The organism is Fundidesulfovibrio terrae, assembly GCF_022808915.1.
In the GTDB taxonomy this organism is placed as follows: Bacteria; Desulfobacterota; Desulfovibrionia; order Desulfovibrionales; family Desulfovibrionaceae; genus Fundidesulfovibrio; species Fundidesulfovibrio terrae.
The window spans coordinates 286,922-400,828 of sequence record NZ_JAKZFS010000001.1 but is presented as its reverse complement, the minus strand read 5'-3'; the positions used below and the strand labels follow the sequence as shown (position 1 = coordinate 400,828).

The 113,907-nt window shown below is 65.4% G+C and carries 104 protein-coding genes and 2 tRNA genes (2 of these 106 only partly in view); 66 read left to right on the top strand and 40 right to left on the bottom strand.

All coding sequences use genetic code 11. The features are described from left to right. The 3 genes in view from ML540_RS01855 to ML540_RS01845 are tightly spaced (each overlapping or abutting the next) and all read right to left on the bottom strand, a layout consistent with a single transcriptional unit that may run on beyond the window. Positions 1 to 914: the 5' portion of a DNA polymerase III subunit delta gene (locus tag ML540_RS01855; protein ID WP_243358146.1), read on the bottom strand. It extends 70 nt beyond the left edge of the window; only the first 914 of its 984 coding nucleotides appear in the window; the start codon lies at positions 912 to 914; its stop codon lies off the left edge, out of view. Continuing rightward, complete coding sequence (locus ML540_RS01850; protein WP_243358145.1) at positions 911 to 1,576, bottom strand: NAD(P)H-dependent oxidoreductase; 666 nt, start codon at positions 1,574 to 1,576, stop codon at positions 911 to 913. Before ML540_RS01850 ends, ML540_RS01855 begins: the two co-directional genes overlap by 4 nt. Beyond that, positions 1,573 to 2,166 carry a flavodoxin family protein gene (locus ML540_RS01845; RefSeq protein WP_243358143.1) on the bottom strand — a complete coding sequence of 198 codons (594 nt, stop codon included), beginning with the start codon at positions 2,164 to 2,166 and terminating at the stop codon, positions 1,573 to 1,575. Before ML540_RS01845 ends, ML540_RS01850 begins: the two co-directional genes overlap by 4 nt. 101 nt (positions 2,167 to 2,267) lie before the next feature. Between ML540_RS01845 and ML540_RS01840 the strand changes: the two genes are divergently transcribed. The 7 genes from ML540_RS01840 to ML540_RS01810 all read left to right on the top strand — a co-directional run bounded on the left by ML540_RS01840 (position 2,268) and on the right by ML540_RS01810 (position 8,825). Further along, positions 2,268 to 2,585 (top strand): hypothetical protein, encoded by a 318-nt coding sequence (locus tag ML540_RS01840; RefSeq protein ID WP_243358141.1) that lies wholly within the window; start codon positions 2,268 to 2,270, stop codon positions 2,583 to 2,585. 85 nt (positions 2,586 to 2,670) lie between these two features. After that, entirely contained in the window at positions 2,671 to 3,819 is a 1,149-nt protein-coding gene (gene chrA, locus ML540_RS01835) for a chromate efflux transporter (protein WP_243358139.1), read from the top strand. 19 nt (positions 3,820 to 3,838) lie between these two features. Continuing rightward, positions 3,839 to 4,927 (top strand): chromate transporter, encoded by a 1,089-nt coding sequence (locus tag ML540_RS01830; protein WP_243358137.1) that lies wholly within the window; start codon positions 3,839 to 3,841, stop codon positions 4,925 to 4,927. A 108-nt stretch (positions 4,928 to 5,035) separates the two neighbouring features. Then, positions 5,036 to 5,452 (top strand): hypothetical protein, encoded by a 417-nt coding sequence (locus ML540_RS01825; RefSeq protein ID WP_243358136.1) that lies wholly within the window; start codon positions 5,036 to 5,038, stop codon positions 5,450 to 5,452. 180 nt (positions 5,453 to 5,632) lie between these two features. Then, positions 5,633 to 6,097, top strand: a complete 465-nt coding sequence (locus ML540_RS01820) for a FadR/GntR family transcriptional regulator (RefSeq protein ID WP_243358135.1) — start codon at positions 5,633 to 5,635, stop codon at positions 6,095 to 6,097. Between the two features lie 83 nt (positions 6,098 to 6,180). Continuing rightward, positions 6,181 to 6,612: an MOSC domain-containing protein gene (locus ML540_RS01815; protein WP_243358134.1), complete on the top strand. Its 432-nt coding sequence runs from the start codon at positions 6,181 to 6,183 to the stop codon at positions 6,610 to 6,612. 164 nt (positions 6,613 to 6,776) lie between these two features. Next, complete coding sequence (locus ML540_RS01810; protein ID WP_243358133.1) at positions 6,777 to 8,825, top strand: ATP-binding protein; 2,049 nt, start codon at positions 6,777 to 6,779, stop codon at positions 8,823 to 8,825. 15 nt (positions 8,826 to 8,840) lie between these two features. Here ML540_RS01810 and ML540_RS01805 read toward each other — a convergent pair whose 3' ends face one another. Further along, complete coding sequence (locus tag ML540_RS01805) at positions 8,841 to 9,815, bottom strand: HD-GYP domain-containing protein (RefSeq protein WP_243358132.1); 975 nt, start codon at positions 9,813 to 9,815, stop codon at positions 8,841 to 8,843. A 380-nt stretch (positions 9,816 to 10,195) separates the two neighbouring features. Between ML540_RS01805 and ML540_RS01800 the strand changes: the two genes are divergently transcribed. From ML540_RS01800 to ML540_RS01735, 14 genes are all read left to right on the top strand, one after another. After that, positions 10,196 to 10,363: a flagellar biosynthesis anti-sigma factor FlgM gene (locus tag ML540_RS01800; RefSeq protein WP_243358131.1), complete on the top strand. Its 168-nt coding sequence runs from the start codon at positions 10,196 to 10,198 to the stop codon at positions 10,361 to 10,363. Between the two features lie 97 nt (positions 10,364 to 10,460). Then, entirely contained in the window at positions 10,461 to 10,649 is a 189-nt protein-coding gene (locus ML540_RS01795) for a ferredoxin (protein WP_243358130.1), read from the top strand. A 10-nt stretch (positions 10,650 to 10,659) separates the two neighbouring features. Then, a complete protein-coding gene (locus tag ML540_RS01790; protein WP_243358129.1) occupies positions 10,660 to 11,544 on the top strand; it encodes a universal stress protein in 885 nt (294 codons plus the stop codon). An 84-nt stretch (positions 11,545 to 11,628) separates the two neighbouring features. Next, a complete protein-coding gene (gene apgM, locus ML540_RS01785) occupies positions 11,629 to 12,834 on the top strand; it encodes a 2,3-bisphosphoglycerate-independent phosphoglycerate mutase (protein ID WP_243358128.1) in 1,206 nt (401 codons plus the stop codon). After that, positions 12,831 to 13,259 (top strand): acyl-CoA thioesterase, encoded by a 429-nt coding sequence (locus tag ML540_RS01780; RefSeq protein ID WP_243358127.1) that lies wholly within the window; start codon positions 12,831 to 12,833, stop codon positions 13,257 to 13,259. Before apgM ends, ML540_RS01780 begins: the two co-directional genes overlap by 4 nt. Next, entirely contained in the window at positions 13,256 to 14,044 is a 789-nt protein-coding gene (locus ML540_RS01775; RefSeq protein ID WP_243358126.1) for an amidohydrolase family protein, read from the top strand. The genes ML540_RS01780 and ML540_RS01775 overlap by 4 nt, the downstream gene beginning before the upstream one ends. A gap of 150 nt (positions 14,045 to 14,194) precedes the next feature. Further along, on the top strand, positions 14,195 to 14,596 hold the full coding sequence (locus tag ML540_RS01770) for a response regulator (protein WP_243358125.1): 402 nt from the start codon (positions 14,195 to 14,197) through the stop codon (positions 14,594 to 14,596). A 127-nt stretch (positions 14,597 to 14,723) separates the two neighbouring features. Then, positions 14,724 to 14,942, top strand: a complete 219-nt coding sequence (locus ML540_RS01765) for a FeoA family protein (RefSeq protein ID WP_243358124.1) — start codon at positions 14,724 to 14,726, stop codon at positions 14,940 to 14,942. Between the two features lie 98 nt (positions 14,943 to 15,040). Continuing rightward, the gene (locus ML540_RS01760; RefSeq protein ID WP_243358123.1) at positions 15,041 to 15,235 is read left to right on the top strand and encodes a hypothetical protein; all 195 of its coding nucleotides are present in this window, start codon (positions 15,041 to 15,043) and stop codon (positions 15,233 to 15,235) included. A 51-nt stretch (positions 15,236 to 15,286) separates the two neighbouring features. Further along, entirely contained in the window at positions 15,287 to 15,535 is a 249-nt protein-coding gene (locus ML540_RS01755) for a FeoA family protein (protein ID WP_243358122.1), read from the top strand. A gap of 59 nt (positions 15,536 to 15,594) precedes the next feature. Further along, positions 15,595 to 17,805, top strand: a complete 2,211-nt coding sequence (feoB, locus tag ML540_RS01750) for a ferrous iron transport protein B (protein WP_243359630.1) — start codon at positions 15,595 to 15,597, stop codon at positions 17,803 to 17,805. A gap of 366 nt (positions 17,806 to 18,171) precedes the next feature. Next, the gene (locus ML540_RS01745) at positions 18,172 to 18,789 is read left to right on the top strand and encodes an RNA polymerase sigma factor (RefSeq protein ID WP_243358120.1); all 618 of its coding nucleotides are present in this window, start codon (positions 18,172 to 18,174) and stop codon (positions 18,787 to 18,789) included. Next, the gene (locus ML540_RS01740; protein WP_243358119.1) at positions 18,786 to 19,094 is read left to right on the top strand and encodes a hypothetical protein; all 309 of its coding nucleotides are present in this window, start codon (positions 18,786 to 18,788) and stop codon (positions 19,092 to 19,094) included. The genes ML540_RS01745 and ML540_RS01740 overlap by 4 nt, the downstream gene beginning before the upstream one ends. 8 nt (positions 19,095 to 19,102) lie before the next feature. Further along, on the top strand, positions 19,103 to 19,567 hold the full coding sequence (locus tag ML540_RS01735; protein WP_243358118.1) for a hypothetical protein: 465 nt from the start codon (positions 19,103 to 19,105) through the stop codon (positions 19,565 to 19,567). 101 nt (positions 19,568 to 19,668) lie between these two features. Here ML540_RS01735 and ML540_RS01730 read toward each other — a convergent pair whose 3' ends face one another. Then, a complete protein-coding gene (locus ML540_RS01730; protein WP_243358117.1) occupies positions 19,669 to 20,295 on the bottom strand; it encodes a class I SAM-dependent methyltransferase in 627 nt (208 codons plus the stop codon). 119 nt (positions 20,296 to 20,414) lie between these two features. Continuing rightward, positions 20,415 to 20,852, bottom strand: a complete 438-nt coding sequence (locus ML540_RS01725) for a Fur family transcriptional regulator (RefSeq protein ID WP_243358116.1) — start codon at positions 20,850 to 20,852, stop codon at positions 20,415 to 20,417. Between the two features lie 173 nt (positions 20,853 to 21,025). On the opposite strand from ML540_RS01725, the gene ML540_RS01720 reads away from it, so the two are divergent. Continuing rightward, the gene (locus ML540_RS01720; protein ID WP_243358115.1) at positions 21,026 to 21,940 is read left to right on the top strand and encodes a helix-turn-helix transcriptional regulator; all 915 of its coding nucleotides are present in this window, start codon (positions 21,026 to 21,028) and stop codon (positions 21,938 to 21,940) included. Positions 21,941 to 21,969: 29 nt separating this feature from the next. After that, positions 21,970 to 22,518 (top strand): YbhB/YbcL family Raf kinase inhibitor-like protein, encoded by a 549-nt coding sequence (locus ML540_RS01715; RefSeq protein WP_243358114.1) that lies wholly within the window; start codon positions 21,970 to 21,972, stop codon positions 22,516 to 22,518. 84 nt (positions 22,519 to 22,602) lie between these two features. On the opposite strand, the gene ML540_RS01710 is transcribed toward ML540_RS01715, so the two are convergent. Both ML540_RS01710 and ML540_RS01705 read right to left on the bottom strand, forming a co-directional pair. Continuing rightward, a complete protein-coding gene (locus ML540_RS01710; RefSeq protein ID WP_243358113.1) occupies positions 22,603 to 23,130 on the bottom strand; it encodes a Crp/Fnr family transcriptional regulator in 528 nt (175 codons plus the stop codon). Next, complete coding sequence (locus ML540_RS01705) at positions 23,096 to 25,630, bottom strand: ATP-binding cassette domain-containing protein (RefSeq protein ID WP_243358112.1); 2,535 nt, start codon at positions 25,628 to 25,630, stop codon at positions 23,096 to 23,098. Before ML540_RS01705 ends, ML540_RS01710 begins: the two co-directional genes overlap by 35 nt. A 124-nt stretch (positions 25,631 to 25,754) precedes the next feature. Here ML540_RS01705 and ML540_RS01700 point away from each other — a divergent pair, with 124 nt between their 5' ends. The 5 genes from ML540_RS01700 (at position 25,755) to ML540_RS01680 (ending at position 32,368) form a co-directional block, all read left to right on the top strand. Further along, positions 25,755 to 27,650: a potassium transporter Kup gene (locus ML540_RS01700; RefSeq protein WP_243358111.1), complete on the top strand. Its 1,896-nt coding sequence runs from the start codon at positions 25,755 to 25,757 to the stop codon at positions 27,648 to 27,650. 13 nt (positions 27,651 to 27,663) lie between these two features. After that, positions 27,664 to 28,506, top strand: coding sequence for a GGDEF domain-containing protein (locus tag ML540_RS17715; RefSeq protein WP_279343196.1), 843 nt, complete (start codon positions 27,664 to 27,666; stop codon positions 28,504 to 28,506). A gap of 77 nt (positions 28,507 to 28,583) precedes the next feature. Beyond that, entirely contained in the window at positions 28,584 to 30,062 is a 1,479-nt protein-coding gene (locus ML540_RS17885) for an ATP-binding protein (protein ID WP_243358110.1), read from the top strand. Then, on the top strand, positions 30,053 to 31,480 hold the full coding sequence (locus tag ML540_RS01685; protein ID WP_243358109.1) for a sigma-54-dependent transcriptional regulator: 1,428 nt from the start codon (positions 30,053 to 30,055) through the stop codon (positions 31,478 to 31,480). The genes ML540_RS17885 and ML540_RS01685 overlap by 10 nt, the downstream gene beginning before the upstream one ends. A 45-nt stretch (positions 31,481 to 31,525) precedes the next feature. After that, entirely contained in the window at positions 31,526 to 32,368 is an 843-nt protein-coding gene (locus ML540_RS01680) for a DUF169 domain-containing protein (RefSeq protein WP_243358108.1), read from the top strand. 126 nt (positions 32,369 to 32,494) lie between these two features. On the opposite strand, the gene ML540_RS01675 is transcribed toward ML540_RS01680, so the two are convergent. The 3 genes from ML540_RS01675 to ML540_RS01665 form a co-directional block, all read right to left on the bottom strand. Beyond that, positions 32,495 to 33,001, bottom strand: coding sequence for an OmpH/Skp family outer membrane protein (locus tag ML540_RS01675; RefSeq protein ID WP_243358107.1), 507 nt, complete (start codon positions 32,999 to 33,001; stop codon positions 32,495 to 32,497). Between the two features lie 162 nt (positions 33,002 to 33,163). Beyond that, positions 33,164 to 35,212: a methyl-accepting chemotaxis protein gene (locus ML540_RS01670; protein WP_243358106.1), complete on the bottom strand. Its 2,049-nt coding sequence runs from the start codon at positions 35,210 to 35,212 to the stop codon at positions 33,164 to 33,166. Between the two features lie 9 nt (positions 35,213 to 35,221). Next, positions 35,222 to 35,680 carry a cytochrome c family protein gene (locus ML540_RS01665; RefSeq protein WP_243358105.1) on the bottom strand — a complete coding sequence of 153 codons (459 nt, stop codon included), beginning with the start codon at positions 35,678 to 35,680 and terminating at the stop codon, positions 35,222 to 35,224. Positions 35,681 to 36,003: 323 nt separating this feature from the next. Here ML540_RS01665 and ML540_RS01660 point away from each other — a divergent pair, with 323 nt between their 5' ends. The 5 genes from ML540_RS01660 to ML540_RS01640 all read left to right on the top strand — a co-directional run bounded on the left by ML540_RS01660 (position 36,004) and on the right by ML540_RS01640 (position 41,551). Beyond that, positions 36,004 to 38,070, top strand: coding sequence for a methyl-accepting chemotaxis protein (locus ML540_RS01660; protein ID WP_243358104.1), 2,067 nt, complete (start codon positions 36,004 to 36,006; stop codon positions 38,068 to 38,070). Between the two features lie 155 nt (positions 38,071 to 38,225). Further along, on the top strand, positions 38,226 to 38,615 hold the full coding sequence (locus ML540_RS01655; protein ID WP_243358103.1) for a DNA-binding transcriptional response regulator: 390 nt from the start codon (positions 38,226 to 38,228) through the stop codon (positions 38,613 to 38,615). Positions 38,616 to 38,683: 68 nt separating this feature from the next. Next, complete coding sequence (locus ML540_RS01650; protein WP_243358102.1) at positions 38,684 to 39,934, top strand: sulfite exporter TauE/SafE family protein; 1,251 nt, start codon at positions 38,684 to 38,686, stop codon at positions 39,932 to 39,934. Between the two features lie 3 nt (positions 39,935 to 39,937). Continuing rightward, entirely contained in the window at positions 39,938 to 40,708 is a 771-nt protein-coding gene (locus ML540_RS01645) for a hypothetical protein (RefSeq protein WP_243358101.1), read from the top strand. A gap of 120 nt (positions 40,709 to 40,828) precedes the next feature. Beyond that, positions 40,829 to 41,551: a DUF72 domain-containing protein gene (locus ML540_RS01640; protein ID WP_243358099.1), complete on the top strand. Its 723-nt coding sequence runs from the start codon at positions 40,829 to 40,831 to the stop codon at positions 41,549 to 41,551. Between the two features lie 16 nt (positions 41,552 to 41,567). On the opposite strand, the gene ML540_RS01635 is transcribed toward ML540_RS01640, so the two are convergent. After that, positions 41,568 to 41,927, bottom strand: a complete 360-nt coding sequence (locus ML540_RS01635; RefSeq protein ID WP_243358098.1) for a VOC family protein — start codon at positions 41,925 to 41,927, stop codon at positions 41,568 to 41,570. Positions 41,928 to 42,151: 224 nt separating this feature from the next. Between ML540_RS01635 and ML540_RS01630 the strand changes: the two genes are divergently transcribed. Beyond that, positions 42,152 to 43,255 (top strand): NADH:flavin oxidoreductase/NADH oxidase, encoded by a 1,104-nt coding sequence (locus ML540_RS01630; protein WP_243358097.1) that lies wholly within the window; start codon positions 42,152 to 42,154, stop codon positions 43,253 to 43,255. Positions 43,256 to 43,358: 103 nt separating this feature from the next. Further along, a complete protein-coding gene (locus ML540_RS01625; protein WP_243358096.1) occupies positions 43,359 to 43,544 on the top strand; it encodes a hypothetical protein in 186 nt (61 codons plus the stop codon). Between the two features lie 84 nt (positions 43,545 to 43,628). On the opposite strand, the gene glpT is transcribed toward ML540_RS01625, so the two are convergent. Then, a complete protein-coding gene (gene glpT / locus ML540_RS01620) occupies positions 43,629 to 44,987 on the bottom strand; it encodes a glycerol-3-phosphate transporter (protein WP_243358095.1) in 1,359 nt (452 codons plus the stop codon). Between the two features lie 426 nt (positions 44,988 to 45,413). After that, a complete protein-coding gene (locus tag ML540_RS01615; protein ID WP_243358094.1) occupies positions 45,414 to 46,385 on the bottom strand; it encodes a 4Fe-4S binding protein in 972 nt (323 codons plus the stop codon). A gap of 619 nt (positions 46,386 to 47,004) precedes the next feature. Between ML540_RS01615 and ML540_RS01610 the strand changes: the two genes are divergently transcribed. Together ML540_RS01610 and ML540_RS01605 are read left to right on the top strand one after the other, a co-directional pair. Next, on the top strand, positions 47,005 to 47,238 hold the full coding sequence (locus ML540_RS01610) for a hypothetical protein (protein ID WP_243358093.1): 234 nt from the start codon (positions 47,005 to 47,007) through the stop codon (positions 47,236 to 47,238). Positions 47,239 to 47,248: 10 nt separating this feature from the next. Further along, positions 47,249 to 48,250, top strand: coding sequence for a DUF6976 family protein (locus ML540_RS01605; protein ID WP_243358092.1), 1,002 nt, complete (start codon positions 47,249 to 47,251; stop codon positions 48,248 to 48,250). Between the two features lie 187 nt (positions 48,251 to 48,437). Here the strand turns inward: ML540_RS01605 and ML540_RS01600 are convergent, their stop codons facing one another. The 6 genes from ML540_RS01600 to ML540_RS01575 form a co-directional block, all read right to left on the bottom strand. Beyond that, the gene (locus ML540_RS01600; RefSeq protein WP_243358091.1) at positions 48,438 to 49,106 is read right to left on the bottom strand and encodes a hypothetical protein; all 669 of its coding nucleotides are present in this window, start codon (positions 49,104 to 49,106) and stop codon (positions 48,438 to 48,440) included. Between the two features lie 107 nt (positions 49,107 to 49,213). Then, a complete protein-coding gene (locus tag ML540_RS01595; RefSeq protein WP_243358089.1) occupies positions 49,214 to 50,305 on the bottom strand; it encodes an eCIS core domain-containing protein in 1,092 nt (363 codons plus the stop codon). Between the two features lie 99 nt (positions 50,306 to 50,404). After that, positions 50,405 to 52,894, bottom strand: coding sequence for a leucine--tRNA ligase (gene leuS / locus ML540_RS01590; protein WP_243358088.1), 2,490 nt, complete (start codon positions 52,892 to 52,894; stop codon positions 50,405 to 50,407). Position 52,895: 1 nt separating this feature from the next. After that, entirely contained in the window at positions 52,896 to 53,375 is a 480-nt protein-coding gene (nusB, locus tag ML540_RS01585; protein WP_243358087.1) for a transcription antitermination factor NusB, read from the bottom strand. Then, positions 53,375 to 53,845, bottom strand: a complete 471-nt coding sequence (gene ribH / locus ML540_RS01580) for a 6,7-dimethyl-8-ribityllumazine synthase (protein ID WP_243358086.1) — start codon at positions 53,843 to 53,845, stop codon at positions 53,375 to 53,377. The genes nusB and ribH overlap by 1 nt, the downstream gene beginning before the upstream one ends. A 10-nt stretch (positions 53,846 to 53,855) precedes the next feature. Then, complete coding sequence (locus ML540_RS01575; protein WP_243358085.1) at positions 53,856 to 55,073, bottom strand: bifunctional 3,4-dihydroxy-2-butanone-4-phosphate synthase/GTP cyclohydrolase II; 1,218 nt, start codon at positions 55,071 to 55,073, stop codon at positions 53,856 to 53,858. A gap of 343 nt (positions 55,074 to 55,416) precedes the next feature. Between ML540_RS01575 and ML540_RS01570 the strand changes: the two genes are divergently transcribed. Then, on the top strand, positions 55,417 to 57,666 hold the full coding sequence (locus tag ML540_RS01570) for a PAS domain S-box protein (protein WP_243358084.1): 2,250 nt from the start codon (positions 55,417 to 55,419) through the stop codon (positions 57,664 to 57,666). Positions 57,667 to 57,679: 13 nt separating this feature from the next. Here the strand turns inward: ML540_RS01570 and ML540_RS01565 are convergent, their stop codons facing one another. Continuing rightward, positions 57,680 to 58,327 carry a riboflavin synthase gene (locus tag ML540_RS01565; RefSeq protein WP_243358083.1) on the bottom strand — a complete coding sequence of 216 codons (648 nt, stop codon included), beginning with the start codon at positions 58,325 to 58,327 and terminating at the stop codon, positions 57,680 to 57,682. Between the two features lie 348 nt (positions 58,328 to 58,675). On the opposite strand from ML540_RS01565, the gene ML540_RS01560 reads away from it, so the two are divergent. Next, positions 58,676 to 59,071, top strand: a complete 396-nt coding sequence (locus tag ML540_RS01560) for a Ros/MucR family transcriptional regulator (RefSeq protein WP_243358081.1) — start codon at positions 58,676 to 58,678, stop codon at positions 59,069 to 59,071. A 641-nt stretch (positions 59,072 to 59,712) separates the two neighbouring features. Here ML540_RS01560 and ML540_RS01555 read toward each other — a convergent pair. From ML540_RS01555 to ML540_RS01540, 4 genes are all read right to left on the bottom strand, one after another. Then, positions 59,713 to 59,961 carry a hypothetical protein gene (locus tag ML540_RS01555; protein ID WP_243358079.1) on the bottom strand — a complete coding sequence of 83 codons (249 nt, stop codon included), beginning with the start codon at positions 59,959 to 59,961 and terminating at the stop codon, positions 59,713 to 59,715. Positions 59,962 to 59,975: 14 nt separating this feature from the next. Continuing rightward, positions 59,976 to 60,245, bottom strand: a complete 270-nt coding sequence (locus tag ML540_RS01550; RefSeq protein WP_243358076.1) for a hypothetical protein — start codon at positions 60,243 to 60,245, stop codon at positions 59,976 to 59,978. Between the two features lie 910 nt (positions 60,246 to 61,155). Further along, complete coding sequence (locus ML540_RS01545) at positions 61,156 to 61,902, bottom strand: helix-turn-helix domain-containing protein (protein WP_243358075.1); 747 nt, start codon at positions 61,900 to 61,902, stop codon at positions 61,156 to 61,158. A 452-nt stretch (positions 61,903 to 62,354) separates the two neighbouring features. Further along, complete coding sequence (locus ML540_RS01540) at positions 62,355 to 63,695, bottom strand: sigma-54 interaction domain-containing protein (RefSeq protein WP_243358074.1); 1,341 nt, start codon at positions 63,693 to 63,695, stop codon at positions 62,355 to 62,357. Positions 63,696 to 63,960: 265 nt separating this feature from the next. Between ML540_RS01540 and ML540_RS01535 the strand changes: the two genes are divergently transcribed. After that, positions 63,961 to 64,956: an iron-sulfur cluster assembly scaffold protein gene (locus ML540_RS01535; protein WP_243358073.1), complete on the top strand. Its 996-nt coding sequence runs from the start codon at positions 63,961 to 63,963 to the stop codon at positions 64,954 to 64,956. A 247-nt stretch (positions 64,957 to 65,203) separates the two neighbouring features. Here ML540_RS01535 and ML540_RS01530 read toward each other — a convergent pair whose 3' ends face one another. The 3 genes from ML540_RS01530 to ML540_RS01520 all read right to left on the bottom strand — a co-directional run bounded on the left by ML540_RS01530 (position 65,204) and on the right by ML540_RS01520 (position 68,840). Beyond that, entirely contained in the window at positions 65,204 to 68,041 is a 2,838-nt protein-coding gene (locus ML540_RS01530) for a PAS domain S-box protein (RefSeq protein ID WP_243358072.1), read from the bottom strand. A gap of 143 nt (positions 68,042 to 68,184) precedes the next feature. Continuing rightward, entirely contained in the window at positions 68,185 to 68,637 is a 453-nt protein-coding gene (locus tag ML540_RS01525; RefSeq protein WP_243358071.1) for a YaiI/YqxD family protein, read from the bottom strand. After that, the gene (locus tag ML540_RS01520; RefSeq protein ID WP_243358070.1) at positions 68,637 to 68,840 is read right to left on the bottom strand and encodes a YwbE family protein; all 204 of its coding nucleotides are present in this window, start codon (positions 68,838 to 68,840) and stop codon (positions 68,637 to 68,639) included. Before ML540_RS01520 ends, ML540_RS01525 begins: the two co-directional genes overlap by 1 nt. A 245-nt stretch (positions 68,841 to 69,085) precedes the next feature. On the opposite strand from ML540_RS01520, the gene ML540_RS01515 reads away from it, so the two are divergent. After that, on the top strand, positions 69,086 to 70,345 hold the full coding sequence (locus ML540_RS01515; protein ID WP_243358069.1) for a branched-chain amino acid ABC transporter substrate-binding protein: 1,260 nt from the start codon (positions 69,086 to 69,088) through the stop codon (positions 70,343 to 70,345). Continuing rightward, positions 70,335 to 72,038 carry a GGDEF domain-containing protein gene (locus tag ML540_RS01510; RefSeq protein ID WP_243358067.1) on the top strand — a complete coding sequence of 568 codons (1,704 nt, stop codon included), beginning with the start codon at positions 70,335 to 70,337 and terminating at the stop codon, positions 72,036 to 72,038. The genes ML540_RS01515 and ML540_RS01510 overlap by 11 nt, the downstream gene beginning before the upstream one ends. Positions 72,039 to 72,196: 158 nt before the next feature. On the opposite strand, the gene ML540_RS01505 is transcribed toward ML540_RS01510, so the two are convergent. Further along, positions 72,197 to 72,290: transfer RNA gene (locus ML540_RS01505), tRNA-Ser, on the bottom strand. Positions 72,291 to 72,568: 278 nt separating this feature from the next. On the opposite strand from ML540_RS01505, the gene ML540_RS01500 reads away from it, so the two are divergent. After that, complete coding sequence (locus ML540_RS01500) at positions 72,569 to 73,747, top strand: aminotransferase class I/II-fold pyridoxal phosphate-dependent enzyme (RefSeq protein WP_243358065.1); 1,179 nt, start codon at positions 72,569 to 72,571, stop codon at positions 73,745 to 73,747. Beyond that, positions 73,747 to 75,045, top strand: a complete 1,299-nt coding sequence (locus tag ML540_RS01495; RefSeq protein ID WP_243359628.1) for a homoserine dehydrogenase — start codon at positions 73,747 to 73,749, stop codon at positions 75,043 to 75,045. The genes ML540_RS01500 and ML540_RS01495 overlap by 1 nt, the downstream gene beginning before the upstream one ends. A 153-nt stretch (positions 75,046 to 75,198) precedes the next feature. On the opposite strand, the gene ML540_RS01490 is transcribed toward ML540_RS01495, so the two are convergent. Then, a complete protein-coding gene (locus ML540_RS01490; protein ID WP_243358063.1) occupies positions 75,199 to 76,146 on the bottom strand; it encodes an acyltransferase family protein in 948 nt (315 codons plus the stop codon). A 285-nt stretch (positions 76,147 to 76,431) separates the two neighbouring features. On the opposite strand from ML540_RS01490, the gene ML540_RS01485 reads away from it, so the two are divergent. The 6 genes from ML540_RS01485 to ML540_RS01460 all read left to right on the top strand — a co-directional run bounded on the left by ML540_RS01485 (position 76,432) and on the right by ML540_RS01460 (position 83,165). After that, on the top strand, positions 76,432 to 79,353 hold the full coding sequence (locus ML540_RS01485; RefSeq protein ID WP_243358061.1) for an ATP-binding protein: 2,922 nt from the start codon (positions 76,432 to 76,434) through the stop codon (positions 79,351 to 79,353). Between the two features lie 296 nt (positions 79,354 to 79,649). Then, positions 79,650 to 79,799 (top strand): hypothetical protein, encoded by a 150-nt coding sequence (locus ML540_RS01480; RefSeq protein WP_243358059.1) that lies wholly within the window; start codon positions 79,650 to 79,652, stop codon positions 79,797 to 79,799. Between the two features lie 141 nt (positions 79,800 to 79,940). Beyond that, positions 79,941 to 80,189: a hypothetical protein gene (locus ML540_RS01475; RefSeq protein ID WP_243358058.1), complete on the top strand. Its 249-nt coding sequence runs from the start codon at positions 79,941 to 79,943 to the stop codon at positions 80,187 to 80,189. A 167-nt stretch (positions 80,190 to 80,356) separates the two neighbouring features. Next, a complete protein-coding gene (gene purT, locus ML540_RS01470) occupies positions 80,357 to 81,538 on the top strand; it encodes a formate-dependent phosphoribosylglycinamide formyltransferase (RefSeq protein ID WP_243358057.1) in 1,182 nt (393 codons plus the stop codon). Positions 81,539 to 82,133: 595 nt separating this feature from the next. Continuing rightward, a complete protein-coding gene (locus ML540_RS01465) occupies positions 82,134 to 82,547 on the top strand; it encodes a response regulator (protein ID WP_243358056.1) in 414 nt (137 codons plus the stop codon). Positions 82,548 to 82,763: 216 nt separating this feature from the next. After that, positions 82,764 to 83,165, top strand: a complete 402-nt coding sequence (locus tag ML540_RS01460) for a bacteriohemerythrin (protein WP_243358055.1) — start codon at positions 82,764 to 82,766, stop codon at positions 83,163 to 83,165. Between the two features lie 153 nt (positions 83,166 to 83,318). On the opposite strand, the gene ML540_RS01455 is transcribed toward ML540_RS01460, so the two are convergent. The 5 genes from ML540_RS01455 to ML540_RS01435 all read right to left on the bottom strand — a co-directional run bounded on the left by ML540_RS01455 (position 83,319) and on the right by ML540_RS01435 (position 88,628). After that, on the bottom strand, positions 83,319 to 84,671 hold the full coding sequence (locus ML540_RS01455; RefSeq protein ID WP_243358054.1) for a hypothetical protein: 1,353 nt from the start codon (positions 84,669 to 84,671) through the stop codon (positions 83,319 to 83,321). A gap of 51 nt (positions 84,672 to 84,722) precedes the next feature. Further along, positions 84,723 to 85,223 carry a type II secretion system protein gene (locus tag ML540_RS01450; RefSeq protein WP_243358052.1) on the bottom strand — a complete coding sequence of 167 codons (501 nt, stop codon included), beginning with the start codon at positions 85,221 to 85,223 and terminating at the stop codon, positions 84,723 to 84,725. A gap of 2 nt (positions 85,224 to 85,225) precedes the next feature. Next, positions 85,226 to 85,684, bottom strand: coding sequence for a PulJ/GspJ family protein (locus ML540_RS01445; RefSeq protein ID WP_243358050.1), 459 nt, complete (start codon positions 85,682 to 85,684; stop codon positions 85,226 to 85,228). Next, positions 85,681 to 86,229 carry a prepilin-type N-terminal cleavage/methylation domain-containing protein gene (locus ML540_RS01440; RefSeq protein WP_243358048.1) on the bottom strand — a complete coding sequence of 183 codons (549 nt, stop codon included), beginning with the start codon at positions 86,227 to 86,229 and terminating at the stop codon, positions 85,681 to 85,683. The genes ML540_RS01445 and ML540_RS01440 overlap by 4 nt, the downstream gene beginning before the upstream one ends. A gap of 806 nt (positions 86,230 to 87,035) precedes the next feature. After that, positions 87,036 to 88,628: an acetolactate synthase large subunit gene (locus tag ML540_RS01435; protein WP_243358047.1), complete on the bottom strand. Its 1,593-nt coding sequence runs from the start codon at positions 88,626 to 88,628 to the stop codon at positions 87,036 to 87,038. A gap of 282 nt (positions 88,629 to 88,910) precedes the next feature. On the opposite strand from ML540_RS01435, the gene ML540_RS01430 reads away from it, so the two are divergent. Continuing rightward, positions 88,911 to 89,228 (top strand): DUF2845 domain-containing protein, encoded by a 318-nt coding sequence (locus ML540_RS01430; RefSeq protein WP_243358046.1) that lies wholly within the window; start codon positions 88,911 to 88,913, stop codon positions 89,226 to 89,228. A 316-nt stretch (positions 89,229 to 89,544) separates the two neighbouring features. On the opposite strand, the gene ML540_RS01425 is transcribed toward ML540_RS01430, so the two are convergent. The 3 genes from ML540_RS01425 to ML540_RS01415 all read right to left on the bottom strand — a co-directional run bounded on the left by ML540_RS01425 (position 89,545) and on the right by ML540_RS01415 (position 92,278). Continuing rightward, positions 89,545 to 90,882 carry a radical SAM/SPASM family putative metalloenzyme maturase gene (locus ML540_RS01425; RefSeq protein WP_341482615.1) on the bottom strand — a complete coding sequence of 446 codons (1,338 nt, stop codon included), beginning with the start codon at positions 90,880 to 90,882 and terminating at the stop codon, positions 89,545 to 89,547. A 397-nt stretch (positions 90,883 to 91,279) separates the two neighbouring features. Then, positions 91,280 to 91,798 (bottom strand): OmpA family protein, encoded by a 519-nt coding sequence (locus tag ML540_RS01420; protein ID WP_243358045.1) that lies wholly within the window; start codon positions 91,796 to 91,798, stop codon positions 91,280 to 91,282. Between the two features lie 404 nt (positions 91,799 to 92,202). Further along, positions 92,203 to 92,278, bottom strand: a tRNA-Ala gene (locus tag ML540_RS01415). A gap of 136 nt (positions 92,279 to 92,414) precedes the next feature. Between ML540_RS01415 and ML540_RS01410 the strand changes: the two genes are divergently transcribed. The 3 genes from ML540_RS01410 to ML540_RS01400 are packed head-to-tail and all read left to right on the top strand — an operon-like array spanning position 92,415 to position 95,862. Beyond that, positions 92,415 to 93,410, top strand: coding sequence for an ABC transporter permease (locus ML540_RS01410; RefSeq protein ID WP_243358044.1), 996 nt, complete (start codon positions 92,415 to 92,417; stop codon positions 93,408 to 93,410). Continuing rightward, on the top strand, positions 93,403 to 94,236 hold the full coding sequence (locus tag ML540_RS01405) for an ABC transporter permease (protein WP_341482614.1): 834 nt from the start codon (positions 93,403 to 93,405) through the stop codon (positions 94,234 to 94,236). The genes ML540_RS01410 and ML540_RS01405 overlap by 8 nt, the downstream gene beginning before the upstream one ends. Positions 94,237 to 94,248: 12 nt before the next feature. Next, positions 94,249 to 95,862 (top strand): DNA repair protein RecN, encoded by a 1,614-nt coding sequence (locus tag ML540_RS01400; RefSeq protein ID WP_243358043.1) that lies wholly within the window; start codon positions 94,249 to 94,251, stop codon positions 95,860 to 95,862. A gap of 34 nt (positions 95,863 to 95,896) precedes the next feature. Here the strand turns inward: ML540_RS01400 and ML540_RS01395 are convergent, their stop codons facing one another. Further along, entirely contained in the window at positions 95,897 to 96,415 is a 519-nt protein-coding gene (locus ML540_RS01395) for a hypothetical protein (protein ID WP_243358042.1), read from the bottom strand. 64 nt (positions 96,416 to 96,479) lie between these two features. Between ML540_RS01395 and ML540_RS01390 the strand changes: the two genes are divergently transcribed. Genes ML540_RS01390 through ML540_RS01365 form a run of 6 tightly spaced genes read left to right on the top strand, consistent with a single transcriptional unit; the run spans position 96,480 to position 106,477 of the window. Next, positions 96,480 to 97,979, top strand: a complete 1,500-nt coding sequence (locus ML540_RS01390) for a hypothetical protein (protein WP_243358041.1) — start codon at positions 96,480 to 96,482, stop codon at positions 97,977 to 97,979. 3 nt (positions 97,980 to 97,982) lie between these two features. Further along, a complete protein-coding gene (locus tag ML540_RS01385) occupies positions 97,983 to 99,260 on the top strand; it encodes a glycosyltransferase (protein ID WP_243358040.1) in 1,278 nt (425 codons plus the stop codon). Beyond that, on the top strand, positions 99,257 to 100,132 hold the full coding sequence (locus ML540_RS01380) for a class I SAM-dependent methyltransferase (protein WP_243358039.1): 876 nt from the start codon (positions 99,257 to 99,259) through the stop codon (positions 100,130 to 100,132). Before ML540_RS01385 ends, ML540_RS01380 begins: the two co-directional genes overlap by 4 nt. Continuing rightward, positions 100,129 to 101,538: a B12-binding domain-containing radical SAM protein gene (locus tag ML540_RS01375; protein ID WP_243358038.1), complete on the top strand. Its 1,410-nt coding sequence runs from the start codon at positions 100,129 to 100,131 to the stop codon at positions 101,536 to 101,538. Before ML540_RS01380 ends, ML540_RS01375 begins: the two co-directional genes overlap by 4 nt. Before the next feature lie 4 nt (positions 101,539 to 101,542). Continuing rightward, the gene (locus ML540_RS01370; protein ID WP_243358037.1) at positions 101,543 to 102,835 is read left to right on the top strand and encodes a glycosyltransferase family 4 protein; all 1,293 of its coding nucleotides are present in this window, start codon (positions 101,543 to 101,545) and stop codon (positions 102,833 to 102,835) included. Between the two features lie 48 nt (positions 102,836 to 102,883). Next, positions 102,884 to 106,477 (top strand): hypothetical protein, encoded by a 3,594-nt coding sequence (locus tag ML540_RS01365; protein ID WP_243358036.1) that lies wholly within the window; start codon positions 102,884 to 102,886, stop codon positions 106,475 to 106,477. On the opposite strand, the gene ML540_RS01360 is transcribed toward ML540_RS01365, so the two are convergent. Beyond that, positions 106,472 to 107,929 carry a 4Fe-4S binding protein gene (locus ML540_RS01360; protein ID WP_243358035.1) on the bottom strand — a complete coding sequence of 486 codons (1,458 nt, stop codon included), beginning with the start codon at positions 107,927 to 107,929 and terminating at the stop codon, positions 106,472 to 106,474. The genes ML540_RS01365 and ML540_RS01360 overlap by 6 nt on opposite strands. 112 nt (positions 107,930 to 108,041) lie before the next feature. Here ML540_RS01360 and ML540_RS01355 point away from each other — a divergent pair, with 112 nt between their 5' ends. The 6 genes from ML540_RS01355 to panC form a co-directional block, all read left to right on the top strand. Continuing rightward, the gene (locus ML540_RS01355) at positions 108,042 to 108,740 is read left to right on the top strand and encodes a Crp/Fnr family transcriptional regulator (protein ID WP_243358034.1); all 699 of its coding nucleotides are present in this window, start codon (positions 108,042 to 108,044) and stop codon (positions 108,738 to 108,740) included. A 141-nt stretch (positions 108,741 to 108,881) separates the two neighbouring features. Next, entirely contained in the window at positions 108,882 to 109,325 is a 444-nt protein-coding gene (fliJ, locus tag ML540_RS01350) for a flagellar export protein FliJ (protein WP_243358033.1), read from the top strand. Beyond that, positions 109,246 to 109,992: a MotE family protein gene (locus tag ML540_RS01345; RefSeq protein ID WP_243358032.1), complete on the top strand. Its 747-nt coding sequence runs from the start codon at positions 109,246 to 109,248 to the stop codon at positions 109,990 to 109,992. The genes fliJ and ML540_RS01345 overlap by 80 nt, the downstream gene beginning before the upstream one ends. 188 nt (positions 109,993 to 110,180) lie before the next feature. Next, positions 110,181 to 111,041 carry a tRNA pseudouridine(38-40) synthase TruA gene (gene truA / locus ML540_RS01340; RefSeq protein ID WP_243358031.1) on the top strand — a complete coding sequence of 287 codons (861 nt, stop codon included), beginning with the start codon at positions 110,181 to 110,183 and terminating at the stop codon, positions 111,039 to 111,041. After that, a complete protein-coding gene (locus ML540_RS01335; RefSeq protein ID WP_243358029.1) occupies positions 110,941 to 113,016 on the top strand; it encodes a hypothetical protein in 2,076 nt (691 codons plus the stop codon). The genes truA and ML540_RS01335 overlap by 101 nt, the downstream gene beginning before the upstream one ends. Before the next feature lie 56 nt (positions 113,017 to 113,072). Continuing rightward, positions 113,073 to 113,907 carry the 5' portion of a pantoate--beta-alanine ligase gene (gene panC, locus ML540_RS01330; RefSeq protein WP_243359622.1) on the top strand. 11 nt of this gene lie beyond the right edge of the window, so the window shows 835 of its 846 coding nt (coding positions 1-835); the start codon lies at positions 113,073 to 113,075; its stop codon lies beyond the right edge, outside the window.

Here is a 113,907-nt window from a genome sequence, read left to right as displayed (position 1 = left end):
GCCGACTTGCGTCCGAACTTCACCGAGGATTCGGCCTCCATGATCAGGTCCCAGAGCTTGGCCAGCCCGGCCCGGCCCAGGCGTCCGGCCATGGGGGTCTTGAGCTTCTTCACGTAGGGGTGGACCTTGCAGTCCGGGTCTTCGTGCAGGAGCTGCCACATGGTCCTGGCCTCGCGCGAGAGGATGGCCAGGAACTGGAACAGAAACCCGTCGTCGCTGGCCAGCTGGTGGCCGAACACGGTGCGCCATACCCCGGCCGGGTCGCGCCCCTCCTCCAGGGCCTTCATGAAGCCGAAGATGTCCAGCTCCGCCTCCACGCTCACAAGCGAAAGCTGCTCCAGGCCGATCACGCCGTCCACGGCGGCCAGCTCCATCTTTTCCAGCTCCCGCGCGCAGGCGGTCATGTCCCGGGGGAGCACCCGGGCCAACTCCTGCAGCACGCCCTTGCCGAAGTTCAGGCGGTGCGCCCCGGCCCAGTCGCGTAGCGTGGGGATCATGGTCTCCTCGGTGAGGCCCGGGGAAATCCACACCCAGTCCTTCTTCTGGCCCACCTTCCAGTAGGGCCTGTCCGTCAGGCCCTTGGGGAGCGACGGCCCCTTCTTGGGGTCCTGCGGCCCTTCCAGGCAGATGACCGGCCACACGTGCTGGTTGAACCCGGCCAGGGGCCGGGCGAGCTTCTCCCAGAAGTCGGCCCCGAGGCCCTCGGCGCGGCGGAGCACCACGGCCTTGGGCTCGGCGAAAAGGCTCACCGAGGACAGCGCCTGCCAGTAGGCCGCATCGAAGTCGTCGGCGTCGCCCCAGAACACCTGGCGGACGAAGCCGCCGCCGCTGGCGGCCATGAGGCGTTCGAAGCGGCGCTTGACCATTTCGGGATCGGGACAGACGAGAAAGGTGAATCCGGGACGGTCGCTCATGGTCTCCTGAAGGGCGTCGCGCCAAGTTTGAACAGTGTCCTCCGCTTCCAGGCCCGGGCCAGCCACCCGGCCTCGGCCAAGAACAGATAGAGCCGGTGGGGGATAAGGGGCTCGCCCGCCAGGCGGACGGCCTCTTCAGGGACTGATCCGCCCCGGTCGAGGGCTTCGGCTGCCAGGTCCAGCGCCCGGATGACCTTGCGCGCCATGCGCCCCCGGCTCTCCAAGGGGCCGTGGCCAAGAGCCCCGCCGCCGCCAACGCCAAGGCCCCCGGCCCACTCCAACCCGGCCTCGCGGGCGAACAGGCGGCAGGCGTCCAGGCACACGCCGGTGTGGAAGGACTCCGGAAAGCCGCAGGCGAACACGGCGGCGAAGCGGCGTCCCCTGGAGCCCTGCCCGGGCTCCTCGGCCAGGAATTCCATGGCGCGCACCACCGGGGCGGGGGGCGCGTCCACGTAGACCGGCGCGGCCAGCACAGTCAAATCCGCGCCCAAAAACTCACCTGAGAGCCTGGCCCGGCCTTCCTGGGATTCCATGAGCCCCGTGACTGCAAGCGTCCGCCGCTGCCAGCCCAGCCGCGCAAGCCGGTCCAGGAGGGCCTCGCCGAGCATCCGGGACACGCTTTCGGCCCTGGGGCTTCCCGAGAGAAGGAGCGCCGTCTTCACCACGCTTTCCCGCCGGAAACGCCCAGACCCGCCAGAACCTTGAGGCACGCCTCGCGCTGCGCCGCCCAGGGCCTGTCGCCGTCGAGCACCAAGGCGTCCCAGGCCGGGGAGCGGAAATTCCAGGCGTTCCGCTCCACCAGCCGGGTGAACAGTTCCACCGCCTCGGGGTCCGGGCCAGGCAGCCAGCCCACGCCCAGAAACACCGGATAGGACCGGTAGCGGGCCGTGTGGCGGGTGGGCCCGGCGGAGGAAGCCGCCTCGAAATGCGGCGAGATGAGGCAGATCATGCGGTCCAGCGCCTTCTTGGCCTGCCAGGACCACACCCCGAAGCGCACCGGCGAAAACACCGCCGTGAGCCCCGAGGCGATCACCGCCCTGGCCGCCAGTTCGGACGCGTCCTGGACCGGGCAGCGCCCCGGCGTATCCGTCCAGCAGGCGAAGCAGCCGCGGCAGGGGGCCATGGGCAGCTCGGCCAGGGGGAAGGACTCCACCTGGCACCCGCAGTCGGACAAGGCCCGGCGCAGGGCGTCGGCCCCCTGGCGGCAGGCGTCGTTTCTGGGCGGGGTGGCGTCGAGAAGGACGGTGCGCATTTGGGGAGTTTTCCCACTCGACCCCTCTTCGTCAACGACTTATCTAGGCTATGCTCCCCCTTCACCGAAACTCGGACCGTGCCGTGTCCCAGGAGGTTCCCATGCGCCACGCCCTTGCCACCCTTGCCGCCGTGACCGTCCTGTCGGGTCTGGCCCAAAGCCCTGCCGCCCAGGCCCAGACCATCATCGCAACCGGCGACGCCACCGTGTTCATATCCGGCAACCGTTCCCGAATGGCAGCCAGCATCGACCAGTTCGGGAACCTGACCCTGGTGGCCCCGCCCCAGGCCGGAGGACCGTTCCTGTATAATCCCAGGACCGGAACCCTGACCGGGCCCGGCTTCCAGACCATCACCATCCCCGGCCAGGGGGGCGTTGGCCTGCCCCTGATCGACCCGGTGTTCCTGTTCGGATTCTGAACCGGTCCGGACCTGTTTTCTTTTCGGCCCCATGGCCGTATCCTGCGCGTTCAACAGCCCACGGGCAGCACGCACGGGAGCAGCCATGTCCGCAAAGACGTCTCTGTGGTCGATCTTCAAGTGCTTTTTCACGGCCGGGGCAACGGCCTACGGCGGTCCGGCCATGATGCCGGTCCTGCGCCGCGAGGTGGTGGACAAGCGGAGCTTCGTCAGCCGCGAGGAGTTCCGCCTGGGCCTGGGGCTGTGCCAGATCATCCCCGGCGGCACCCTCATGCAGCTTTCGGCCTACATCGGGCTCAAGCTGCGCGGGCTTTGGGGCGCACTGGCCGCCTATGTGGGATTTTCCGCCCCGGCCTTCCTGCTCATGACGCTGCTCTCCACGTTCTACTCCGGCACCCGCAGCACGCCCCTGGCCCACAGCGTCTATTCCGGGCTCAAGGTGGTGGTGCTGGCCATCTGCCTCATGTCCTGCCTGGATTTCGTCAAGCGCTTCGCCCCTACGCGTCGCCATCAGGCGTTCACCGCCGGAGCCGCCGCCCTGTTCCTGGCCGGGGCGGGCATCGTGCCCATCGTGGGCGGGGCCGCCCTGCTCGGGATATTCTTCCTGGACCCGGGACCGGCGCCCGAGATCGGGGACGGCCCGGCCGGGAACGGCGCCCTGCGCCTGGCCGTGTGCACCGGGCTGGCGATACTGGCGGGCCTGGGCGCCTTGTACCTGGCGGACAGGATGCTCTTCCAACTGGCCGTGTCCATGATCAAGGTGGACATGCTGTCCTTCGGAGGATTCGGCATCTTTCCGGTGATGTTCGCCGAGGTGGTGGAACACCGCCACTGGATCGACGGCTCAACCTTCATCGAGGGCATGGCCCTGGCCCAGGTGACCCCCGGCCCGACCATGCTGGCCTCGGCATTCGTGGGCTACGTGCTGCGCGGCGTGGCCGGGGCGGTCACGGCCTCGGTGAGCATCTTCTCCGGCTCCTTCGTGGTGGTGCTGGCCGCAGCCCACTACCGCAATGCGATCCTGCGCTCCCGCCAGGCGCGGATGGCCCTGTCCGGGGTGCTGGCCACCCTGGGGGGCATGATCGTGGCCGTGAGCTGGACCCTGGCCAAGGACGTGCCCTGGGGGTGGCAGTCCTCGGCGCTTCTGGTGCTGGCCCTGGGGGCGCTGGTCAAGAAGGTTCCGGTCTACTGGATCGTGCTGGCGGCGGCTGGACTGTCCATGGCCATCTATTGATGATAGGGGTCCGGAGGACATGACCACGCAAACCTCCCTGGCGGCCATCTTCCTGCGTTCCCTGAAGGGCAGCGCGGTCGCGTTCGTGCGCCCGGGAAGGACGGGCGCAGCGCCTTCCTTCCTGGACTCCCTGCCCTGCGGCAGCGCCGCCCAGGCCGCCGCCCTGGCTGGCCTCGACCAGCGGGGCAGGGCGGGGCTTCTCGCGGCCTACACGGGATATTGCCTGCCGTGGTTCGTCCTCATGGCCGGTCTCGGAGCGGCCTATCCCGCCCTGACCGGGCTTTCCGCCGCGCAGCCGCTCCTGTCCGGCCTTCGGGCCATGGTCCCGGCCCTGTGCCTGGCGGCGGGGATCAACGTCCTCTCGCCCCGGCGCGACAAGCCCATCCTCCTGGCCCTGGCCCTGGGCGCGGGCATGCTCTTCTTCCTGGGGCTCAAGCCCTTCTCCATGCTGCTCGGCGGGGCGGTGATCGGGGTGCTCATGCTTCCCGAGCCCAAGGGCCTTCCCGCGCCGCCCGAATCCTCGCCCTACGCGTGGAAGCTCCCGATCATCCTCTTCCTGGCCTACGCCGCGCTGGCCGGGGCCTTCTTCCTCAAGGACCCGGCCCTGGGCAGGCTCTACCTGCTGGCGGGCAAGGCAGAAATCTGGTCCCTGGGCGGATTCGGAGGCTACCCGCTCCTCTTTGCGGACGCGGTGCGCCTGCGCCACTGGATGGACCAGCCCGCCTTCTCGGACCTGATGGCCCTGGGAGCGCTGGTCCCCGGCCCGGTCACCACGGCCGCGGCCTTCGCCGGAAGCCTGACCATGGGACTCGCCGGAGCCCTGGCCGCCTTCGCCGGGTTCCTGGCGGCCTCCTGCGGCGTGCTGCTGGCGGCCGCGCCCGCGCGCGGGCTGATCGCTTCCTGCATCTGGGCGCGCAAGGCCGTGGACGGAGTGGCGGCAGTGCTCGGCGGCATGGCCCTGGGGCTCGGGGCCCGGTTCGCCCTGGACGCCGCCTGGGACCTGCCCAGGGCCGGGCTGGCCGGCGCGGCGGCCGTGGCGCTGCTCTTCCGTATCCATCCCGCCCTGGTGGCCCTCGGCGCGGCGGCGGCCGGTTTTCTCGCCTTGTAGGCATTCCGGCCGGAAATCTTCCACCCCTCCCTGGCGCAATTTCCCACGCTGGTGTATGGTGGTGTCAACCTGCCGAAGGCAGACACCCGCTACCCCAAGGAGACCTCCATGCGCCGCATGCTTCCCGCATTCATCGTCCTGGCGGCCTTTGTCGCGCTCGCTGGCTGCCGCAGCCTGAACTCCATCTCCGACGCGGACGTGGCCGGCACGCCCACCGTGTACGCCAAGGTCGTGAACGCCCCCAACCCGCTGTTCATGGGCCACTGGCGGCGCATCCCCCCGGCCGAGATCAACAAACCGTGGATATTCGACTATTCCCTGGTGAAGAAGGGCGACAAATACGCCGTGTACTACTTCTACGACTCCAGGAAGAAGAACAGCTTCGCGGGTTGGGCCGACTTCACCCTGGACGGCGACACCATGACCTCGGGCGTGGACGGGGTGATGTTCAAGGTGAAGGGGGGCGAGGTCATCATGTTCTACCCCGGGCGGAGCGACGAATACAAAATGCAGAAGGTCGACTAGTCCGGGGCCGTCCCGGTCGCGTCCAAAAGGCCGGGTCCGCCCGGCCTTTTCCGTGGCCCGAAGCGCGCCGGGCGCCGCGCAGCCACGGCCTTATCCAGCCGACGCGACAGGCTCGCGCTTGCCTGCTCCCCGGGCCCCGGATAAAGTCCGCCAACGTCACCCCCGCAGCGGAGGCCCCCCATGGGAAACCCGACCCTGTCCGACGCCTTCGGCAAATTGATCGCGGCCAACCCCGAACGCGTTCGCGAGGCCATCGAATTCAGGCTCGTGGTGGAGCCGGAGGTGGCTGCCCTGGCCGCCGCCCGGCGCACCGAGGACGACCTGGCCCGCATCAGGAAACTCATGGTCCTGCAGGAGGCCTCCGGGGAGGAGGGCTTTTCCGGCCTGGACGCGCGCTTCCACATGGCCCTGGCCCGGGCCACCAAGAACGAGGTCATCTGGGAGATGGCCGCCATGCTCCAGGACCTGCTCTCCGAGAGCCGAGCCGCCCACCTGCTCAGCCAGGAGCGCTCCCTGGCATCCCTGCGCGGGCACCGGCGCATCCTCGAGGCCCTGGAGAACGCTGACCCGGAAGCCTGCCGTGAGGCCATGCGCGACCACCTTCTCAACGTGGGGACGCTGGCCGGGGAAACGCCGACGCCCTGAGCCGTCAACGCGGGAATGGCGGCTTGCCTATTTCCCACCAAAAAGGTATGCAAAAAGAAACCCGAGTTGTTACGGAGGGTTCCATGCCCGTTGTACGAGCCGTGTGCGTGAGCGTCAGAACCGGAGAAAAGAAAGCTCCGGTGGATTCCATAGAACTGGTCGTGGACAGCGGCGTGGCCGGAGACGCCCACGCGGGCACGGGCAGGCAGGTGAGCCTGCTGGACTTCGGCAGCATGGAGCTCATGCGCGAGAAGCTCCCCACCATCGGGCCCGGAGCCTTCGCGGAGAACATCGCCGTGGAGGGCTTGAACGCCCTGGGGCTGGCCGTGGGCCAGCGCATCTCCGTGGGCGGCTCGGCCGTGCTCGAAATCACCCAGATCGGAAAGACCTGCCATCATGGATGCGAGATCCGCCGCATCGTGGGGGACTGCATCATGCCCAAGCAGGGGCTCTTCGCCAAGGTGCTGGCGGCAGGCCGGGTGAAACCCGGCGACCCTCTCGAGCGTCTGAACTGATAATCGATTGGCCCGGGCGAATCCGCGCTTCACATCTGACGTGGCTGCGGATAGAATGCCTGAAGGCGCCACCGGGATAATCCCGCAGTGCGGCTCTTTCCATACGTATCAAGCGCAAGGAGGAAGCCTGTGCGACATCCTTTCGCACCGGCAAGGCTTTCGGCATGACGTCGTCGTCCCAGGCGCGCCCCCCCTTGAGTGGAGCCGACCCGGCCGGCGGCGCGCCCTCCGGCGGCCCCGCTTCCGGGTTCAAAAGCCTGTCCTGGCGCCTGGCCCTGTGGATGCTCGCGTTTTCCCTGGCGGCCACAGCCGCTGAATCGGGCATATCCCTCCGGGCCAAATATCTCGAATTCCTTGCCGACAAAGAGGATGAGCTCCGCGAGATCGAGGAGTCAAACCTGCATCCCCTGGCCCACTCCCTCTGGAACATGGACGAGAGGGCGCTGGCCATCCAGCTGGACGGCATCCGCCAACTGCCCGACGTGGAGCGCATCGAGGTCTACTCCGAGGGGCGCCTTGCGGCCGAGGCGGGATCGGTGGCCAGCCAGGGGCGCCTTGCGGCCGAGGCGGGATCGGTGGCCAGCCAGGGGCGCCTTGCGGCCGAGGCGGGATCGGTGGCCAGCCAGGGGCGCCTGGAGCGGTCGAGCGCGCTGACCTACGAGTTCCGGGGCAAATCCGTTCCCGTGGGGGAGCTGCGGGTCGTTGTGGGCCTGGACGCCGGACGCGACAGGCTCCGGCACGACGCGGCCATCACCGTGGTGCTGGAATCGGCCAAGAACCTGGTCCTGGCGGCGGCGCTGCTTTTGCTCTTCTATTTCATGGTGGCCAGGCACCTGCGCAAGATGGCCGGGCACGCCAGGAACCTGACCGTCACCGGCCTCGAGCAGCCCCTCGTCCTGGATAGGACGCCGCCGCGCGACCGCGGCAGGGACGAGATGGACCTGCTGGCGGACGCCCTGGAGACCATGCGCGTCAACCTGTCCACGTCCATCTGCGGCCTGCGCTCGGCCAACGAGAACCTGCGCCAGGAGGTCTCGCGCCGCCAGATGGCCGAGAAGGAGCTCAAGGCCACCCGCGCCCAGCTCCAGGACATTCTCGACTCCATGCCCTCGGCGGTCATCGGCCTCTCGGCCGAACGCCTCGTCACCCATCTCAACGCCACGGCCACCAAGCTGAGCGGCCTCACCCCGGAGCAGGCCCTTGGCCGCCCCCTGGGCGAGGTCCTGCCCGCCCTGGCCGAATACGAACCCCTCGTCTTCCAGGCCATGCGCGGGCAGGCCCCGGTCATCCGCGACCGCCTGAGCCTCGCCATGGGCGAGACCCGCATGGAGGCCCGGCTGGTGGTCTACCCCTTGCGAGCGGCCATGTCCCGGGGCGTGGTGGTGCGCGTGGACGACGAAACGCAGCGGGCCAGGATGGAGGAGGTGCTGATCCAGTCGGAAAAGATGGCCTCCCTGGGCGGCCTGGCGGCAGGCATGGCCCATGAGATCAACAATCCCCTGGCCGGAGTGCTCCAGAACGCGCAGAGCCTGCAACGCCGCCTGTCCAGGGGGCTTCCCGCCAACGAGGGCGCGGCCCGGGACGCTGGAATCAGCATGGACGGCCTTGAGCGCTACCTGTCGGCGCGCGAGATACCGGAGCTGCTGGGTGGGGTCCGCGCATCCGGCGAGCGCGCCGCGCGCATCGTGCTGAACATGCTCAAGTTCGCCAGGCGCAGCCACCCCTGCCATGAGGCGCACAACCTGGCCGAGATCGTGGACGCCGCCGTGGAACTGGCCCAGAGCGACTACGACCTCATCAAGCAGTACGATTTCCGCCGCATCCGCATCGTGAAGCACTACGACCCGGACCTGCCCATGGTCCCCTGCTCCTCGCAGGAGCTGGAACAGGTGGTGCTGAACATCCTCAAGAATTCTGCCCAGGCCCTGGGCGCCGCCAAGGACCGGGCGCAGGAGCCCACCCTGGAGGTGAGCCTGCACGCCGAAGAGGAACGGGCCGTCATCGTGTTGCGCGACAACGGCCCGGGCATGGACGAGCAGGTGAGAAAAAGAATCTTCGAGCCTTTCTTCACCACCAAGGCCCTGGGCGAAGGCACGGGGCTCGGACTCTCGGTGAGCTACTTCATCATCACCCAGACCCACGGAGGGACCATAGAAGTGGACTCCGATCCGGGCAAGGGCACTGCCTTCATCATCCGTCTGCCCCTGAAGTGACGCACTCCGCGCTCCTCACGTGGTCCAGAGGTTTCCGCCCAGCACATCCACCAGCAGTTTGAAGATGTGCTTGTCCAGCTTGCCCCGGTCCACGTCCTTGGCCATGATCTTGAGGGCCTCGAAGGGCGTGTAGGCCCGGCAGTACGGCCGTTCGGCGGTCAGGGCGTCGTAGATGTCCGCGATGGTCACGGCCTGGGCGTAATAGGGGAGGTCGTCCTCTGCAAGTCCCAGGGGATACCCCGAGCCGTCGAGCTTCTCGTGGTGCTTGAGCGCGCACTCGCAGGCCACGTCCGGCAGGCCGGACTGCTTGGCGATGGAAAAACCGAACTGGCTGTGCTTCTTGACGGTGTCGAACTCCGCGTCCGTGAGCCGGGCCGGCTTATCGAGAATCTCGTTGGGAATGAGTTGCTTGCCGATGTCGTGCAGGAAGGCGCCGACGCCCGCGTCGGTCTCGATGGCGTCGAACCTGTTCAGCTGCACCAGCATGACCAGCGTGTAGACGGACACGTTCACACAGTGGCTGTAGGTCTTGTAGTTGTGGTCTATCAGGCGGGCCACGCTCTTGAAGGCTCCAGAGTTGGAGACCAGGAACTCGTAGTTGGACGTAAGCGTCCTTTCGATCTTCTCCAGCATCTCGGGCGGCACCACGTTTCCCGGCAGCCCCGTGGCGAACACCTCGCGCGAAAGCGACGTGCTGTGGTCGTGGAAAATTTCCGCGCGCACGGACAGGGGAATGCCCTCGTTGGAAAGCACCTTCCCGTAATTTTCATAGATGTACTTCTCGAACCGCTTCGAATCGCCGAGATCGATGTACAGTTCCGAAACATCATTTTCTACAAGCGATATTTTGTGCCTGTCCGTCATTTTTTCGCTGGCGGCGAACAGCACGTATGCCTGGGACGTCTTGTTCTTGAGGTAGACGTTAAAGGAAAATGCATCCCCATGAGTGATCAACAACGGGGAGATGGGAAGGTACTTCTGTTCGGACATCGCTTTCGGTCGCCCTGTCACCGGGCCGTGAACGGCCCGGAATGATTCGATATGGTGTACGTAAATATGGACACCGTGCCGATCCGGCCGGCCGCATCGCGGACGCCTTCGAGGCGCGTCTCTCCATAATGGGTCCGGCCTGACACCGAATTGGCGCGGAAGTCAAGCCGCGCAGCGCAACAATGCCCCGACGGCCGGGCCGAAGCCTGGCCGCCCCGGGTTCTGCGGCGCGCGAGGCCCGAAATTGGCGAAAAGATACAGGTCCCACACAATGTTGTGAACATCCAATTAGAATAGCGACACTTTATTTCTCCGTGCCTGCGCTAAAGCCCCGGGAAGGACTGCCGATAATCCTTGTGTACAAGGAACACGGTGGCACCATGGACCGCGAAATAAAACACCCCGACGGCAAGCGAACGGACCCGTCCTCGGAATCCCCCGAGGAGAGGGCCAAGCGCGTGGCCGACATCAAGCGCCGCGTGGCGCAGGGGTCTTACAACGTGGACAGCCGTGAGATCCTCTACAACATGATAAAGACCGCCCCTTGACCTCCGCTTCTTGACTTTCCCAGCGCCATTCGGTTTACATCGAAGCTAGCGGACGGGTTTCGCCCGGCCCAACCACACGTCCCTTGGAGGAACCGACATGGCCATGCCCTATGTGGACCAGGATGAATGCATCGGCTGCGAATCGTGCGTGGAGATCTGCCCCGGGGTTTTTCACATGAACGATGACGGCAAGGCGGAAGTCATCGACGGCGCCTCCGGCGACGAATCCTGCATCCAGGAGGCCATGGACTCCTGCCCGGCCGAGTGCATCCACTGGCAGGACTAGGAGGGAGGCAGTGCCCCCCCTGGAGAAACACCTGCTGGTGACCATATCGGAGGACATCAACGCCCTCTTCGGTCTCCGGTATGTCTACGGCTTCTTCAGCAACCGCGATCTGGTCCGGCTGACCCTGTTTTACGTCACCCCGCGCGTGACGGGCTCGGTCATGTCCGAATCGGTCGTCCCCTATTGCGAGCCGGGGCAGAAGCCGGGGATGGGCACCTCGTGCCGCAAGCCCCCCTCTGCCCTGGCCACGGCCCGCGACTGGCTCCTGGACATGGGATTCCCCCCCGACAGGATCACCCTCAAGTCTTCCCCGGCCAAGCTGGGCACGGTCAAGGACATCGCGGCCGAGGCCGAACAGGGCCTCTACGACGCCGTGGTGCTCGGGCGCAGGGGGCTCTCCTGGTTCGACGAGATCTTCGACGACTCCATCACCCACCGCCTGCTGTGGGAGACCATCACCTTCCCCCTCTGGGTGTGCCGCAACCCCTTGCGCCACCGCAAGAACGTGCTCCTGTGCGTGGACGGTTCCGAACAGTCCCAACGTGTGGCCGACCACGTGGGCTTCATCCTGCGAAACGAGCCCGAACACTCCGTGACCGTGTTCCACAACCGGGCCCAGAGCCTGCCCGAAGGCGAGCGCATCGAGGACATCATGCGCCAGACCGGGGAAATCCTGCGCCAGAACGGCATCGAGGAAGAGCGTATCGACTACCTGGTGAAGTCGTCCAAGGACCCCGCCGACCTGATCCTCAAGCAGGCCCGGGCCGGGGAATACGCCGCCGTGGCCGTGGGACGCTCCGGCGACAGGCCCACCGCCATGGACAACATCTTCGGCACCACCAGCCTGACGCTTCTGCGGAAGCTCGAGGGCGCGGCCCTGTGGATATCCAAGTAGAACGCCGCCCAGGCCACGCCGCCGCAACCGGCTTTTGACAATTCCTTCAAAAAGAGCCACCACCCAGGGCCTGGGAGGCACCGCATGCGACGTAAATTCCTTTTTCTGGTGGCCGACGGCATGGGCGGATGGCCCGGCGAGCTGGACGCGGCCACGGCCATGGAGGCCGCCGCCACCCCGGTCATGGACGCCATGGCCCGCAAGGGCCTGGTGGGCCTGGCCCGCACCATCCCGCCCGGAATGCCTCCCGGCTCCGACGTGGCCAACATGGCCCTCCTGGGCTTCGACCCCGCCTCGCACCACACAGGGCGCGGCCCCATAGAGGCCGCCGCCCAGGGCCTGGAACTGGCCGAGGACGATCTGGTCTGGCGCTGCAACCTGGTCAGCGTGACCGACTACTCCGCGGGCGGCCTGATGCTCGACTACTCCTCTGGCCACATCACCACCGAGCAGTCCCGGCCGCTCATCCAGGCCCTGGACGAATACTGCGCCAAGTGCTCCGACGAATTCGCCCCTTTCCGGTTCTACCCCGGCGTGCAGTACCGCCACCTGCTCGTGCAGCGCGGAGCGGCCTCCCTGCCCGAGGCGAAACTGCCCATCCGCCCCCCCCACGACATCACCGACCAGCCCATCGCCCAGGACCTGGACGCCTACCGCTCCTCGCCGCTCCTCTGGAGCCTGACCCGCTGCGCCGCCCGCTTCTTGGAAGGTTCCGGCAACGCCACCAAGGCCAACGCCATCTGGCCCTGGGGACAGGGCCGGGCGCTCACCCTGCCCGGCTTCGAGCAGGCTTTCGGCATGAAGGGCGCGGTCATCTCGGCGGTGGACCTCATCAAGGGCCTGGGGCGCGCCGCAGGCATGGAGGTCATCGACGTGGAAGGCGCCACCGGACTCCTGGAGACCAACTACGAGGGCAAGGTCCGCGCGGCCATGGATTTCCTCAAGCACGGCGACTTCGCCTTCGTGCACCTGGAAGGCCCCGACGAATGCGGCCACGGCGGCGACGCCAAGGGCAAGGCCGAGGCCGTGGCCCGGTTCGACTCCCGAGTGGCCGCGCCGCTTCTGGAAGCCTTTCCGGACGCCGTTTTCCTGGTCACCTGCGACCACCTGACCCCCATCGCCAAGCGCACCCACGTGAACGACCCCGTGCCCTTCGTGCTCTTCGGCCGGGGCGTGGCGCAAAACGGCGCGACGGCCTTCAGCGAGGCCCAGGCGGCGTCCACCGGACTTCTTGTCGACGAGGGGCACACCCTGCTGGCCTGGGCCCTCAAACAGGCGGGCATGCCGTGATCCGCCCGGGCGAGGAGTTCCCCAAGGCCGAGACGCGCTTCCGGCTGTTTGTTTCCTACGGGGAAACGGACGCCATGGGCGTGGTGTACTACGGCAACTACGCCCACTGGTTCGAGCGGGCGCGCGGGCAGTTCCTGCGCGAGCGCGGGCTCTCCTACGCCGAGGTGGAGCGCCGGGGAGTCATGCTGCCGGTGCGCGAGATGACCGTGCGCTACCTGGCCCCGGCCCGCTACGACGAGGAAATCATTGTGCGCGCGGGCATCAGCCAGTGGACCCGGGCCTCCGTTACCTTCGTCTACCAGGTGTACGGCCCGCCCGAGGCGTCGAAGCCCCTCTGCCTGGGCTCCACCCAGCACGCCTGCGTCGACGCGGGCGGCAAGCCCATGGCCGTACCGCAATGGCTCAAGGACATCTGCGCCGCGTGAGCATCGATTTCCACACCCACGCCTTCCACCCCAAGATCGCCGGCAAGGTCCTCGAGCAGCTCGAGGGCCATTACGGCATCTCGCCCGTGGGCACCGGCGAGATGGACGACCTCCTGGCCCGGCTGGACGCAGCCGGAATCGAGCGGGCCGCCGTGCTCGCCGCCGCCACCGCCCCGGCCCAGGTGATCCCGGCCAACAACTGGGCCATCGAGCTGGCCAGGACCCAGCCCAGGATCGTGCCCTTCGGCACCATCCACCCAGGCTACCCGGACTGCGAGGCCGAACTGGACCGCCTGGAGAGCGCGGGCATCAAGGGCATCAAAATCCACGCGGACTTCCAAGGATTCCGCCTGGACGACCCGGCCCTCTTCCCCGTGCTGGAGGCCATCCGGGGGCGCTTCGTGGCCCTGTTCCACGTGGGCGACCGCCTGCCCCCGGAGAAGAACCCCTCCTGCCCGGCCAAGCTGGCCGCCATCCACCGCGACTTCCCGGGCCTGACCATCGTGGCCGCGCACCTGGGCGGCTACCTGCACTGGGCCGAGGCCCTCACGCACCTGGCCGGGTCGGACATCTACCTGGACACATCCTCCAGCCTGCCCTTCATCGACGGAGGCCTGCTCGCCTCCATCCTGGATCGCCATCCCGCCGAGCGCGTGCTCTTCGGCAGCGACTACCCTCTTTTCGACCCCGCCCGGGAGATCGCCCGCCTGCGGCAACGCCTGGGTCTTTCCGACGCCGACCTGGAACTGCTCCTGGCAAACGGCGAGGCCCTCCTCGCGGACTGACCCGGCCAGTCCGGCTCGGCACAGGCGTTTGACAGCCTGGCGCGAAATCCGTATACAATCGACACTATTCCATCACCCGCTTCCAAGCACCGGGGTCGCATCTTGAGACAGAACCCGTTTCCATCCACGGCAACCATCACAGGGGACGCCATGCGCGTATTGATAGTCGAGGACGAAATCTCCCACCGGATGCTGCTGCAACGCTACCTGCGCGATGTCTGCGCCGCCGACGTGGCGGTCAACGGACGCGAGGCCGTGGACGCCTTCCGCCTGGCCATGGATGAAGGCGATCCCTATTCCCTGATACTGCTCGACCTCGAGATGCCGGAAATGAACGGCCAGGAGGCGCTGCTGGCCATGCGGGACATCGAGGCTTCCGCGGGCGTGCCGCCGGGCCGGGAAACCAAGGTCCTGGTCATCACCGCCCACAACGACCAGAAGAAGGTCTGCGATGCCTTCTTCAAGGGCAACGCGGCGGGATACCTGGTCAAGCCGGCCAAGGAATCCTCCCTGCTGGGGCTCATCGAGGAACTGGGCGTCCTCCCTCATTAAGACATTCCCCTCGGGCGCTGGCCGGGCACGGACATGTGCCCGGCCACTTTTTTTCGCCACCATGTTGACATTGATTCTCAATTGCACTATCAAGGGCACGTCAGCCTGAAGATCAAGGAGCGGAACCATGGTTCCCCTGAATACATGCCGTCGCGGCAGCAAGGTGCGGGTAGTCACCCTGTGCGAAGATCCCCGGTGCCGGTGCCGGTTGTGCGCCCTGGGGCTCACCCCCGGAGTCGAGGCCGAGGTGAGCCAGGGGGGAGACTGCTGCCGCATCAACGTCCGGGGAGGCGAGATCTGCCTGGGCGAGGGGCTGGCCGGACGGGTCATGGTCACCCCGGTCTGAGGCATCGCACACATTTCACGGGACGGACCTCTCGTCCCGGGCCGGACGCGCGCGGCGCGGCGGCCGCCCTCCCGGCGGGCCGGGAGAAGGAGTTCCTCATGGTCGAAAAAATCTTCGTCATTTCCCTGGTGGTCCTGGCCGGCGCCTACACGGTGCGCCGCTTCCTGCGCAAGGGAGGCTCGGCGTGCGGCTGCTCCGGCGGGTGCTCGTCCGGCGGTGGGGGCGGGTGCTGCGGCGGTTCCCAGCAGGATATCAAGCCCCTGAGCGACTGCGGCTGCTCCCGGAAATCCTGACCTTTTTTTAAACCCATTTAAATGATAATGAATATCAACATCGGAGACAACATGGATCAGGCTCTGTCGTTACGCCTGCTCAAGGTCGGCGAGAAGGCGCAAATCGTGCGCATCATGGCCGAGGGAGAGCTTGGCAGGCGCATCCGGGACATGGGCCTGGTGCCCGGCGCGGAAGTGGAAGTGGTGGGCAGGGCTCCTCTCAAGGACCCCGTGGCCCTGCGCCTGAAAGGATTCACCCTGTCGCTTCGCAACAACGAGGCCGACTTCATCATGGTATCCCCCCCGGAGGCCCTGTCGTGACACAGCTCGATACGCGCAAGACCGCCGACGTAAGAGGCGGCAAGGCCGCCAAGGACGTTCTGCCTTCCTTCACGGTGGCCCTGGCCGGGAACCCCAACTCCGGCAAGTCCACCCTGTTCAACGCCCTCACCGGCGCGCGGACCCACGTGGGTAACTATCCCGGCATCACCGTGGAGAAGAAGACCGGCCAGGTGCGCACCGAGGACGCCATCCTTGAAATGGTGGACCTGCCCGGCACCTATTCGCTCACCGCCTACTCCGCCGAGGAGCTGGTGGCCCGCGACTTCCTGGTGGACGAGCGCCCCCAGGCCGTGGTGGACGTGGTCAACGCCGGAGCCCTGGAACGCAACCTCTACCTGGCGGTGCAGCTCTTAGAGCTCGGCTGTCCGGTGGTGCTGGGGCTCAACATGATGGACGAGGCCCGCAAGATGGGCCTCGCGGTGGACACCAAGCGCCTGGGCAAGCTGCTGGGTTGCCCGGTGGTGGAGCTGGTGGCCCGCGTGGGCATGGGCGTGAACGACCTGGCCCGGGCCGCCGCCAAGCTTGCCGCCGAGCGCCAGGGCGGCTGGAAGCCCGTGGAGATCTCCTACGGCCCCGACCTGGACCCGGCCCTGGCCGAGATGACCACGCGCATCATGGCCAAGTCGCTGCTCACCACCCGCTATCCGGCCCGCTGGGTGGCGCTCAAATACCTCGAGGGCGACGACCAGATCAAGGAACAGGGCCGCGCCGCAGGTCCCGAGCTGTCCGCCTGGCTCGAGACCAAGGCCCAGTCCGTGGCCGACCACCTGCGCGCCACGCTTGGCACCTACCCCGAGGCCGTGGTGGCCGACTACCGCTACGGGTTCATCGCCTCCCTGTTGAAAAACGGCGTGGTCACCCGCGACCACCTGGGCGACCGCATCGCCGTGTCCGACAAGGTGGACCAGGTGCTCACTCACAAGCTCCTGGGCCCGGTCATCATGCTGGGCGTGCTCTACCTGGTGTACCAGGTCACCTTCACCCTGGGAAAATTCCCCATGGAGTGGCTGCAGGACCTCTTCACCTGGTCGGGCAAGGCCGTGGAGGCCACCCTGCCCGACGGCCTCCTGCGTTCGCTCCTGGTGGACGGCATCATCGCCGGCGTGGGTGGGGTCATGGGCTTCGTGCCCCTGGTCATGCTGATCTTTCTGCTCATCGCCTTCCTGGAGGACTCGGGCTACATGGCCCGCATCGCCTACATGCTGGACCGGGTGTTCCGCATCTTCGGCCTGCACGGCTGCTCGGTGATGCCCTTCATCATCTCCGGCGGCATCGCGGGCGGGTGCGCCGTGCCCGGCGTCATGGCCAGCCGCACCCTGCGCAGCCCCAAGGAGCGCATCGCCACCATCCTGACCGCGCCCTTCATGACCTGCGGGGCCAAGCTGCCTGTGCTCATCCTGCTGACCTCGGTGTTCTTCCCCGAGAAGCAGGCCCAGGCCCTGTTCGCCATGACCCTGCTGGGCTGGGTCATGGCCCTGGGCGTCTCCTGGCTCATGCGCTCCACCGTGGTGCGCGGCGAGTCCACCCCCTTCGTCATGGAGCTGCCGCCCTACCGCCTGCCCACCTGGCGGGGCCTGGCCATCCACACCTGGGAGCGTACCTGGCAGTACATGAAGAAGGCCGGCTCCATGATCCTGGCCGTGTCCATCGTGGTCTGGGCGGCCATGACCTTCCCGGGCCTGCCCGAGGAGAAGGAGGCCGCCTTCGACGCCCAGAAGGCCGAGCTCACCGCCAGGATCGAGGCCCTGGAGCCCGCCGCCGACAAGGCCGTGGCCGCGGCCGAGGACGGCGCCCTGGATACCCTCAAGGCCAAGCTGGAGGCGCTGGAGAAAACCCAGGCGGCTGAGACCTTGGCATCCTCCCTGGCGGGCAGGCTCGGCACGTCGCTCGAGCCCCTGTCCAAGTGGGCCGGATTCGACTGGCGCACCAACATCGCCCTGGTGGGCGGGTTCGCAGCCAAGGAGGTGATCATCTCCACCTTGGGCACGGCCTACTCCCTGGGCAAGGTGGACAAGGAGAACTCCGAGCCCCTGGCCCAGATGCTCTCCTCCGAGGGCATGACCGTGTGGGCTGGCGTGGCGCTCATGGTGTTCATCCTGCTCTACTCGCCCTGCTTCCCCACGGTGGTCGCCATCGGCAAGGAAACCGGCTCCTGGAAGTGGTCCGTGTTCTCCATGACCTTCAACACCGTCCTGGCCTTCGTGCTGGCCGTCGGCGTCTTCCAGGCCGGTTCGATACTGTTCCACTAGGAACCATACGCCCATCCCCACCCCACGAGACAGCCCGGCATCTGCCGGGCTGTTTCCGTTTGGAAAGCCCTCCTTCATTTTCGTCCACCGTCGTAACCTCGTGTCCGGCCCCCCTCTCTAGACCTGTGAAGACCGGGGAAACCCGGTGATCGGACGATACGCGCAGGCGCGCCATCCCAGGCGCTCCACACCCCGGACCGGGACCGGGCGTTGGCGGGGCGGCCGATGTGGGGTAGGAGCCCGGAGTACGGTGTGTTGCGACGCATCAGCCGGGTTTCGGTTCCGGCCCCGCCGGAGGCGGCGGGTGAACGCGGCGCGATGGCGGCCGTCCGGGGGAGGGGAGTTCCCCGAGGCGGCGGAAAAGGCATGAGAGAAAGCACGCGAGTAGAGGACAAAACCGCGGTGGGCGACGCCCAGGCCATCCGGATGGTGCTTGACGGCAAGACGGAAGCGTTTTCCGTGCTGGTCAAGCGCCACCAGGATTACCTGTTCACGCTGCTGCGCCGCCACCTGCCGGTGTCGGAGGTGGCAGAGGTGGCCCAGGACTCCTTCGTGAAGGCGTTCGAAAAGCTGCACCAGTTGCGCGAGCCCGAGTCCTTCAGGGCCTGGCTCTCCTCGCTGGCGCTCAGGCGGGCCATCCGCTACTGGCGCGACGTGTCGGGCCGGCGGGAGGTGCCCCTGGACATGGGCGGCGACGGCGAGCGCGAATGGCTCGACGCTTACATGGCCCAGGACTGCATGCAGCGCCACGACGACCTGGTGCGCAGGCGCGAGGCCAGCTCCGTGGTGGGCTGGCTCCTGGGGCACGTCAAGCCCGAGGACCGCGTGGCGCTCGGGCTCTTCTACGCGGGAGAGCACGAGATCACCGAGATCGCGGCCATGCTCGACTGGAGCGTGGAGAAGGTCAAGGTTCGCCTGCACAGAGCCCGCAAGCTCATGGCCAAGGTCATGCGAGACGAGTCTAGCCAAGGGGGAGGGATATGAACTGCGACAAGGACAAGGATTTGGAGCGGCTGGACGCGCTCTTCTCCGGGGTGTTCCAACCCGGAGGGGAAGGCTGCGCGACTCCGGGCTTCGAGGCCCGGGTCATGGCCCGGATCATGGAAACCAGGCGGGAACTGTCGCTGTGGGACATCCTGCGCGAGCTGGCCAAGCCCATTCTCGTCTCGGGCTGGGCCACGGCCGCCGTTCTCGGGTTTCTGGCCTTCAAGGGCCTTTCCGCGAGCAATGACGTGGTGATGGCGGCCCTGGTCAACGGCGACACCGTCACCCGCTGGCTGGCGCTTTAGGAGGGCCCATGACCAGGAGCAAAGGACTGCTCATCGTGGCGGCGATATTTCTCACCGGAGCGGCCGTCGGCGCCCTGGGCCTGGAGGCGTGGCACGCCTACCGGGGCGGCGCCTTCGGCAAGATGGAGCGCATGGGACCGGCCGGGTTCATCATGGACCACATGAACAGGGAGCTTGGGCTCTCGAGCGAACAGCAGGCCAAGATACGCCCCCTCGTCGAGGAAATGGTGACCAAGATGGACGAGGCCCGCAAGCCCTGCTTCGACGCGGGTGAGGCCGTTCTCGAGAAATACCAGGGCATGATCCGCACGCAATTGACGCCCGACCAGGCGAAGAAGCACGACGAATTTCTCAAGCGGTTGCGCGCACGCGGCCCGCATGGTCCGCCGCCGGGAGGCCCGGGGCTGTTCGGAGGCCCGCCGCCTCCGCCGCCGGGCATGTTCGGCTCGCCGCCTCCGCCGCCTCCTCAATAGCCGCAACTCTCCCCTGCGGACCTCGTCCGTCGAGGTCCGGTTCCCCGAAGCCCCCGTGTCCGTGCGGGGGCTTTGTTTTTGTTCGGGTCCGGGAGGATCTCTCAGGGGCGGGAAGCGGTCATCAGGAAGATCGTGTAGGACCTCGCCACGCCGTCGGCGCCGGGCTTCTCCATGCTGGTCACTTCGTGAAAGCGCACGTCCTGGAACCCCGCTGCCCGGAATGCCGCACCCAGCTCCTCGCGCGAGAACCCGTTGTGCTCCACGGGCATGTCCTGGCCATGGAAGCTCCCGTCCTCCAGGTCCAGGTCGGCCGCGCCCAGCACGCCGCCGGAGGGCAGCAGCTCGAAAAGCAGGCGTGCGGCCAGGGCCGTGTCCGCCACATGGTGCAGCACCATGGACAGGACGGCCGCGTCCGGACGGGCGCTCCCGGGATAGGGCTCCCCAAGCTCCCACCGGATGGTCTCGACCGCGTCCGTTCCGAGCCTGGCCGCCTTGGCGGCCAGCACGGAGAGCATTTCCAAGGAGGTGTCCGCCGCCACGACCCGTCCAACCCGAGGCAGGAGCGCAAGGGACACGAGCCCCGTGCCGGCCCCGTAGTCCAGGAGCGTCTGGCCGGGGGCGAGGGGAAGGTGGCGCAGCATGGCCTCGGCCACCGCCCCGGCCACGCGGACCTTGCGGGGGTCTTCGTCCCAGGAGGATGCGACTTCGTCGAAACGGGAGGGATTCATGGCGTTCTCCGGCTTAGGCCGGAGTGCTCGCCGGGCCCGGCTGCGGCGCGCCTCATCGGCGGTGCGGGTTCAACCGCCCCCCCCCGGTCAAGGGGGGAAAAGGCCCGGCGGAGGGAGCGTCAGCGGCCCTTGCCCTGGCAGTCCGGGCAGATGCCGTAGAGGTACATCTTGTGGCGGGTGAGCCTGAAGCCGTGGCGCGCGGCCACCTCTTCCTGGAGCTTCTCGATGGTCTCGTCCAGCACTTCCACGTTCTTGCCGCAGGACTCGCAGATGAGGTGGTCGTGGTGGTCGTCGCCTTCCTGGCGCTCGTAGCGGGTGACGCCGTCGCCGAAGTCCACCTCCTTGGCCACGCCCGAGCCCGAGAGCAACTTCAGCGTGCGGTAGACCGTGGCTTGGCCGATGGTCTTGTAGGTGGACTTGACCTTCTCGTAGAGTTCCTCGGAAGTGACGTGCCCCTGCTGTTCCAGGAACACGTCCAGGATGTGGCGCCGTTGCGGCGTCATCTTGAGGTGCTCCCTTTGAGCGTAATCGGCGAACAGGACGTAGGCGTCTTGCATCGATGGCTCCCGCGCAATTTTTTGGCTCGTATCCGGGATGCGCCCGGGTGTCAAACCGCGCATTGCCTTCAAAAGGTGCGGAAGATATTGTCGATGCGCCTTGGCAGGGCCACGAGGAAGGCGTTTTGCGCTTGCCGCTTCGCCGGGCTACCCTGCTGCGTGAGGAGCTTGGCATGCGCCACCATGACATCGAGGCCCATTTGAGGCCGCTCATCTCGGGCACGCCCCCCCAGGGGAGCACCCGCCTGCCCTACGTCGGAGCGGTGTCCTGCATTACGGGGCACCGGCTGCGTTCCGTGAGCCTGCCGCATTCCGCCTGCGTGCTGGTCCTGAAGGGACAAAAGACCCTGTATCTGGGAGAGGACAGCCTGAGTGTCCGTGAAGGGGACATGTTCCTGCTGCCCGCCCAATGCGAGGTGACCATCGAAAACAAGCCCAGCCCTCGCGGGGCGGGCTATCTCGCCCTGTGCCTCTCCCTCTGTCCCGACACGGTCGCCAGGGTGGCGGCCGCCTACGGCGTTCCGGACGTGCCGGAAGTTTTTTCGCTTCACTCAATGCGGGTGAGGACCGACGCCCCGCTTCTGGGCTCGCTGGCCCATCTTCTGGACATGGCCGTTGCCTGCCCCGGCAACGAACGGCTTCTCTCGTTGTGCATGGAGGCCTTTGTGCTGCTGGTGTCAGAGCGCACCCCCTGTTTCCCGGCGCTGTGGCGGGCGGAAGACGCCTGGCGGGCGCGGTGCGCCCGCCTGGTGAGCGTGGATCCGGCCCGGGGATGGACGGCCCTGGAAGTGGCCGGGCGCCTGGGCGTCAGCGAAAGGACGCTTCGCCGCAATCTGGCCAAGGAGGGCGCTGGTCTGAGGCAGGTGCTCAAGGACGTCCGCCTCAACGCGGCCCTCTCCCTCCTTCAGGCCGGGCACTCCAACGTGGCCGAGGCAGCAAGCCGCTGCGGCTACGATTCGCCCTCCAGATTCGCCGTGCTGTTCAGGGAGCGCTTCGGGGTGAGGCCAAGCGACATCGCGCGCTTCACGGCCGGAACCGCACAGGATTTGGCCGGATCGGAACAGACCGGACGGGGGCTGGCTTGTTAGTTCGGGGCATCACTTTCAGGAGGGATGCCATGAGATTGACCGTTTTCATTCTGGCTGCGTTCTTCTGGGCGGCGGCCGCCTTTGCTTCGGATTTCAAGCTGGAGAGCCCGGATGTCGCAGAGGGGAAAAACCTCCCCGCCAGTCAGATCCTGAACGGCTTTGGATGCCAGGGCGCGAACGTGTCGCCCGGACTCCGCTGGGAAAACGTCCCGAAGGGCACGAAGAGCTTCGCCGTGACGGTCTACGACCCCGATGCGCCCACGGGCAGCGGCTGGTGGCACTGGGTGGTGTTCAATATCCCGGCCTCGGCCGCGGGGTTGCCTGCCGGAGCCGGGGACGAAAAGGGCTCCGGCCTGCCCACGGGCAGCGTCCAGTCAAGGACCGACTTCGGTAAGCCGGGGTTCGGGGGAGCCTGTCCGCCAGCCGGGGACAAGCCCCATCGCTATGTGTACACCGTGTTCGCCCTGGACGTGGATCGCTTGGACCTGGGGCCGGACTCACCGGCGGCCATGGTGGGGTTCAACCTGAATGCCCACGCCCTGGGCAAGGCCGCCATCACGGCCAGGTACGGGCGTTAGGGCCGATTCCAGCCAGGATTGACCGGCGGCAAAATCGCCGGGCCTGGGATGTCCCAGGCCCGGCTCTTTTCTTTCGTCGGAGCATCAGAAGAGGGTGAGCCCGAAGTCCTGCCCCAGGGAAGCGAACTCCTGGGGATGACGGGAGAGGAAGCGCTCCTCCCAGCCCAGGACGTGCTCGGCCAGGGCCTGCAGCAGGGCGGGCTCCACCTGGGGGAAGCGCTGCACCGTCTTCTGGAACTTCTCGCGCGTAAGGGTCATGGCCACGGTCTCCTCGTCGGCGCGCACGGTGAAAAGGCTCCCGGCCCCAAGGATCAGCGCCAGCCCGCCCAGGGAATCGCCCTCGCGCAGCGTCTTGAGCTCCACTTCGGTCTCCCCGTCCTTCCAGCTCACGGACGCCCGGCCGCAGGTCAGGTAGTAGAACGCCTCGGCGTGCTCGCCCTGGCGCACCAGGACGTCCCCGGCCTGGAAGGTCTCCGCCGTGCTCAGGTAGGCCAGCACCTTGCACACGTCCAGGGGCACCCTGGAGAACAGGGGCAGGGCGCGCATGATGTCCAGAAAATCGCTGTACCCGCAGGCGCTACCCGCCGGCTTTTGTTCCGTGGACGAGCTCATAGAGCATCCCCCTTCTATCCATGAGCTCCTTGTAGGAGCCCGTTTCCACGATCTGGCCGGCCTTCATGACCGCGATCTTGTCGTATCCCTTGATGGTGTCCAACCTGTGCACCACGGCGATCACCGTGGAGCGGCCCTTCCACTTCGAATCCAGAAGATTCTGGATACGCGTCTGGGAGGCATTGTCCAGGGCGGCCGTGGCCTCGTCCAGCAGGAGAAGCGGCGGCTCCTTGAGGAAGGCCCGGGCCAGGGCCACCTTCTGGCGCTGCCCGCCCGAGAGCCTGTCGCCCTGGGTGCCCACCTGGAAGTCCAGGCCCAGTTCCACGATGCGTTCCAGCATGTCCTCCTGGATGAGCAGCATGATGATGGTCTTGTTGACCTTGTCCATCACCTTGGGGCTCTCGGTCTTGAGCTTGCCGAAGAGGATGTTGTCCAGAATGGTCTGGGAGTGGATGTAGTTGTCGCGCCGGTAGAAGGTGACCTTCTCCCCGGGCAGGGCCGAGATGCGCTCCATGAACAGGGCGCGCCCGGAAAGGAGCCTGCGCCGGAACCCCGTGGGCGGGGAGGCCAGGGCGTGGCGGCCGGGGGTGTAGCGAAGGGCCAGGGTCAAAAGCATGCGGGAGTCCCCCGGGGAGATCCCCTCGCCGCGCTCCAGGCGCTCGGCCAGCTGCGAATACGCCTCGAACTCCTCGAGTTGCATGGGGCTCTGCTCGAAGAAGGATGCGTCCGCGCCGGGCACGTTCTTCAGGATGTCCACGGTCTGGATGGTGAGGCTGCGGCCCAGGTCCTCCAGCATGGCTTCCAGTCCGGCCTCGCGCAAGAATGTCAGGAACTCCTCGTTGCGGGCCAGGTTTTCGGGCAGGTAGGCGTCGTCGTTGGGGTTGCCGAAGAGGATGTTGGCCGCCACCGACGAGTATTCCAGGTAGCGCCCCTCGTCGAAGAACTCCACCAGGTTCCTGAGCTCCTCGCCCTGCTCGCGGGAGTACGCCTCGCGCACGGCGATGAGCTTTTGCACCAAGTGTTCCTTCTTGCCCTTGCGGAACACCGTGTTCAGCCCGAAGCGCAGCACGTCCAGGAAAAGCCCCACCTGCTGGATGACCTCGATGAGCCGGTCCAGGCTCGGCTCGTGCTCCTTGGGATCGAGCCCCTTGTCCACGCTGCGCGAGTTGACCGAGTAGAGCAGGTTCTCCTTGATGCTGCCTTCGAAGATGAAGGGGTGCTGCGGCACGAAGCCCATGTTCTCGGCCAGGTCGGACTTGGCCATGTCCGCGATCTCGTGTCCGGCCAGCTGGCACTGGCCCGAGGAATATTTATAGATCTGGGCGATGCACAGGGCCAGGGTGGACTTGCCCGAGCCCGAAAAGCCCACCAGGGCCAGGTGCTGGCCCGGCTCCACGGCTACGGACACGCCCTTCAGGAGCTTGACCCCGCCCTGGGCCTCCATGACCAGGTCCTTCACGTCGATTTTCCCGGGCAGGGTGAGCGGCGCGCGGGCCTCGGCCGGTTCCAGGGTGAACTCGCAGTCCTCGGCGAAGTACTCCATGACCCGGTTGTAGCTCACCGTGGCGTCCTGCCAGGACTGGTAGAAGTCCATGAGCTCCTTCCAGGGGTCGTAGAGCTTCTCGTTGGCCGAGAGGAAGGCCACCAGCGCGCCCAGGTCGAAGCGGCCGTTGATGGCCAGCCAGCCGCCCACCAGGAAGAGCACGAACGGCCCCAGGGACTGGAAGAAGTTGTTGGAGTTCTTGATGCCGAACTTCCACAGGGTCCAGCGCAAGCGCACCTTGAACTGCCGATCGGTGATGGCCGAGAAGCGATTGTTCTCGTGGCGGAAGGAGGCGTTGCCGTGGATCTCGTGGATGCCCGACACCGTCTCGCCGATCATGGTGGACATGGTGCGCCCGGTGTCCACTCGCTCGCGGTTGGCCTCGTTGGAGCGCTTCTGCATCATGGGCACGAAGATGAGCGCCAGCGGATAGAGCACCATGGACAGCCCGGCCAGCAGCGGATTGAGGTAGAAGAGATACGCGGCGAAAGCCAGGAGCGTCAGCACGTTGGTCACGGGCACGGCGATGGCCTGGCCGATGAAGTCGCCCGCGTTGGCCACTTCCGTGACCAGCGAGGACACGATCATGCCCGGGCTCGCGGTGCGGAAGAAGTTGATGGGCAGGGTCAGGATGTGGGCGTAGAGCTTCTTGCGCATGTCGGCCAGGGCTTCCTGGCCGATGTAGGTCTGCAGGGCGTTGATGACGAACTTGAGCGCCGAGGACGACACCACCGCCGCCAGGTAGTAGCCGCAGTAGATGAGCAGCAGGTGGACCTTCTGCTCGCCGATGGCCTCGTTGATGATCTTCTTCTGCATCTCCAGGGGCAGCACCCGGATGGCCACCGTCACCACGATCACCAGCAACAGGATCAGCTGGAGCTTCAGGTTGCTGGTGAGCACCCAGGAGAAGAGCGACCTCTTGTAGATCTTGTCCGGCAGTTTCGGTCCAAGCTGCATGGAGCGGCCTTTGATCCTCGTTTGCCATGTGATGCCCGGAATCGGCCAGCAAGGCAACCGGCGGGCAGGCGGGGCAGGCAAAATCCGCTGGATTTCCGTTAAAAAACAAGATTATGCTGCGGGCATGTCCACCCCTCAGGAAGTCCACCCCCACCCGGAGCACCGTGCCCATTCCACCAGGATGCTGGCCCTGGGGGCGCTGGGCGTGGTGTTCGGCGACATAGGCACCTCGCCCCTGTACGCCATGAAGGCATGCTTCACGGGACTCCATCTCGTTGACCCCACCCCGGAGAACGTGCTGGGGATATGCTCGCTCATCCTGTGGTCGCTCCTGCTCATGGTGGGGCTCAAGTACGCGGTGTTCATGCTGCGCGTGGACGACCAGGGCGAGGGGGGGATATTTCCCATGCTGGCCCTGCTCCACCGAACCCCGGACGCCCGGCCCGGCGGGCGCATGGTGCTCCTGGCCCTGTTCGGGGCGGCGCTTCTCTACGGCGACGGGGCCATCACCCCGGTGATCTCCGTGCTGGCCGCACTGGAGGGCTTGGAGGTGGCCGCGCCGCAGTCCAAGGCGCTGGTGCTCCCCCTGGCCTGCGCCGTTCTCGTGGGGCTTTTCGCCGTGCAGTCGCGCGGATCGGGCTCCATCGGCAGGCTCTTCGGCCCGGTGATGCTGGTGTGGTTCGCGGCCATCGCCGCCTTGGGCGTCCCGCCCATTCTGGCCCGGCCGGACATCCTGGCGGCCGCCAACCCGGTCTGGGGCGCGCGGTTCTTCATGGCCCATGGCCTGCACGGATTTCTCATGCTCGGCGCGGTGGTGCTCTGCGTCACCGGGGCCGAGGCCCTGCACGCCGACATGGGGCACTTCGGCAAAAACCCCATCCGGCTGGCCTGGTTCGCGGTGGCCCTGCCCGCGCTCGTGCTCAACTATTTCGGGCAGGGGGCGCTTTTGCTGGCCCGGCCCGAGGCCGCCGAGGAGCCCTTCCACAACCTGGCCCCGGCCGCCCTGACCGTTCCCCTGGTGATCCTGGCCACGGCGGCCACCATCATCGCCTCCCAGGCCATCATCTCCGGAGTGTACTCCCAGACCCGCCAGGCCATCCAGCTGGGCTTCATGCCGAGGCTCCAGGTGGTGCACACCTCGGCCAGGACCCAGGGGCAGATCCACCTGCCCTTCGTCACCTGGATGATGCTGGCCGCATGCCTGTTCCTGGCCCTGGAGTTCCGCGCCTCGGAGAACCTGGCCGAGGCGTACGGCATCGCGGTCACGGCCACGCTGACCATAGCGGCGGTGCTCTTCTACCGCGTGGCCGTGGGCGTGTGGGGCTGGCCCGAGTGGCGCGCGGGGCTCCTCACGACGCTCTTCCTGGTCATGGACCTGGCCTTCCTGGGATCGTGCCTGACCAAGTTCCTCTCGGGCGGCTGGTTCCCGGTGGCCGTGGCCGTGGCCTTCATGGGGGTCATGATCACCTGGCGCGACGGCTGGCGCACCCTGGCCAGGCGCATGCTCTCGCACCGGCTGCCCATCGAGCGCTTCGTCAGGCGCGTGGAGGCGGACAACCCCGCGCGCGTGCCGGGCACGGCGGTGTTCCTTTCCACCTTCCGCAAGGAAATCCCGCCCATGCTCCTGCAGCATCTGAACACCAACAGGATGCTGCACGAGAAGGTGGTGCTGCTCTCCATCGTCACCGAGGACGTGCCCGTGGTGCCCGACTCCCAGCGCCTGCAGGTGAGCGACCTGGGACAGGGCATCCACCGGGTCATCGCCAGGACCGGCTTCATGGAGACCCCTGACGCCCCGGCGCTCCTGCGCCTGGCCGCGCGCCAGGGGCTGCCCGTGGACGTGAAGGCGGCCAAGTTCTACCTGGGACGCATCGCCCTGGTGCCCGCCAGGCATTCGTCCATGGGGCCGCTGCGCCGGGCGCTGTTCGTGTTCCTGCACCGCAACGCCACCAACCCGGCCACCTACTACAACATCCCGCCCGAGCACGTCCTGGAGCTGGGCGTGCAGCTGCGCTTCTAGGAGGACGACGCCCATGCCCGACATCGCCCTGCCCAGGCTTCGCACCTGGTGGTCCGACAGGATCATCGCCATGCGGCGCGACAAACGCCGCACCGCGCTCCTGGGCGTCCTCTACCTGCTGGGCATCGGCTGGCTGGACTACGTGACGGGCTTCGAGATCAACCTCACCGTGGTCTACGTGACGCCGCTCATCATGCTCACCGTGGCCGGGGGCTGGCGCATCGGGCTGGCCACGGCCATCGCCTGCGCCCTGACCACCGAGGGGGCCGACTACCTGGCCGGCAGGCGGTTCGACGAGAACATCTACCACCTCTACAGCGTGGTCTCGCACAGCCTGTCCTACCTGTCGTTTCTCCTGCTCATCACCCAACTGCTCATGCTCTACGACCAGGAACGCGACCTGGCCGGACGCGACCCGCTCACCGGGCTGCGCAACCGCTACGGCTTCCTGGCACGGGCCGAGGAAGCGCTGCGCCAGTGCGCCCGCGACAAGCGGACGGCCGTCCTGTTCGTGGTCAACGTGGCCACGCTCAGGCAGATCAACGCCGCCCACGGCCACGACAAGGCCGACGCCCTGCTTTTAAGCGTGGCCGACGTCCTGCGGGAGATATATCCGGGCACGGTGCTGGGAAGGCTCGGTGGAGACAGGTTCGCGGCCCTCGAGGCACCGTGCGGGAACGGGAAGGACCAGGGAACGCAAGGACCCGGCGCGCTGCACGCGGCCCTGGAGGCGGTGGCGCAAAAGCTCGGGGTGGAGGTGAACCCGCGCCGGGCCGAGGCCGCGCTCGCCCCCCTGCACCGCACCCCGGACGAGGTGGCGGCCCAGCTGGACGCGCTGCTGGACAAGGCCAGGTAAGCCCCCTCCCGGACGTTCCGACAACGCGAAGGCTCCCCCGCGCTTGACTTCCTGGCGCGCGCCCGCAATATCCCTCCATGCGTCTCCACGTTTCCCTGCGCCTGCGCATCTACCTGGTCCTGGGCCTGCTCATGGCCGTGACCGTCGGCGGCGGGTCGTTCATGCTCTGGTACGGCACCCGGCTCCAGGCGTTCTTCACCAACATCTTCGAACGCCAGATGCAGGCCCTGGACGCGGGCATGCGCATGGAGAGCTCGCTTGCCGCCCAGCGCGGCTTCCTCACCTATTACTCCCTGGATTTCGACCGGCACTGGCTCACGCGGCTCACCGAGCAGCAGAACACCTTCGAGCGCGAGATGACCCGCGTGCGGGCCTTCGCCTCCGACGAAACCGCCCGCCAGCTGCTCAACGAGATCGAGGCCGGGTTCGTGCGCCTGACCGTCGAGCGCGAGCAGGTGGTGGCCCTCCTGGACGCGGGGAGGCGAAACGACGCCGTGGTCATCCACGCCGGGGCCAGAAGGCGTTTCGACACCCTCATCACCAAGTGCGAAACCTTCCTGGAGGACCTGCGCCAGAAGCTCGAGACCGACCGCGAAGACGGCATCGGACGCATGAGCCTGGTCAACTCCATGGCCCTGGCCTTCCTGCCCTTCACCCTTATCCTGGGGATGGTCCTGACGCTGGTGCTCTCGCGCCAGCTCCTGGGGCCCATCCGCCGCCTGGCCATGGGCGAGGACCACCTGGTCGCCCCCGACGAGGTGGCCGCCCTGGAGACCCGCATGCACGGCCTGCTGGAGCGCGCCGTGCAGGCCAGGGCCAAGCTCGAGAAGAGCCAGGCCACGCTCCTGGCCACGGAACGCCTGGCGGGCGTGGGCAAGATGGCCGCGGGCGTGGCCCACTCCATCCGCAACCCGCTCACGTCGGTGAAGATGCGCCTTTTCTCCCTGCAGCGCTCCCTGGAGCTCACCGACAACCAGAGCGAGGACTTCCAGGTCATCTCCGAGGAGATCAAGCACCTGGACCACATCATCCAGAACTTCCTGGAGTACGCCCGCCCGCCCAAGCTCACCCTCAAGCGCGCCAGCCCCTCGGAGGTCACCGACGACGCCCTGACGCTGCTCAAGCTGCGCCTGGACGCGCAGCGCGTCAGCGTCGACGTGGAGCGCGAGAACCAGCTGCAGCAAATCCTCATCGACCCCGAACAGCTCAAGGAGGTGCTGGTGAACCTCCTTTCCAACTCGCTGGAGGCCATGGACGGGCCGGGGCGCATCACCATCGCCGAGCACGACGGGTTCATCGAACCCACGGGGCGCGTGGCGGTGATCTCCGTGTCCGACACGGGGCCGGGAGTACCCGAAGCCGAGCGGGAGCACGTGTTCGAGCCCTTCCACACCACCAAGCAGGAAGGCACGGGCCTGGGCCTGCCCATCGCCCGGCGCATCGTGGCCGAGCACGGCGGCACCCTCACCCTGACCCAGGCCAAGGGCGGCGGGGCCAAGTTCACCATCACCCTGCCCTTCGACGCCCAGTCGCAAGGAGGGGCCAGGTGGCAGTGATCCTCATCGTGGACGACGACGCCGGGCTTCGGACCAGCTTCGCCAAGCTCCTGGACATGGAGGGCCACCAGGCCATCACCGCCGCCTCGGGAGAGGAGGGCGTGGAACGCCAGGCCAAGGACCACCCGGACCTGGTGGTCATGGACGTACGCATGCAGGGCATGACCGGCATCGAGGCGCTTGCGCGCATGAAGGCCCAGGACCCGGCCACCCCAGTGATCATCATGACCGCCTTCGGCACCACGGCCACGGCCATCGAGGCCGTGAACAAGGGCGCGTTCGACTACATCCTCAAGCCCTTCGACATCCCCGAGATGCTGGGCCTCATCGCCCAGGCCCTGGACGCCTCGCGCCTGGCCAAGGGCGCGCGCAAGCACGCCACCCCGGCGGCCGGGGCCCAGGTGTCGCTGGTGGGCCAGAGCCGGGCCATGCGCGAGGTCTACAAGCAGCTGGGCCGCGTAGCCGCCACCGACGCCACGGTGCTGGTGCAGGGGGAATCCGGAACCGGAAAGGAGCTGGCCGCGCGCGCCCTGTGGAGCTACTCCGGGCGCAAGGACAGGCCCCTCGTGGTAGTCAACTGCGTGGCCATCCCGGAATCGCTTCTGGAGAGCGAGCTCTTCGGCCACGAGAAGGGAGCCTTCACCGGGGCCAACCACCGCCGGGCGGGCAAGATCGAGCAGGCCCAGGGCGGCACGGTGTTCCTGGACGAGATCGGGGACATGCCCCTGCCCGTGCAGGCCAAACTTTTGAGGCTCTTGCAGGAGAAGCAGATCGAGCGCCTGGGCGGCAAGGGTCCCACGGCCGTGGACGTGCGAATCATCGCCGCCACCAACCGCGACCTGGAAGCAGCCATGGCCGAGGGCCGCTTCCGCGAGGACCTCTACTACCGCCTGCAGGTGGTGCGCATCGTGCTGCCGCCGCTGCGCGAGCGCAAGGAGGACCTGCCCCAATTGGCCGCGCACTTCCTGGCCCTGCACTCCAAGGCCATGTCCGTGTCCGACCCCGGCATCACCGCCGAGGGTCTGGCCGCCCTGGCCGACCACGACTGGCCCGGCAACGTGCGCGAGCTCTCCAACGTGCTGCAGAAGACCCTGATATTTTCACGCGGCCTGGCGATTGGCGCCCCCGACGTGCGCGCGGCCATCGCCGGACGCGCCGCCGAGCCCCTGCCTGACGCGGGCGAGGCGTTGGGCGAATACGCGCGCCTGGCCGTGGCCGCCGGCGGCCCGGACCTCTTCAACCAGGTGACGGACCGCTTCGCCGCCGTGGTGCTGGCCGAGGCCCTGCGGGTCACGGGGGGCAACCGGTCGCACGCGGCCAAGCTCCTGGGGCTGTCGCGCCCCACTCTGTTGGCCAAGATGGAGCGCCTGGGCCTCACGGTCGCGGCCCAGATCAAGATCGGCGACGCCCTGTCCTGAGCGCTCCCGCCCAACCGGCGACAACCGCCCCTGGAGGTGACTGTCATGGATGCACCGCTGAAAGCCTTTCTGGACGCCCTGGGCCACGACGGCGAGCCCTTCGGCATGTTCTACACCGACCGGGAGCCGCAGGATGGGTTCTCGCCCAAGCCCGGCCCGCCCGTGTCCGCGGAGCTTGAGCAGGCCGGAAAGATGGACTGGCAGGCCGTGTGGGGATCGTTCTCCTGCGTGATGGGCAATATCTGGCTGGCCAGAAAGAAGAAGTCGGCGGCCTATTTCGAGTCCGCCCGCTACGGCTGCATGGGCGGCTCCTTCTACCTGGGCTTCCACCAGCCGCAGCTGGACTTCCTCACCCGCTACGTCTCCTCGGGCATCCCCGGCACCCAGGTGCACGGCGAGCGCTACCTGGACAGCCCCGAGACGGTGCGCCGCCTCTTCACCGAGATCCCCCCCAGGCCAGCGCCCGCGCGCTTCTGCGTGTTCAAGCCCGTGAGCCGGTTCGAGCCGGACGAGACCCCGGAGACAGTCACCTTCTTCGGCCGCCCCGAGGTGCTCGCGGGGCTGGGCTTCCTGGCCAGCTTCGTCACCGGCGACTTCGAGGCCGTGATGTCCCCCTTCGGCGCGGGCTGCGCCTGCATGACCACCTGGCCGTTCCACTACCTGAAGCAAGGACGGCTTAAGGCCGTGCTGGGCGGGTTCGACCCCTCGGAGCGCAAGTTCCTCAAGACCGACGAGATGACCTTCACGGTGCCCTACGAGATGTTCACGCGTTTTCTGGCCCGCTGGGAGGAGTCGTACCTGACCACGGACACTTGGGCCGGGGTGCGTAAGAAAGTGGCCCGCAGCAGCGAGGCCTGGGGGGAAAGCGCGGCAGCCTCCGGCGAGTAAGCCCGTGCCGCGAGACGGGTCCGCCCGGCGGCCGGGACGCCGCCGGGCAGTAAAAGGATCAATGCGCCCGCCGGACGAACTGATCGCACCGGGGCAGCGCCGGGAATCCCGGCGCACGGCCCCGGACTACTGGGCCTGGTTCATCCGCTTCAGGATTTCGTCGGTGACGTCGAGCGCCGGATCCACGTAAAGGAACTGCCCCTTCTCCTGGATGGCGGCATACTTTTTCTCCACCGCGTACGCCTTGACCACCGCCGACAGCTTTTCCGCAATGGGCTTGAGGCGCTTTTCCTCCTCCATGGCGATGTCCCGGCGCAGGATGGCCTCTTCCTGGGCATAGTTCCTGATCTTTGTATCGATCTCGGCCTTCTTCGGGTTCTTCTCCAGAGCCTTTCCCTGGGACTGAGCCTGCAGTTCACGGATTTCCTTCTGCTTGGCGGCAAGCTGCTGCTGCCTGGGGCCGAGGAGTTCCTTTAACTCGGCCAGGGCCTTCACGCCCATGTCGCACTTCGAAACCACTTCCCTGGAGTTGACCACGGCGATCTTGGACTCGGCAAGGCATGGGGCCGCGAGGAGCAGGGCGGACAGGACGAAGAACGGGACAAGGCGCGCGGCGACGGTGACAGGTCTCATGGCTTAAGCCTCCTTGGCGCAATGCGGGGTTATGGATCATGGGTGGCCCACATGTCCGCCGGTGTCAATGGGGGGACCTGGAAAGCGCACCTTGGGGGCGGGAATGAAAAAAGGGAGGGGCGATCCGCCCCTCCCCCGTCACGTCGCTGTCTCGGCCGGTGTTCAGGCCAAGCTTTTGGGTGCCTCTGCCTGCGCGAGGCTCATGGTGCCGATCACCTCGCGCAGCTCCATGGCTACCTGGGCCACCTCGCGCGAGGTTTCGGAGAGTTCGTCCATGGTCTGCGAGGTCTCGGAAGCGATGGCGTTCACGTCGTCCACGGTGCTGGTGATCTCTTCGGACGCGGCCGACTGCTGCTCGGCGGCGGTGGCGATTGAGCGCACCATGTCCGCCGTGCTCACCGAAACCTCCACGATCTCGCGCAGGGCGTCGCCCGCGTTCTTGACCAGCTCCGCGCCCTGCTCCACGTCCTTGCCGGCCGCATCGATGAGCGAGATGTTCAGGCGCGTGCCGTCCTGGATGCCGCTTACGGCCGTATGGACCTCCCGGGTGGCGTCCATGGTCTTTTCGGCGAGCTTCCTCACCTCGTCGGCCACCACGGCGAAGCCGCGCCCGGCCTCACCGGCCCGGGCGGCCTCGATGGCCGCGTTCAGGGCGAGCAGGTTGGTCTGGTCGGCGATATCGGTGATGATGTTGATGATGCGCCCGACCCCCTGGGCCTGGTCGCCGAGCTTGTGCAGGCTTTCGTTCATTTTCCGGGCCTGTTCGCGAACGCTCATGATGGCCGTGATGGATTCGTCGGCCACCCTCTGTCCGAGCACGGCGCGCTCCCGGGCGTTCTCGGCGTTGCGGGCTGCGTCGGAGGCGTTCCTAGCCACCTCCAGCACGGAGGCGTTCATCTGCTCCACGGCCGTGGCCGTTTCCTGGATGCGGTGTCGCTGGTTGCCCGTGCCGCGCGTGGTTTCGTCGATACGGGCAAGCAGGTGCTCGGAGGTGGAGGCCAGATGGTGGGCGATGCCCTCGGCACGCTGCGCCGCCTGGGCGATGACCGCGTTCTGCTCCTCTATCTGGTGCTGCTTGGCCACTATCTCGGTGAGGTCGTTCCAGAAGGTGATGGAGCCGAGCAGTTGGCCGTCCATATCGAAGAAGGGCGTGGTGCTGATGTTGACGTGCAGGGTCTTGTCCCCGGAGGGGGAGGTCCACACCCGCTGGGCGGAGAGGGCCCTGCCTTCCTTGATGGCCTTGTCGGAGAGGGTCTCCCGGTTGGGCTCGGCCCAGAAGAAGTCCCCGGACTTGAGCCCCACGTAGGTTTCGGGCGCCTTGTCCTTGCCCAGCAGGGCGCAGAGCTGGCTGTTGACCCAGAGCATCTTGAAGTCCGGCCCCACGATGCCGCAGGGGGTGGGGATGCCCTTGAGCACGCCCTCCGAGAACCCGAGCTTCACCTTGAGCTGGCCCACCATAGTGTCGATGTCACCGGCCAGCCTGCCCAGCTCGTCCTGGCCACCCACGGCGAAACTCACGTCGAAGTCTCCGCCCGCCACCTTCTCGGCGGAGGTGGTCAGCACGGTGATCTTCTTGATCATCATGGTGCGCACGGCCCAGACCGAAATGCCGATCAGGAGCGCCAGCCCGCAAAGCCCCACGACGGCCGAGGTCGTGATCTGGGAGCGCATGGCCCCCCACTGCGAGGACACGTCCGAGAGGAGCACCATCTGGCCGATGATGGGCTCCGAGGAGCCGTGGCAGTGGTGGCACTTGGCCTGGTTGGGCACCGAGATGACCCGGGCCAGCATCTTTTTGCCGTCCTGCTCCACGAAGACCGATTCGCGCAGGTTCTCCTTGAGCCCCCGGCGGTGCAGTTCCGTCAGTTCCGGGCTGCCCGCGGCCTGGGCGAAGTCCTTGCGCACGGCGCCCGGCTCGGTGCTGTAGGTCACGCTGCCGGTGTAGGAGGTCATGTAGGCGGTCAGGTCCTTGAACTTGGTCCGGATGGCCCCGAACTCCTCGATGGTGGAGCGGTTGTCGCCCACCACCATGGGCTTCTCGATGCCCATGTAGGCCAGGTCCGCCTCGGCCTCGGCGGAGTGACGGATCTGGTCGGACATCATGTTCCGGATGCCGATCCCCTCGTAGACGCTGATGGCCGAAATGACGGCCAGGGAGATCGCGGCGATAAGGACGGTGATCTTGGCGTTGATGGAATGAGTGAAATTCATGACCGCCACCTAGTGCGCGCCCGAGAAGAGCAGCGGTTTGAAGTGGAAGTCCTCCACCCTCTGGGAGTTGTGGCATGCGGTGCAGGTCTGCATGGAGGGCCGGCGCGTCGTAAGCTTGGGGTCGCCGGACTCGGCATGGGCGCTGCCGGGCCCGTGGCAGCTCTCGCAACCCACGTCGGCCAGCCCCGGCGTCGTCTCGTGGCTCACGAACCCGCCCTTCTTGCCGTACCCCGTGGTGTGGCATTCATAGCACTGCTTGAGTTCGTTTTCCTTGAGCTTGGGTTTCATGATGGCGATGGAATCCCAGGCGTGGGCCTTCTTCGAATATTTCGAGAAGTTCCCGTATTGCTGCTCATGGCACTGAGAGCACGCTTTGGAACCGATGTAATGGGATTCCTCTTGCTGGGAACAAAGGCCGGACGAAGGCAACAACACAACGCACAAAAACAAAAACACACCCCGAAACATACCGCGTCCTCCAATATATACGTCGCCCTGTGGGTCATTTGTTCCCATTCTCTATCCTTGTCAAGCAGTTGCGACAAATTCGGAACCGTCTCGACACAGCGTCCGCCGGCGCGGCTCCAAGGCCGGTGCCAGCATCGACTCGAGCCCTCCGGATTTGACATCCGCATCGAAAAAAATAATTATATTCATTAAATAAAATATTTTCCCACGAGTCTCGCCAGGGAACGTCCGTTTTGCCGACAGGCCGAGCGGCCCCCGGCCAAACGCGCCACGCCGTTTCGGATCAGGCACCGCGACTGTCCGGACGAACCCAAGGAGATTTCATGACGCGCTCCCTGCAACTGAAGTTCCTCATCCCGGCCCTGGGGGCCGTAGTCCTGGGCATGGCCTGCCTGGTGCTCCTCAACGCGCGCACGGTCCGTTCCTCCATGGAAGCGCAGCTGGCCCAGGACATGAGCCTTCTGGCCCAGTCCCTGACCCGGGACGTCACCGGCAGCATGGAGGACAAGTTCATTCTCCTGGACGGCGTGGCGGCCAAGGAGAACGTGATCATGTCCGCGTCCATCGCCGTCACCTCCACCATGCAGCCCGAGCTGTCCTCGCTGGCCAAGAGCGTCAAGGGCCTGCTCTACTTCAACGTCTTCGACCTGACCGGCGAGGCCCAGGTCTCCTCCGAGATACTCAAGGCCCCCATCAACGTGACGGATCGCGACTACTTCAAGGCCGTGGTGGATGGCGGAGTGGCCCACGCAGTGTCCAAGCCCCTCATCAGCCGCACCGTGGGCAAGGCCGTGGCCGTGCTGGCCGTGCCCATCCGGGACAAGTCCAAGAAGCTCGTGGGCGTGCTCAACGCCGGCCTGGACCTGGACTACCTGGTCAGCGAGGTCTCCAAGACCAAGATCGGCGACACCGGCTACGTGTTCATCCTGGACCGCGACGGCATGTACGTGGCCCATCCCGATCCGGCCAAGCGCATGAAGAACGTGGAAAACCCTCCCGAGTGGCTGCGCCGGGCCATGCAGGCCAAGTCCCTGGAGCAGATCGCCTTCGAGGAGGACGGCAAGCCCGGCATGGCCACGGTGATGCCCGATCCGCTCACGGGCTGGCGCTTCGTGGTCATGGCCCCTGCCCAGGAGCTGGCCGCTCAGGTGAGCCGGGTCAACGGGCAGAACATGGCCATTGCCGCCGGAGTGGCCCTGGCGCTGGTGGGGGTGATCGTGGTGGTGCTGCGCGTGCTGGTGCTGCGCCCCCTGTTCGCCTGCGGCGGCTTCGCCCGGGACATCGCCGCCGGAAAGCTGGACAGCGCGCTTGCGGTGCGCGACGCTGACGAGATCGGGCGCATGGCCGACGACATGCGCTCCATGGTGGACGCGCTCAGAGAGAGCCTGGAACAGGCCCGGCAGGAGCACGCCATGGCCGAAAAGGCCGCCGCCGAAGGCAGAACGGCCCTGGCCGAGGCGGAACAGGCCCGGCGACAGGCCGAAAGCGCCAAGTCGGAGGGCATGATGCAGGCCGTGGCCGTGCTGCGCGACGTGGTGGAGGGCCTGCAGGCAGGCTCCAGGGGGTTGATGGACGAGATCGACAGCCTGCGCGAGGGCGTGCAGGGCCAGGAATCCGTCACGTCCGAGACCGCCGCCGCCATGGACGAGATGAACTCCAGCGCCCTGGAGGTGGCCCGCAACGCCAACGAAGCCTCCGAACTGGCCGGCCGGACCCGCGCCGAGGCCCAGCGCGGGCAGTCCGTGGTGGACGACGCCCGCCGCGCCATCACCCAGGTGGACGAACTGGCCAAGGCCCTGGAACAGGGCATGACCCGCCTGGGCGACCAGGCCAAGGCCATCGGCCAGGTGATGGATGTGATCTCCGACATAGCCGACCAGACCAACCTGCTGGCGCTCAATGCGGCCATCGAGGCCGCCCGCGCCGGCGAGGCCGGACGCGGCTTCGCCGTGGTGGCCGACGAGGTGCGCAAGCTGGCCGAGAAGACCATGAACTCCACCAAGGAAGTGGGCCAGGCCATCTCCAGCATCCAGGCGGGCACCGCCCAGAACGTGGACATGGTCAACAAGGCGGCCCAGGCCGTGGAGGTGGCCTCCGGCCTGGCGGCCCAGTCCGGCGAGGCCCTGCTCGGCATCGTGGACCTGGTGGACAAGACGTCGGGACAGGTGAGCGGCATCGCCCAGGCCGCCGGGCAGCAATCCTCGGTCAGCGAGGAGATCGCCCGGTCCGTCTCGGGGATCAGCAGCTTCTCCCAGGACCTGGGCCGGGGCATGGACGACTTCACCCGTACCGTCTCCGGCATGGCCGGGCATGTGGACGAACTCTCCCGGGTTATCTCCGGGCTCGAACGCCAGGCCGGTTCCGGCGGACCGGCTCAGCTGAAAGCCTGATCCTTTACCAGCTGTAAAAGAAATGGACACCTGATGCGGCGCGCCTTCCGGCGCGCCGCTTTTTTTGTCCGCCATTCCGGGCTGTTGCCTGAACGCCGCTCCGGCACGCACTTTGCCTTTCCCTGTACATGGCACCCGCGTCAGCAATCTTCACGGTGATTCTGGCCGATCGCAACCGGCACATCCGGGAGCTCCTGGCCAGGGAGTTCGCCCGCGCCGGATTCACCGTGAAGGACTGCGGGACGGGGCGGGAAGCGGCCTGCCTGGCCGCGTCCGGAGCGGACGTGCTGGTGGCCGACGCGGACCTGCCGGACATGGACGCCCTGAGCGTGCTGCGCCTGGTCCGGCGGGTGATTCCCGGCCTGCCAGCCCTGGTGCATGCCCACGACGCCCAGGAGGCCGGGGCGAGCCTGGACGAGCCGCTGGTGTTCTTCGTGGCCAGGGCCGACGACCCCACCGTGCTGGTGCGGGCCGTGCGAAGGGTGCTCGAAAGTGAAATACCCGGAGCCGCGACGATCCGCGGCCCGGAAGATCGGCAAGGGTGAGCGCGTGTGGCGCTTCGAGGCGATGTCGCGAGGGGAGAACATGTTTCGGGAAACGGAGGTGTAAGAGGATGCGATTCTTCAGGGATGTCTACCAATTCATGATGGAAGGAGCGCGGGCCCACGCCAAGTGGGACTACGAAGTCTCCATGAACATCATCCAAAACCGCAAGAAGCTCTTGATCCTGGCCGTGCTGGCCCTGCCGATCCTGGGCTTCAGCCTGGTCGAGGCGGCCGACGTGATCGGCGGCAAGACCGCGTACATGCCGTCGTACTACAACACCACCATCTTCCTGGCCTCCATCGGCGTGGGCCTGGCCGCGGGCCTCATCACCGGCTGCATCGGCGCGGGCGGCGGCTTCATCATCACCCCGGCCCTCATGGCCGCCGGCGTCAAGGGCATCCTGGCCGTGGGTACGGACCTGTTCCACATCTTCGCCAAGGCCATCATGGGCACCGCCGTGCACAAGAAGCTCGGCAACGTCTCCGTGAAGCTGGCCATGGGCTTCCTGCTGGGCTCGGGCTTCGGCGCGGTGACGGGCGGCTACATCAACAAGACCCTCTACGACTCCGACCCCATCCTGTCGGACTTCTTCATCTCCTCGATCTACGCCGTGCTGCTGGGCTTTCTGGGCTTCTACGGCATGTACGACTTCCTGAAGTCGCGCAAGGTCGAGAGCGGCGACGCCCACGGCGGCCCCGCCGGCGCCGACGTGCCGCCCCTGGCCCAGGCCGTGCAGAACCTGAAGGTTCCGCCCATGATCACCTTCGACGAGGACTTCGTCCCCGGCGGACGTCAGCTCTCCCTGTGGGTGCTGGCCGCGGGCGGCTTCATCGTGGGCGCCCTGGCCGCCATCATGGGCGTGGGCGGCGGCTTCGTCACCTTCCCCATGTTCGTGTACGTGTTCGGCGTCTCCTCCATGACCACGGTGGGTACCGACATCCTCCAGATCATCTTCACCTCGGGATTCGCGGCCATCAAGGAATACGCGGTCTACGGCTTCGTGTTCTACACCTTGGCCATGGGCATGCTCATCGGCTCGCTTCTGGGCATCCAGGTGGGCGCGCTGGTCACCAAGGTGGTCAAGGGCGTGCACATCCGCGGCTTCTACGCCCTGTCCATCATCTCCGGCTTCATCAACCGCGTGGCCACCCTGCCCAAGAAGCTCACCGAGCTCGGCTACCTGGGCTGGTCGCCGGAACTCAACAACATGATCGAATACGTGGGCAACGTGGTCTTCTGGGTCAGCGTCGGGCTTTTCGGAGTGTGGGTGTTCGGGAAGTTCTTCGCCAACATCTCCATGCTGCGCGGGGAGGAATAATCCATGCTTATCGTCAACAAAGCTCCTTTCGCCAAAGGTTTGTTCCTGATGATCACGTTCCTGATCGTGTTCGGGGTCATCATGTCGCCGGTCTTCAAGGACCATAACGGAAACGTCCAGACCGGCCTGGAGTTCTCCGACGACTTCTTCAACAAGCTGTCCAAGAACTCCTCGGACTACTTCGACACCGTGAAGGCCGTCGTGGCCAAGCAGAAGGGCGTGCAGATCGCCGTCAATGCCACCATCTCCAAGCCCGACCCCAAGGACGAGCCCGACCACGCCAAGGCCCAGGCCAAGGCCAACCAGGACGCCCAGAACATCGCCAAGGTCCTGCAGACCGCCGGCGCCCAGGTCGAGGTGAAGGACAACGTGCTCATGGTCAAGGCGGACCTGGGCGTCATCACCGAGTTCGCCTGCAACAAGGCCATATCCGTGTTCGCCGTCACCGGCACCGAGGCCGTGGACAAGCCCGAGAACCAGGCCAACCGCAAGCTCTGCAAGGATCTCTGGAAGGGCTTCGGGGCCATGATGAAGGCCCTGCAGAAGGACCGCAAGGTGGCCGAGGCCAAGGCCCTGGACACCGTGATGCGCAAGGGCCTGGAACCGGCGTACAACTTCTACGGCCTGCCCGGCGAGCCCGTCTCCCAGAACGTCCTCATGCTGATCGGGCTGCTCTCCTTCTACGTGGTCTACACCATGTGGTACGGCTTCTCCATCTTCTTCATGTTCGAAGGCGTGGGCATGTCCATGAAGAAGTCCAAGAAGAAGGGCTAAATTTCCTCAACCTCAACCCCCCTACCCACAGAGAGGCCGCCTTCGGGCGGCCTCTCGCATTCCGGGGCTTGTCCTGCCGGGCCCGGGGCCGTACACGGGAGCATGGAGGCGAAAGGCCGCGTGCGCGTCGGAACGTCCGGCTGGCAGTATGACCACTGGCGCGGGCCGTTCTATCCCCCGGAGCTCGCCAAGTCCGGGTGGCTGGCCTTCTACGCCCGCCGCTTCGACACCGTGGAGATCAACTCCACCTTCTACCGCCTTCCCGGGGAAGCCGCGGCAGGCAAGTGGCGCGACGCCGCCCCTCCGGGCTTCCTCTACGCGGTCAAGGCCAGCCGCTTCATCACCCATTTCCGCAGGCTCAAAAACCCCCAGGACGGGCTGGCGTCCTTCTTCGGGCGCATCGCCCGCCTCGGGGACAGGCTGGGGCCGGTGCTTTTCCAGCTCCCTCCGCGCTTCCCCCGTGACATCGGGCTTCTCGGGGCCTTCCTGGACGCCCTGCCCGCCGGGATCCGCCATGTGTTCGAATTCCGCGACCCCACCTGGTTCCATGAGGATGTCTACACCCTCCTGGAGCGCCGGGGAGCCGGGTTCTGCGTTTTCGAACTGGGGGACCTGCGCTCGCCTGTGGAGGCCACGGCCCGCTTCGCCTACGTCCGGCTGCACGGCCCCGGGGAGCGTTACGCCGGGTGCTACTCCCGGGAAGCGCTCGCACGCTGGGCCGGGTATATGGCGGACTGGAGCGCCAGGGGCCTGGACGCCTTCTGCTATTTCGACAACGACCAGGCCGGGTACGCGGCCAGGAACGCGGCGGAGCTCAAGGAGCTGCTCGCGCCGCGTTCCTGAAGGTGCTGCCGTCGCGTCATTTTTCCTGCTTCATCTGCCACATGGCCAGGGCCGCCCCGGTGGGGTCGATGAACACGCTGAACCAACCGATTCCCGGAATCTCGGTGACATCCTTCACGATGTTCGCCCCGAGCGACTTCGCCTTCGCGGTCGACGCCTTCACGTCGTCCACCAGGACATAGGCCAGCCAGTGGGAGCCCACGCCGGGCACCGGGTTCTTCATCATGCCCCCGCCCGTGCCGTCCCCCACCTCGATCAGGGTGTAGTCGAATTCAGGCATGTCCTTGTATTGCCAATCGAAGAGTCCCTGGTAGAACTGTTTGGCCTGGGGCAGGTCGTTGGTCGCCAGCTCAACGTGGACGAAAGGATTTGCCATTTTCCGCCGCTCCTTGCGCGCTTGGCGCGGTTTTCCGGTTGCCGTCCTGCCCGCCGCGAAAAACGCGGAGGGAGGTTCGATCCACCCTCATAGCCCGAATCCGCGGCCACGGGCAACAATGGTCTTTTTCCTGATGCGCTGCTCCCGCAGGCGTGGTATGTTTCTGCCGTCTCCACCCGTCGACGGGGAGCGAATGAACCTTTTCAAACAGACGAGGTCGCCTCATGACCACAGCCCGCAACGAGCCCGGCCCGGGACCCGCGCTCTTGGCCCCATTGAGCATCCGGGGAGTCACCTTCCGCAACCGCATCGGCGTCTCGCCCATGTGCCAATACAGCTGCACGGACGGCCTGGCCGACGACTGGCATCTGGTGCACCTGGGAAGCCGCGCCGTGGGCGGGGCCGGGCTGGTCTTCGTGGAGGCCACGGCCGTCACGCCGGACGGACGCATTTCCCTCGGGGACATGGGCCTGTGGGACGACAAGCACATCGCGCCGCTTGCGCGCATAGCCGCCTTCCTGCGCCGCATGGGGGCCGTGCCCGGCATCCAGCTGGCCCACGCCGGACGCAAGGCCAGTTGCCTGCCGCCCTGGGAGGGCGGGGCCAAGATCCTCACGCCCGCCGACGGCGGCTGGATCACCACCGCGCCCTGCCCCCTGCCCTTCTCCGACCACGAGCCCGCCCCCGTGCCCCTGGACGAGGCGGGCATCAAGGCCGTGCGGGACGCCTTCGTGGCCGCCGCCAAACGCGCCGTGGCCGCCGGATTCGAGGTGGTGGAGATGCACGCCGCCCACGGCTACCTCATGCACCAGTTCCTCTCGCCCATAAGCAACGTCCGGGAGGACGCCTACGGCGGGACCCTGGAAAAGCGCATGCGCCTGCCCCTGGAAACGGCCGACGCCATCCGCGAGGTGCTGCCGGTGGACATGCCCTTCTTCACCCGCCTGTCCGCCACCGACTGGGTGGAGGGCGGCTGGGACCTGGAACAGTCCGTCATCTTCGCCCGCAAGCTGGCCGCCGTGGGAGTGGACATGGTGGACGTGAGCACGGGCGGGCTCGTCCCCAGCGCCAAGATTCCCGTGGGCCCCGGTTTCCAGGTGCCCTTCGCCGACACCATCCGCCGGGAGGCCCGGATCATGACCTGCACGGTGGGCCTCATCACCCAGCCCGAACAGGCCGAGGCCGTCGTGGCCGAGGAGAAGGCCGACATGGTGCTGTTGGGGCGCGAGATGCTGCGCGAACCCTACTGGGCCCTCAAGGCATACCACGGACTCGGCCAGGAAGCCCCGTGGCCCGTGCAGTACGGCTACGCGGTGAAGCGCCGCTAGGACGCAAGGCGCTCGAGCCACGCATACGGAAGCGGGCCGCACGGCTCGCGCCGGGACGCGCAAACCAGGGCCGGGCCACGGCCCGCAAATTCAGGAGCAGGCCATGAGGAGTTTTCTGCTGAGCACGCTTTGGGTCATCACCGTCGCCGTCAACTCCGGAACCACCAACGTGAACGTCAGCATGCCCGAATCGAGCTTCGACTCGCTCCTGGCGGCCATTCAGGCCATGAGCGCCAACACCGCCCTGTGGAACTCCAGCTTCTTCACCCAGCTCTTCCAGCTCTTCTAGAGGCGCTCCAGGCGCTGCCAAAGGAGAAGCCCCGCCCGGAACGCGTCCGGGCGGGGCTTTCTGCTTCGCGTATCTTGGCGGGGCCTACGCCTTGGCCTGCGCATCTCCGTTCTGCTTGGAGCTTGCGGCGCCATGCCCCCAGGTGAGGGCGATGGCCAGAATTGCCAACACGCCGGCAAGCACCATAAGCCCGAAATACCAGTCCCAGCCATAGGTCTGGATCACCCAGCCCGTCACCCAGTTGGCCACCACGGTGCCCAGCACGTAGCCGAACAGGCCGGTCAGCCCGGCGGCGGTTCCGGCGGCCTTCTTGGGCACCAGGTCCAGGGCGTGCAGGCCGATGAGCATCACCGGCCCGTAGACGAAGAAGCCGATGGACACCAGGGCCCAGCTGTCGACGATGGCCGGTCCGGATTTGTTGTACCAATACCAGGCCACGGTGAGCACGGTGGGGATCATGAACAGGATGCCCGCCGGGGCGCGGCGCGAACGGAAAAACTTGTCGGAAATCCAGCCGCACAGGATGGTGCCGGGAATGGCCGCGTACTCGTAGAGCGAATAGGCCAGGCCCGCCTGCTTGAAGTCGAAGCCCTTGACCTCTTTCAGGTAGGTGGGGGCCCAGTCCAGGACGCCGTAGCGGATGAAGTAGACGAAGATGTTGGCCAGGGCGATGTACCAGAGGTACTTGTTGGGCAGGATGTACTTGGTGAAGATTTCCTTGGTGGTCATCTCCACTTCATGGTCTTCGTTGTAGAACTCGGGGTAGTCGTTGTTGTGCTCCTCGATAGGCGGCAGGCCGCAGGACTGCGGGGTGTCGCGCATGGTGGCCAGGAGCACCAGGGCCACGCCGATGGCCACGCCCGCGGGCACGTAGAGCTTGGCCTGCCATTCGTTGAAGTAGCCCACGCCCCACACCGCCAGGTTGGCCACCACGCCGCCGCCCACGTTGTGGGCCACGTTCCACACCGAGACGATCTTGCCGCGTTCGTGGGTGGACCACCAGTGGACCATGGTGCGCCCGCACGGGGGCCAGCCCATGCCCTGCGCCCAGCCGTTCAGGAACTGCAGCGCGTACATGATGAACACCGAGGATATGGCCCACGGGCTAAACCCCATGAACATCATGATCCCGCCCGACAGGATGAGGCCCGCCGGCAGGAAGAAGCGAGGGTTCGAACGGTCCGAGACGATGCCCATTATGAATTTCGAGATGCCGTAGGCCACGGCTCCGGCGCTCATGACGAAGCCCATGTCGGCCTTGGTGAAGCCGAGCTTCAAGAGATCCGGCACGGCCAGGGCGATATTCTTGCGCACGAGGTAGTAACCGGCGTAGCCGAAGAAAATGCTGGCGAATATCTGCCAGCGCAGGCGCGTGTAGGTGGGGCTTTGGCAATCCTCGGGCATCCGGGCGATGTGCCGGGCCGGTTTGAATACGCCGATCATGGTTCCCTCCGATGGGACAAAACGATTACCGGTTTCTCGCGCGATGCACCTTGAAAACTCCCGGCCGCGACGCCCCCGCAAGACAGAAAACCTGAACTCGTGCGCCCAGCCGCTGACAAAAGCTCACATACAGACCTAAAACGTGTTCTTTTGTTACGATCAAGTTACAATTGTTACGATCCTGTGTCAATCAAGCCTTCATTTTTGTAAGCTTTCCGGCGCAGGCCAAAGAAAAGCCCCGCCGGATGCGCCCGGGCGGGGCTTTGATTCGAGATGCTTAAGAGAACGGTGCTGGATCCTCCAGGGCCGGAGAGGGGGCGAGGACTGATGCCTCAAGACGCCTCCGGCGGTCAAAGAAACAATGCTTGCCTTGGAATCCTGCACAGCTGCGCGGGATTCGCGGCCGCGCCGGTCCGAGCCGCGCCCTCAGCGCATGACCGAGGCGTACAGCGAGCGCAGCATGGCCACGGGCAGGCTGGCCTCCCAGCCTCCAAGGGCCATGGCCAGAAGGCAGATGCCCGCAAAGAGTCCCGTTCCACCGATCAGGGCCGTGAAGCGTGGCACCGGCCGCGTGAACAGGCGCAGGCGTAGCGTGCCCGGTTTGGGACAGGCCTCCACGCACTGCCCGCATCCCACGCACTGGGGCGAGCGCGCGGCAGCGCCAGGCGAGATGTCCATGGGGCAGGCCCGGCGGCAGCGCCCGCAACCGTCGCAGCCTTGCGCGTCGTGCGACACTGCGCACGGTCCGGCCAGGCCCAGGAGTCCGAGCAGCGCCCCGTACGGGCACAGCCAGCGGCACCAGGCGTTGCGGAACACCGCCCCCGCAAGGACCAGAAACCCGAGAACGGCCAGGAACGTCCCGGAGGGATGCATGAAGAGCTTGAGCAGGTGGGCGTCGGCCGTGAGGTTGTAGGGGCTGGCCAGGAACTGCCGGGCCGACGCCGCGTCCATGAGCACGAATATGGACGCCAGAAAGAACGCCAGGAACAGGTACTTGACCGCTCCGGCCAGCCGGTCCAGGAGCCTGGGCGCGGCCCGCGAAATCCCGGCCCGGCGGCCGGCGGCGCCGACCAGGTCCGAGGCCAGGCCCACCGGGCAGACGAAGCCGCAGAAGCTCTTTCGGAAGACCAGGGCGCAGGCCATGGCTGCGAGCAGGATGGTCAGCCCGGCAGGGTGCACGAAATCGTAGGCGCCGGTGAGAACCAAGCTCTTGAGCCCGGCTAGGGCGGCGATGGGCAGGAAGGCTTCCACCCCGGCGGGCCTGGGCACGAACGGCGCTCCCGGGTCCGCGGTCCAAGCGAGGAACCCCAGGAAGCGCCAGCCGGTGTACACGCACCCGGCGGCGAAGAGATACTGCACGGCCCGGCGCGCGGCCCTGGCCGAAGGAATCGAAACCATGCGGACAACTCCCCGTGTAGGCGGTCGCCTCCCCCTGTGAAACTTCGGCCCGGCATATGCCCGGTCGGCACGAAATGCTGTCGGGCCGCCGACACGGGGCGGGATAGAACGCCCGTTTTCAGGGGAAAGCAAGGAGTATCGTCCCGGCGGGCCGCGCCTTCGCCATCCAAGGCGGCGGGGGAACTACCCGCTGCCCGTCTATCCGGCGATATGCTCACTTTCGCCGGTCATGGCGCGTTTGGGCGCGTTTCGATCACCGGTTTGTTTCTTTCTGGGTCATTTTTGTCACGATCCCATATCTTTCGCGTGTCATTTTGTCCCCTCTGCCCGTGAGGGGACGCCGGTGCTCACCCGAGCGGCAATCGCCCGCAACCATTGACCATCATGATCCCGCCTCCGTTTGTCACCTGCGGGTATCCCTACCTGACGGGTCATTTTTACTTTCCGTAGGAACACTTCGCAAAAAGCTCCCTCGCAACACCCCGTCATTGCGCACTATTCTCCCAGGCCCGCTCCTTGCTCTTCTTCTGAGTGCGAGGCGCGGCGGCCAATGCCGAGCGGACGAGCTGACCGCCACCGCCCGCCGCATGGTCGGATCGAATACGCAAGGAGGTATACAATGGATGTGCCGAGCAAGAGCAACAAGGGTTGGCAAGACATCGTGACCGGCAAGAAGACGTACACGCTCAAATTTCTCGCCGCGAAGATCCTTCTGGGGCGCCTGACGCGCTCCATCAAGGACAACCCCTCCCCGGACAATGTGTCGTCGGGCGTAGAGCAACTGCACAATCTTCTTGCGCAGAACGCACACGTTCCGAGTGTCCAGGAAGATCTCAAAACCATCTTCGGGTAGGGAGGAAGCCATGCGCCAGGAAATCTTGAGCATCGAGGACGCCAGGCGGAAGATTGCGGAAGGACGGATCCTGCTTCTCGCCGGAGACGAGGACGCGCTGCGCCAGCTTCCCAAGGGGAACTGGCTGGCCGGGACCATCCCCTATTTCATATCCCACGAACGGGGCGGACTTGTCTCCCGCGAGCTGGTCTTCGCAACCGACATCACCGATATCGTGGCCGACGTGGCCATCGCCCAATACGACCAGAACACCCTGGCCCGGGTGTACGCCGAGGGTCCCAAGCACGGGTTCAGCTTCATCGTGATCCCGGCCTCCAGCCCCACCCACCTGGCCTTCGCCCTGAACGCCCCCAACTACAAGTCGTTCGGCGTGAGGCCCCTGATCGGATGGATCGCGGGCGTCCACCTGGACGACCTCGGCAAGAGGACCCCAAAGGTCTTCAACGGCATGACCGGCGACGTGGTGGAGGACGGAGCCCTGGTGCTGCAGGCCGAACTGCCTCCGAACAAGCTGGCCGAGATCGGCATCATCAACCTCTTCGAGCAGGGCGACGGCGACATCCTGACCTTCAACCACGACGGCTTCGCCTCCAAGGACGTCCTGGTCAACGGCGAGAAGCGCGACTTCGCCGCCTACTTGCTGAAAAACAAGCTGGACACCAAGCTGCCCCTGGTGGCCGACTACTACGGTGTCATGGTTAACATCAGCTTCCAGGGCATCGACGAGGCCGAAGGCACGGTGAAGTTCTACGCGCCCGTGTTCAGCGGCATCCGCTACAAGCACGCCAAGCCGGTGGCCGATTACGTGAAGACCTTCCAGGAGTGCCTGGGCAAGGAGTGCGGCGGCGACACCGACAAGGTGGTCTTCTCCTGCAACTGCATCCTCAACTATCTCTATTCCGAGCTGGAGGGCAAAAAGACCGACCCGTTCATCGGCCCGGTCACCTTCGGCGAGATCGCCTACCAGCTGCTCAACCAGACCCTGGTGTACCTGGAGGTCAAGGATTTCTAGTGCGCACCCGGCAGCCGGACCCCACACCCGGCCTGCCTCATGAGAAAGCCCCCGGACGAGCGCTCGTCCGGGGGCTTTGTTCTTGTCGACAGCCCTCAGCGCGGCGGCGCCCCGAAGTGTCCGCCCGTTCGTGAGATCGCGATGCCTAGCACAAGCGGAAAGGGAGGAGCGCCGTTTTCTTGCCGGTCTATTTCCCGGACTGTTTCCGAGCCTCTTCTTCTCGTTTCTCTTGCTTTGCCATGGCTTCATCATAGGGCAGCAATGGGATCAGGTAGTCCAGGAGAAAATTTCTCTGCCCGCAATCCTTGATTGCTTCCGCCTTTGCTACGAGAAATCTCGCCTTGTCCCCGCTGAAAATGAGGTCATCGTATGCTGGAGAATCTTGACCAGTCTTCATTTTATTAAAATAATAATCAAAACCATAAAAAGCGAATATCACCAATAAAACAGCAACGCGATCATCATCGCTCTCCAATTCCAGACGATGCATGAGATAATCCAAGTTAACAGGAACATTATCAAACACATATTCTGCCACTGCCTGCCACTGATCTTCCAAACGTGCCTGCCATGCACACAAATACAGATCAATAACATGATCAATGTTCATTGCTTTAACTTTGCCAGCTACCTCTTGTTTTGACAATTTTAAAACATCATAATGTTCGTCATTCAAACATGAAATGTCAACTTTTTGCTTATTATTGTCAGCATTTTCACCCGGGCAATAAGACAGGCCATCTTTCCTGTCCAATATAAACGCCGTGGAAATTGACGGACAGACTGCAGACAAAACACAAAACAACAGCACGTGCAAAGCCACGATTTTGTGTAGCGTCATACGTTCTTGGTGCATACTATTCTATCCTCACGATGGAACCCATCATCCTTCAACATCGTATGAGCACTCCGCACGGATGAATTCCGTGCGGAGTGCCCATAAATAGAATGATCAATTTTTTGTCAGTTGTCAAATGTTCCGTCTGGATTTGCCCCATACTCCTTTCGGATTTCTTGTAGCCTCAGCTGCTTTATCGCTTCCCTGGCTTGGGCCGCGCGGGCCATGGCCTCTTTTTCGTATTTATTGTCATCATGAGTGACGCTATCACCTTTAAACACATAGCCCCACTTCGTCATGCCATTCTGATATTGCACGGCATGATGAAGCTCGTGGGCCAAGAATTCAAGATCGTCTAGATCTGTGCTGTCAGGCTTATCCACTCCAGCACGCATGTAAATTTCGTTGGCATTCGGCGTGACCGCGCTTTGACGGCTGAATGCGAGAACAGGATGAGACTTGCCACTATGTATCGTTATGTTGTCGAGCAAGTCGTCATCATAACCTGCACCCCGAAGATAGTACTTCTCCTTGTCGGTCAGCTTTCTCGAATAGGAGCTTGGTTGCTTGGAACCATCTCCCTGAGTTTGGCTGTTGCTTTCCGAACCGCCGCCCCCATCCACCGCGCCATACTGGGCATTGTCCGCAAGTTGCCGGGCGGCAGGGGCATCCTGTCCACTGGCGGTTGAGGCATTGCCACCGTCATCCTGCCGCGAGGCTTGCCCACTGTACGCGGTCTGCCTTGCTTGAAAGCTTGAGCCATCTCCACCGGCTTCCGATCCGCCATACCCGAAACGGGTGTCCATGGAGTAATTGCCATCATGACCGGTGTCCTCGGTGCTGCGAAGCGGTTGCCAGGCATCCGGACGTTCTAACCCCAATCTGTCCGCATTCAGTGCGGAGGGATCGACTCCAAACAACTTCGCGTAGCCCCGGCGGGACTGTTCCGGAGTGAGCGGCGGCCTGCCGTAAGGATACTCGTCCAGGGACGGCGGATCGTCCGGATGCGGTTCAGGCTGGCCGGGAAGTGTCCGGAACACGCTCTGCACTCCGTCATCCGGTTGCCGGGCAAGAAGGTCGTTTGCTCCATACGGCTGGCCGCCGGGGACTGTTCCGCCCTCGTCCTGCTCCTGGCCGTCGGGGTTTGAACCGAAAAGATTGAAAAACATACCCTCTCCTCCTTGGATTTTTCCGGAGGATTGTATGCAGGCGATCATTTCTTTCACCCCATATAGCGCTATGTGGGCAAAAGAATGAAAAAAAGCCCCCGGACGATCACTCGTCCGAGGGCTTCATCATTTGTCTGAACGAGCCGGCTAGTTGGCCACGATGTTCACGAGCTTGCCGGGCACACAGATCACCTTGCGCACGGTCTTGCCCTCGATGTGCCGGGCCACGTTCTCCTCGGCCAGAGCCTGCGCCTTCACGGACTCCTCGTCGGCGTCGGCCGCCACCTCGATCTTGCCGCGCAGCTTACCGCACACCTGCACCACCACGGTGACGGTGTCCGTGGCCAGCGCCTCGGGATCGTAGGCGGGCCAGGGCTCGTCGGCCAGGAGCCTGGCGTGCCCGATGGCCTCCCACAACTCCTCGCACACGTGCGGGGCCATGGGCGAGAGCACCACCAGAAGCGAGTTCACCGCCGAGGACACGGCCTCGGGGTCCTCTTTCTTCAGCTCCTCCACGTTTGCGTAGAGGAAGTTGATCATCTCCATGGTGGCGGCGATGGCCGTGTTGAACTGGAACTGTCCCTCGATGTCCTTGGCCACCTTGGCCACCATGGCGTGCTCGCGGCGGCGAAGCTCGCGGGCCAGGGGCGAAAGCCGGGACTGGTCCACGGGCAGACAGGGTCCGGAAGGCATCACGATCCCCTCCAGCTCCTCGGTGACCAAGCGCCACAGGCGGTTCAGGAAGCGGGCCGCGCCCTCGATGCCGGTGTCGGACCACTCCAGGTCCTTTTCAGGCGGGGCTGCGAAGAGCATGAACACGCGCACCGTGTCCGCGCCGTACTTGGCCACCATGTCGTCGGGGTCCACCACGTTGCCCTTGGACTTGGACATCTTGGCCCCGTCCTTGATGACCATGCCCTGGGTGAGCAGGTTCGCGAAGGGCTCGGCGTGGGTCACGTAGCCCAGGTCGCGCAGGGCCTTGACGTAGAAGCGCGAATACAGAAGGTGCAGGATGGCGTGCTCGATGCCGCCCACGTACTGGTCAACGGGGGACCAGTACTTCACGGCCTCAGCGTCGAAGGGCGCCGTGTCCTCCTGGGGGCAGGCGTAGCGCAGGAAGTACCAGCTGGACTCCATGAAGGTGTCCATGGTGTCGGTCTCCCGCCTAGCGGGGCCGCCGCACTTGGGGCAGGTGGTGTTCACGAATTCCGGGGTATCGGGCAGGGGCGAGCGGCCGTCTTCGCGCACCTGGATGTCCAGGGGAAGCTTCACCGGCAGGTCCTTTTCCGGCACCGGCACCACGCCGCACTCGGCGCAGTAGACCATGGGGATGGGCGCGCCCCAGTAGCGCTGGCGGGAGATGTTCCAGTCCCGCAGGCGGTAGTTGACGGCGCGGGTGCCCTTGTTCTCGGCCTCCAGCCAGTCGGCGATGGCCACCTTGGCGTCGGAGGAGTCCTGCCCGGTGAACGGCCCGGAGTCGAAAAGCACGCCGGGGTCGGTGTAGGCCTCGGTCAGGGCGGCGGCATCGAAATTCTGGCCCTTGGGATTGATGACCACCTTGAGGGGCAGGCCGTACTTTTTGGCGAACTCGAAGTCGCGCTGGTCGTGGGCGGGCACGGCCATGACCGCGCCGGTGCCGTAGCCCATGAGCACGAAGTTGGCGAGATAGATGGGCATCTTCGCGCCGGTCACGGGGTTCACGCAGTAACTGCCCGTGAACACGCCCTCTTTTTCCAGGTCGTCCGCTTGGCGCTTGATGCGGTCCATGTTGCGGATCTTCTCGATGAAGGCCTTGGCGTCGGCCTCCTGGGGCTTGCCCGCGATCAGCTTGGCGGCCAGGGGGTGCTCGGCCGCGATGGACATGAAGGTCGCGCCCCAGAGGGTGTCCTGCCTCGTGGTGAACACGCGCACGTTGCCCGAGCCGTCCTCAAGCGGAAAATCGATCTCGCAGCCCACGGACTTGCCGATCCAGTTGCGCTGCATGGTGAGCACGCGCTCGGGCCAGCCCCCGGCCAAGGTGTCCAGGTCCTTGAGGAGCTCCTCGGTGTAGGCCGTGATGCGCAGGAACCACTGCTCCAGGTCCTTCTGCTCCACCTCGGAGTCGCAGCGCCAGCACTTGCCGTCCTCCACCTGCTCGTTGGCCAGCACCGTGTGGCAGTCCGGGCACCAGTTCTGGGGGGAGTTCTTGCGGTAGACCAGGCCCTTCTCGAAGAACTTCACGAAGAAGAGCTGCTCCCAGCGGTAGTAGGAGGCGTCACAGGTGGCCAGCTCACGCTCCCAGTCGAGGGAGTAGCCCATCTTCTGCAGCTGCGAACGCATGTTGTCGATGTTGGAATAGGTCCACTTGGCGGGGTGGAGCTTGTTCTTGATGGCCGCGTTCTCGGCGGGCAGGCCGAAGGCGTCCCAGCCCATGGGGTGCAGCACGTTGAAGCCGTGCATGCGCTTGAATCGCGCCACCACGTCGCCGATGGTGTAGACGCGCACGTGCCCCATGTGGATGCGCCCCGAGGGGTAGGGGAACATCTCCAGCACGTAGTACTTGGGCTTGGACGGGTCGGCCTCCACGTGGAAGGAGCGGCCGGCGGTCCATTTGCCCTGCCACTTGGCCTCGACGGACAGCGGTTCGTAGCGTTTCATCTCAGGCTTCTTCTTTGTTCTTGGAGAGGTCTTTCTTCACTTCGAACTTGCCCTGGTCCACGGCCTTGGCCACGGCGTCCAGGATGCCGTTGACGAAGCCCGGCGAGTTCTCGTCGCCGAACTCCTTGGCCAGCTCCACGGCCTCGTTCAGGGCCACGCGCAGGGGGATGTCGGCAACGTGCAGGATCTCGTACAGGGCCAGGCGCAGGATGGTCAGCTCCACCTTGGCGATGCGCCCGATCTTCCAGTTCTGGGAGTGCTGCTGCACGAGCTTGTCCAGCTCGTCGCGGCCGTTCCAGACGCCGGAAACCAGCTCCTGAACGTAGGCGTCACCCGACTCGGGCATGTCCGGGTCCATGGGAGCGTCCTCCACGGCCTTCTTCAGCGCCCGGTCGTTGACCGGGGGCTCGAACTCGAAGCCGTAGAGCACCTGGAAGGCGCGCCGGCGGGCCTTGCGCCTGGGGGTCTGGGGTCCTGACACTAGATCTGCTCCAGGACCCGCACCAGTTCCAGGGCGGCGGAGGCGGCTTCCACGCCCTTGTTGCCTGCCTTGGTTCCGGCGCGCTCGATGGCCTGCTCCAGGTTGTCGGTGGTCAGCAGGCCGAAGCCGATGGGCACGCCGAACTCCAGGCCCACCTGGGCCAGGCCCTTGGTGCACTCCCCGGCCACGAAGTCGAAGTGGGGGGTGTGGCCCCGGACCACCGCGCCCAGGCAGACGACGGCGGCGTACCTGCCGGAGGCGGCCAGCTTCTTGGCGGCCAGCGGCATCTCAAAGGCGCCGGGGACGCGCACGATGGTCAGGTCCTCGCGCTCGGCCCCATGGCGGACGAGGTAGTCCACCGCGCCGCCCACCAGGCGGTCCACGATGGTGTCGTTGAAGCGCGCCGCAAGGATGGCGAACTTGAGGCCCTTGGCCGTCATCTGGCCTTCGATGGTGCGGATGTGCTGCATGGCGGGTTCCTTATTTGTTCTCAAGATTGAGCATGTGGCCCATCTTTTCCTTCTTGGTGAGCAGGTAGTCGATGTTGGTCTCGCAGGCGTTCATCTCGATGGGCACGCGCTCCACCACCTCGAGGCCGTAGCCCTCGAGCCCCACGATCTTCTTGGGGTTGTTGGTCATGAGGCGCATCTTGGTCACGCCCAGGGCCACCAGCATCTGGGCGCCGATGCCGTAGTCGCGCAGGTCGGCCTTGAAGCCGAGCTTGCGGTTGGCCTCCACGGTGTCCAGCCCCTGGTCCTGCAGGGCGTAGGCCTTGATCTTGTTGGCCAGGCCGATTCCCCGGCCTTCCTGGCGCATGTAGAGCACCACGCCCGAACCTTCGCGGTCGATCATGCGCAGGGCCTGCTGGAGCTGGCCGCCGCAGTCGCAGCGAAGCGAGCCCAACACGTCGCCGGTGAGGCACTCGGAGTGCACGCGCACCAGGGTGGGCTCGCCAGGGGTGATCTTGCCCTTGACGATGGCCACGTGGGTCTTGGCGTTGTCCTCGTCGGTCTCGAAGGCGATGACCTTGAACCCCTCGCCGTAGCAGGTGGGCAGCTCGGCCTCGGCCACCTTGTTCACGCTGAGGTGTCCGAAGCGCATGCGGTAGCGGATGAGGTCCGCGATGGAGGCGATCTTGAGGCCGTGGGTCTTGGCGAATTCGATGAGGTCCGGCATGCGGGCCATGTTGCCGTCCTCGCGCATGATCTCGCAGATGACCGCACAGGGCTTGAGGCCCGCAAGCCTGGACAGGTCCACGCTGCCCTCGGTCTGTCCGGCGCGCACCAGCACGCCGCCGTCCTTGGCCCGCAGGGGGAAGATATGGCCGGGGGAGACGATGTCCTCGGCCTTGACGTCGTCGGCCACGGCGGTGAGGATCGTGGTGGCGCGGTCGTAGGCCGAGATGCCCGTGGTGACGCCCACGCGGGCCTCGATGCTTACTGTGAACCCGGTTCCGAACTGGGACTGGTTCTGGTTGGTCATCATGGGGAGCTTCAGCTTGTCGATCCAATCGGACGACATGGGCAGGCAGATGAGGCCACGGCCGTGCACGGCCATGAAATTGATGATTTCGGGCGTGACCTTTTCGGCGGCGATGGTCAGGTCGCCCTCGTTCTCACGATCCTCGTCGTCCACCAGGATGATCATTTTACCCTGGCGGATCTCCTCGATTGCTTCCTCGGTGGTGCAAAGGGGCATGGGAAAGTCCTCCTGAAGGCGGACGCGGATGGCGTCGGCCGGAACGTTTTGCAGTAGTGCGGAATGCGAAAAAGGGCAAGCCGGGCCGTGGCCAGCGGGCGCAGCGCCATCCCTGTCGCTCCGGGCTGCGCCGCGACGTTTCGCCGGATGCCGTTCGGAGCCCTAAATGCCTGAATCGTAAGAACTTGACACCGCTGTAAATTAGGACGATATTTTTTATGTTTTTGTTCGGAATCTTGAGACGCAACCGGCGATTTATTCCGAAAGCAACCTTGCTTCAGCTTCGGCGACCGTAGCGCCCCGGAACCCGTCCCGGGCAACGCCGCTCCTCCAGGAGGGGAAGATGCGGTTCGTCTTTTCAGGCACCATTCGCCGGGCCCTGGTGACCCTTGTGCTGACAGCGGTCCTGCCGGCACTTGGCATCATTCTCTATTCCGGGATCGAAGCCCGCAAGCAGGCCCTGCGCGACGCCGAAAATTCCGCCTTGCTCATGGCCCAGGGCATAGCGGAACTTCAGGAGAGGACCACCCGGGACATCCAGCTGTTGTTCCAGGTGCTGACCAAAACTCCTCTCATCCTTCAGAACCAGGGATCGGAGTCTACGGAACTCTTCAGGGAACTCGTCCGCGACAACCCCGAACTGGCCAACATCGCTGTGGCCGACCTGGACGGCAACCTGCTCGCCTCTGCCGTGGCGTACGAGAAAGTCAACGTCTCCGGAAGAAAGCACTTCCAGGAAGTACTCCGTTCCGGCTCCTTCACTGTGGGAGAATATCAGGTCAGCATGACCACGGGCCAGCCGGTCTTTCCGTTCGCCAGCCCCCTGCGCGGCCCGGGCGGCCGCACCGTCGGCGTCCTGTTGGCGTCGATCCCCCTCGGCCCCATTTCCAAGCTCTTCCAGAACGCATATCTCCCGCCCGATTCCGTGGTGTCCGTGGCCGACCGCAACGGCTCCCGGCTGCACCGGTCCCCTGCCAGCGAAAAAATCCTCCTGGGCCAGCCCATCCCCGCCGCCATCTGGGAGGCCATGACCCGCCCCGACAGCCCGGATTTCGCCCACCTGGAAGGCGCGGACGGCGTGCGGCGCATCTACGCCTTCGCGCGGCTTCGGCTGAGCCCGGAGGACGCCCCCTACCTCTACATCAGCGTGGGCATCCCGGAGAGCCACGGCCTGGCCGTGGCCAACGCGCTCTTGTTGCGCAACCTGTGGCTTCTGGCCGCGGCCTCGGTGCTGGCCCTGGCCATCTCCTGGCTTCTGGGCAAACTCATGCTGGTGCGGCGTATCGACCGGCTGGTGGCGGTGACGGAAACCGTCGGGGCGGGCGGGCTGTCCGCGCGCATCGGCAGCACGTCGCCCCTGGGCGAACTGGGACGCCTGGAGCGTTCGGTGGACCGCATGGCCGACGCCCTGGCCAAGGACGCCGAAGAGCGCAAGCGCTACGAGAGGGAGCTCCGCGAGGCCAACGACGAACTGGAGCAGCGGGTCCTGAACCGCACCCGCGAATTGCGCGACGCCAACACCATGCTGAAAAAGGAGATCCGCAAGCGCACGCGGGCCCAGAAGGCTCTGCGCCAGAGCGAGGAGATGCACCGGGCGCTGTACGAGCAGTCGGCCGTGGGCATCTTCGTCATGGACCTCCAGGGCACAGTCCTGGACGCCAATCCCACGGCCCTGGAGCTTCTGGGCTACACCATCGAGGAAATCAAGGGTAAGCCGTACCGGAACCTGATCCTCCCGGAAAATCTCGATTCCCAGCCCATCGACACGGAGAAGATCCTCTCCGGAAACGTGGTGCGCGCCGAACGGGTATACCTGACCAAGGACGGACGGGGCGTTCCGGTGGACGTCAGCGGGCGCATCGTGACCCCGGACACCTATCAGGCCGTATTCAAGGACGCCACCGAGCGCAAGAAGCTGGAGCAACTGCGCGAGGACGTGGAACGCATCACCCGCCATGACCTGAAGACGCCGCTTCTCGGCATCGTGCACATCCCGGCCATGCTTCTCAAGCACGAAAACCTGACCGAGAAGCAGCGCGAACTTTTGCGGATGATGCAGGCTTCCGGCTACCGGATGCTTCGCAACATCAACATGTCCCTGGCGCTCTACAAGATCGAGTCCAAGACCTACCAGTGCGAGCAGACCCCGTTCGACATGCTCGGGACCATGACCCGGGTGGTGGAGGAAACCAGCGCCTTCGCAGGGTCCCGGGGGGTGTCCGGGGCCCTCATGCTGGACGGTGCGGCACCCCTCCCGGACGCCCGGTTCACGGTGGACGGCGAGGAGCACCTCTGCGTCACCATGCTGGAAAATTTGGTCAAGAACGCCCTGGAGGCGTCCCCCAAGGGGGCGGAGGTCCGGCTGGAATTCGACTCCGCGCGACGCACCCTGTCCATCCGCAACCTGGGAGAGGTGCCCCAGGGCATCCGGGCGCGCTTCTTCGAGAAATACACCACCGAGGGCAAGAAATGGGGCACGGGGCTGGGCACCTATTCGGCCCGGCTCATCGCCGAAGCCCATGGCTGGACCATCCGCCTGGACGACTCGGTCCCGGGCGAGACCACCATCGTCATCGGGTTCGCCGCTCCCTGACCACCGGGCGACATTAGAACCCGTGCTGCCTGAGGAAATCGCCGGTAATGCCCGAGGGCCTGGCCTTGGATGCGTAGGGGCCGAGCATGCGGGCCACGTACTTGCCGATGACGTCGCACTCCATGTTCACGCCCCGGCCGGCGGTCCAGCCGGATATGGTGGTCTCGGCCTGGGTGGCCGGGATGATGTTGACGCTGAGCCAATCCTGCCCGCACTCGTTCACCGTGAGGCTTATGCCGTCCAGGCACACCGATCCCTTCTCCACCACGTAGACCCCGAACTCCTGCGGGAAGGCCAGGGTGTAGCGCACGGACTCCCCGGCCGGGGACGAACGGTCCACATGGGCCAGGCAGTCCACATGGCCGCTGACCAGATGCCCGCCCAGGCGGTCGCCCAGGGCCAGGGCGCGCTCCAGGTTGACCTTGGAGCCTGATCCGAGCGCGCCCAGGTTGGTCTTGTCCATGGTCTCCGCCGAGGCGTAGGCGCTGAAGAAATTCTTCCCCGAGCTCTCCACTGTGAGGCAGACGCCGTTGACCGCGATGGATTCCCCCAGCACGATGTCCGGCAGTTCGAAAAGCGCCCTGATGGACAGACGCATCTGCCCTCCGCGCCTCTCGAGCGCATCCACCCTTCCCATGCCTTGCACCAGTCCCGTGAACATGAGGACCTCCCGTTTCCGTTCCCGCGTCATGTGCCCTGGAGACGCTCCTTTGTCAAAGCAGAGGGCCTCTACGCAACGCGACGCAGAACCCACGCATGTGCTCCCGGCACTGTTGTCCGTGAGCCGCCGGACAAGGCAGACCGTCCGTGCTCTCACCTAGTTCTAGAAACATCCAGAAAGGTGCTTCATGCCGCTTCCGGTGCAGCTTTCCGCAGCCGATTGCATTACCCTGAAAACAGTTCGGAGCATCTTCGCCTAAAGAAGAAAAAGTACATGTCCGATATTTACATTGCGCCGCTGTTTCGTGTATTGCGTCGAAACACCACCCGCTACGATCAGGAGAAACACATGGATGATTATCTTAAGGAAGCGCTGGAAATCGTAAAAGCCCAGGCGAGCGTCCGCAACATGACCGAGGAGGAAATCACCTCCATGGTCAAGAAGGTGGCCGAAGGCATTCGCGGCATCAGCGAAGGCGTGGCCGTTGTTGAGGAAGGTGCGGCCCCCGCCTTGGACCCCAAAAAGGCCCTCAAGGAAAAGTCCGTCACCTGCCTGGAGTGCGGAAAGACCTTCAAGATCCTCACCAAGAAGCACTTGGCCACCCACGGCCTCACCGCCGACGAGTACAGGGCTAAGCACGGCTACAAGAAGGGCACTCCCCTGGTGAGCAAGTCGCTGCAGCGCGAACGCCGCACCAAGATGAAGGACATGAAGCTCTGGGAAAAACGCAAGAAGGCCAAGTAAGCGTCGCACCACCACGCTTGCATCCATCACCCGCAGCACCGCCCCCGAAGCCTCGAGCTTGGGGGCGGTGTTGTTTTGCGCGCGCACGTCCTCACGGGACAGGTGCCGGGAGGAATGCGGCGCCTGTCCCGGACTTGGTGCGGCCTATTTTCCGGCTTGCCCTGCCCTGGCCATTCCGGAGCGGGCCGAGGCCTGGGTCGCGCGGCCCGGCGCGCCCGGATCCTGCTTTTTCTCTCCCCGGGCGGTTGCCGGTTTTCCGGAGGCGCACGCCTGCCCGGACCGGTCTCCCCCTGGGGGGGGCGTCAAAAGCACCTCATGGGTCTCAAACAGGAAGCGGCAGCCGCCGTTGCGGCACCAGCGGACCCGGGTGACGGTCTCACCCAGTTTGTCCGTCTCCAGCACACGCGTGTCGGTCCCGCATTGTGGGCACCACATGGCATGACTCCTTGCGGATTTCCGGCGGGAGGGGAAGGGCCGGCCCTTCCCCTCCGGGGCTTGATCCGCGTCGATTCAGGCTGGCCCGCCGTGCCCGGCCAGTGTTCATGGGGATCGCCAGGGGCTTGCCGCGTGTGCGGCGCGCGTCGCCGTGGCGTTCATTTCGTCGCCGGCAGGCGGCAGGCCGGACAACCCGCCGCCTTGCCTCATCTCTCCGCCGCGCCGGGCGTCAGGAGGGGCCTGTACGCCTTGATGTGGTCCAGGAGCATGGCGTCCATGAGGCGCTTGCCCGCGTGCGCCCCTCCGACCGCGTCGTATATGAATTTGAGCAGCGGCCTGCCGGACTTGGACCTTATGAGCAGCCTGTCCGCCACGCGGCAGGGATAGTCCCCGGCGGGAAGGGGCTGCCCGGCCCCGGGCTGCACGGCCTCAAGGTTCACGACGATGATGGCCATATGTTCTCTCTTTTTCAGCGCAGGCTTGAAGGGTAGTCCCGTCCGGCGGCGCGGCGCATGTGCCTGCTGTGCGCGGCCTCGGCCCGGGTTTCATCCAGGGCCTGGCGGGAAGGTTCGAATCTGGCGCAGCGCCCTGACGCGGCGGTCCGGCAGGCGGCCAGGCCGTGCACCAGGAGCAGCGGATCCTGACGCAGATGGTCGGTGATTTCCTGGCAGAATCCGGCCAGGGAGTCCCTGCTGTCCCAGTGGACGCAGTCCGCGCAGCGCGGTTCGAGTTCCGTCATGACCGCCCCCCTGTGGCCCGGGTATCCGTCCGGCGGGTTTTTCCGGCCGGACGGGCCGGCGGGCACACAACCAGCCCCTTCGGGTCTTCTTCCCGCGGGACTCGAGCACTCAGGAACGCCATCATGGAAGACTCCTGTCGGATCGGGCCGGGGCGGACCCTGGCAATTTCCGCCCCGACCCTGGTTTGCGCTTCGTGGTGACTTGCCGCCCCCGGGAGTGACGGAGGGCCGGGTTGGTAACCCCTCACCGGCTTCGGGGTCCTGAAATCCAGGACATTTTCTTCCGGACACATCCGCGCGGCCGCCTGGTTTGCGGCCTTCCCTCACACCCGCCTAGCCCGCTTTATTGAGCATCGGAGCGCTTTGCGCCTTGAGCCTGCTGGTACCGGCCTCGCCGCGTCTGCCGCGCTTTCCGTCGTCCGGATGGCGGGAATATATTCTCAAACGAATTTTTGTCAAGCGCATATCTATTTAATAGAATATGCATACAAATTGAGCAATTACTCATTATTTCGGAATAGAACCTTACTAAAAAATTCCTAAAGGAATTCTTTATAGGTTATCATTCCAGTTGAGCGAATTCCTACGGAGAGGGAGAAGAAAAGAATGAAAAGGCCGCCACCAACGGCGCAGCCGGTCCAGCAAGCCCAAGGGGGGAAACATGGGGCCAGCCACGCGAAGGAAAGAACCCGGACGACGGGATCCGCCATTGCGCGCCCCGCACACAGGCAAGCGCGTCTCCGATGCGTCGGGGCGAAGGGGGAGAGGAGCATGAAGGCCCGGAACGCATCCTCGAGCCCATGCGGGCGGGGCGGCGCCCCTTCGTACGGATACGTCCGGAACCGAACGCGATCCCGCCCCGCGAAGGGGCGGCGGTCCGGGATCGGAACAACGTGAGGCTTCGGCGGGGCTACTTCCGGGTCATGTCCGACCAGGCCCAAACCACCCGGCCCACGATGGCCCGGCGCAGATCGCCCTGGTAATCGTTTTCCAGGCTGTGCACCGAGGGAGGATAGGAGCGCCTGTCGGGGTTGTCGGAAACGAACGTGAGCAGGGTCTGCCCTTCCTTGCGGCTGGTGTAGACGCGTTTGACGGCCACCTCGGCGTCGGGTCCGGGCTCGCGCACCAGGAAAATGGAGCCGTCCGGTTCGGGGCGGAAATCGTCGCGGTCCACCAGGACGATGTCCATGGGGTGCAGCGTGGGCACCATGGATTCCTGTCCCTTGCCCACTTCCAGGGCCACGAGGTTGGTCCGGTAGCGGATGGAGGACTGGTCCTTCATGGCCAGCACCCATCCCCGCACGGCGTCCTCGGGAATGAGTCCGGGCCCGGCGGCCACGGCGCCCTGGGCCAGGGGGATGGCCATGTAGTTCTCGGGCGGGATGGGTGACGCGGCTTCCGCCGCGCCGCCGGAACGCCTGGCCGAGACGAACACCACCGTGCGGGTGGTGTCGCGTTCCTCGTCGGGAAAGAGGATTCGCGCCCCCAGCGTCTCCAGGATGCGGGCCACCGTGTCGAAGCGCGGAATGGCCTTTCCGGAAAGGAACTTGGACACGTTGGGTTGTCCGACACCGGCCTTCTCAGCCAGGGCCGACGGCCCGCCGTGTTCACGCGCGAGGCGGGCGATGCCTTGCTTGACTCTGTCGACCATGCTCATGGGCGTTCATCCTCGTTGCCGATGCTTAAAAGGATTTGCCTCTCAAGTAAACAGGTACGGAAGAATATCGGAAGGGGGCGCGCCTGGCGGGATGCCGCTTCACCGGAGGCGCTCGAAAGAGCTTGTAAAGAAAACCAATGCAAATGCAACCGAAAACATGACAGGCGGACCAGCCGGCGTGTTATGTCCGGCGGTACGCATTTCCCTTGGCCGCCGACCGGCTCCGCACGCGCGCCATCCCGGCGGACGCGCGATCCGCATCCGTGTTGCGTCGCAAGGGACACGTCCGGAACCGGCCTGCTCGCCGGCAGCATCGGCGCCGCATGGCCGGAGCCGGCCCGGCCATGCCTTTACAGCGGCATTGCGTGGTCCGCAAAGAGACGCGGCGTGCGGCAACCGGACCCGGGCGTCGGGCAGGCGGACGAATTTTCCGGCAAGGCCCTGAAACGGACTTATTTTTCGTCCTCTTCCGTGACTCGCAGGATGCGGCGCAGGGTGTCCTTGGTGATGCCCAGCTCCCGGCAAGCGGCGTTGCGGTTGCCCAGGTTGCGCGCCACGGCCCGCTTGGCGGCGTGGTAGCGCACCTCCTCCATGGTCAGGGGGATGTCGCCCGAGTCGGGGCGAATGGCCGGACGCAGATGGCGGGGCAGGTGGTCGGGCTCAATGAGCCCGCCGGGGCAGAGGATACAGGCGTATTCGATGATGTTTTCCAGCTCGCGGATGTTGCCGGGGTAGTCGTGGCGCATCAGGATGCGCATCACCTCGGGGGTGACGCCTCGGATGTCCTTGACGAGCACGCCGCTGCGGTGGCGCAGGCAGTGTTCCACCAGCAGGGGGATGTCCTGGCCGCGCTCGCGCAGGGGGGGCAGGGTCAGCTGTGCCACGTTGAGCCGGTAGTAGAGGTCGCGCCGAAACGTCCCCTCCTCCACCATCTTGGCCAGGTCGCGGTTGGTGGAGGCCACGATGCGCACGTCCGTGGCCACGCTCTCCACCCCCCCCAGGGGTTCCAAAACCTTCTCCTGGAGCACCCGCAGGATCTTCGACTGCAAGGCCAGGGGCATCTCGCCGATCTCGTCCAGCAGAAGCGTCCCGCCCTCGGCCAGCTGGAAGCGGCCGGGCTTGTCCCGGCGGGCGTCGGTGAAGGCCCCGGCCTTGTACCCGAACAGCTCGGACTCCATGAGTTGCTCGGGCAGCGCCCCGCAGTTCACGGCCACGAACGGCCCCTTGGAGCGGTGCGACAGCCTGTGGATGGCCCGGGAAAAGAGTTCCTTGCCCGTTCCCGACTCGCCCAGGAGCAGCACCGTGGCGTCGCTCCCGGCGATCTGGGGCAGTATCCTGACCAACTCCGTGAGATGCGGGTCGCGGGTGCAGAAGTCGCGCGGCGCGTTCCAGCCGATGAGGCGGCCGACCTCCTCGCCGCCCGAAAGGCCGCGCAGGGTCTCCACCCCGCCGATGATGACCCCCCGATGGTCCTTGAGGGGCGCGGCGCTGACGCTGACCGGCACGGTGGAGCCGTCGGCGCGGCCGATGGTCATGATGCGGTGCGAGATCCTGCGGTCCTGATCCATGCAGGCCCGCAGGATGCAGACGTCCTTGCAGTCCTTGGTCCGGAACACGTCCCAGCACTTGCAGCCCACGGCGTCCGCCCGGGGCACGCCGGTCATGTCCTCGGCTGCCCGGTTGAAGAACGTCACGGACCAGTCGCGGTCGATGGTGAAAACACCGTCGCCCACGCTGTCCATGATGGCGGAACACATGGAGGTGCAGGGGAAAGGCTTCCCCAGACTTTTCATAACGCCCCTTTCTCGGCTTGGTTCCTCCCCACGCTACCCGGTTCCATCTTGCCCCCGCCGCCCCGCCCGGTCAACGCGAAAGGGACGATTTTTTCGCCATCCCAGCCTGACGGCGCTCCGGCAAAATCAGCAATATGCTAAAATTTAACGACAATCACGGATGGCCCGCTTTGTGCTTATTTTCACACAAGCCGGAGCGTGGGCACGATCCGGAAAATCCCAAGGGTTGCCGGGCAGCACCCGACATATATGAGGAGGAAGGGACATGGAACTCACACTCGCCATCAAGGGCCGTCGCTGCGACCTCTCCCTGCATCCGGTTTCCGCCAAGACCGTGGAGCGCATCCAGGCGCTCGGGCGCAAGTTCTACACCAAGAAGTACATCCACTGGTGGCGCAACGGCAACACCAGCACCTGCGGCATGAAGTTCGACGACGAATGCGCCGTGACCGTCTCCGTGGACGGCAACCGCATTCCGTTCGACACCGCCGCCATTCCGGAGTCCGCCGTGCTGCTGCGCCGCCGGCACTACCTGGAGAGCCGGGCCAAGTACCTGGCCCTGCTGGGTTACGACGACGAATACTGCCACATGACCTGGACCTGGCGCGGCGTCGAAAGCTTCGATCCCGACAAGTTCGACTTCTTCGTCCACCGCTGGGACCGCATCCTGGGCGAACAGGACTTCCTCATCCTGGACGACGTCCGCTACGGCGGGTCCTTCGCCGACGACCAGGACTGGGGCGGCAGCTGCGGCTTCACCCTGGTGGACCCCAGGATCATCGACCTGGACGAGGTGCGCCGCGAACTGGGCATCGAGGCCGCGGCGGCCGCGCCCCGCAAGAAGAGCGCCAAGCGGGAGGAGGCCCCCGCTCCTGCCGTGGCCAAGGCCGCGCCCGACCAGGCCGCGCCTCCCTGCGAAATCGGCGGCGGCCCGCTGGAGCTGCCGGTGGCCGGAGCCAACGCCGTGGGCAGCCACGGCTGCACCACCTGTAAGAACTCCATCCGCGTCGAGCTGCGCATCGCCGACGACATGATCGCGGACGCGGGCGGCATGGCCGCGGGCTGCGATTACAGCAAGCAGTGCCTGGCCGCGCTCACCGCCCTGATCAAGGGCAAGAGCGTCTACGAGTGCTACACCCTGAGCAATGAGGACATCCGTCCCATGCTCCCCAGGGTGTACCCCAAGCTCGACTGCGACACCTTCACCGTGGGAGCCCTCAAGATAGCCCTGCGCGACTGGGAGAAGAGAACCGCCGCGTAGCTGCCAGCCGGCGTCCGAAGGGCGGCCTCCCAGGACCGGGGAGGCCGCCCCCAGGCCTCCGCCAAACGTTCGACGCACCTGTCATTCCCCCGGGAAGACCGACACCCCCCCACCCACACCGTCTTCCCGGGGGCTCCACGCGCGACCCCGGGCGGCTCTTGCCGCCCGGGGCCTTCCTCGTTTCAGGGGGATGGGAACACCTCCGGGCCCGCGGGCCGGAGATCAGGCGCGGACGTATCCGGACGGCTCACCGGAAGTCATGGGCGAGGAGCTCCAGCAGCCGGGCGGCGGCGGCGTCCAGGTCACGGAAGAACTCTCCGGCCAGGGGCATATCCCCGTTGCGGCCGGCCTGTTCCAGATCCAGGGCGCTCTGGCGCACCCGGGCCGCCCCGATGACCCCGGAAGCCCCCTTGAGGGTATGGGCGGATTCCGCGAGCCTCTTGCGGTCACCTGCGGCCAGGGCGGCCTTGATCTCCTCGATGCGCCTAGGCAATTCGCGCATGAAGACCTCCACAAGGTGCTTCCTGACTTCGGGCTTGTCCGCGAAGTGGGCGTCGAACCAGTCCTTGTCCAGGTCGGGCAGGCTCGATTCCGACTGGAGAATCCGGGAGCCGGAAACCGCGAACACCCCGGAGCCCGTGTCAGCGGCCTGCGCCACCACCCGCACGAGCTCCTCGAATTCCACGGGCTTGGCTATGTAGCCGTTCATGCCCGCGGCCAGAAAGCGCTCCCTGTCGCCCTTGAGTGCGTGGGCGGTCATGGCGATGATGGGGATGTCCGGGTTGAAGCTCCCCCCCGTGGAAGAGCGGATGGCCCGGGTGGCCTGGATGCCGTCCATCTCGGGCATGGATATGTCCATGAGGATCAGGTCGAAATTCTCGATGCGCAACAGCTCCACGGCCTCTTTCCCGTTGGCGGCTATGGCTACGCTGTGCCCGGCGTCCTTCAGGAAGGTCTCGGCGAAGATCTGGTTCATCCTGTCGTCCTCGGCCACGAGGATGCGCAGGGCCCGCCGCGCCCCGTTTCCGGCGGGCTCCTCCTGCACGGAGAGCCCGTGGCCGCGCCGTCCGGCCGGGGGGACGCCGAAAACGGCCGTGAACCGGAACGTGGCCCCCTTGCCCGGTTCGCTCTCCACCTGGATGCCTCCACCCATCATGGCCGTGAGTTTCCTGGAGATGGCCAGGCCAAGCCCCGTGCCTCCGAAAAGCTTGGTGGTGGAGGAATCGGCCTGGGTGAAACTCTCGAAGATGCTCTCCAGCTTGTCCGCGGGGATGCCGATGCCCGTGTCGCGCACCGTGAACTCGAGCTTCTCGCGCTCGTCCAGCCCCCCGGGCTCTTTTCCGGGAGCGCCCAGGAGGGCCACTGACAGCTCCACCGACCCGGTCTGGGTGAACTTCAGGGCGTTGCCCACGAGGTTCACCACCACCTGCCTGAGCCGCCCCTGGTCGCCCTGGAGGAGGTCCGGCACGGCGGCGTCCACGTGCAGCTTGAGGTCGATGTCCTTCTTTCGGGCTTGGGGAGCGAAGCTCTTCATGGTCCGGTCGAGCATGGGGCGGAGGGCGAAGGGCTCGGACTCCAGGTCGAGCCGCCCGGCCTCGATCTTGGAGAAATCCAGGATATCGTTGATGATCTGCATGAGCGACGCCCCCGCGTCCATGACTCCCTCGAGGAATTCCCGCTGGGCCGACGACAGGTCCCGCCTGAGCGCCAGCTTGGTAAGCCCCAGGATGGCGTTCATGGGAGTGCGTATCTCGTGGCTCATGTTGGCCAGGAACTCCGACTTGGCCGTATTGGCCGCCTCGGCCTGCTCCTTGGCGCGCTTGAGTTCCTCCTTGATCTGCCTGGGTTCGGTGATGTCGGCGATGAGCCCGTCGTAGGCGATCACGGAGCCCGACACGTCCCGGCGGGGAACCATGGTGTTGCACACCCAACGGACCGAGCCGTCCTTGTGGACGATCCGATGCTCGAGCGCCGGGCACTCCTCTCCGGCCAGGGCCAGGGCCGACCGGTCCAGGACTGCCTGCCGGTCCTCGGTGGGGATCATGGTGTGCCAGAGCAGGGGATCGCCGGCGTATTCCTCGGGGGTGTAGCCGGTCACGGCCTCGCAGCCCGGCCCGTGGGATGTGGACACGGCCCGGCCGTGCTCCACGGTGACGGTGTAGATGTAGTTGGTCACGCTGCCGAGCAGCAGCTTGTAGCGGGCCTCGCTCTGGCGCAGGGCCTCCTCGGCCTGTTTGCGCTCCGTGATGTCGAGCATGAGCGCCTGCTTTGAAACAGTCCCGTCCGCATGGTGGATGGGAGTGTTCACGATATAGAACCACCGGCCGAGGGTGGCGTTGAACATCTCCTTACGCACCGTCTCCCCGCCCAGGACGCGCTCGCTGACGCACCAGGGGCACACGTCGCCCAGAGCGTGCAGGGCGTTGAAGCATCTCTCCCCGGTGGCGTCGCGCCCGAGCATGTCCTTGAAGGCCTGGTTCATGAAGGTGATGCGGTGGTCGGCCGAGCAGATGTAGATCATGCCGTCGAAGGCGGTGACGATGGCCCGGTGCTTCTCCTCGCTCTCCCGGAGGGCCAGCTCGATGAGCTTGCGGTCGGTGATGTCTTCATAGGTGCCGAGCACGCCTCGGATGGCGCCGCCCGGCCCGCGCAGGGGGACCTTGTTGGTGCGCACCCAGATAGTGCGGCCGTCCTTGTGGGTCTGCCCCTCCTCGTACCCCAGTTTCGGCAAACCGCTGGAGATGACCTCCCGGTCGTCGGCCCGGTAGGCGTTAGCCTGTTCGATCCAGACCATCTCCAGGTCGCTCTTGCCGACGATCTCCTCGGGGGAGTCGAGCCCCGCGTCGGCGGCGAAGGGCCTGTTGCAGCCCAGGTAGTTGAGATCGAGATCCTTCCAGAAAACCCGAGCCGGGATGGCGTCCAGGATCTGCGCGAGCATCCGGCTCGACTCCCGGGCGGCCGCGTCGGAATTTTCACACCCGCCCTCCCCCGGGGGGTCCTGCCCCAGGAGGTTCTCAAGCTCGGCAACACGGGATCTGGCCGCGTGCAACGCGAAGATCAGCCCGTCCCTGGTCATTTTTCCCATAGAATCCGCCGAATCATGAGGGTTGTCAGGAATGACCGGCTTTACGCCTCAGCATGGCATGTTGTTACCTCAGTTGTCGCGGCCATGGCAACAGTCGCGACACAAATGCGGCCGCATGGACGGCCCTGCGCCCTCCACGCTGCTCAGGCACCGAGGTTCTCCCGGAAAAACCTGTCCAGGCTGTTGGCGAACTTCTCGCGGTCGCGCCTGGAGAGGGGCGGGGGGCCGCCGGTGGTGACGCCGCTTTCGCGCAGCTCGTAGAGCAGGTTGCGCATGGTCAGGCGGCCCTGGATGTTGTCCCTGGTGTAGAGCTCCCCCCGGGGGTTCAGGGCGTGGGCGTCCTTTTCGATGACCTTGGCCGCCAGGGGGATGTCCGCCGTGACCACCAGATCGCCCGGCTCGACCATCCCCGCGATGGCCTCGTCCACCACGTCGAACCCCTGCCCCACCCTGATGGCGGCGATAAGCCCGGAAGACGGCACCTGGAGGGTCTTGTTGGCCACCAGGGTGAGCTTCAGGCGCAGGCGCTCGGCCGCCCGAAAGAGAATGTCGCGTATGGCTCCGGGAAGGGCGTCCGCGTCGGCGTAGATGTGCATCAGCCCTGCCCTCCGAGGATCTCGCAGACCCGCCCCACTTCGCCGCCCTCCAGGCGGACCTTGATGCCCCGCGTGTGCACCGGGGCCTTGGTCAGTATGTCCCGCACCACGCCCTCCGTGGTCTTGCCGGTGCGCTGGTCTTTCTTGAGCACGACCAGGACGCGCAGTCCCGGCCGGATGTTCTTGCGTTCGGTTCCCTTCATGTTCCTCCTCCGGCGCGGGCTCGAGGCCCCTCCCGCGAGGCAAAAGCCCCGGCGGCTGAAATCGCCTGGAGGCATGAAATCATTGAAACCGGCCGAGAGGAAGGGATTTGTTCCCTCGATACAGACCACAGCCTTTCGACAAGCAGACGCCCCGCAGCTTGATTTAAATGCCCTTTCTGGAATAGATTCCCTTCTAAATTGTCGACAGGCTCTCCCTGCACACTCTTTCCTCCTTGGAGACCGGCATGCCCCCCTTCAGCCGCGCAACGCTGCCTTTGCCCGTCGTCCTGCTCGTGTACGCCTTGTTGGCGGCATGCTCCTCCGACAAGCCGAGGGAGGTCTGCCAGGACAAACTGGGCTGCGTGACCCTGGAGGCCGCGCTGCCCGTGAAGCTCGGCGTCATCCAGACCATCACCGGCAAGATGGCCTCCATCGGGGTGGACCAGATCCGCGGCATGGAACTGGCGCTGGCCATGCGCGGCGGCAAGGTCCTGGGCCACGACGCGAGCCTCATCATCGAGGACACGGGCTGCAAGCCCGAGGGAGGGGCCAACTCCGCCCTCAGGATCGTATCCGACCCGTCCGTGGCGGCCATCTTCGGCACGACCTGCTCCGGGGACGCCGCCACCGCCGCCCAGGTCATGACCGAAGCCGGGCTCTCCATGATCTCCGGCAACAATTCCGCTCCCTTCCTGACATCGGTCGCGGGGAAGAAGGCTCCGAAGTGGCAGGCCGGCTATTTCCGCACGGCGCCCAACGAGGAGTACTCCGGCCCCGCCGCGGCCCGCTACGCCTACGAAAAATTGGGCATGCGCTCCGCCGCCACCATCAACGACGGCGACATCTACACCAAGGGGCTGACCGACGGCTTCAAACAGGAGTTCGAGCGCCTGGGCGGAAAAGTCGTGCTGTACGCCACCATCAACAAGGGTGACGCCGACATGGCGCCGGTCCTGGAGGCCGTCCTGCAGGCCAAGGCGCAGCTGGTCTTCTTCCCGCTGTTCCAGCCCGAGGGCAACAACGTGCTGCTGCGGGCCAGGAAGACACCCGGCCTCGAAAACCTGGTGTTCATGAGCGACGGTTCCCTGATCGACCAGACCTTCATCGACGCGGTTTCGACCGCTGCGGTGGGCATGTATTTCGTCGGCCCGACCCCGGCGCCGCACACCCCCGAGCTCCAGAAGCTGGCGGACGAATACCAGGCCAAATACGGCGAGACTCCGCGCACGGACTATTACGTGAGCGCCTTCGACGCGGCCAACATCCTCATTGCCGCCCTTGAGAAAGCCGCCGTGAAACAGAGGGACGGCTCCATGCTCATCGGCCGCCAGGCCCTGCGCGACGCTCTGTACGGCACCAGGGGCTTCAAGGGCGTGACCGGGTCGCTCACCTGCAACGAATTCGGCGATTGCGGCGTTCCCAGCTTCAATGTCCTGCGCCTGGACGATCCCTCCAAGGGCATCGCGGGACTGAAAGCCAACGCCGTCTACACCTATGCGCCCTGACCGCTTTGCATTTCCCGGGCTCGCGCGGTTCTGGGGAAGGCTCGGAATCACGTACAAGTTCGGCCTGGCCTTCACTGTCCTGCTCGTCATGGTCGTGCTGGCGGCCACGGTGAACCTGTACGCCCTGATGGTGGTGCATGAGGCGGAAACGGACATTCTCACCAGCATGGAGATCCGCCAGAAGATCTCCGAGATGGACGCGGGGCTCGAGAAGGCCCGGCGCCTCTACCGCGACTTCCTGCTCTACTATCCCGAGGTGGGTTTCGCCCGGGCGCAGGAGCTCTACGGGCACCAGGCCCTCGTCAGCACCGCCAGGGTCATCTCGGTGAACGAGGAGCTCAAGGGCCTTCTGGGAGGGGCGCACCCGAGCCAGGCCCTGCGGCGGCGCAACGTGGACGTCACCCTGTACCTCTCCCTGGCGAAACGGTTCGCCGACGTTCTGCTGGACAACATGACCCTCTTGTCGGTCCTGGGCGACCCCGAGAACGGGCTGGAAACCCAGCTGACCGGCCGGATGGAGGCCATGCGGGTCGCGGTCGCCGACTCGAAAAGCCTGTCGTACCTCCTGCAGGAGGCCGACCTTTCCGAGAAGCAGTACCGGATCACCCGGCAAAGGCCGTTCATGCAGTCCGCCTTCAACACCCTGGGCAGGCTGGCGCGCGCCGCCGGCTCGGGCGGCCTCGACGCGAGCCGGAAGAAAGCCCTCGACGACTCCCTGGACGAGTACACCAAGATTGCGGACAAGATCCTGGACGTCGACGTGGCCATCCGGGGGAACATCAACGATTTCACCTTGCAGGCCAGGATGGCCGATCCCATCGCCCAGGAACTGAAGGTCCTTTCCGCTGCGGAGGTGGCCCGCTACCAGGCGCGCATCAACTGGGTCAGCCGCGCGGCCCTGATGACCGTCCTGGGCACGACCATCCTGGGCATGTTCTGCGCCTTCGTCATCGCCTTCGTCATCAATTCCAGCATCACCAAAAAAATCGTGGCCATGACCCGCAGCGCCGACCAGCTCCGGTCCGGGAACCTGGATATCACGGTGGATGCCGACAGCGGGGACGAACTCGGGGTCCTGGCCGACACGTTCAACTCCATGACCCACCGGGTCAAGGACCTTGTGGAAAACCTCGAGGAGAAGGTCCGCCAGCGCACCCAGGAACTGGCCCATATCAACCGGCAGCTCGACGAGAAGAACAAGGACCTGGAAATCCTCTCCCAGACCGACCCGCTGACAGGCCTGTGCAACAGGCACAGGCTCACCGAGGTGCTGCTGTCGGAGCTCAGGCGGGTGAAGCGCTACCAAAAGACGTTTTCCGTGATCATGGTGGACGTGGACCATTTCAAGTCGATCAACGACACCTTCGGCCACCACGCCGGAGACCAGGTGCTCAGGTGGATCGGCGACGCGCTCACCGCCAATGCGCGCGAGACCGACACCGTGGGCCGCTGGGGAGGAGAGGAGTTCCTCGTGGTCTGCCCGGAGACGGGGCTGGATGTCGCCGAACGCCTGGCGGAGCGGCTGCGCAGGGGAATCGAGAAAACCGCCTTCCCGACGTCGACCACCATCACCGCCAGTTTCGGCGTGGCCTCCAGCGCCACGTATGAAGAGCTCGAGAGCCTGACGCAACGGGTGGATTCGGCTCTGTACCGCGCCAAACAGGGCGGCCGAAACCGCGTCATGTCGGATTGAGGCCCGCCCTTTTGAATCCCGCCCAAGGGGCCGGTGTACCTGCGGGTCACGGTGGATTCGGCGGAAGTGCTCTTCCCGAGGCTGTTTCCTGAAGCCTGAACCGATAAACACGAGAAAACCCCGGCCAGTCACCCAGCCGGGGTTTTAACAGTCAAAACTGGCGGAGAGGGAGGGATTTGAACCCTCGATACCGGTTTTGCCAGTATACTCCCTTAGCAGGGGAGCGCCTTCGGCCAGCTCGGCCACCTCTCCGCGAACCATCGTTCATAGTTGCAAGACACGCCGTGGTCAAGGACCAAAATGCCCGCACCGTCACAATGGACGGGAGGATGGACCGGCGGCCAAGCCCGCCGCCGCCGGCGTTCCGCTTTCCGGACCGCTTTCCGCCTTTACAGGAGACGCTTCAAACCTCACCGGAATCACATTTTCCCTTGCGCCACCTTGCTCCCCGGCCCATCTGCACCTTTGACACCGGGCCCGGCCCCCGCTACATTCCCGGCATTCACAAATATCTGAAGGAGCCGTTTGCGATGCACAAGTTCGCGCGCATGGAGCGCCTGCCTCCGTATGTCTTCGCCGTGGTCAACGAACTCAAAATGCAGATGCGCCGCCAGGGGGTGGACATCGTCGACCTGGGCATGGGCAACCCCGACCTCGCAACCCCGCAGCACATCGTGGACAAGCTCCTCGAGGCATCCCAGAAGGCAACCAACCACAGGTACTCGGCATCCAAGGGCATCCCGGGCCTGCGCCTGGCCATGGCCAACTGGTACCTGCGCCGCTTCGGCGTGGAGCTCGACGCCGACTCCGAGGTCTGCGTCACCATGGGCGCCAAGGAAGGCCTGGCCCACCTGGCCCTGGTCATGCTCCAGCCCGGCGACGTGGTCTTCGCCACGGACCCGGCCTACCCCATCCACCCCTACGCCTCGGTGATCTCCGGCGCGGACGTGCGCCGCATCCCCCTGGGCAAGGGACGCGACTTCTTCGACGACCTGCTCTCGGCCACCAAGCAGACCTGGCCCCAGCCGAAGCTGCTGATCATCAGCTACCCGCAGAACCCCACCGCCGAAGTGGTGGAGCTCGATTTCTTCGAGAAGATCGTGGACTTCTGCAAAGAGCACGACATGCTGGTCATCCACGACTTCGCCTACGCCGACCTGTGCTTCGACGGCTACAAGGCCCCGAGCTTCCTGCAGGCCAGGGGCGCCAAGGACGTGGGCGTGGAGTTCTTCTCGCTCTCCAAGAGCTACTCCATGGCCGGCTGGCGCGTGGGCTTCTGCTGCGGCAACAAGGAGATGGTCTACGCCTTGACGCGAATCAAGAGCTACCTGGACTACGGCATCTTCCAGCCCATCCAGATCGCCGCCGCGGTGGCCCTGAACGGCCCGCAGGAGTGCGTGCAGGAGATCTGCGACGTCTACCGCGACCGCCGCGACGCCCTCATCGAAGGCCTGCACCGCGCCGGATGGGACGTGCCCCCGCCCAAGGCCACCATGTTCGTCTGGGCCCAGATCCCCGAGGAGTTCCGCAAGATGGGCTCGGTGGAGTTCGCCAAGCACCTGCTCAAGGAAGGCCACGTGGCCGTGTCGCCCGGCCTTGGCTTCGGCCACTTCGGCGACGACCACGTGCGCTTCGCCCTGGTGGAGAACCGCCACCGCATCAACCAGGCCATGCGCGGCATCAAGAAAGCCCTGTCGGGGGGAGCGTGATCGCCCGGCCCGTGCGCCTGGGCCTGGCCGGATTCGGCACCGTGGGCCAGGGCCTGGCCTCCATCCTGGCGGACAGCGCCGACTGGATAGAGCGCCGGCTGGGACGCCCCGTGCAGGTGGTGGCCGTGGCCGTGCGCGACGCCTCCAAGGCCCGGCCCGTCCCCGTGCCCGAAAGGGCGCGCGTCGTGGCCGATCCTCTCGAGCTGGCCGCCGCCGAGGACGTGGACATCGTCGTCGAGCTCATGGGCGGGCTCTCCAAGGCCTACGACCTCATCCGCCTGGCCCTGGCGGCGGGCAAGCACGTGGTCACAGCCAACAAGCACCTGCTGGCCGAAAAAGGCGAGGAGCTCTTCGCTCTGGCCGCGCAGAAGGGCGTGGGCCTCTACTACGAGGCCAGCGTCTGCGGCGGCATCCCCATCGTGCAGACCTTGAAGGAGTCCCTGGCGGGCAACCGCATCCTGGCGGTGACCGGCATCTTGAACGGCACCTCCAACTTCATCCTCTCGCGCATGACCAAGAAGGGCCTGTCCTACGCCGAGGCCCTCAAGAAGGCGCAGAAGAAGGGATTCGCCGAGGCCGACCCCACCTTCGACGTGGAGGGCATCGACGCGGCCCACAAGCTCATCCTGCTCATCCGCCTGGCCTACGGGCAGGACTTCCCCTTGAGCGCCCTGCCCGTCACCGGCATCACCCGCATCACCCCCCTGGACATCGCCTACGCCCGGGAGTTCGGCTGCGAGGTGAAGCTCATCGGGCAGACCAAGGCGGTGAACGGGAAGGTCATGGCCGCCGTGCATCCCATGCTCCTGTCCAAGAGCTACCTGCTGGCCCAGGTCAACGGAGCCTTCAACGCCGTGCGCGTGGTGGGCGACGCCGTGGGCGCGGTGATGCTCTACGGCCAGGGCGCGGGCGGACGCGCCACCGGCAGCGCGGTGCTGGCCGACATCATGGCCCTGGCCCGCGACGGCTCGGCCCCCAACAACACCGGCTTCCCCGAGAAAATCCTGCCCCCGGCGGACATCCTGCCCCACGACGAGGAAGCCAGCCGCCGCTACTTCCGCTTCACCGTGGAGGACAAGCCGGGCGTGCTGGCAGCCATCGCCAAGGCCCTGGGCGACGCCGGGATATCCATCTACCAGGTGGTGCAGAAGGTGGACCCGGACACCCAGGACGAATCCATCGTGCCCATCGTGGTCATGACCCACACCGCCCGTCAGCGTGACGTGGAGGCGGCCCTGGCGACGATCAGGGCCTTCCCCTTCGTCAAGGCCGAGCCCATGCACATGCGGGTGCTGTAGCGCACGAGCGGCCATGCCCGGAAAAACGAAGCGGGGATGTCCTTCCGGACATCCTCGCTTTTTGTTTGCGTCAGGGCGCAGGCGCTTGCAGTGGAACCGCGCTCCGGTCCGGGAGGCGGGCCCCTTCGGGAGCGGACGGCCGTCCGGGCAAGGCTAGATGATTTTCTTCACAGGCAGGACTTCGACCTTCCTGGCCCAGTACACCGCCGCGAGCGAAACGCAGAACGTCGCGCTCGCGGAGAGGAAATCGATCTGGCCGAACACCTTCCGCGCCCCCATGTAGAAGAGGGGATGCACGAGATACACCCCGAGGGCGCAGGCCGAATAGGCGCGAATGCGGGCATCGGCGAAGTCCGGCGCAGTGATGAAAGCCATGAGGAAGAGCGTCCCGGACAGATAGGGTATCCCAACCCCTGAATCGCCGATCGAGACAGCGTACGCCGAGACGGCAGCGAACAGGAGCACAAATATCCACCGCGACAGGGGGGACTCCTCGTACCGGAAGAACAGGCCGGCAAACACCGCCGGCGCATCGTGGGCCCACTGCCCCACGGGGGCCGGGAACCCATCCGTCGCCCCCGACATCCTCCACCGGACCAGGACGGCCAAGCCCGCCAAAGCCGCGACCGCCCACAGGACGGCTGCCCAATGGATCCGGAACCGTCCCGAAATTCCCGCGCCCCTCTCCCCGAGGGGCAACCAAGCCTCGGCCAGCAGCACGGCGCAGGTGACCAGGAAGGCGAACGGCAGAAACCACAAGTGCGCCTCCGGCCCCGCCAGGATGCCGAAGGGGAAGAGCCCGGTGCGGGCAATGGGCGCCCAGCCCCGGAGCATGTTCACCAGCCCGTATATGAGGCTCCAGGCCGCCCACGGGACGAGAAGCCTGACGAATCGGGCCTGAACCGCTTGCCAGCTTCCCCGGGCATCCGGCTTGGGCAGAAACAGCACCAGCAGAACAGTAAAGACCACGAGTCCGCCGTAGCCGACCAGGCGGCCAGCGACGTTCTCCCCGCCGTGGAACAACACTATGCCGAAGGCGGCAAGCAGCCGGAGCAATTCGATGTTGTAGTTGAACGGACCCTTGGTTCCGCCGTTTTTCACGCGATGCCTCGAGAGAAAAGCGTTTTCCCGCGCCCGGGCGGGGCGAGCCCCCGGAAGATTGCATAAGACCGCACCGAAGCCCATGGGGAATTCCCTATTTCTCGCCCGCCACCGTCCTTTTGCGCCAGGGCCAAATCGCGGCCGGGAGGTATCCTGCTGATTTTTCCTGCTTACTTGTCCAGTTGCCTTGCAAAATCATACATTCGGATGCAAAAGGATGTGGCATCCTCCCTCCGTGGGTGGGGGCTCCCTCGAGCCGCCGAAATGTCTCTCCAAGGGGTTCGCATGGACCACGCCGAGCCACCCGCGCGGGGGCATGATCGTACCGTGCCGCTGCGACTGGCGCTGACACTGCCTTTCGTGCTCCTGATCCTGGTCTGCTCCGGGCTGATCGGCTGGTTTACCCTGGACAACGGCCGAATGGCCGTGCGCGACGTGGCCGGACAGCTGCGCACCGAGGTGCTGAGACGCGTCGAGGAGCACCTGACCCGTTTTCTGGCCGTCCCCCACCAGATCAACGCCATCAACGCCCAGGCCCTGGCCTCGGGCATCCTGGACCTCGGCGACCCCGTGAACCGAAGCCGCTACTTCTACGGCGTGGTGGCCACGCACCCGCTCATCGCCTACTCCTTCTTCGGCGCGCCCGACGGCGAATTCTACGGCGCCCGGCGCTCCCCGGGCGGAGACGTGGAGGTCATCCACGCCGGGGCCGACACCGGAGGCGCGTCCGTCTACCACGGCGCATCGCCGGTGGGCGATCCCCTGGAATTCCGGGCCGCCTTCAAGAACTTCGATCCCAGGACCCGCCCCTGGTACAAGTCAGGCGCACAGGCGAACGGCCCGGTGTGGAGCGGGGTCTACCGCCATTTCGTCCTCAAGGACCTCACCCTGACCGCCTCGCTTCCCGTCTTCGGCGCCCGGGGCGCGCTGCTCGGGGTGTTCGGCGTGGATTACGCCCTGACCAACATCCACCTCCTCCTGCGCACCATCACCGTGGGCCGGTCCGGGGAAGTGTTCCTGGTGGAACGTTCCGGCGAACTCCTGGCGGCCGCCGCCACGCCGTCCTCCGGATTGTTTTCCGAGAAAGACGGCGTGACCACCCGGCTCAAGGCCACGCAGTCCGGTCTGCCGCGCATCGAGGCCGCCGCGCGCAGCCTGGAAGCCCAACCCGGCGGGCTCGCCGCCATCGACAAGGAACTGACCCTGGAATTCGACCTGGACGGACGGCGGCAGTTTCTCCAGGCCACTCCCTTCACCGACGGCAAGGGCATCGACTGGCTTATCGTGGCCGTGGCGCCGGAAAGCGACTTCATGGGGCGCATCGACGCCAACACCCGGCAGACGATCCTGATGGTCATCGTCGCTGCGCTCCTGGCCGCATCGGCGGGCGTGATCATGGCGGCCAGGCTGACCCGGCCGGTGGAGCGGCTGGCGAAGGCGGCCCAGGGGCTGTCCAAGGGCCGCTGGGATCTGGAGATGCCGACCCCCAACAGCCGGGAGATCAAGCGCCTGGCCCAGGCTTTCGGGAGCATGGCCTCCCAGCTCAAGGCTTCTTTCGGAGAGCTCCAGGCCAAGAACGACATCATCGCCGAGCACAACCGCACCCTGGAGCTGCGTGTCGAAAGCCGCACCGCCGAGCTCAACCACCTCCACGACAGGCTGCGGGCCATGTTCGAGGCCATCCCCGGCTACATCCACGTCATCGACAAGGACTTCACAGTGGTGGACGTCTGCGACAAGATGCTCACGGCCGTGGGCCTGACCCGTGAAGAGGTGGTGGGCCGCAAATGCCACCAGGTGTTCCACAACCTCCCCGCCGCCTGTCCCCATTGTCCCCTGACCCAAGAGGAGAGCAGGCAGGCCATCACCGCCAGGCCGTCCCTGCCCTCGGAGGAGGCGCTTCTGGGGCGTGCCTTCATGGCCTATTCCGCACCCATCCTCGATGAACACGGCGAGATATGGGGCTACATCGAATGCCTCATGGACGTGAGCGCCCTGCGCGCCGCCCAGGAAGAGCTGCGCCAGGCCAAGGACCAGGCCGACGCCGCCAACCACGCCAAATCGGAATTCCTGGCCAACATGAGTCACGAGATCAGAACGCCCATGAACGGGATCTTCGGGATGCTGCAGCTCCTGCGCACCACCCCCCTCGACCGGGAACAGCAGGAATACGTCGGCACGGGGCTGGCCGCCCTGAAGAATCTCCTGAACCTGATCAACGACATCCTCGACCTGTCCAAGGTCGAGGCGGGAAAACTGGACATCGTGGCCAGGCCGTTCTCCCTGCCGGACCTGCTCCGCCTGATGTCCGGCATCTTCAAGGAGCAGCTCGACGAAAAAGGCATCGCCCTGGGCTTCGAGATCGCCCCGGACGTGCCGCGCACCGTTCTGGCCGACGCCGCCCGCATCAGGCAGGTGCTTTTCAACCTCATCGGAAACGCCATCAAATTCACGGAAAAAGGGCGCGTGGACGTCCGGGTGCAGGCCGGAGGGGAGGCCCTCCAAGGCCAAGTCCGGCTCTTTTTTCGCGTTTCCGACACAGGGATCGGCATCCCCCAGGACCGGCTCGCCGACCTGTTCAAGCCCTTCACCCAGATCGACGGGTCGCTGGCGCGCAAGTACCAGGGCACGGGACTCGGGCTCTCCATCGTCAAGCGCCTGGTGGAACTCATGGGCGGCGAGGTGCGGGTCGAAAGCGCCGTGGGCGTCGGAACTTCCATGCACTTCTCCATCCTGGCAGGCGCGCCCGCGCAGGGGAGCCTGCCCGACGAGGCGCCTCCCCAGGCGGAAACGGCTGGCCCCACCGCCGCGGAGCCGTCATCGCCCCTGAACATCCTCCTGGTCGAAGACGAGGCCATCAACCAGAAGGCCATGGAGCGGCTGCTGGGAAAGCGGGGACACGCGGTGGTCTGCGCTGGCAGCGGCGAGGAGGCGCTCAAGATCCTGGCGCGGCAGCGCTTCGACTGCGTCCTGATGGACGTGCAGATGCCCGGCATGGACGGGACCCAGGCCACGCGGCTGATTCGCTCCGGGGAGGGCTCATCCCTCGACCCGGGTGTCCATATCATCGCCCTGACCGCCAATGCCATGTCCGGCGACCGGGAAAGGCTCCTGAGCGCCGGGATGGACGACTACCTCTCCAAGCCCGTGGAGCTCGATGCGCTCCTGCAGGCCTTGGGCCGGGTGACGCCCCGGACGCGGGCCTGAAGCTCCGGTTCGCCGGGAACGGCAAACCGCCCGGCCCCTCGGTGCGGGACCACGAAGAATCTCGACTTGTGGGATGGTGCGGATTCGCGTACTGGAGTGTAGTATACAGGGAGGGTCCCCTGAGTCGTGAGATCCCCCAGCGCCCCTCGAAGGCGACGAGCCGGGCAGGCTCGTGAACGTATTCGACTCGATCCCTGGGACAATGAGCATCGGGATGCTCGCTGATTTTTCGCTGCCCCGGCCTGCTCTCCTGAGATCAAGCCGGCCACTTCCAACACCCCATACGAGGATGATCCGTGGCTAAAAAACCGAACTATTCATTTGAAAAACGGGCCAAAGAGGCTGCCAAGAACAAGAAAAAAGAAGAAAAGAAACAGCGCAAGCTGGACAAGAAGGCCGCCGCTCCCGAAGACGACCAGGAACAGCCCCAGCCCCCGAAGCAGTGACCCCGGAGAAGCTGCGACGTTTTTTCGCCTTGCCGCCCTTCTTGGACAGCCCGCTTACGGGTAGGAATGGAAGGGCGTTCCTTATTTCGTCCCAACGCGCCTTGGACGCATGCCGTTCTCAATTCCTCGAGGGAGTTCATTATGGCCAAGTCCTACCTCCTTTATCGCTGCGGCAATGAAGGCATCAGAATCCCAGTGATGTTTTTTACCGCCGACTCCGAGGAAGAAGCCCGGGAAGCGCCGACCTGGCTCCGGCGGCACCACCCTGAAAGCGAGCTCTTGCGGCTTCGTCCCGGAGAATTCTTCGAAATCATCGAGCAGACCAAGTGCCCCCCCGAAGAGTGGGAGAGCGCCGTGGCGACGCTCAAGGTCGAAACTCCCGCACACTGAGGGGGCCTTGGCGCCCCCGCATCCGTAAGCCCGGCCGGGACCGGGCCCTGATCCGACGGCACCTTGAAGGACGAATCCGGCACGCACCCCCCTTCTCAGGCTTGTCCTTGCAGCCACTTCCCGGTAGTCACCCGAATTCCCTTTATTCACCCGCCAAGGAGGTCTTCATGGCGATCATCGGCACGCCCCTCACTTCGTCGGCCACCAAGCTCCTGTTGCTCGGCTCGGGCGAACTCGGCAAGGAGGTGGCCATCGAGGCCCAGCGCCTGGGCGTCGAGGTCATCGCCGTTGACCGTTACCCCAACGCGCCGGCCATGCAAGTCGCCCATCGCTCGCATGTGGTGAGCATGCTCGACGCCGCCGCCCTGCGCCGCATCATCGAAACGGAAAAGCCCGACTTCGTCGTGCCGGAGATCGAAGCCATCGCCACCGAGGAACTGATGGCCCTCGAGGCCGAGGGAGTCACGGTCGTCCCCACGGCCAGGGCCGCCCGGCTGACCATGGACCGCGAGGGCATCCGCCGCCTGGCCGCCGAAGAACTGGGCCTTAAGACCTCGCCCTACCGTTTCGCCGACACGAAGGATGAATTTTTGGCCGCCTGCCAGGCCGTGGGCTTCCCCTGCGTGGTCAAGCCGGTCATGTCCTCTTCGGGCAAGGGGCAAAGCGTGGCCCGTAACGCTTCCGAGGCGGAAGCATCCTGGGACTACGCCCAGACCGCAGGGCGGGCCGGGGCCGGACGGGTCATCGTGGAGGGGTTCGTGGAGTTCGACTACGAGATCACCCTCCTGACCGTCCGGCACGCCGGGGGCACGAGCTTCTGCCAGCCCATCGGCCATCGGCAGGAGAAAGGGGACTACCGCGAATCCTGGCAGCCCCACCCCATGAGCGACAAGGCCCTGGCCGAGGCCCAGCGCATGGCGGAAGCCGTCACCGCCGCCCTGGGCGGGCGGGGCATCTTCGGCGTGGAGCTGTTCGTCGCCGGCGACCAGGTGCTGTTCTCCGAGGTGTCGCCCCGGCCCCACGACACCGGCATGGTCACCCTCATTTCCCAGGATCTGTCCGAATTCGCCCTGCATGTCCGGGCCATTCTCGGCCTGCCCGTCCCGGACATCCGCCAGTACGGTCCAGCCGCCTCTCGGGTCATCCTGGCCGAAGGCGACTCGGCTGCCCCGAGTTTCGAGATCACCCCGGAGGCCCTGGCCGAGCCGGACACGGCTGTCCGCCTCTTCGGCAAGCCGGAGGTGCGCGGCCTGCGGCGCATGGGCGTGGCCCTGGCCCTGGGCAAAGACGTTGATGACGCCAAGAGCAAGGCCATCCGCACGGCTTCGCTGGTCAAGGTCACGCTGTAGATTCGACGCCGGGCGAGGCGTCGGGCTGCGAGCCAGACGCCTCGCCACTCCTGCTAACGTCTGCGAGCTATCGGCCTCATGCCTGCAAATAGGTTTTCCCGGCGCGCAGGGTGCTGCGAATCTGGCTCCATTCGCCTCGGCACCCGGTCCGGCTGTTTCCCGCCTGCCCTCCACGGGTAAGAATACAGGGAGGCCAGGCCATGACCGCCTGCTCCTTCCGAAAGTCCTCTACCCGACGCGTCGCTTCACCCTGCCGCCAAACGGTCCCCTTAATGAAAGCCACCTCGCCCTCTCCAGTCAAGCAACAAAATATGTTGCTTGCACTTGCGTGATTATTTTTAACTACAAAAAATGTCGAACTCTCCAACAGAACACACGCAACACCCAATTAGCATTACGATTTATCACGCAACAAACCACCATAAAAATAATCCACACCCTCTTGTGCTTCACATTTTCAATATAACAATTGACACGCCTTACAAATATGGTATTTTTTCCAAAAATCCCCAAGCCAGCATCATTCAACAAAATCAATGCGGTTCTCAATTGTATATTTCGATAGCATCTTACCCTAGAGACTGAGGGCGAAGCAATGCCAAGCACCACTCTCGACCAGGATTCAAACTCACTCCCCCCACGGATTCTCGTCGTCGAAGACAATACAACCAGTCAGGTTGTGATCACCGGCATGTTGAACATGCTCGGCTACTCTTCATTCATTGCAAACAACGGCAGCGAGGCATGTGAAGCACTTAAACTTGCATCGTTTGACGCAATCTTGATGGACGTCAAGTTGCCGGACATTTCCGGGCAAGAATTAACCCGCCTGATCCGCCATGGCGGGATCGCTGACAAGAGCATCGTCATTATCGCACAAACAGCATTTGCCATGGCCGGAGACAGAGAACGATTCCTCGCTGACGGCATGAACGATTATATTGCCAAGCCGCTCGACCTGCATGCCCTGGCAGAAGTTCTTGAAAAGAATATCAAGAAAAACAAGTAGCCATTGCATCCTGACCAGACCCACGCAAGCCCAAGCCTCCCCTACGCCAGCAACTCTTGCTGGCCCCCTCCGATCAGATTACCCTCCTTCGGGACAAATTCATCGCGGACATGATCGCATGGCCTGCCCCTCGCAATGGAATATTGTGGTCCTCCGCCTGGGAAACCACGCATAGCCATGGCGCACGAACCCACCAAAGGACGCTGGAAAAGACATATGAACACAGACACTCCCGGCTGGTCTCCCAATCTGGCCATGGGCCACCCTGAGATCGACGAACAGCATCGGATGCTCATCCACATGATCCGCGAACTCAGCGCGCGGATGGACGCCGGGGAGCACCGCCAAGGAGTCCTGGACGCCTTGCAGGGCCTGCTGGCCTACGCCGCCACGCACTTCGAGGATGAAGAAGAGATGATGGAGGAGGCCGAATGGGAAGGCCTGGACAGGCACGAGGGGCTTCACGCCGAATTCCTGTGGAAGGCAGGCGACCTTGAGGCCCAGCTCAAGGATGACTACGCCCAGGCCTCGCGCGAACTGCTCGAATACCTGCTCACCTGGCTGGTGGCCCACATAGCGACGGAGGACCGGGCCTTCTTCAGCAGGGCACGGCCCTAGCGTCGGGACGCGGCTTCCGCAGGCGTTTGCGCGCCGCTCTCTTACGCTGCCGGCCGCCCCCCATCCAGCCTGGATACGGTGGGCTTATATCCCGCATGATTCCCACTCACCCCAGCACGCCAACCCGGCAGTGGGCCGCAGAATCCGCTCTCTTCAGTGCGCCACATCGTGGATGTAGAAGAAGAGATTCACACCGTATTGTTGAGCAGGAGTGCCTACCCAGTTGAGGTTGATCTCACCAGTGATCTTTATAAACGTCTCGGCAACGCGGTCTTGCGACACCAGAGATGTGTACTGGTCGGAATTGCTGCTGATCTGGATGTAGCTCGTCGGCAACAGAAAGTTGTCCTTTTTGATATTCCGAACTGTACACATGCCTGTAAATTGTTGATTCGGGTTTACCGGAGCCTGGGCCGCGATGTACCAGTTTCCCAGGACCCGGTCCATTCCTGTGGAAGGAGGACCGATCGTGTGGGACATGTCGACCACCGGATTCGAATAGTCCGGCTGGCTGTTGAGCTGGTTGTAGGACGGAAACAGCTGCCAACGGACCCGGTAAGAGCCGTCCGCGGTGTTCCCGTCAGTGGTATTGTAGGTGAACACGAAGGGGACCCAATAGTTGGGATCATTCTGGTACCAGGTCTGGCCGGTCACGTTGTCCGAGGTCATGTTGGACGTGCCGCCCTCGATCTGAATGGCTGCCTTCCAGCCGTCGCCGCCATGGCGGGCGACGATGTTCAGGCGGACCTGCCCGTCGTTGTTGCGCGGGTCGAGCACCTCGTTCGTGGAGTCGAGCTTGACTCCCTTGTAGACAATCCCGCCATAGTCGGGGTTGCCGACGCCGAAGATATTCAAGGTCTCGTCCGGCAGAGTCCCCCCCGGACCCTGGATGATGATGTAGGGCGGCCAGTCCTCGGTCTGGGTGTTCATGGCCACGCCGATCACCCGACTGGCGGACTCCCCCCCGCTCCCGGAGGTACCCACGGACCAGACTGCGTAAGGGACCACCTTGCTGATCACTTTGCTCCCGTCCGGCACGGCCGCCGTGAGCCCCGGGGATTCCAGCGTGACGACGGTCCCCCTGGACGAAGTGGAGGTAACCCGGCCCTGGGTCAGGAGGTTGTGGCCGGAAGAGTCGTAGAAGAGGATGCCGGTGTTGGCCAGCGCCAGGCTTCCGGGCATGGCGCCCGACTGTGGCCGCAAGGTTATGGTGGTGGCCCCCGCCGCGTAAGCGCCGCTCACCCGCAAGTCCAGTGGCTGGCTCGTCAAAGCGAAAGACCGGTTGCCCCCCGCCAAGGAGAATGTTTTCCCATTGAGCGCATCGCGATTGATCGAATCCAACGCGATCTGGCCCTGAGCGTAGCGAATGCCGGACTCGGCCAGGTACTGCGCCTGGGGGCCATAGCCGGAGGCGGCTTGGCGCACGGTGGTCTCGCCGAACATGGCGGTCATGGCCGCACCCAATGCTGCGACGGCCAATATGGCCAGAACGACGATCAGGGCCACGGCTCCCGATTGTTTTTTGTGAGGTGATTGGCAGTACATGTCTTTACTCCCTTACGGGCAATTCATGATGCTTCTCGGGTAGGCGCTCAAGGTATAGGTGGGGATGCCGCCCGTGACCGTGATGGCAACGGTGACCGAGGCCAGGTCGTTGGCTCCCCCCGAATAACCGTCCTGATTGCCGCAGGACCGCGCCAGGACCAGGGAGGTGACCCCGTCCAGGAGCAGGTTGCCGCCGAGCCTGAGGTTGGTGGCCGCGCCCGGATCCAGATCCAGGGTCCGGCTCACGCCGTTGTGATCGACGAAGGTAAGACTGTTCGCGCCCACACCCGTGGCGAGGGAAGTCAGGGACTGCATGTTCTCCAGTTCCAGGCGGATACGGTCCATGGCCACCTGCACCTTGCCGGCGGTGTCGATATTGCTGCGCACCATGATGTATCCCTTGCTGGCGTAGAGAATTAACGACATCAGGGTCACGGAGACGAACCCGAGGATCAGGAAACTGACGATGGTCTCAAGGAGGCTGAAGCCTGACTGGCGATTTGTGGTATTCATGATCAATACCATACCAATTGCGTTGTGGGGTCAGGTCTGGTTTCGCTGAACAACGCCGACATGGTTCGCCCGCCTGTCCGGGTGGCTGTCACCTTCAGGGTGGCGTTGGTCCCGGATGCATCCGCGCTTTCCACCCCGGAGGAGCTGTACACCACATAGGAGGACGTGACCGTAAGGACACCCGCCTGGTTGTAGTTGCCCGCGTCGATATCGGCCTTGAGGGAGGCCAGGGCGGTGGCTCTGGAAGCTTCATTATTGGTCAGGGAGACATAGTCCCTGGTGACTTGGGCCAAGGCCTGCTCGACCAGGAAGTCGCCTCGTTGGACGTTGATGGCGGTGGAACTGCGCGTGAGGGATGTGCCCATGGTCGCGACGACCATGGCCGCCAGCATGGCCCCGATCACGAAGACGAGAAGGGTTTCAAGCAAGGTGAACCCGGCCTGGCGCGCGTTCGCGTTCATTGGATGAACCCCGTGTACGGTGTGACGGTCACAGTCATGTTCACACCGCCTCCGGTCATGGTGGCGACCAGAGGCTGGGCCAGGGGCGTGTAGGCGGTTTCGCTTGTGTAGGACGAACAGGGCACACCGTAGCCGTTGAAATAGACCGTGAACGCCCCCAGCCCAACATTTTTTGCAGCTAGGGACAGCTTGCCGGAATCCAAGGTCACCGAAGGGTCGTCCACAAGCCCGGCTACTGCCCCGGCAGCATCGGGGTTGGTCCCGGCAAACATCCAGTAGTTCGTGCCGTCGCACTTGATGCCGTAGACTTGGCCTATCGCGCCTAGCTGGGTGATCTGGATGCCACCGCCCTGCATGGCCTTCATCTGGGCGTCCCGGAGGTGTTTTTCCAGGGTGTCCCGTTCGGCCTGGAGACTGATGGTATTCTTGGAATGGCGCGGAACGAAGAGCGCAGCCGCCACGGCAATGAGCACCAGAGCCATGATGACTTCCAGCATGGTGAACCCGGCGCAGGGTCCAATAAAGGGCAACTTGGATTCGCTCACGATCATCACCGCCATTCAACCTGATCACACATCGAGTGTCTCTTTCTCTAAGTAGTCTCAAAATCAGCTTACGTCACCCCGCAAGCTAGACTTAATAAACTGCATAATAAAAATATTTACACTTATACTGCTAGTCACTTTCTAGTCAGCCTATATTATCTCCAGTATTTCTACGAAAACTTCGCCAATTAGCATATTATTCCAACCGTGACATAATTGTATTTCATGCACTCGCCGACCTACCAAGACTACTAAACACCTCATATTTTGCCATTTCCATGCCAACCTACAATAACCATTCAAAACATAACACCATTGCATTTCTCGGCAGCCTGAACCTAGGCTATGTGGCATGAGTTCCGGCTCAATTCCTCCACCTTTTGCAGCCCTGACAGCAAGGAATGCAGGAATATCAACCAACATTAACTGGGGAAAATAAAGGGGAAGCTCCAGGGGAGTCTCTTCTGCGGAGAAAATGGGGACGGGACGGCCGGGGCGGACACAGGAAGGGAAGGTTGACGTTGTGCGAGAGGACCCCGATGTCAAGGCGTAGGGCCCTCTCGCACAACCGATCGAAGTAAATGCCCAAACGAAAATGGGTCATCCATTTCTGGATGACCCTGTTCCGTGCGACGGCGGAGCCAATGTGACGCCAACGGAAATGGCCGTGTTCCCCGCAGGTCCATGGCCAGATGGCCCCAAAGTGAACACGCAGTGCTCCAGCCAGAAGGAGCGCCAGCGGAACCCTCAGGGCGCTCCGCTCCTGCGCTGTGCCGCGTTTATCCGCGCATCGAGCGAACGCGGCGCTACATGACGGCCTCAATGAGACACGGGCCGGACTCGCGCAATGCTGCGGCGAACGCCCCGGCGAAAGCCTGCGTCGTATCCGCCCGCACGGCCTGAACGCCCATCCCCCCGGCCAGCTTGATCCAATCGAGGGAAGGATTATGCAGGTCGAGCAAGGACCGGGCCCGCTCCCCTTGGGACGCCGCCTGGACCAGGCGCAACTCCTGATCCAGAACGGCATACGACCTGTTGGCATAAATCACCGTGACAACGTCGAGCCGTTCTCTGGCCTGGGTCCAAAGGGCCTGCAGGGTATACATGGCGCTGCCGTCGCCCTCCAGGCAGACGACCTTGCGATGCGGCGCGGCAACGGCCGCGCCCGTGCTCAGGGGCAGGATGTCGCCGATGGAGCCGCCCGTGATCGGAAGGTAGTCGTGGGGCGCCGCCCTGGTGAGCAGGGAAGCATATGGGAGCGTGGACGTGATCCCTTCATCGGTGACAACGGCGTTTTCCGGCAACAGCGCGGCGACGATGCGCATGACGCCTTCTGCCGTGAGCGGGCCGGGCGGCGGAAGGGCGGGCGGCTCAAAAGAAGCTCCGGAACCCGCCGCGGGTGCGCCTATCGCCTCGGCCAGGGCGGCCAGCGCGGCGCTGCCATCCTCATGGGGGTGGGACAGCGTCAGAATTTCGCATTCAGACGGTGTCAGCCAGCTCTCCTGGTTGGGATAGGCGAAGAAGGACACCGGGGGCTCGGCGCCGACCAGCAGTAGCTGCTCAAAGCCGCCCAGACGCCGGAGAATGTCCTTGCCGCGGTACGGAAGCATTTCGACGACCGGCGAACCGGCTCCGCTCCGCAAACGAGGGGGGAAGGTGTCGCAGAAGAGCGTGCTCCCCGTTCTGGCGACAATACGCCCGGCAGCCTGAAGCCCGTCTCCGTGGAGCACGGCGCCGCGCATGAGGATCGCAGTTTTTTTGCCGCTGGTCAGGGCCTGTGCCGCAGCGTCGAGGGCCCCCTCGGAGACCTTCGAGGGAGGGTCGACCTCGAGCCGGGGTGAGGGGCGTTCCGCCGGCAGCCAGGCTGTATCAGCGGGCAGGATCAGGGTTGCCACCTGCCCAGGCGCCTGACGGGCGGCCTGCACCGCGCGCGCGGCATCGGCCGCCACGGTGCGGGGGCTTCGCGACCGGTGCGCCCAATGGGAAATGGCTTCGACAAAACCATTGATGTTCGAGTTCAGCGGCGCGTTGTAGCGTTCATGGTAGGTGGCGTGGTCGCCGACGATGTTCACCATGGGCGACTGCGCGCGGCGGGCGTTGTGTATGTTGGCCATACCGTTGGCGAAACCCGGGCCGAGGTGGAGCAGGGTGCAGGCCGGCTTGCCCGTCATGCGGGCGTAGCCGTCGGCCGCGCCTGTCGCCACGCCCTCGAACAGACAGAGCACCGGACGCAAGCCGGGGATGCGATCGAGCGCGCTGACGAAATGCATTTCAGAGGTGCCCGGATTGGCAAAACACACTTCCACCCCGCTCTCGACCAGGGTGGCGACAAGGGATTCGGCCCCATTGCAAGTCTCGAGGGCCTTTGACCTGGTGGTGTCCGCACGCTCTTCAGGCATTGTCTCACTCTTTGAATCATTCCTGGGTTAGAGGAGATTAAGGTTTTCTGTCGCCGCCTGTCCACCGCCAACCTTTTTCAGATATCCCGGCACGGGCCCGGTTACAACGGTCTGGCGTTGCTCGTGGGGAAATAACGCCCAGGCCAACCAGAAGGGTTTAGAATCTCGTCGGTTTTCAACCCGCCCTCGCCCGGCCATCGACCACCGCGTTGACAAACAGAAATACTCACGCGTAAATGTTTTGTACGCTATGAAACCTTATATAACTTCGAGGGTGAGTTGATGAAACTGAAACTCGAACTGGAGAAGAAGGGACACGGGGCGCGAAGATTGGCCCCGATCCTCTGGCTAGCCCTTGTCCTCACTCTGGCGTGTGCTCCGGGTGATGCCCGGGCGGATTCCATGATCTGCACGAATGGGATTGCTTCCACAGGCGATCACCAGGCGGTTGTATTGGCCAAGTGCGGCGAGCCGCAATTTCGCAAGATCATCTCTACCGGAGACAACAATCGTATTGTCGAGGAGCACTGGGGCTATTTCATAGACAAACAACGGATTTTCATCTTCATAAACGGCTTCCTCAGCTCCATCGTGTATTGAATACTTCCAGCTTTGAAAGAAAGCCACAATGAGCAAAGAAGCATTCCCAAGCTCATCTGCTGGTCACGCCAGAAGCGATCAAGTGTCTGAAGAGCTTGCCGAAGCTGAAATTCCCTGGAAGCTGCTTTCGGCAACGGCTTCGCCCTGAAGTGTTGATCAATATGTACTTTGACCAACATTTCAACGGGACGTGGACCGCCGGGCTCCCTCCAAGCACCCTCAAGCCTCAGCTGGTCCGAAAAGAGCCGAGCAGGTCAGAGCCAACGATCCGCCAAAAGGCGGTGTATGCCTAGCCAGCGGAGCCCTGGCTAGGCATCTATCTTGAATAATCCTCATTTTCCTGCCCCATGCACTGAAGAAGGCCCATGCTCCAGGGGCAATCCCCGCAGGGTATCGTCTCGCCGTAACAGTCAAACTCGAAGTCGGTGGTTTCGACCTCGCTGCACGGGTAGACGTTGCAGCCGGGACAATGAGGATAGCCGCGCCGCAGGACGCTGGCCCTGAATTCCTTGTAGGCCGGGCTGTTCCATATTTCCAGCAAGGGCATCTGGTGCAGTTCGCCGAAGAACCTCGGGAAAACCTGCTTTTTCCGCCCATAGAAGTAGCAATTGAATCCTCTCCACAGGAAATGACAGGGAGAGACGCGCCCGTCCCAGGTAACGAAAGCCCCTCCCTGCTCCACGGCGTGACAGGCCCGGCCGTTCAGCGGCCTGAGAGGCGGCAGGACCAGGGAGAGGCCTCTTTCCCGGGCGACGGTTTCCGCCTTGCGGAAGACCTCCTCGGCCTGGTCCAGGTCGTCGCCGGACATGAGGTTGCCGACATGGAAAGGAATGTCCTCCCGGACAGCCAAGGTGGCCATTGTGTTGACAAACTCCACTATCCGGCGTTCCTCGGGGCTCTTTTTGTATTTCCACAGTATTTTCAAATACCGGCTGAGATCGATGCCTTCCTGCCGCGCCCGGGCGGCCCACTTCTCAAAGAAACGGACCGAGGTTTCGGTGTTGACGCCAAACAACGGCTGGTCGGCCATGATGTCGCCATAGGGCAGGATATGGGAGACGACGAGACGAGTGACCCCTCTTTCGGCAAGCCAAGCCGCCGTGTCCGGCAGTTCGCGGAAGTTGTCGCGCATGAGCACAAACTCCGCCCCGATCTCAAGCCGCGACTCCGGACGTTGCGCCTGAGCCCCTGACAGCGCCCTCAGAGCCCTCTCCACATGGCTCAGATTGCCGCCACCCCGGACACTTTTGAAAAGGTCCGGAGTAGCCGAATCCACGGACAGGAATATCCTGTCCAAGCCGGCCTCGATGAGCGTGATCCCGCGAACTTCGTCCAGCAGATGGCCGTTGGTCTGGAATCCGATCCAACCTTCCGACGGCATGGACTTCTTGGCGCAGCGTATGAATTCAGCCAGCCGGGGGTGCATGAGCGGCTCCCCGATGCCGTTGAGGATTAGGGCCCGCAGATGCGGGAACGCCGGCGCCAACGCCCCGAAGATCTCGGAAGACATGTCGCCTTCGCTGACGCTCCCGGCGCCGGAATGCTTGACGCACATCGGACAGAGCAGGTTGCATCTGGAAGTGACTTCCACGAACAGGCGTGACGGGAAGGGCGCGGATTCACTCTCGGCAGGGAGAAAAGTCGATTCTGGCACGGAACGTCCTTAAGGTCGGCGGAGTTTACGTTCAGTAGAAATTCAAGTGGGTTACTCAGGTTCCAGGACAAGCTCTCGCGAATGGTCGGGTACGGGGTGTAGCCCCCAGCCTCTTTCTTGCCATCAGTTTGCACCAGCCGTTTACCCTCCAAGTAATTGCGACTGCTTTGATCTATGTCAACAAAACCCAGGAGCAATGCGGCAAAAAGCACAGTAACTTAGTGACATCCCAAAGTTTAACTGATCCGAAGAATCCCGGCAGGTCACCCGTACCCCTAAAGCCTAAAATGTCTGCCCAGCCCATGGACATTCCAAATGAACAAGGGGTCGCCTTTTCAGGCGACCCCTTTTCCTTGCGGTGGCGGGCTGGACGGAATCGAACCAGCGGGCTCCATTGTCAGCGGATCACGACGAGTTCCACACGCCGATTCTGTGCCCGCCCCTCGGCGGTATCGTTTGTCGCAACCGGGCTCTGCGGGCCGACACCCACCCCGGTGAGCCGGTTGGCCGCCACACCATCCTGAATCAGGGCGGCGACAAAAGCCTTGGCCCGCCGCTCCGACAGCTTGACATTGTAGTTGTAGTCGCCCGTGCTGTCAGTGTGTCCGACCACGGAGATCTTGAGGTTTGGATTCTTCTTCATCACGTTTGCAATCCGCCTGACCAGATCCCCGGTGCTCGGCGCCAGCTTGGCGCTGTCTGTTTCGAACAGGACTCCTCCGCTGATCACGACCTTGCCATCCTTCTCAAGGGCCTCCGCGATCTCGTCCGGCGACGCCGTGGCTATGTCAAACTTGGACATTTCGCCGATCCTGGTGCTCTTGTTCTCGCTCGTCGCGCACCCCGAGAACGCTAAAGCACTGGCCATGCCGAGAATGATCGCAACGCAACGCATCGCATTCATAAAATAACTCATATTTCACCCCTCCTTTTAAAGGGCTTCGTTACTCCTCATCTCTCCCTTTTGCTCCATGGTATGCACCGAAAATGTCCAAAAGTCCAAACCGACGAAGCAGAATAAGCAAACAGGCCAAGCATTCGCATCCCCTTGTTTTTTTCATCAAGAGATCTTCCGAAGAATCTTTTAATACCCAAGCGACAAGACGCACGAAAAGACAATAACTTGAATTCTCTCAAGATGCCTTCTCTTCGATTGCTCAAACAGGGGTGATTGTGCTTCGCTGGGTCAGCTCAGCCTGGGGGGGCCAACATCTTTTGTTGGCGGATGCTGGCTCAGTGAAAATTCGAAGGGCTTGCCCAGTTCCCTGGACAACAAATGAAAAAAGGGCCGCCTTTTCAGGCGGCCCTTGTTCCGTGCGGTGGTGGAGCTGGACGGAATCGAACCGACGACCTCTTGAATGCCATTCAAGCGCTCTCCCAACTGAGCTACAGCCCCGCTCGGGAAGACAGCTTTTGCCCGAGAGGGGCCCTCTCGTCAATCACTTTTTTTCGTTTCGTGAAAATTTCTTCTCCCCCCTTCCCTGCCGGCCGCCCCCCCTGTTACACGAAGCTCGTCCGGAGGCCCACAAAACGTGCTCGCTCTCGCTAAGCGCCTGCTCATCAAATCGCTCTGGCTCGCAGTGGTGTTTCTCGGCATCACCCTGGTGAGCTTCTGGGTCATTCATCTGGCCCCCGGCAAGCCCACCGACCTCCAGACCGACTTGAACCCCCTCATCACGCCCGAGGCCGTGGCCCGCCTGGAAAAGCTCTACGGCCTGGACCAGCCCGTGCACGTGCAGTATTGGCTGTGGCTCGGCCGCCTCGCCAAGTTCGACTTCGGCAACGCCCTGACCGGCGACCGCCGCCCCGTCTGGGACAAGATCAAGGAGCGCCTGCCCCTCACCTTCGGCATGAACATGGCCGCGCTCATCCTCACCCTGTCGCTGTCCATCCCCATCGGCGTCAGCGCAGCCGCCCGCCAGAACGGGCTCTTCGACCGCGCCTCCACGGTCTTCGTCTTTTTCGGCTTCGCCATGCCCGGGTTCTGGCTGGCCCTGCTCCTCATGCTGGGCCTCGGCATTGCCTGGCCCGTGCTGCCCATCTCCGGACTCACTTCCCTGGACCACGCCCAGATGCCCTGGTGGCGGCAAATCCAGGACGTCTGCGCCCACCTGGCCATGCCCATGTTCATCTACGTGTTCGGCGGGCTGGCCGGCATGAGCCGCTACATGCGCTCGGCCATGCTCGAGGTGCTCCGGCAGGACTACATCCTCACCGCCCGGGCCAAGGGCCTGCCCGAGAGCGCCGTCATCTACCGCCACGCCCTGCGGAACGCCCTCCTGCCGGTGATCACGCTGCTTGGCCTGTCCATTCCCGGGCTCATCGGGGGATCGGTGATCATCGAGCAGATATTCTCCCTGCCCGGCCTGGGGCAGCTTTTCTACCAGGCGGTCATGAGCCGCGACTATCCGCTCATCATGGCCAACCTGGTGCTGGGCGCGGTGCTGACCCTGGCCGGAAACATGCTGGCCGACGTGGGATACGCCTTCGCGGACCCGCGCATACGCTCCGGAGGCGGACGTGGCTAGCTCGCTTGCCCGGCGCGCCGCGGCGCACCCCATGTTCGTGGCCGGGCTCCTGCTGGTGGGATCGATCTCACTGGCGGCCATCCTGGCCCCGCTCATCGCCCCCCACGACCCCAACGCCCTGGACGTCTCCCGCGTGCTCCAGGCCCCCAGCGCCTCACATCCCCTGGGCACCGACGCCCTGGGCCGGGACATCTTCTCACGCATGCTCTACGGCGGGCGGGTGTCCTTGTGGGTGGGCTTCCTGGCCGTGGGCCTGTCGGTTGCCGTGGGCCTCTTCTTCGGGCTGATCGCGGGCTACTTCGGCGGCCTGGCCGACGAGGTCATCATGCGCGGCGTGGACGTGATGCTCTGCTTCCCGTCGTTCTTCCTGATCCTGGCCGTGATCGCCTTTCTGGAGCCGTCGTTGACCAATATCATGATCATAATAGGCCTGACCTCCTGGATGGGGGTGGCGCGCCTGGTGCGTGCCGAGGCCCTGACCCTCAAGCACCGCGATTTCGTGCGCGCGGCCAGGCTTGCCGGAGCGGGCAGCGCGCGCATCCTCGCGCGCCACATCCTGCCCAACGCCGCCGCGCCGGTGCTGGTGTCGGCCACGCTCGGGGTGGCCGGGGCCATCCTGACCGAATCCTCGCTGTCCTTTCTTGGCCTCGGCGTGCAGCCGCCCACGCCCTCGTGGGGCAACATGCTCTTGGAAGGCAAGGAGGTGCTGGAGATCGCGCCCTGGCTCTCGATCTTTCCGGGCGTGGCCATCCTGCTCACGGTGCTGGGGTACAACCTGCTCGGGGAGTCCTTGCGGGACTTGCTGGACCCCAGGCTTCGGCAGTAAGGGTCTTTTGCCGTGATCGAACTTTTACGCATCAAGAACCTGGCCCTCATCGCCGACGTCGAACTCGAATTCGGACCGGGGCTGAACGTGCTCACCGGCGAAACCGGCGCGGGGAAGACCTTCGTCCTCAAGGCCCTGGAGTTCTTGACTGGCGAGCGTCTGAGCCCGGACATGGTCCGGCCCGGCGCGGAAAAGGCCCAAGTGGAGGCCCTGTTCGTCCTGGACGGCCAGGACCTGATCCTGCGCCGCGAGCTTTCCGCCCAGACCGGACGCGCGCGCCTGTACATCAACGACCAGCTGGCCACCCAGGAGGCCGTGCGCGAGCTCAAGCCGAGGCTTCTCCTGCACGCCAGCCAGAACGGCCAGCAGAAGCTTCTCTCCCCGGCCTTCCAGGCCCGGCTTCTGGACCACTTCCTGCCCGATCCCGCGCTCCTCGAGGCCCGCCGCTCCCTCGCGGGGGAACTTTCCGGCCTGGAGCGCGAGGTGCTGGCCCTGCACGAGCGCCTGGCCCACCTGGAGGAGCGCCGCGAGGTGCTGGAGATGAAGCGGGCCGAGATCGACAAGGTGGCCCCGCGCGAGGGCGAGGAGGAGGAGCTGCTTACGCGCCAGCAGGCTCTGCGCCACGCCCGCAAGGCCCGCGAGGCATCCGACGCCGCCCTGGACATGCTCTACGGCGACGACGGGCTTCCGGCCGGGCTTGCGCGGCTGGAACGCGAGCTCTCCGCCCTGGGGCAGGTGAGCGACGCCTACGCCCCCGATCTGGAAACCGTGCGCGAGGCGCGCCACGCCCTGTCCGACCTGGCCGGACGGCTGCGCGCCGGGGTGCCCGGCCTGGAGGACGACCCCGAGGCCGTGGAGTCCCGATTGTGGGAGCTGGCCCAGCTCAAGCGCAAGCTCAAGCTTTCCATGCCCGAGGTGCTGGCCCTGGGCCGCGAGATCGAGGACAACCTGAACTTCCTGGACAACGCGGGCCTGGACTTCAAGCGCCTGGAGCGCCGTCGCGCGGACCTGCGCGGAAGGCTGGCCGAGGCGCTCGCGCGCCTGGACGAGGCCCGGCGCGAGGCCGCCGGGGAACTGGCCGGTCGCATCGAGGGCGAGCTTCGGGGGCTGGGGTTCTCGGAGCATGTGAAGGTGATCTTCGAGTTCGTCGCCTCCGATCTGTTCGCGGCGGACGAGTCCTCCCCGGCCCTGGTGGAGCACGCGGCCAGGCTCATGTTCGCGCCCAACCCGGGCCAGCCGCCCCGCGCCCTGGACCGCATCGCCTCGGGCGGCGAACTGTCGCGGTTCCTCCTGGCCCTCACCAGCCTGCGCTCGGAGAACGACCAGGCCACGCTCATCTTCGACGAGGTCGACGCCGGCATCGGCGGGCTGACGCTCACGCGGGTGGGCGAGCGCCTGAAGGCCCTGGCCGCCGAGCGCCAGATGCTCCTCATCACCCACTGGCCCCAGCTGGCCGCCCTGGCCGGACGCCACTTCCTGGTGGCCAAGCACGTGAGCGACCACCAGACCGAGACCACGGTGGGAAGCCTCGAAGGCGAGGCCCTGCGCGGCGAACTCTCCCGCATGGCTGGCGGCGGCGAGCAGGGCCAGGCCCTGGCCGAAAAGCTGCTCCTGCCTCTTTCCTGATTCGCCTCCGAGTCCTCGTTCCGCGCAAACTCTGCTATAGTTCCCGCCGCTCCCGGCTCCCCGTGAACTCCATGAGCGGAATCAGATACATCCGCAGGGCCTCCACGGCCGCCTTGCCCACGATCCCCACGCGGGGGCTGGCGGTCATGGGCAGGCTCCCGGCGATAAGCTGGGCCGCTCCCTCCAGGCGCGCCGCCGAGTCGCCCAACCGCTTCTCCAGGGCAGCGTTCAGGGCCGGGCATTCCTGGATCTGGGCCGAACGCATGAGCGAAAGCGTGTCCTGGCACTGCTCATAGAGCAGGCGCGCCATGACCATGCCGTAGAACACGTGCAGGTCGGCCTTGCCGTCCAGCACGTCGCGGCTCATGGGCCCGGACAGGGCGTCCAGCTGTGGCGCCACCCGGGCGAAGGCGTCCACGCCCGGCTTGAGGGACTTCTCCAGCTCCGCCGTGTCCGCGGCCAGGGCTCCGTTCCAGCTCCAGGCCAGCAGCAACGCCAAAAGCAACGCGCCCCGGGCCGTCATCCCCGCCACCCCCTCAATCCGCGTCCTCATTGACTTCCCCCTCCTTCGGCCGTAAGCCCTGTGCCGTTCGTCATCCCCGTCTTCCGGAGTTTCCATGCTCGATCTCCTCATCGCCCTGGGCTTAAGCCTGGCCGGGTTCGGCCTGCAGGTATGGCCCAGGCTCCTGAACCGCTATTTCGGCATCGACACCTGGCGTTTCACCCTGCTGGCCCAGTACATCCGCGACAACAAGAAGCTCCCCGAGAGCCTGCCGCACAAGTACATCGTTCCGGGCTCGGTGGACAACCCGCCGCTTCTGCCCTGGCTGTGCTCGCTTCTGCCCAAGGATTGGCTGGACCGCAACCAGGGCCTCGTCTCCCCGGCCTTCGACGTGCTGGGCAGCCTGACCGTCTATTTCATGGGCTACTCGGCCACCGGGCAGGCCGCCGGGGGCCACTTCGCCCAGATGGCCTACTTGCTCACCCCCGTGGTGCCCCTGGAAGCCTCCAACCTGTCGCTGCGCACCCTGGGGAGCCTCATCTTCACCTGGGCCATGCTCATGGTGCAGAGCTACGTGATCCATCCGTCCTGGTGGACGTTCCTCATCGGCGTGGCGGGCGTGATGCTCCTGTCCATGACCCACCGCATGGCCATGCAGGTGCTCTTCTTCACCCTGTTCTGGATGGCCATGGCCACCCGCGACGTGAACCACCTGCTGGTCTTCGCCGCGGGCATCCTGGGTTCTGTGTTCCTCACCAGGGGGCTCTACCTGCGCTACCTGCGCGGGCACCTGCTCATGATCACCTTCTGGATGTACAACATCCACAACCGCCTAGCCCACCAGGTGCGCGGCAACCCCACCAAGGAGCGCAAGCACACCGACTTCGTCAGGCGCATCGAGCACCTGATCTGGACCATCCCCGTAGCCCCGTTCCTGGCGGTGAACCCCTGGATACTCTATTCCTTCTGCGCGGTGTTCAGCGTGCTGCCCCACGCCGCCGACCCGTGGATGAAGACCTACGTGCTCTGGAGCGTGACGCTCTTCTTCCTGGGGATTCTTTTCAACCTTCGACTCCTGCGCTACCTGGGCGAAGGCCAGCGCTACCTGGAGTTCGGCACCTCGGCCGCCGCGGCTGTGGCCGGTGCCATGATCCTCCGGTTCCAGTCCAACCCCGAAGTGTGGAGCGTGGTGCGCCACCTGCCCTGCGTCATCGGCCTGGGGTGCCTTGCGCTGATCCTCTTCTTCCAGCTCAAGCTGGTGGTCAAGAACCCGGACAAGTCCATCACGCCGGCCCTGCGCGCGCTCATCGACCATCTCAACTCGCGCCCCCGCGAGGTTCGCCTGGCCTGTCTACCCCACGGGCTGGCCGACGCCGTGACCTACTTCCTGGACAACGGCAAGGTGCTCCTGTCCGACAACTCAGTGGGCGTGTGGGAACTGGTGGACTGGTTCCCCCTCATCACCAAGCCCCTGACCGGCATCGCCGAAAAGTACGATCTCAACGCATTCCTAGTGAGCACCAACTTCGTCAAGCCCGAGGAGCTGGACCTGCCCGGCTACGAAATAACCTTCCGCCAGGACAACCTGATCCTCTTCGAGAAGGCGGACGCCTGATCCATGGTCAAGAGACTCGATTCGGTCTTCATCGCCACCTGCTCGGACATCCTGGACGAGTCCGGCGAGCGCATCCGGCACAACAGCCCGGCCTGGCCCATGCTGGACTATTTCTCCAAGCGCTGCCGGACGGTTACGCTGCTGGAACTCTCCGTGCCCCGCCCCGGCATGGTCTGCCGGCCGCAGCTCACCCGTTTCGTCGATGGGAAAAAGGTGTCGTTTCGCACCTGGGGCCCTCTGGCCACCCGGCCATTCTCGGTGGAGGAAGGCGAAGCCGGGCCGCGCACCTACATGCGCCTGAAGATCCGGGACCTCATGGCCTGCCTCTGGGCCGCCACCTGCCCCCCGCGTCGCCACGACCTGTTCATCGGGGTGGAGTCGCTCCTGGCCATCTGCGGGGGCTGGCTCAAGAAACTGGGCCTTGTCCGCGAGAGCGTCTACTACATCTCCGACTGGTCCCCCTGGAAGTTCAAGAACAAGACCCTCAATAAAATCTACATCGAGATGGACCGCATGGCCTGCCTCTTGAGCGGCCACATCTGGAACTACACCTACGCCATAGAAGGCGCCCGCCGCGACATCCTGAAATTTGACGACTCCCGCTTCGGCCGCCAGCACTGGGTGCCCTTCGGCTTCATCCCGGACGGGGTGTCCATCCCGCCCGACGACGCGGTGGACCTGAACCGCCTGGTGTTCTGCGGGGGCATCGGCCCGGAAAACGGGTTGGACGTCATTATCGAGGCCATGCCCCGCATCCGGGAGAGCCTGCCGCACATCCGCCTGGACGTGCTCGGCGACGGGCCGGACCTGCCCGGGCTCAAGGCCCGCGCCACCGCCCTCGGCCTGGACGACGCGGTCGCCTGGCACGGGTTCGTGTCCGACCGGCGGCGCATCCTGGACGCCCAGTTGGGCGCGGCCCTGGCCCTGGCCCCCTACGCGCCGCTTACGACCAGCGTGAAGCGCTTCGGCGACGTGATCAAGATCCGCGAGGCCATCGGCTGCGGCCTGCCCATCATCACTACGGAGGTGCCCCCCTCCCACGTGGAGGTCCGGGACAAGAACCTGGGACGGGTCATCGAGTACTCCCCCGGGGCGTTGGCCCAGGCCGTGACCGACCTGCTGTCGGACCGGGAGGCCTATTTCGCGGTGCGCAAAAATGTGGTCGCCGCCTCTCGCGAGAACCTGTGGGAGAACATCTACGGCCGGACGCTTTCGGCCATGGGGTATTCCCCGGCCGCCCTTGACCGCCCTGCAAATCAAAGGCTAGGCTCCTTCGAATGACCTCCACGCCCGTATCTGACGCCGCCTGCCCCGTCTGCCGCTCAGCTCAGGCCAACGAGTACCACGCCGACGCCACCGTGCGGCTCGTGCGCTGCGGAGATTGCGGGCTCAAATACCAGAATCCCTTCCCCACCATGGAGGCGCTAAGCGCCCTCTACGCTTCCCAGGACTACTACGACGGCCAGTATTTTCCGGCCCAGTTCGCCGAACGCAAAGCCATGTTTGCCCACAGGCTGGCCGCGCTCGAAAAGTTGACCGGCGGCCCCGGCAGGGTGCTGGAGGTCGGCTGCGGGCGGGGGCAATTCCTGGAGGCCGCCATCGAACGCGGCTGGAAAGCCAGTGGCCAGGAATTCGCCGAAGGTACCGTGGAGGTCCTGAAAAAGATCGTGCCCCTGGCCGAGCTGGCGTTCGGCGTTTTTCCCAGAGAATGCCCTTTCCCGGCCGGATCCTTCGACCTTGTCCATCTCAACCACGTGCTGGAGCATTTCTTCGACCCCATGGAAGCATTGCGCCGCGTGTGGGAGCTCCTGAAACCCGGTGGAGTTCTCTACTGCGAGGTCCCCAGGCAATCCTCGCTCCAGACTACGCTTTCGAATCTCATCGGCCGCAAGGATTTCGCCGTCCATTTCTTCCTGGAGCACATCTGCTACTTTGACAGGCGCTCCATGACACGGGCTCTCGAGTCCTCCGGCTTCACGCCCCTGTCCATCCGCATCGAAGGCATGGGCGACCCGCACCGCTTCGTCCGGGGCGTGCACTACACCTCCGCCTGGACTCACCTGCTGGCCCTGGTTGTAGGGGGGCTCAAACTGCAAGGCCCCCTGGGCGGAGGGAACCTGGTGGCCATCGCCCGCAAGGAAGGCAGCCAATGACCGACGTCCTGCTTGTCAACTCTTCGTTCGCCTACGGGAAGGTGGGCCGGGGCATCCAATTCTACCCGCCCATCGGCCTCAACTACCTGGCCGCGTCCCTGCGCCTGAAGGGCATGACCCCCAAGATCGTGGACCTCGGCATCGAGCCGTTCACGGTGGAGGACGTCGCCGAGATCATTGCCAAGGAAAATATCCCCCTGGTGGGGTTCTCCTCCAATTCCACACAGATACACAACACCATGCGCTTCGTGTGCGGGCTGCGCGAGCGCTTCGGCAAGAACCTGACCATCGCCCTGGGCGGGTTCCACATCAGCAACGACCCGACTTTCCTCGAACGCTATCCCCAGATCGACATCGGGGTCATCGGCGACGGGGACATCACCTTCACCCAGCTGGCCCAGAGAGTGCTCGGCGGGGAGAAGGTGCGGGGGACATTCACGGGCGAAATGATCCCAAGCCTGGACGACATCCCCTTCCCGGCCTACGACCTCACCCCCCTGGAGCGCTACAAGCAGGCAGGGCTGCAATACTACCCCCTGCTCGGCACCAGGGGATGCCCCTTCAACTGCGTCTTCTGCTCGCGCGCGCCCATGTCGCGCAAGGTGCGCTTCCGCTCCGCGGAAAACCTGCTGGAGGAGATGAAGCGCGGCTACGACGTCTTCGAAGGGCGTTACGGATTCCTGGACGAGAGCTTCACCCTGCGCGAAAAGAACGTTATCGCCTTCTGCGAGGGGCTCATCAAGTGGGGTAAGCCCGTGCGTTGGACGGCGGGCGGCATCCGCCTGGACCAGATCAACCCCGACGTGATCGACATCATGTGGAAGGCCGGGTGCAGGGACTTTTTCGTCGGCGTGGAAACGGGCAGCGAACGGGTCCGCAAGGAGATCGTGGGCAAGAGGATCAGCGACAAGCAGATCTTCGAGTCCTTCAAGATCCTGGACCGACATCCCTTCGAGGTGGAGGCGTCCTTCGTCCTGGGCCATCCCACCGAGACCGAGGAAGAGCTGGCCCAGACGTGCTTCTTCCCCGCCAAGCTCAAGAGCATGGGCATCAAATGCCTCACCCAGGTGGGCTTCAAGCTGGCCGTTCCCATGCCCGGCTCCAGGCTCTGGACCATCGCCAAGCGCGAGGGCAAAATCCCCGAGGACTTCATCGATCGCTACATCAACTTCGAGTATGGGGAAGACTTCTTTTCAGGATGGCCCAAATATTATCCAGATGGCATTTCGAAGGAAAAAGTCCTGGAGCTCAAGAAGAAAGGCTACATGAAATACTACCTGCGCCCAGGGTACATCTTCAGCCGCATCAGGCGTGATCTGGCCAACCCCAAGTATCTCCTTGAAGACCTGCGCGAATTCATCAGCATGCTCCGCAAGGGCCACTCCACAGTGAGCCTCACCGAGTAAAACCATGACCTCATTCCGCAAAACCGCCGCCCAAAACGTCCCCGAAGGCTTCGACCTGGACAACCACCCCAAGGTGGCCATCATCGTGGAGACCACCATCCCCCCGGTGTCCAGGGCCAACCTGCGCATGTACTGGCTGGCCAGGGAGATCATCTCCCAGAAGAAGGCCCTGGTGAACATGATCGCCCCCAGCCGGGACCTCCCTTCGCGCCGCTCCTATTTCATCGAATGGATCTGGATGAACCAGTTCCCGGGCTTCGGCAAGGCGCTCTACGGGGCGTTCCGCCTGCCCGTGCGCCTCTGGCATTTCCTGGCCTCCATCATCTCCATCGTGGTGCTCGAGATGTGGTATCGCCGGGCCGGGGCGCGCGGCTTCTGCGCCATCCACGCCTGGAATCCCCTGGCCGGCATGGCCGCCGTGGTGGCGGGCGTCATCATTCGCCGCCCGGTGTTCCTGGATTTCACCGACTTCTATTCCGACATCGCCCGCACGGACATGCCTCTTCTCTCGAAGCCTCTGGTGTGGCTCGAGAACCTGGTCTTGTCCCGGGCCAGGCGCGTGTTCGTGGTCAGCGACGTAATGCGCGAGCACCTGGTGGCCAACAAGGGCTTGCCGCCGGACAAGGTGATCGTGGTGCCCGACGGCACCGACGCCGAGACGTTCAGGCCGGGCCTTGACGGCGCGGCTGTGCGCCGCAAGCTCGGCCTCTCGGAGGAGATCCCGCTCATCATCTTCCATGGCGACATCAAGCACGACGACGGCGTGGACGTTTTGCTGCACGTGCTGGCCAAGGTGGCCAAGGTCCGCCCGGACGTGCGCCTGCTCGTTCTGGGCGGGGGCGGCCCCTACTTCGAGACCGTCATCAAGCCCCTCATCGACGAACTGGGGCTTGCGGGCAACATCGTCTCCCCCGGCTGGATTCCCCACCAGGAGGTCCCGGCCTACCTGAACGCCTGCGACATCGGGGCCATGACCCTGCGCGCCACCCTGAACCACGACAACTACCTGTCCTTCAAGCTCTTCGAGTACTGGGGCTGCGGGCTGCCCGTGGTGGTGACGAAGCTCAAGGCCATCGGCCGCATCGTCAAGGACGGCGAGAACGGGCTGGTCTGCCCCTCCGAGGACGTGGACGCCTATACGAATGCATTCCTGCGCCTCATCGAGGACCGCGAGCTGGCCCGACGCCTGGGCGCGGCCGGACGCGAACTCGTGGAACGCGAATTCGACTGGCGCCAGATCATGAAAAAGGAAGTCGCCCACTATACCGAGAGCGTCCTCGATCTCGCGAGCCGCTGAGAGCCCGGGTATCCGGAAAGCCTCGCCAAACGCCGCGCCTGGAGCATCATGGTGAACAGGACTTCTCCACCGCCCTGGGGGCTCCCCTGCGTCCTGGCCGCGGTGACGCTCCTGTACCTCCTGGCGTACGGGCCCGTCCTGTGGGCTCCGGGCCACATCTACCAGAACTGGGACCAGACCTTCCCGGCCTTCGCCTCCCAGGTGCGCGCCTACGGGAGCATCTCCGCCTCCACCTGGAACGGCAATTACGAGATGGGCTCCCCCGGCCCCATGACCGGGATGACCTTTTATCTCGACCTGCTGGTGCGCCAAGGGCTGGCTGGCCTCGGCGGCGGAATCCTGGCCCGTTGGCTGGGTCTGGCCTACGCCCTTGCCGGAGCGGCCGGATTCTGGACGCTTTCGCGGCGCATGGGGCTTTCCGGGCTTTGCGCCTTCGTGGTTTGCGCCGTGTCCCAGTTCAACCCCAAGACCTATTCCCTGGCCCTCAGCGGACACACCGAGGCCGGATTCGCCTACGCCCTGACCCCCTGGGCCGTCTGCCTGGCCGACATGGCCGTGACGGCCGCGAGCCGGCACCGCATGCTCGCCGCCGCCCTGGGCCTGGGCATGGTCCTGGCCCTGGCCTGCTCTTCCCCGTTCGGCGTCACCTCGGCCGGTGTGATCCTGGCCGTCTACTGCGCGGCGGCCGCGATCCGGCGGCCGAAACGGGCCGCCTCCGTTTTCGCGCTGGCCGCCTCGGCCGCGCTTGTCCTGCACCTGCACTGGATTCTGCCCACGGCCCTGGGCGCCACGGGCTCCGACTCGTTCAAGTACAACCTGAACGCAGAGGACATCCAGGCCGAATACACGCACAAGTACCGGGAATATTCGGTACCGCCGCGCCAGGCCATGATCGGCCACACCGACAACCTGGGCATGGGCACGGAGTACGCCTACCCGGTGGCCCCTCCCCTGGACGCCTGGTGGAAGCCTTCGGCATACGCCCTGCTGGCCCTGGCGCTCCTGGGCCTGCTCGGCCGCACGGCCAGCCCCGCGCTCAAGTGGTTCGCAGCCTTGAGCCTCGTTCTGGGCTTCGTGCTGCTCACCGGCTCCAAGACCCTGCCCGGGGCCTATCTCTACGAAGTGATTCTGGCGCGGGTGAAGATGGTGTTCTTCCTCATGGCCCGGCCCACGCGTTGGCTGTACATCTATTACGCAGGGCTGGCCCTGCTGGTCGGGCTGGGCCTGGAGGCCGTGCGCCGCCGCACCTTCTGGACGGCCCACCGCTGGCCGGACCGGGTTGCCGCCGCCCTGGCCGCCGCCGTGCTGGCGGTCTACCTCCAGCCCTGGTGGTCGGGCCAACTGGCCGTGCCCAAGAACGAGACCACGCAGACCATGTCGCTTACGCCCCAGCCCCTGCGCACCGAGGAGCGTGAGCTGGTGGAGGCCCTCGACCGAGACCCGGGCCTGTACCGCGTGAGCGTCTTCCCCACAATTTCGAGCCCCACCGGCAACATCCCCGCGCCTCCGGCGTCGAGCCTCACGCGCAACTTCGGGATGCTCGGCAAGGATTCCCTGGTGGGCCCGGCCTTCGTCGGCAACCCCTACGGGCGCTACATGCTGTCCCTGGCCCACCGCCGCGCCGCCTCCACCGACGAGTACGGGCGGCTTCTGGGTCTCGGAGCGGTGCGCCGGGTGGTCTGGGACAAGGACGAGCCCTATCTCTCGTACCTGGATTACGGCTGGATGCCCGCCACCAAGAGGGGCTCGGAGACCCTGCCGGACCCCAGGGACGTCCTGCGACCCTTCCTCACTGCCCAGCGCGACCTGGTCCCGGATCCGGGCTGGTCCCGGGGGCCCTTCACGGTGCTCGACAACAAGGACTTCCTGCCGCGCATCCGCGCGGTCCGGACCGCCACCCTGGCCGCCGGGGGGCTCCCGCTGCTTGCGAGCATGGCCCAGCTTCCGGACAACCCGTTCGCGAGCCAGGCACTCTTCTTCGCCACGGACCTTGACGCGACGGGCATCCAGCGCCTGGGCGCAACCCTGCGTGGCCTGGCCGTGCACAACGACGCCTGGCCGGAGTTCGCCCTGCCCTTTCTGCCCGCGTCATACTGGCTGCCCGCCAGGCCACGCGGAGCCGCCCCGGCCGGCTGGAGCGGCGTAGCGGACCGCTGGCACCACGCGCTCTGGCTGGAGGGATCGCCCCTCAATGCCGGGGCCATGATCTCGCAAGCCGCCTCCGCCATGGAGATTCCCCTCCCCGGCGCCGGACCGCACCGCCTGCTGGCGCGCGTGGCGTCCATGCCCGCACAGCATGGGCTCGCGATATCCCTGGCCGGACGGGAACTCGCGCAAACGCCCTCGGGCGACCCCTTCGACCGGGGCTGGCGCTGGCTGGACCTGGGCGTCCAGAACCTGGACGGCAGCCCTCTCGTCCTGAGCGCCAGGGGCAGGGGAGCGGTAGTGTCCGGCGTGCTGGCCGTGCCCGAGGCCACGTTCCGGGCCGCCCTCGAGAGCGCCCTGCGCGCCGTCGGACAACCCGGCCCCCCCAATGCCCCCAGTTCCCCCAGTCCCCATACCTCGGTGACGGCAGAAGCGGAATTCTGCGTGGAGAAGAGCCCGGGAGTGTACTCACCGGTAAGAGACATCGCCCTGCTGGCGAAGGTTCCCGGCTTGGCCATGCAGACCTCAGGCCTGCGCGAGGACGGCCTGGAGGGCTCCGGCGCGGGCACCCTGGCCGCCGAGGGCGACCTCCCCGGACAGGCCACCTTCAAGATGGATTTTCCCTACCCGGTGTCCGGCTTCACCCTGGTAAGCTACCCGCGCCTCTTCGGCGACCCCGGGGGAAAAGCCTACGCGCGGGCCTCCTGGTCCGCCAATGGCAAGACCTTCCAGCCCCTTTACGAGTTGGCCGGAGCCACGGACGGCAAGTGGGAGGACGTGTACGCCAGGCGCGAGGAAGTGTCCGCGCGCCGGCGCCTGTCGTCGGTCTGGATACGCTTCGACCTGCGCCAGGCGCAGCTTACGTCGCTCGCCAACCCGCCCAACCAACCCATGACCGTGAGCGTCGCCCCGGACGAACCCTTCCCCGGCGCGCCATCCATGGGGCAGGCGGCAATGCTGCCGGCGCGCTTCGCGCTGCATGCCTTCGGCCCCGGTCCGCAGCTGGCCCGGGCGCGCCTGCTCACCCCGCAGGGGCCGGTCTGGAAGGATCTGGGAACATTCGAACCGGACGCGTCGGGCCTCGTCCGCCTGGACGTCGACGCCTCGTCGGGCGCGGCCTGCGACGTGCTGGAGCTGCGTTCCCTGCCCGATGCGGCAGCGCCGCCCGCTCCGGACGCCCCGGACTCCGAACGCCTGAGTTCCGCGCGCTATCAGGTGAAGGGGACTCTCCCCGCCGGGGGCCTTCTCCTCTTCAGCGAAGCCTACCATCCCTCGTGGGAGGCACTCCCGGATTCGGGTCCGGCCATCAAGCCGCTCAAGGCCTACGGTTTCATGAACGCCTATCCGCTGCCGCAGGACGCGCCGGACTCCCTGCGCCTGGCCTTCTCGCCCGAGAAATACCGGGACCTGGGCCTCTCCATCTCAACCGCCGGCTGGATCGTGTTCGCCCTGGCCGTGGCGGCTCTTCTGTGTTGGCCCGGTCGCTCCCGGTCATAGCCGCGCCACGCCCAGAAACACCGCGTGCAGCGCCACCGCCAGCGCAACATACGCCGCCCGGACGCCTTTGCCGCCGCGTCCGAAGACCGTCAGCTCCATCTCACCGCGCGGGCAGCGCTCCAGGCAGTCGCCACACAGCGAGCAGGAGACGCCCGGACGCCCGGACGCTAGGTCCTCCGGGCGCAGGGCGTCGTAACGGCAGGCCAGGGAGCAGGCCCCGCAGGACGTGCAGCCCTCGCGGATGCGCAGCCGCCAAGGCGAAATCTTGCCCAGCACCCCGGCCACGAGCCCCATGGGGCACCAGCCCGTGCAGTGGGTCATGACCCCCGCGCGGCGCGACGCCCCCACCATGATGCCCACCCCAATCAGCCCGAACCCCGCTGCCAGCCCCGCCGCCCACGCAACCGGGACACCGACCCGGCCCATGATCCAGGCCGAGGCGAACACCGTCGCGGCCAGGACCATGCGCCCGCGCCGCAGCCACGCCGGGACAGGGCCGGGGCGTTTTTTCGCTCCGGCCATGGCCGAGTCCCAGGCCCCGATGTAGCACAGGTGGCTGCACCAGCCCGGCCCCACCAGAAGCACCGTGACCCCGAACAGGATCAGCATGAAGAGCCCCTCGCCCCGGTACAGCGGCCCCGCCGCGATAAGCGCCGGCACCGGCAGGTGCAGCGCCCCGGTCATGAGGAAGCGCCCAAATCCCAGGAGCCCCAAGGCCAGCTGACCGAAAAAGACCAGGGAGAAGAGGCTCCAGATGCGCCTGCGCACCACCGGGGAGCGGCGGGGAAGGAGCATCGCCTCCACCACGAAGCCTGCGTAGAGCGCGAGCAGCACGGCCTCCAGCCATCCGGAGCCCGGCACGAAGCGCTCCGCAAGCAGCATGGGCGTGGGCACCTTGAGCTGCACCATGGTCAGGCCGAGGAATGTCAGGAGGCTCGCCGTGAAGGCGGGCCAGGGGGAGGGAGCGCCGGAGACAAGGCGAAGAGGGGTGAGAGGCAGGGGTACGGGGACGGGACGAAGAGGCTGGGGAGAAGAAGCCTCCGGCGGGCAAAGGGATTCGTCCTCTGCACTCCCGATTCGCTTCGCGTCGGAGGATGCATTGTCAGGCCCCGACGAGCTCCGGCGTGGGCGGAAGAAAGGGTGCTGCAGGGCCCAGACGGCCAGGAGGGGAACCAGGGAGGCCAGGGTCAGAATCGCTGCCAGGCGCACCCAGGGCATCCCCATGGACAGGCGCAGCTTGATGAAAAAGAACATGGATTCGAGCGTGACCCAGGTTCCGGCCAGCATGAGCGCCTGACAGACGCGGCGGATGAATTCGCGGCGCGCGAAGAGAAAGGCCAGCGGCACGAGCCACGCCAGGGCTTCAGGCAGGCCGTGCCAACGGTTGGCGTGGGCCGCCGGGATCAGTCCGCCCAGGACCACCGCCAGAATAAGCAACGTCTTTTTGAACATCAACGTCTCCAGAGGGGCCTGCGGCCCACTGATTCATTTTCCTAGATGTTCCATAGACACGGAAGACATCAAGGGGTTTGATTTGCGTCAAAAACGCGCTACCTGTCTGCCCATGACAACCAAACCCAGCGCCACCCAGACCATTTTGGCCAAGGTCCCCCTGTTTTCGAGCCTCAGCTCCGCGCAGCTCTCCACGCTCGAGAACAACTCCGCCGTGATGAAGATGGACAAGGGTCAGGTTGTGTTCTTCGAGGGGGGAGACGCCAACGGGCTCTACGTGCTCCTGGCGGGGCAGGTGAAGATTTACAAGTCCTCGCCCGAAGGCAAGGAGCAGATCCTCCACGTGCTCGGCCCCGGCGAACCCTTCGCCGAAGTGCCCATGTTCCAGGGATCCAAGTTCCCGGCCAACGCCATGGTCATCCAGCCGAGCAGCGTGCTCTACATCGAAAAGACCGTGCTCATGCGCCTCATGGAGCGCGACGCTGGGCTGGCCATGGCCATGCTGGCCGCGCTCTCCCAGCGTCTGCGCCAGATGTCCACCATGATCGGCCAGCTCACCCTGCGTGAGGTCCCGGCCCGCCTGGCCGCCTACCTGCTGCACAAGGCGGACGAAAAGGACTCGGAGACCTTCGTGCTGGACATGAGCAAGGGCCACCTGGCGGGATTTCTCGGGGCCACGCGCGAGGCCCTGTCGCGGGCTCTGGCCAAGCTGGAGGACCAGGGGTTCATCTCCATGGACAACCGCACCATCACCATAGCCGACCGCGACCGCCTCTGGGACCTGGCCGAGGGCGAGATCAAGCTCAAGTAGCTCCGCCGCGAGCGCACGGGCGCGGGGCATCAGGCATCCTGGACTTGGTGCCCGGGCGTCGAAAGGCCGGAACGGGAGCAGTTCATCTCCGCCCTCCCAGCGTTATCTCTCTGGCCCGGTTGTTGCTAAAACCGGGGCACCATGGCCAAACCGTTTCGCTTCAACCTGCAGAAGGTCCTCGACTACCGCGCCCAGCTGGAAGACCAGGCCAAACTGGCCTTGGCCAAGGCCCAGCAGCTCCACCAGGAGCAACTGCGCCTGATCAAGTCCCTGGACGAGACCCTGACGGCGCACCTGGAGAACATGGCCTCCAAGGCCACCTCCAGTTCCGCCGAGATCTGGCTCGGGCGCAACTACGCCAAAAGACTGGCGGCCGATCTCGTCGTCTCCCGGCAGACCGAAGCCCGGCTGGCCCAGGACGTGATTTCACGCAGGCAAGAGCTGGTGACCAAGGCCAAGGATCGCAAGCTTCTGGAAAAACTCAAGGAAACACAGGCAAAACGCCATGAGCAAGAAGAACTCCGCAAGGAACAGGCAGGCTTCGACGAAATGGCAACCATTCGCTACCAGGCTCCGGCTTTCTAAGCTGGTCCTGGCCGTTGCCGTCCTGGCTGGCGCCAAGCTGGCGTTGCTTTTGGCCATGGGCTTCGTCTCCCAGCCTTCCGGTGCGCCCAAGGCCGTGGCCCTCGCGCCCGCCCAGCCCGTCGCCCGTACCGCAGCCCCTGCGCAGGCTTTGCCCGCCGCTCCGGCCAAGGCCGTGGAAGCGGTCCGCGCCGCCATCCTCGAAGATTCCCAGGCCCTGGCCGCCCAGCAGGCCCCGGCTCCGGCGGAGAAGAAACCAGCCCAGTCCCAGCAGCCCGAATCCGTGCTCTCCATACAGCAGCTCAAGGCCCGCGCCGAGGCCCTGGACCGCCAGGAACAGGCCCTCAAGACCCTGGAGGCGGACCTGAACGCCCGGCTGGCCAAGCTCCAGGAGCTGGAGACCACCCTCAAGGGGATGCTCAGCGAAGCCAAGTCCATCAAGGAAGAGAAGATGCGCCACTTGATCGACGTGTACACCAACATGAAGCCCAAGCAGGCCGCCTCAGTGCTGGAGACCCTGGACGAGAACATCGCCGTCAAGATTCTGTCTGGCATGAAGGGCCGCCAGGCGGGCGAGATCCTGACCGGCGTCTCGGCCAAGAAGGCCGCCAAGCTCTCCGAGGAGCTGACCAAGCTCCAGATCGGCCCGGACCTTCCCGAGAAGCCGTAGCCCACCTGAGGAGGGCCGAGAGGCCCCGCGAAGCTCAATGCCGGGTCCAGGGGGAGGCTTCTCCCCCTGGCCGCCGGAGGCATCCCCCTCTTCCGCCCGCTTTCTGCCTCCCTCCCCGGCCGTTTCCGACATCGCCGCCGCTTCGCCTGCTCTTCCCTCCCGGGCCTCCCCGGTGTAGGGCCTTCGCCATGGAAGACACCGTCCGCCTGAAATTCACCCTGGCCTATCAGGGCACGGACTTCGCGGGGTGGCAGATACAGCCCGAGGGGTTCGGCCGCTCCGTGCAGGCATGCCTGGAAGACGCCCTGTCGCGCCTGTCCGGGAGGTTCGTGCGCGCCCATGGGGCCTCGCGCACCGACTCCGGCGTCCACGCCCTCTGCCAGGTGGCCCACGCCGACGTGCCCGCCGCCCGCCTGCACCTGCCCTGGCTGCGCGCCGTCAATGCCCTGCTTCCCAGGGACGTGGCCGTCACGTCCGTCGAAACCGTGGACCGCTCGTTCCATGCCCGCTACGCGGCCACCTCCAAGACCTACACCTACACCCTCTGGCACCAGTCCAACTTCGTGCTACCCCAGCGCCGCCCCTTCGTCTGGGACACGGGCCCCCTGGACCTGGCCGCCATGGAGCTGGCCGCGCGCGAACTCACCGGCGAGCACGACTTCTCCGCCTTCCAGAACGCGGGCACCCCCGTGAAGAAGACCGTGCGCACCGTGGACGCCATCGTGCTCCGCCCCGGGCAGCCGCCCCACGAGAGCGTCTGGGCCGTGACCGGCGAGGGGTTCCTCAAGCAGATGGTGCGCAACATCATGGGCTGCCTGGTGGAGGTGGGCAGGGGTAAAGCAAACGCGGAAACCGTCCGATCCCTATTGGCGACGAAGGACAGGTCCCTTGCACCGGCCACGGCTCCGGCCAGGGGACTCTGCCTCGAACTGATGGAGTTCGGACAGCGTGAGCGACGACCCGGTCAAACCGATCCAGGCAGGGACCATCCAGACCGCCCTTCAGGTGAAGAAGTACTGGGCGGCGCAGGAGGTTTTGGGCCGCGCTGAACAGTCCCTGGACCGCGCCCTGCGCCAGGATTTCTCCCAGCCGGTGCTTCAGGGCCTGGACCGGAAGCTGGGCGCGTTCGAGGATGCCCTAGCCTCCTTCAAATGGCCCGCCGACAAGGCTCCCTGGTTTGGCTCCCGCCTGGTGACCGGCAACCAGGACGCCCAGGGCGCTCTCGACGGCGTGGTGCGCCCCACCAAGGACTCCACGCCGTCCCTCAAGATCGCCTCGGGAGGCTTTAACGCCAACGCCAGGACCGGCGTGGCTCCGGGCTCCTACAGCTTCAACCTCTCTCTTGGCGGCTACACCGCGACCTTGGGCGTGGACGTGGCCTCGGGCGACACCTGGGGGGACGTGCTGGGCCGCGTGCGCGACGCGGTCAACGGCTCGCCCCTGGCCGCGCGCGCCGACGTGGTCTACCAGAACGCCTCCTACCAGCTGGACCCGTCCCTGGCCGGAACGGGCAGCATCCTCGCCTTGTCGGTGAACCCGGCCCGCGAGGCCCAGGACCTCTCCGTGGCCGACGTGTCCGGGTCTCTCCTTTCGCAGCTTGGGCTCAAGGCCGCCGACAATCCCATCGGACCTGCCGAGGACAAACAGTACCAGATTTCAGTCCTGCAAAAGGCCGCGCCCACGGCCTACACCTCCACCCCCGTGGACCCGAACGCCTCCACCACCCTGGCCCTAGGCCGCCACGACATGGCCTACGCCGTGGGCACGGGCGACCAGCCGCAGAGCTACATCTCCAAGGTGTACGACCCCGCCCAGGCCGCCACCCTGGCCGCTGGGACCTACAGCTTCACCTCGCAGTACGACGGCGAGACCCGCAACCATTCCCTGACCATCGGCTCCGGCTGGACCTGGGGCGACGTGCTCAGCGCCGTGAAAGCCGAGGTGAACGGCCAGCCCACCTATGTGAAACCCTCAAGCCCCACCCTGGCGGGGACCACCTCCAGCTATTCCCAGCCGGGCGTCGCGGCCTCGGTGGATTCCTGGCCCATCCCCTCCTCCACCCAGCAGGGCGTGAACACGGACGGGCAGTCGCTCACCGTGGCCGGGGCGGCCGGAAAGGATCTCACCCTGTCGGACGGCTCGGGAGGGCTGCTCTCCACGCTCGGCCTCACGACGAAACTCACAGGCACGCCAGTAAGCTTCAACGTGGAAGCGAACGACACCTGGAAGGACGTCTACAACCACATGGCCTCGGCCTTGAACGGGGCGCAACAGTCTTTCACGGTGGGCTCCGTGAACACGTCCATCCCCTCCACGGTGACGCCCGGCAAGAATCTCTGGCACCAGGGGGTCTCTCTGGCCATCATCCAGCAGAACCAGCGCATCGGGGAGCGGGTGAACCTCCTGGACGGGCGCACTGGGGCGCTGTCCTCCATGGGCATCACGGCCAACCAGCGCCCAGGCCAGGACGGCATGATCAGCGCGGACGGGCGCGAGACGGTCTCGGAAAACAACCTCTACTCCCTGGATCAGGGCCGGGTGCTGGCGGCGGCGCTCAATGACACCGGCCAGGCCGTGCCCCTGTCGGTGACCTCGGCCATGGACGAGGTGGAGAAGGGCTGGAGCCGGGTCACGGACGCCTGGAACGGGCTGGCCAGGTATCTCAAGAACAACTCGGACCTGTTGAACCCCGCCCTGGGCGCGCGCCTGGAGGCCCCCCTGGCCGCCCAGGCGCCCAACCTGCGCTGGATGGGCGTGTCCAGCATGGGCAGAAGCGGCATGCTCTGGACCAACCTGGACACGTTCTGGAAGTCCTTGTCGGCGGACGCGGGAAAGGCCCAGGCCACGCTTGCGGACGCTCCCGCCGGGATGGTCCCGGCCTGGAGCCAGGCCGTGGCCGGGGTGCGCGCGGCGGGCCTGGAAAGCTGGCTCAAGCCCGCCACGGCCTTCGACGAACACCGCCCGACACTCACAAGTGAGTTCGAGCTTGAGCAGAAGCACCGGCTGGTGAAGCTGCTGGGATAGACACGCCCGCGTCCCGGGAGTAGGGTTAGGCAACTCCACACATGACCGGAAACACCATGCAGATCATCACCTCTCCCAAAGAGTTCCAGTCCCTGTGCTGGTCCTGGCGCGCCCAGGGCGTCACCAGCGCATTCGTTCCCACCATGGGCTACCTGCACCAGGGGCACCTGTCCCTGCTGGAATGGGGCCGGAGCAACGCACAGAAGCTCGCAGCCAGCATCTTCGTCAACCCCACCCAGTTCGGCCCGGGCGAGGACCTCTCCCGCTATCCCCGCGATGCCGAGGGCGACGCCGCCAAGGCCCGCGACGCCGGAGTGGACGTGCTCTTCATGCCCGAACCCGCCGCCATGTACCCTTCGGGATTCGCCACTTCGGTGAGCGTATCCGGGCTCACGGGGGGGCTGTGCGGGCGCTCCCGGCCCGGCCACTTCGACGGCGTGGCCGTGGTGGTGACCAAGCTGCTGATGCTTTCCATGCCCACCACCGCCGTGTTCGGCCAGAAGGACTGGCAGCAGCTGGCGGTGATCCGGCGCATGGTGGCGGACCTGGACATCCCCGTGGCCATCGAAGGCCGCCCCATCCTGCGCGAGGACGACGGGCTGGCCCTCAGTTCCCGCAACGTCTACCTCACGCCCGAGGAACGCGCCCAGGCCCCGGAAATCCACAAGGGCCTGCTCCTGGCCCGGGAGATGGCCGCGGACGGCGAGCGCTCGCCCCGTAAAGTCCTGGCGGCGGTGGCCGATCATTACCGGGCCAAGCTGCCCGGCGCGTCCGTGGATTATATAGAATGCGTCCACCCGGAGACCATCCAGCCGGTGGGCGACGTGGCCGGTCCGGCGCTTCTGGCCGTGGCCGTGAAGTTCTCGGGGGCGCGGCTCATCGACAACATGC

Coding starts and splice junctions, on each gene's coding strand:
- ML540_RS01845 (WP_243358143.1), bottom strand. CDS start 2,166: ATGCGCACCGTCCTTCTCGACGCCACCCCGCCCAGAAACGACGCCTGC.
- ML540_RS01840 (WP_243358141.1), top strand. CDS start 2,268: ATGCGCCACGCCCTTGCCACCCTTGCCGCCGTGACCGTCCTGTCGGGT.
- chrA (WP_243358139.1), top strand. CDS start 2,671: ATGTCCGCAAAGACGTCTCTGTGGTCGATCTTCAAGTGCTTTTTCACG.
- ML540_RS01830 (WP_243358137.1), top strand. CDS start 3,839: ATGACCACGCAAACCTCCCTGGCGGCCATCTTCCTGCGTTCCCTGAAG.
- ML540_RS01825 (WP_243358136.1), top strand. CDS start 5,036: ATGCGCCGCATGCTTCCCGCATTCATCGTCCTGGCGGCCTTTGTCGCG.
- ML540_RS01820 (WP_243358135.1), top strand. CDS start 5,633: ATGGGAAACCCGACCCTGTCCGACGCCTTCGGCAAATTGATCGCGGCC.
- ML540_RS01815 (WP_243358134.1), top strand. CDS start 6,181: ATGCCCGTTGTACGAGCCGTGTGCGTGAGCGTCAGAACCGGAGAAAAG.
- ML540_RS01810 (WP_243358133.1), top strand. CDS start 6,777: ATGACGTCGTCGTCCCAGGCGCGCCCCCCCTTGAGTGGAGCCGACCCG.
- ML540_RS01805 (WP_243358132.1), bottom strand. CDS start 9,815: ATGTCCGAACAGAAGTACCTTCCCATCTCCCCGTTGTTGATCACTCAT.
- ML540_RS01800 (WP_243358131.1), top strand. CDS start 10,196: ATGGACCGCGAAATAAAACACCCCGACGGCAAGCGAACGGACCCGTCC.
- ML540_RS01795 (WP_243358130.1), top strand. CDS start 10,461: ATGGCCATGCCCTATGTGGACCAGGATGAATGCATCGGCTGCGAATCG.
- apgM (WP_243358128.1), top strand. CDS start 11,629: ATGCGACGTAAATTCCTTTTTCTGGTGGCCGACGGCATGGGCGGATGG.
- ML540_RS01770 (WP_243358125.1), top strand. CDS start 14,195: ATGCGCGTATTGATAGTCGAGGACGAAATCTCCCACCGGATGCTGCTG.
- ML540_RS01765 (WP_243358124.1), top strand. CDS start 14,724: ATGGTTCCCCTGAATACATGCCGTCGCGGCAGCAAGGTGCGGGTAGTC.
- ML540_RS01760 (WP_243358123.1), top strand. CDS start 15,041: ATGGTCGAAAAAATCTTCGTCATTTCCCTGGTGGTCCTGGCCGGCGCC.
- ML540_RS01755 (WP_243358122.1), top strand. CDS start 15,287: ATGGATCAGGCTCTGTCGTTACGCCTGCTCAAGGTCGGCGAGAAGGCG.
- ML540_RS01745 (WP_243358120.1), top strand. CDS start 18,172: ATGAGAGAAAGCACGCGAGTAGAGGACAAAACCGCGGTGGGCGACGCC.
- ML540_RS01740 (WP_243358119.1), top strand. CDS start 18,786: ATGAACTGCGACAAGGACAAGGATTTGGAGCGGCTGGACGCGCTCTTC.
- ML540_RS01735 (WP_243358118.1), top strand. CDS start 19,103: ATGACCAGGAGCAAAGGACTGCTCATCGTGGCGGCGATATTTCTCACC.
- ML540_RS01730 (WP_243358117.1), bottom strand. CDS start 20,295: ATGAATCCCTCCCGTTTCGACGAAGTCGCATCCTCCTGGGACGAAGAC.
- ML540_RS01725 (WP_243358116.1), bottom strand. CDS start 20,852: ATGCAAGACGCCTACGTCCTGTTCGCCGATTACGCTCAAAGGGAGCAC.
- ML540_RS01720 (WP_243358115.1), top strand. CDS start 21,026: ATGCGCCACCATGACATCGAGGCCCATTTGAGGCCGCTCATCTCGGGC.
- ML540_RS01715 (WP_243358114.1), top strand. CDS start 21,970: ATGAGATTGACCGTTTTCATTCTGGCTGCGTTCTTCTGGGCGGCGGCC.
- ML540_RS01710 (WP_243358113.1), bottom strand. CDS start 23,130: ATGAGCTCGTCCACGGAACAAAAGCCGGCGGGTAGCGCCTGCGGGTAC.
- ML540_RS01705 (WP_243358112.1), bottom strand. CDS start 25,630: ATGCAGCTTGGACCGAAACTGCCGGACAAGATCTACAAGAGGTCGCTC.
- ML540_RS01700 (WP_243358111.1), top strand. CDS start 25,755: ATGTCCACCCCTCAGGAAGTCCACCCCCACCCGGAGCACCGTGCCCAT.
- ML540_RS17715 (WP_279343196.1), top strand. CDS start 27,664: ATGCCCGACATCGCCCTGCCCAGGCTTCGCACCTGGTGGTCCGACAGG.
- ML540_RS17885 (WP_243358110.1), top strand. CDS start 28,584: ATGCGTCTCCACGTTTCCCTGCGCCTGCGCATCTACCTGGTCCTGGGC.
- ML540_RS01680 (WP_243358108.1), top strand. CDS start 31,526: ATGGATGCACCGCTGAAAGCCTTTCTGGACGCCCTGGGCCACGACGGC.
- ML540_RS01675 (WP_243358107.1), bottom strand. CDS start 33,001: ATGAGACCTGTCACCGTCGCCGCGCGCCTTGTCCCGTTCTTCGTCCTG.
- ML540_RS01670 (WP_243358106.1), bottom strand. CDS start 35,212: ATGAATTTCACTCATTCCATCAACGCCAAGATCACCGTCCTTATCGCC.
- ML540_RS01665 (WP_243358105.1), bottom strand. CDS start 35,680: ATGTTTCGGGGTGTGTTTTTGTTTTTGTGCGTTGTGTTGTTGCCTTCG.
- ML540_RS01660 (WP_243358104.1), top strand. CDS start 36,004: ATGACGCGCTCCCTGCAACTGAAGTTCCTCATCCCGGCCCTGGGGGCC.
- ML540_RS01650 (WP_243358102.1), top strand. CDS start 38,684: ATGCGATTCTTCAGGGATGTCTACCAATTCATGATGGAAGGAGCGCGG.
- ML540_RS01645 (WP_243358101.1), top strand. CDS start 39,938: ATGCTTATCGTCAACAAAGCTCCTTTCGCCAAAGGTTTGTTCCTGATG.
- ML540_RS01635 (WP_243358098.1), bottom strand. CDS start 41,927: ATGGCAAATCCTTTCGTCCACGTTGAGCTGGCGACCAACGACCTGCCC.
- ML540_RS01630 (WP_243358097.1), top strand. CDS start 42,152: ATGACCACAGCCCGCAACGAGCCCGGCCCGGGACCCGCGCTCTTGGCC.
- ML540_RS01625 (WP_243358096.1), top strand. CDS start 43,359: ATGAGGAGTTTTCTGCTGAGCACGCTTTGGGTCATCACCGTCGCCGTC.
- glpT (WP_243358095.1), bottom strand. CDS start 44,987: ATGATCGGCGTATTCAAACCGGCCCGGCACATCGCCCGGATGCCCGAG.
- ML540_RS01615 (WP_243358094.1), bottom strand. CDS start 46,385: ATGGTTTCGATTCCTTCGGCCAGGGCCGCGCGCCGGGCCGTGCAGTAT.
- ML540_RS01610 (WP_243358093.1), top strand. CDS start 47,005: ATGGATGTGCCGAGCAAGAGCAACAAGGGTTGGCAAGACATCGTGACC.
- ML540_RS01605 (WP_243358092.1), top strand. CDS start 47,249: ATGCGCCAGGAAATCTTGAGCATCGAGGACGCCAGGCGGAAGATTGCG.
- ML540_RS01600 (WP_243358091.1), bottom strand. CDS start 49,106: ATGCACCAAGAACGTATGACGCTACACAAAATCGTGGCTTTGCACGTG.
- ML540_RS01595 (WP_243358089.1), bottom strand. CDS start 50,305: ATGATCGCCTGCATACAATCCTCCGGAAAAATCCAAGGAGGAGAGGGT.
- leuS (WP_243358088.1), bottom strand. CDS start 52,894: ATGAAACGCTACGAACCGCTGTCCGTCGAGGCCAAGTGGCAGGGCAAA.
- ribH (WP_243358086.1), bottom strand. CDS start 53,845: ATGCAGCACATCCGCACCATCGAAGGCCAGATGACGGCCAAGGGCCTC.
- ML540_RS01575 (WP_243358085.1), bottom strand. CDS start 55,073: ATGCCCCTTTGCACCACCGAGGAAGCAATCGAGGAGATCCGCCAGGGT.
- ML540_RS01570 (WP_243358084.1), top strand. CDS start 55,417: ATGCGGTTCGTCTTTTCAGGCACCATTCGCCGGGCCCTGGTGACCCTT.
- ML540_RS01565 (WP_243358083.1), bottom strand. CDS start 58,327: ATGTTCACGGGACTGGTGCAAGGCATGGGAAGGGTGGATGCGCTCGAG.
- ML540_RS01560 (WP_243358081.1), top strand. CDS start 58,676: ATGGATGATTATCTTAAGGAAGCGCTGGAAATCGTAAAAGCCCAGGCG.
- ML540_RS01555 (WP_243358079.1), bottom strand. CDS start 59,961: ATGGCCATCATCGTCGTGAACCTTGAGGCCGTGCAGCCCGGGGCCGGG.
- ML540_RS01550 (WP_243358076.1), bottom strand. CDS start 60,245: ATGACGGAACTCGAACCGCGCTGCGCGGACTGCGTCCACTGGGACAGC.
- ML540_RS01545 (WP_243358075.1), bottom strand. CDS start 61,902: ATGAGCATGGTCGACAGAGTCAAGCAAGGCATCGCCCGCCTCGCGCGT.
- ML540_RS01540 (WP_243358074.1), bottom strand. CDS start 63,695: ATGAAAAGTCTGGGGAAGCCTTTCCCCTGCACCTCCATGTGTTCCGCC.
- ML540_RS01535 (WP_243358073.1), top strand. CDS start 63,961: ATGGAACTCACACTCGCCATCAAGGGCCGTCGCTGCGACCTCTCCCTG.
- ML540_RS01530 (WP_243358072.1), bottom strand. CDS start 68,041: ATGGGAAAAATGACCAGGGACGGGCTGATCTTCGCGTTGCACGCGGCC.
- ML540_RS01525 (WP_243358071.1), bottom strand. CDS start 68,637: ATGCACATCTACGCCGACGCGGACGCCCTTCCCGGAGCCATACGCGAC.
- ML540_RS01520 (WP_243358070.1), bottom strand. CDS start 68,840: ATGAAGGGAACCGAACGCAAGAACATCCGGCCGGGACTGCGCGTCCTG.
- ML540_RS01515 (WP_243358069.1), top strand. CDS start 69,086: ATGCCCCCCTTCAGCCGCGCAACGCTGCCTTTGCCCGTCGTCCTGCTC.
- ML540_RS01510 (WP_243358067.1), top strand. CDS start 70,335: ATGCGCCCTGACCGCTTTGCATTTCCCGGGCTCGCGCGGTTCTGGGGA.
- ML540_RS01500 (WP_243358065.1), top strand. CDS start 72,569: ATGCACAAGTTCGCGCGCATGGAGCGCCTGCCTCCGTATGTCTTCGCC.
- ML540_RS01485 (WP_243358061.1), top strand. CDS start 76,432: ATGGACCACGCCGAGCCACCCGCGCGGGGGCATGATCGTACCGTGCCG.
- ML540_RS01475 (WP_243358058.1), top strand. CDS start 79,941: ATGGCCAAGTCCTACCTCCTTTATCGCTGCGGCAATGAAGGCATCAGA.
- purT (WP_243358057.1), top strand. CDS start 80,357: ATGGCGATCATCGGCACGCCCCTCACTTCGTCGGCCACCAAGCTCCTG.
- ML540_RS01465 (WP_243358056.1), top strand. CDS start 82,134: ATGCCAAGCACCACTCTCGACCAGGATTCAAACTCACTCCCCCCACGG.
- ML540_RS01460 (WP_243358055.1), top strand. CDS start 82,764: ATGAACACAGACACTCCCGGCTGGTCTCCCAATCTGGCCATGGGCCAC.
- ML540_RS01450 (WP_243358052.1), bottom strand. CDS start 85,223: ATGAATACCACAAATCGCCAGTCAGGCTTCAGCCTCCTTGAGACCATC.
- ML540_RS01445 (WP_243358050.1), bottom strand. CDS start 85,684: ATGAACGCGAACGCGCGCCAGGCCGGGTTCACCTTGCTTGAAACCCTT.
- ML540_RS01435 (WP_243358047.1), bottom strand. CDS start 88,628: ATGCCTGAAGAGCGTGCGGACACCACCAGGTCAAAGGCCCTCGAGACT.
- ML540_RS01430 (WP_243358046.1), top strand. CDS start 88,911: ATGAAACTGAAACTCGAACTGGAGAAGAAGGGACACGGGGCGCGAAGA.
- ML540_RS01420 (WP_243358045.1), bottom strand. CDS start 91,798: ATGAGTTATTTTATGAATGCGATGCGTTGCGTTGCGATCATTCTCGGC.
- ML540_RS01395 (WP_243358042.1), bottom strand. CDS start 96,415: ATGAGGACGCGGATTGAGGGGGTGGCGGGGATGACGGCCCGGGGCGCG.
- ML540_RS01390 (WP_243358041.1), top strand. CDS start 96,480: ATGCTCGATCTCCTCATCGCCCTGGGCTTAAGCCTGGCCGGGTTCGGC.
- ML540_RS01385 (WP_243358040.1), top strand. CDS start 97,983: ATGGTCAAGAGACTCGATTCGGTCTTCATCGCCACCTGCTCGGACATC.
- ML540_RS01380 (WP_243358039.1), top strand. CDS start 99,257: ATGACCTCCACGCCCGTATCTGACGCCGCCTGCCCCGTCTGCCGCTCA.
- ML540_RS01375 (WP_243358038.1), top strand. CDS start 100,129: ATGACCGACGTCCTGCTTGTCAACTCTTCGTTCGCCTACGGGAAGGTG.
- ML540_RS01370 (WP_243358037.1), top strand. CDS start 101,543: ATGACCTCATTCCGCAAAACCGCCGCCCAAAACGTCCCCGAAGGCTTC.
- ML540_RS01365 (WP_243358036.1), top strand. CDS start 102,884: ATGGTGAACAGGACTTCTCCACCGCCCTGGGGGCTCCCCTGCGTCCTG.
- ML540_RS01360 (WP_243358035.1), bottom strand. CDS start 107,929: ATGTTCAAAAAGACGTTGCTTATTCTGGCGGTGGTCCTGGGCGGACTG.
- ML540_RS01355 (WP_243358034.1), top strand. CDS start 108,042: ATGACAACCAAACCCAGCGCCACCCAGACCATTTTGGCCAAGGTCCCC.
- fliJ (WP_243358033.1), top strand. CDS start 108,882: ATGGCCAAACCGTTTCGCTTCAACCTGCAGAAGGTCCTCGACTACCGC.
- ML540_RS01345 (WP_243358032.1), top strand. CDS start 109,246: ATGAGCAAGAAGAACTCCGCAAGGAACAGGCAGGCTTCGACGAAATGG.
- truA (WP_243358031.1), top strand. CDS start 110,181: ATGGAAGACACCGTCCGCCTGAAATTCACCCTGGCCTATCAGGGCACG.